General features: G+C 71.2%; 105 protein-coding genes, 1 pseudogene and 1 riboswitch (1 of these 107 cut by a window edge). Of the genes and pseudogenes, 35 read left to right on the top strand and 71 right to left on the bottom strand.

What is annotated here, in order from left to right; translation table 11 throughout:
* Together KOI35_RS19620 and KOI35_RS19615 are read left to right on the top strand one after the other, a co-directional pair.
* A protein-coding gene (locus KOI35_RS19620; RefSeq protein WP_215788960.1) for a S8 family peptidase crosses the window boundary here: on the top strand, positions 1-113 show its final stretch. It extends 1048 nt beyond the left edge of the window; 113 of the gene's 1161 nt are visible here — the last part of the coding sequence; the start codon falls outside the window, past its left edge; the stop codon is at positions 111-113.
* Positions 114-242: 129 nt separating this feature from the next.
* Positions 243-1466, top strand: a complete 1224-nt coding sequence (locus tag KOI35_RS19615; RefSeq protein WP_215789479.1) for an MFS transporter — start codon at positions 243-245, stop codon at positions 1464-1466.
* Here KOI35_RS19615 and KOI35_RS19610 read toward each other — a convergent pair.
* The gene (locus KOI35_RS19610; RefSeq protein ID WP_215788959.1) at positions 1449-1877 is read right to left on the bottom strand and encodes a hypothetical protein; all 429 of its coding nucleotides are present in this window, start codon (positions 1875-1877) and stop codon (positions 1449-1451) included. The genes KOI35_RS19615 and KOI35_RS19610 overlap by 18 nt on opposite strands.
* Positions 1878-1987: 110 nt before the next feature.
* Complete coding sequence (yczE, locus tag KOI35_RS19605) at positions 1988-2641, bottom strand: membrane protein YczE (protein ID WP_215788958.1); 654 nt, start codon at positions 2639-2641, stop codon at positions 1988-1990.
* 59 nt (positions 2642-2700) lie between these two features.
* Between yczE and yczR the strand changes: the two genes are divergently transcribed.
* From yczR to KOI35_RS19590, 3 genes are all read left to right on the top strand, one after another.
* Positions 2701-4155, top strand: coding sequence for a MocR-like transcription factor YczR (yczR, locus tag KOI35_RS19600; protein WP_215788957.1), 1455 nt, complete (start codon positions 2701-2703; stop codon positions 4153-4155).
* Positions 4156-4225: 70 nt separating this feature from the next.
* The gene (locus KOI35_RS19595; protein ID WP_215788956.1) at positions 4226-5167 is read left to right on the top strand and encodes an SDR family NAD(P)-dependent oxidoreductase; all 942 of its coding nucleotides are present in this window, start codon (positions 4226-4228) and stop codon (positions 5165-5167) included.
* On the top strand, positions 5164-5736 hold the full coding sequence (locus KOI35_RS19590; protein ID WP_215788955.1) for a TetR/AcrR family transcriptional regulator: 573 nt from the start codon (positions 5164-5166) through the stop codon (positions 5734-5736). The genes KOI35_RS19595 and KOI35_RS19590 overlap by 4 nt, the downstream gene beginning before the upstream one ends.
* On the opposite strand, the gene KOI35_RS19585 is transcribed toward KOI35_RS19590, so the two are convergent.
* From KOI35_RS19585 to KOI35_RS19575, 3 genes are all read right to left on the bottom strand, one after another.
* A complete protein-coding gene (locus KOI35_RS19585; protein WP_215788954.1) occupies positions 5730-6317 on the bottom strand; it encodes a hypothetical protein in 588 nt (195 codons plus the stop codon). The two genes, KOI35_RS19590 and KOI35_RS19585, sit on opposite strands and share 7 nt — an antisense overlap.
* Before the next feature lie 93 nt (positions 6318-6410).
* Complete coding sequence (locus KOI35_RS19580) at positions 6411-7109, bottom strand: helix-turn-helix transcriptional regulator (protein WP_215788953.1); 699 nt, start codon at positions 7107-7109, stop codon at positions 6411-6413.
* A 13-nt stretch (positions 7110-7122) separates the two neighbouring features.
* On the bottom strand, positions 7123-7575 hold the full coding sequence (locus tag KOI35_RS19575) for a pyridoxamine 5'-phosphate oxidase family protein (protein WP_215788952.1): 453 nt from the start codon (positions 7573-7575) through the stop codon (positions 7123-7125).
* A 37-nt stretch (positions 7576-7612) separates the two neighbouring features.
* Between KOI35_RS19575 and KOI35_RS19570 the strand changes: the two genes are divergently transcribed.
* The gene (locus KOI35_RS19570) at positions 7613-8464 is read left to right on the top strand and encodes a sigma-70 family RNA polymerase sigma factor (protein WP_215788951.1); all 852 of its coding nucleotides are present in this window, start codon (positions 7613-7615) and stop codon (positions 8462-8464) included.
* A gap of 20 nt (positions 8465-8484) precedes the next feature.
* Here the strand turns inward: KOI35_RS19570 and KOI35_RS19565 are convergent, their stop codons facing one another.
* The 3 genes from KOI35_RS19565 to KOI35_RS19555 form a co-directional block, all read right to left on the bottom strand.
* Complete coding sequence (locus KOI35_RS19565; protein ID WP_215788950.1) at positions 8485-10308, bottom strand: AMP-dependent synthetase/ligase; 1824 nt, start codon at positions 10306-10308, stop codon at positions 8485-8487.
* Positions 10309-10567: 259 nt separating this feature from the next.
* Positions 10568-11329 carry an imidazole glycerol phosphate synthase subunit HisF gene (gene hisF, locus KOI35_RS19560; protein WP_215788949.1) on the bottom strand — a complete coding sequence of 254 codons (762 nt, stop codon included), beginning with the start codon at positions 11327-11329 and terminating at the stop codon, positions 10568-10570.
* A complete protein-coding gene (locus tag KOI35_RS19555; protein ID WP_215788948.1) occupies positions 11326-12201 on the bottom strand; it encodes an EamA family transporter in 876 nt (291 codons plus the stop codon). Before KOI35_RS19555 ends, hisF begins: the two co-directional genes overlap by 4 nt.
* 71 nt (positions 12202-12272) lie before the next feature.
* Between KOI35_RS19555 and KOI35_RS19550 the strand changes: the two genes are divergently transcribed.
* Positions 12273-13184, top strand: a complete 912-nt coding sequence (locus tag KOI35_RS19550; protein ID WP_215788947.1) for a LysR family transcriptional regulator — start codon at positions 12273-12275, stop codon at positions 13182-13184.
* On the opposite strand, the gene priA is transcribed toward KOI35_RS19550, so the two are convergent.
* From priA to hisD, 7 genes are read right to left on the bottom strand one after another with little or no spacing between them, the layout of a single operon-like run.
* Positions 13157-13879 (bottom strand): bifunctional 1-(5-phosphoribosyl)-5-((5-phosphoribosylamino)methylideneamino)imidazole-4-carboxamide isomerase/phosphoribosylanthranilate isomerase PriA, encoded by a 723-nt coding sequence (gene priA / locus KOI35_RS19545; protein WP_215788946.1) that lies wholly within the window; start codon positions 13877-13879, stop codon positions 13157-13159. The two genes, KOI35_RS19550 and priA, sit on opposite strands and share 28 nt — an antisense overlap.
* Before the next feature lie 13 nt (positions 13880-13892).
* Positions 13893-14216, bottom strand: a complete 324-nt coding sequence (locus KOI35_RS19540) for a hypothetical protein (protein ID WP_215788945.1) — start codon at positions 14214-14216, stop codon at positions 13893-13895.
* The gene (gene hisH, locus KOI35_RS19535; RefSeq protein ID WP_215788944.1) at positions 14217-14831 is read right to left on the bottom strand and encodes an imidazole glycerol phosphate synthase subunit HisH; all 615 of its coding nucleotides are present in this window, start codon (positions 14829-14831) and stop codon (positions 14217-14219) included.
* Positions 14828-14977 (bottom strand): CG2302 family histidine operon protein, encoded by a 150-nt coding sequence (locus KOI35_RS19530; RefSeq protein WP_215788943.1) that lies wholly within the window; start codon positions 14975-14977, stop codon positions 14828-14830. The genes hisH and KOI35_RS19530 overlap by 4 nt, the downstream gene beginning before the upstream one ends.
* Entirely contained in the window at positions 14977-15588 is a 612-nt protein-coding gene (gene hisB / locus KOI35_RS19525; RefSeq protein ID WP_215788942.1) for an imidazoleglycerol-phosphate dehydratase HisB, read from the bottom strand. Before hisB ends, KOI35_RS19530 begins: the two co-directional genes overlap by 1 nt.
* Positions 15585-16649 carry a histidinol-phosphate transaminase gene (locus tag KOI35_RS19520; RefSeq protein WP_215788941.1) on the bottom strand — a complete coding sequence of 355 codons (1065 nt, stop codon included), beginning with the start codon at positions 16647-16649 and terminating at the stop codon, positions 15585-15587. Before KOI35_RS19520 ends, hisB begins: the two co-directional genes overlap by 4 nt.
* On the bottom strand, positions 16646-17953 hold the full coding sequence (hisD, locus tag KOI35_RS19515; RefSeq protein WP_215788940.1) for a histidinol dehydrogenase: 1308 nt from the start codon (positions 17951-17953) through the stop codon (positions 16646-16648). Before hisD ends, KOI35_RS19520 begins: the two co-directional genes overlap by 4 nt.
* 123 nt (positions 17954-18076) lie before the next feature.
* Here hisD and KOI35_RS19510 point away from each other — a divergent pair, with 123 nt between their 5' ends.
* Positions 18077-18784 (top strand): LON peptidase substrate-binding domain-containing protein, encoded by a 708-nt coding sequence (locus KOI35_RS19510; RefSeq protein ID WP_215788939.1) that lies wholly within the window; start codon positions 18077-18079, stop codon positions 18782-18784.
* Positions 18785-18834: 50 nt separating this feature from the next.
* Here the strand turns inward: KOI35_RS19510 and KOI35_RS19505 are convergent, their stop codons facing one another.
* The 26 genes from KOI35_RS19505 to KOI35_RS19380 form a co-directional block, all read right to left on the bottom strand.
* Positions 18835-19593 (bottom strand): DUF2567 domain-containing protein, encoded by a 759-nt coding sequence (locus KOI35_RS19505; RefSeq protein ID WP_215788938.1) that lies wholly within the window; start codon positions 19591-19593, stop codon positions 18835-18837.
* Between the two features lie 55 nt (positions 19594-19648).
* Positions 19649-23182, bottom strand: coding sequence for a DNA polymerase III subunit alpha (gene dnaE / locus KOI35_RS19500; protein ID WP_215788937.1), 3534 nt, complete (start codon positions 23180-23182; stop codon positions 19649-19651).
* 75 nt (positions 23183-23257) lie between these two features.
* Complete coding sequence (locus tag KOI35_RS19495; protein ID WP_215788936.1) at positions 23258-24691, bottom strand: AAA family ATPase; 1434 nt, start codon at positions 24689-24691, stop codon at positions 23258-23260.
* A 165-nt stretch (positions 24692-24856) separates the two neighbouring features.
* Positions 24857-25843, bottom strand: coding sequence for a ribosomal eL19 family protein (locus KOI35_RS19490; RefSeq protein ID WP_215788935.1), 987 nt, complete (start codon positions 25841-25843; stop codon positions 24857-24859).
* A 10-nt stretch (positions 25844-25853) separates the two neighbouring features.
* Positions 25854-26738 (bottom strand): RluA family pseudouridine synthase, encoded by an 885-nt coding sequence (locus tag KOI35_RS19485; protein WP_215789476.1) that lies wholly within the window; start codon positions 26736-26738, stop codon positions 25854-25856.
* A 41-nt stretch (positions 26739-26779) separates the two neighbouring features.
* Entirely contained in the window at positions 26780-27370 is a 591-nt protein-coding gene (gene lspA, locus KOI35_RS19480) for a signal peptidase II (RefSeq protein ID WP_438870618.1), read from the bottom strand.
* On the bottom strand, positions 27367-27801 hold the full coding sequence (locus tag KOI35_RS19475; protein WP_215788933.1) for a TraR/DksA family transcriptional regulator: 435 nt from the start codon (positions 27799-27801) through the stop codon (positions 27367-27369). Before KOI35_RS19475 ends, lspA begins: the two co-directional genes overlap by 4 nt.
* Positions 27802-28088: 287 nt before the next feature.
* Positions 28089-29633: a potassium/proton antiporter gene (locus KOI35_RS19470; RefSeq protein WP_215788932.1), complete on the bottom strand. Its 1545-nt coding sequence runs from the start codon at positions 29631-29633 to the stop codon at positions 28089-28091.
* Between the two features lie 133 nt (positions 29634-29766).
* A complete protein-coding gene (locus KOI35_RS19465) occupies positions 29767-30567 on the bottom strand; it encodes a hypothetical protein (RefSeq protein ID WP_215789625.1) in 801 nt (266 codons plus the stop codon).
* A gap of 29 nt (positions 30568-30596) precedes the next feature.
* Positions 30597-31409 carry a DivIVA domain-containing protein gene (locus tag KOI35_RS19460; protein ID WP_215788931.1) on the bottom strand — a complete coding sequence of 271 codons (813 nt, stop codon included), beginning with the start codon at positions 31407-31409 and terminating at the stop codon, positions 30597-30599.
* Between the two features lie 43 nt (positions 31410-31452).
* On the bottom strand, positions 31453-31758 hold the full coding sequence (locus tag KOI35_RS19455) for a YggT family protein (RefSeq protein WP_215788930.1): 306 nt from the start codon (positions 31756-31758) through the stop codon (positions 31453-31455).
* Positions 31759-31803: 45 nt separating this feature from the next.
* The gene (locus KOI35_RS19450) at positions 31804-32508 is read right to left on the bottom strand and encodes a cell division protein SepF (RefSeq protein WP_215788929.1); all 705 of its coding nucleotides are present in this window, start codon (positions 32506-32508) and stop codon (positions 31804-31806) included.
* A 235-nt stretch (positions 32509-32743) separates the two neighbouring features.
* Positions 32744-33457, bottom strand: coding sequence for a YggS family pyridoxal phosphate-dependent enzyme (locus KOI35_RS19445; protein ID WP_215788928.1), 714 nt, complete (start codon positions 33455-33457; stop codon positions 32744-32746).
* Positions 33454-34593: a cell division protein FtsZ gene (ftsZ, locus tag KOI35_RS19440; protein ID WP_215788927.1), complete on the bottom strand. Its 1140-nt coding sequence runs from the start codon at positions 34591-34593 to the stop codon at positions 33454-33456. The genes KOI35_RS19445 and ftsZ overlap by 4 nt, the downstream gene beginning before the upstream one ends.
* A gap of 297 nt (positions 34594-34890) precedes the next feature.
* On the bottom strand, positions 34891-35655 hold the full coding sequence (locus KOI35_RS19435) for a cell division protein FtsQ/DivIB (RefSeq protein WP_215788926.1): 765 nt from the start codon (positions 35653-35655) through the stop codon (positions 34891-34893).
* A gap of 9 nt (positions 35656-35664) precedes the next feature.
* Positions 35665-37092, bottom strand: coding sequence for a UDP-N-acetylmuramate--L-alanine ligase (murC, locus tag KOI35_RS19430; protein ID WP_215788925.1), 1428 nt, complete (start codon positions 37090-37092; stop codon positions 35665-35667).
* Positions 37093-37117: 25 nt separating this feature from the next.
* Positions 37118-38230, bottom strand: a complete 1113-nt coding sequence (murG, locus tag KOI35_RS19425; protein WP_215788924.1) for an undecaprenyldiphospho-muramoylpentapeptide beta-N-acetylglucosaminyltransferase — start codon at positions 38228-38230, stop codon at positions 37118-37120.
* Positions 38230-39603, bottom strand: a complete 1374-nt coding sequence (locus tag KOI35_RS19420; RefSeq protein ID WP_215788923.1) for an FtsW/RodA/SpoVE family cell cycle protein — start codon at positions 39601-39603, stop codon at positions 38230-38232. Before KOI35_RS19420 ends, murG begins: the two co-directional genes overlap by 1 nt.
* A gap of 65 nt (positions 39604-39668) precedes the next feature.
* The gene (gene mraY / locus KOI35_RS19415; protein ID WP_215788922.1) at positions 39669-40772 is read right to left on the bottom strand and encodes a phospho-N-acetylmuramoyl-pentapeptide-transferase; all 1104 of its coding nucleotides are present in this window, start codon (positions 40770-40772) and stop codon (positions 39669-39671) included.
* Positions 40769-42151 carry a UDP-N-acetylmuramoyl-tripeptide--D-alanyl-D-alanine ligase gene (locus KOI35_RS19410; RefSeq protein ID WP_215788921.1) on the bottom strand — a complete coding sequence of 461 codons (1383 nt, stop codon included), beginning with the start codon at positions 42149-42151 and terminating at the stop codon, positions 40769-40771. Before KOI35_RS19410 ends, mraY begins: the two co-directional genes overlap by 4 nt.
* Positions 42148-43662: a UDP-N-acetylmuramoyl-L-alanyl-D-glutamate--2,6-diaminopimelate ligase gene (locus KOI35_RS19405; RefSeq protein WP_215788920.1), complete on the bottom strand. Its 1515-nt coding sequence runs from the start codon at positions 43660-43662 to the stop codon at positions 42148-42150. The genes KOI35_RS19410 and KOI35_RS19405 overlap by 4 nt, the downstream gene beginning before the upstream one ends.
* Before the next feature lie 51 nt (positions 43663-43713).
* Complete coding sequence (locus KOI35_RS19400; RefSeq protein WP_215788919.1) at positions 43714-46107, bottom strand: peptidoglycan D,D-transpeptidase FtsI family protein; 2394 nt, start codon at positions 46105-46107, stop codon at positions 43714-43716.
* 6 nt (positions 46108-46113) lie between these two features.
* Positions 46114-46845, bottom strand: a complete 732-nt coding sequence (ftsL, locus tag KOI35_RS19395; RefSeq protein WP_215788918.1) for a cell division protein FtsL — start codon at positions 46843-46845, stop codon at positions 46114-46116.
* Positions 46842-47912: a 16S rRNA (cytosine(1402)-N(4))-methyltransferase RsmH gene (gene rsmH, locus KOI35_RS19390; RefSeq protein WP_215788917.1), complete on the bottom strand. Its 1071-nt coding sequence runs from the start codon at positions 47910-47912 to the stop codon at positions 46842-46844. The genes ftsL and rsmH overlap by 4 nt, the downstream gene beginning before the upstream one ends.
* Before the next feature lie 276 nt (positions 47913-48188).
* Positions 48189-48620 carry a division/cell wall cluster transcriptional repressor MraZ gene (gene mraZ / locus KOI35_RS19385; protein ID WP_215788916.1) on the bottom strand — a complete coding sequence of 144 codons (432 nt, stop codon included), beginning with the start codon at positions 48618-48620 and terminating at the stop codon, positions 48189-48191.
* Positions 48621-49036: 416 nt separating this feature from the next.
* Positions 49037-49840 (bottom strand): C40 family peptidase, encoded by an 804-nt coding sequence (locus KOI35_RS19380; protein ID WP_308121072.1) that lies wholly within the window; start codon positions 49838-49840, stop codon positions 49037-49039.
* Positions 49841-49846: 6 nt separating this feature from the next.
* Positions 49847-49967, bottom strand: a riboswitch (cyclic di-AMP (ydaO/yuaA leader).
* 518 nt (positions 49968-50485) lie between these two features.
* Between KOI35_RS19380 and KOI35_RS19375 the strand changes: the two genes are divergently transcribed.
* The 3 genes from KOI35_RS19375 to KOI35_RS19365 are packed head-to-tail and all read left to right on the top strand — an operon-like array spanning position 50486 to position 53188.
* Positions 50486-51706, top strand: coding sequence for a Mur ligase family protein (locus tag KOI35_RS19375; protein WP_215789472.1), 1221 nt, complete (start codon positions 50486-50488; stop codon positions 51704-51706).
* On the top strand, positions 51696-52409 hold the full coding sequence (locus tag KOI35_RS19370; RefSeq protein ID WP_215788915.1) for a type 1 glutamine amidotransferase: 714 nt from the start codon (positions 51696-51698) through the stop codon (positions 52407-52409). The genes KOI35_RS19375 and KOI35_RS19370 overlap by 11 nt, the downstream gene beginning before the upstream one ends.
* Before the next feature lie 29 nt (positions 52410-52438).
* Entirely contained in the window at positions 52439-53188 is a 750-nt protein-coding gene (locus tag KOI35_RS19365; protein ID WP_215788914.1) for a TVP38/TMEM64 family protein, read from the top strand.
* Between the two features lie 98 nt (positions 53189-53286).
* On the opposite strand, the gene leuS is transcribed toward KOI35_RS19365, so the two are convergent.
* Together leuS and KOI35_RS19355 are read right to left on the bottom strand one after the other, a co-directional pair.
* Positions 53287-56097 carry a leucine--tRNA ligase gene (gene leuS, locus KOI35_RS19360; protein ID WP_215788913.1) on the bottom strand — a complete coding sequence of 937 codons (2811 nt, stop codon included), beginning with the start codon at positions 56095-56097 and terminating at the stop codon, positions 53287-53289.
* Between the two features lie 184 nt (positions 56098-56281).
* Positions 56282-59092 carry a M36 family metallopeptidase gene (locus KOI35_RS19355; RefSeq protein ID WP_308121071.1) on the bottom strand — a complete coding sequence of 937 codons (2811 nt, stop codon included), beginning with the start codon at positions 59090-59092 and terminating at the stop codon, positions 56282-56284.
* 373 nt (positions 59093-59465) lie between these two features.
* Here KOI35_RS19355 and KOI35_RS19350 point away from each other — a divergent pair, with 373 nt between their 5' ends.
* Genes KOI35_RS19350 through KOI35_RS19340 form a run of 3 tightly spaced genes read left to right on the top strand, consistent with a single transcriptional unit; the run spans position 59466 to position 64251 of the window.
* Positions 59466-60515: an AAA family ATPase gene (locus KOI35_RS19350; RefSeq protein WP_215788912.1), complete on the top strand. Its 1050-nt coding sequence runs from the start codon at positions 59466-59468 to the stop codon at positions 60513-60515.
* A gap of 2 nt (positions 60516-60517) precedes the next feature.
* Complete coding sequence (locus tag KOI35_RS19345; RefSeq protein ID WP_215788911.1) at positions 60518-61816, top strand: DUF58 domain-containing protein; 1299 nt, start codon at positions 60518-60520, stop codon at positions 61814-61816.
* Positions 61813-64251 (top strand): transglutaminase TgpA family protein, encoded by a 2439-nt coding sequence (locus KOI35_RS19340; RefSeq protein WP_215788910.1) that lies wholly within the window; start codon positions 61813-61815, stop codon positions 64249-64251. Before KOI35_RS19345 ends, KOI35_RS19340 begins: the two co-directional genes overlap by 4 nt.
* 98 nt (positions 64252-64349) lie before the next feature.
* On the opposite strand, the gene KOI35_RS19335 is transcribed toward KOI35_RS19340, so the two are convergent.
* The 14 genes and pseudogenes from KOI35_RS19335 to KOI35_RS19270 all read right to left on the bottom strand — a co-directional run bounded on the left by KOI35_RS19335 (position 64350) and on the right by KOI35_RS19270 (position 81694).
* Complete coding sequence (locus tag KOI35_RS19335; RefSeq protein ID WP_215788909.1) at positions 64350-64880, bottom strand: EF-hand domain-containing protein; 531 nt, start codon at positions 64878-64880, stop codon at positions 64350-64352.
* A gap of 169 nt (positions 64881-65049) precedes the next feature.
* Positions 65050-65439: an SCO2097 family morphological protein gene (locus tag KOI35_RS19330; protein WP_215788908.1), complete on the bottom strand. Its 390-nt coding sequence runs from the start codon at positions 65437-65439 to the stop codon at positions 65050-65052.
* A gap of 100 nt (positions 65440-65539) precedes the next feature.
* Positions 65540-66835 carry a DNA polymerase IV gene (gene dinB, locus KOI35_RS19325; RefSeq protein WP_215788907.1) on the bottom strand — a complete coding sequence of 432 codons (1296 nt, stop codon included), beginning with the start codon at positions 66833-66835 and terminating at the stop codon, positions 65540-65542.
* A 170-nt stretch (positions 66836-67005) separates the two neighbouring features.
* Positions 67006-68178, bottom strand: a complete 1173-nt coding sequence (locus tag KOI35_RS19320; protein ID WP_215788906.1) for an alkaline phosphatase family protein — start codon at positions 68176-68178, stop codon at positions 67006-67008.
* 45 nt (positions 68179-68223) lie between these two features.
* Positions 68224-68979: a methyltransferase domain-containing protein gene (locus tag KOI35_RS19315; protein WP_215788905.1), complete on the bottom strand. Its 756-nt coding sequence runs from the start codon at positions 68977-68979 to the stop codon at positions 68224-68226.
* Between the two features lie 20 nt (positions 68980-68999).
* Positions 69000-69359, bottom strand: a complete 360-nt coding sequence (locus KOI35_RS19310) for an SSI family serine proteinase inhibitor (RefSeq protein ID WP_215788904.1) — start codon at positions 69357-69359, stop codon at positions 69000-69002.
* A 31-nt stretch (positions 69360-69390) separates the two neighbouring features.
* Complete coding sequence (locus KOI35_RS19305) at positions 69391-72738, bottom strand: error-prone DNA polymerase (RefSeq protein WP_215788903.1); 3348 nt, start codon at positions 72736-72738, stop codon at positions 69391-69393.
* Positions 72739-73403: 665 nt separating this feature from the next.
* Positions 73404-74696 (bottom strand): annotated as a pseudogene (locus KOI35_RS19300) (DNA polymerase Y family protein); the annotation flags it as partial.
* A gap of 56 nt (positions 74697-74752) precedes the next feature.
* A complete protein-coding gene (gene imuA' / locus KOI35_RS19295) occupies positions 74753-75613 on the bottom strand; it encodes a DnaE2-dependent mutagenesis accessory factor ImuA' (RefSeq protein ID WP_246613427.1) in 861 nt (286 codons plus the stop codon).
* Between the two features lie 741 nt (positions 75614-76354).
* Positions 76355-76756 carry an SAV_6107 family HEPN domain-containing protein gene (locus KOI35_RS19290; protein WP_215789466.1) on the bottom strand — a complete coding sequence of 134 codons (402 nt, stop codon included), beginning with the start codon at positions 76754-76756 and terminating at the stop codon, positions 76355-76357.
* A gap of 1005 nt (positions 76757-77761) precedes the next feature.
* A complete protein-coding gene (locus tag KOI35_RS19285; protein WP_215788902.1) occupies positions 77762-78754 on the bottom strand; it encodes an NAD(P)-dependent alcohol dehydrogenase in 993 nt (330 codons plus the stop codon).
* 268 nt (positions 78755-79022) lie between these two features.
* A complete protein-coding gene (locus KOI35_RS19280) occupies positions 79023-79688 on the bottom strand; it encodes a response regulator (protein WP_215788901.1) in 666 nt (221 codons plus the stop codon).
* Complete coding sequence (locus KOI35_RS19275; protein WP_308121070.1) at positions 79688-80791, bottom strand: sensor histidine kinase; 1104 nt, start codon at positions 80789-80791, stop codon at positions 79688-79690. The genes KOI35_RS19280 and KOI35_RS19275 overlap by 1 nt, the downstream gene beginning before the upstream one ends.
* Positions 80792-80830: 39 nt before the next feature.
* Positions 80831-81694, bottom strand: coding sequence for a GNAT family N-acetyltransferase (locus KOI35_RS19270; RefSeq protein WP_308121069.1), 864 nt, complete (start codon positions 81692-81694; stop codon positions 80831-80833).
* Positions 81695-81729: 35 nt separating this feature from the next.
* Between KOI35_RS19270 and KOI35_RS19265 the strand changes: the two genes are divergently transcribed.
* From KOI35_RS19265 to KOI35_RS19225, 8 genes are all read left to right on the top strand, one after another.
* A complete protein-coding gene (locus KOI35_RS19265; RefSeq protein ID WP_215788900.1) occupies positions 81730-82524 on the top strand; it encodes an SDR family NAD(P)-dependent oxidoreductase in 795 nt (264 codons plus the stop codon).
* A gap of 126 nt (positions 82525-82650) precedes the next feature.
* On the top strand, positions 82651-83880 hold the full coding sequence (locus tag KOI35_RS19260; protein WP_215789459.1) for a ferredoxin reductase family protein: 1230 nt from the start codon (positions 82651-82653) through the stop codon (positions 83878-83880).
* Between the two features lie 10 nt (positions 83881-83890).
* Positions 83891-84379 (top strand): YbaK/EbsC family protein, encoded by a 489-nt coding sequence (locus KOI35_RS19255; RefSeq protein WP_215788899.1) that lies wholly within the window; start codon positions 83891-83893, stop codon positions 84377-84379.
* Positions 84379-85023 (top strand): monooxygenase, encoded by a 645-nt coding sequence (locus KOI35_RS19250; RefSeq protein ID WP_215788898.1) that lies wholly within the window; start codon positions 84379-84381, stop codon positions 85021-85023. Before KOI35_RS19255 ends, KOI35_RS19250 begins: the two co-directional genes overlap by 1 nt.
* A 7-nt stretch (positions 85024-85030) precedes the next feature.
* On the top strand, positions 85031-85609 hold the full coding sequence (locus KOI35_RS19245) for a GNAT family N-acetyltransferase (protein WP_215788897.1): 579 nt from the start codon (positions 85031-85033) through the stop codon (positions 85607-85609).
* Positions 85596-86474 carry a carotenoid biosynthesis protein gene (locus KOI35_RS47475; RefSeq protein WP_246613426.1) on the top strand — a complete coding sequence of 293 codons (879 nt, stop codon included), beginning with the start codon at positions 85596-85598 and terminating at the stop codon, positions 86472-86474. Before KOI35_RS19245 ends, KOI35_RS47475 begins: the two co-directional genes overlap by 14 nt.
* Entirely contained in the window at positions 86471-87565 is a 1095-nt protein-coding gene (locus tag KOI35_RS19230) for a glycosyltransferase family 2 protein (RefSeq protein ID WP_215788896.1), read from the top strand. Before KOI35_RS47475 ends, KOI35_RS19230 begins: the two co-directional genes overlap by 4 nt.
* Positions 87566-87643: 78 nt before the next feature.
* The gene (locus tag KOI35_RS19225; protein ID WP_215788895.1) at positions 87644-89080 is read left to right on the top strand and encodes a phytoene desaturase family protein; all 1437 of its coding nucleotides are present in this window, start codon (positions 87644-87646) and stop codon (positions 89078-89080) included.
* 193 nt (positions 89081-89273) lie between these two features.
* Here the strand turns inward: KOI35_RS19225 and KOI35_RS19220 are convergent, their stop codons facing one another.
* Positions 89274-90992 (bottom strand): substrate-binding domain-containing protein, encoded by a 1719-nt coding sequence (locus KOI35_RS19220; protein WP_215788894.1) that lies wholly within the window; start codon positions 90990-90992, stop codon positions 89274-89276.
* A gap of 132 nt (positions 90993-91124) precedes the next feature.
* The gene (locus KOI35_RS19215; RefSeq protein WP_215788893.1) at positions 91125-91877 is read right to left on the bottom strand and encodes a class I SAM-dependent methyltransferase; all 753 of its coding nucleotides are present in this window, start codon (positions 91875-91877) and stop codon (positions 91125-91127) included.
* Positions 91878-91966: 89 nt separating this feature from the next.
* Between KOI35_RS19215 and KOI35_RS19210 the strand changes: the two genes are divergently transcribed.
* Entirely contained in the window at positions 91967-92707 is a 741-nt protein-coding gene (locus tag KOI35_RS19210) for a maleylpyruvate isomerase family mycothiol-dependent enzyme (RefSeq protein ID WP_215788892.1), read from the top strand.
* Between the two features lie 281 nt (positions 92708-92988).
* On the opposite strand, the gene KOI35_RS19205 is transcribed toward KOI35_RS19210, so the two are convergent.
* Together KOI35_RS19205 and KOI35_RS19200 are read right to left on the bottom strand one after the other, a co-directional pair.
* Positions 92989-94284, bottom strand: a complete 1296-nt coding sequence (locus KOI35_RS19205) for an HNH endonuclease signature motif containing protein (RefSeq protein WP_215788891.1) — start codon at positions 94282-94284, stop codon at positions 92989-92991.
* A 197-nt stretch (positions 94285-94481) separates the two neighbouring features.
* Entirely contained in the window at positions 94482-95405 is a 924-nt protein-coding gene (locus KOI35_RS19200; RefSeq protein ID WP_438870617.1) for a LysR family transcriptional regulator, read from the bottom strand.
* 71 nt (positions 95406-95476) lie between these two features.
* On the opposite strand from KOI35_RS19200, the gene KOI35_RS19195 reads away from it, so the two are divergent.
* From KOI35_RS19195 to KOI35_RS19185, 3 genes are read left to right on the top strand one after another with little or no spacing between them, the layout of a single operon-like run.
* Positions 95477-96205: a succinate dehydrogenase cytochrome b subunit gene (locus tag KOI35_RS19195; protein ID WP_308121068.1), complete on the top strand. Its 729-nt coding sequence runs from the start codon at positions 95477-95479 to the stop codon at positions 96203-96205.
* A gap of 1 nt (position 96206) precedes the next feature.
* Positions 96207-98153 (top strand): fumarate reductase/succinate dehydrogenase flavoprotein subunit, encoded by a 1947-nt coding sequence (locus KOI35_RS19190; protein WP_215788889.1) that lies wholly within the window; start codon positions 96207-96209, stop codon positions 98151-98153.
* Complete coding sequence (locus KOI35_RS19185) at positions 98153-98899, top strand: succinate dehydrogenase/fumarate reductase iron-sulfur subunit (protein ID WP_215788888.1); 747 nt, start codon at positions 98153-98155, stop codon at positions 98897-98899. The genes KOI35_RS19190 and KOI35_RS19185 overlap by 1 nt, the downstream gene beginning before the upstream one ends.
* Positions 98900-98926: 27 nt before the next feature.
* Here KOI35_RS19185 and KOI35_RS19180 read toward each other — a convergent pair whose 3' ends face one another.
* Positions 98927-99487: a TetR/AcrR family transcriptional regulator gene (locus KOI35_RS19180; RefSeq protein WP_215788887.1), complete on the bottom strand. Its 561-nt coding sequence runs from the start codon at positions 99485-99487 to the stop codon at positions 98927-98929.
* Positions 99488-99523: 36 nt separating this feature from the next.
* Here KOI35_RS19180 and KOI35_RS19175 point away from each other — a divergent pair, with 36 nt between their 5' ends.
* Both KOI35_RS19175 and KOI35_RS19170 read left to right on the top strand, forming a co-directional pair.
* Positions 99524-100885, top strand: a complete 1362-nt coding sequence (locus KOI35_RS19175) for an FAD-dependent monooxygenase (RefSeq protein ID WP_215788886.1) — start codon at positions 99524-99526, stop codon at positions 100883-100885.
* 210 nt (positions 100886-101095) lie between these two features.
* A complete protein-coding gene (locus KOI35_RS19170) occupies positions 101096-101620 on the top strand; it encodes a hypothetical protein (protein ID WP_215788885.1) in 525 nt (174 codons plus the stop codon).
* A 254-nt stretch (positions 101621-101874) separates the two neighbouring features.
* Here KOI35_RS19170 and KOI35_RS19165 read toward each other — a convergent pair whose 3' ends face one another.
* Entirely contained in the window at positions 101875-102123 is a 249-nt protein-coding gene (locus KOI35_RS19165) for a Rossmann-fold NAD(P)-binding domain-containing protein (protein ID WP_215788884.1), read from the bottom strand.
* Between the two features lie 255 nt (positions 102124-102378).
* On the opposite strand from KOI35_RS19165, the gene KOI35_RS19160 reads away from it, so the two are divergent.
* Entirely contained in the window at positions 102379-102534 is a 156-nt protein-coding gene (locus tag KOI35_RS19160; protein ID WP_215788883.1) for a hypothetical protein, read from the top strand.
* A 42-nt stretch (positions 102535-102576) separates the two neighbouring features.
* A complete protein-coding gene (locus KOI35_RS19155; RefSeq protein ID WP_215788882.1) occupies positions 102577-103191 on the top strand; it encodes an MmyB family transcriptional regulator in 615 nt (204 codons plus the stop codon).
* 35 nt (positions 103192-103226) lie between these two features.
* Here the strand turns inward: KOI35_RS19155 and KOI35_RS19150 are convergent, their stop codons facing one another.
* The 4 genes from KOI35_RS19150 to KOI35_RS19135 are packed head-to-tail and all read right to left on the bottom strand — an operon-like array spanning position 103227 to position 106001.
* Positions 103227-103793, bottom strand: coding sequence for an aspartyl/asparaginyl beta-hydroxylase domain-containing protein (locus KOI35_RS19150; RefSeq protein ID WP_215788881.1), 567 nt, complete (start codon positions 103791-103793; stop codon positions 103227-103229).
* A 16-nt stretch (positions 103794-103809) separates the two neighbouring features.
* Positions 103810-105114 carry an MFS transporter gene (locus tag KOI35_RS19145; RefSeq protein WP_215788880.1) on the bottom strand — a complete coding sequence of 435 codons (1305 nt, stop codon included), beginning with the start codon at positions 105112-105114 and terminating at the stop codon, positions 103810-103812.
* A 31-nt stretch (positions 105115-105145) separates the two neighbouring features.
* On the bottom strand, positions 105146-105625 hold the full coding sequence (locus KOI35_RS19140; protein ID WP_215788879.1) for a hypothetical protein: 480 nt from the start codon (positions 105623-105625) through the stop codon (positions 105146-105148).
* 37 nt (positions 105626-105662) lie between these two features.
* Positions 105663-106001, bottom strand: coding sequence for a cupin domain-containing protein (locus KOI35_RS19135; protein WP_215788878.1), 339 nt, complete (start codon positions 105999-106001; stop codon positions 105663-105665).
* A 58-nt stretch (positions 106002-106059) separates the two neighbouring features.
* Here KOI35_RS19135 and KOI35_RS19130 point away from each other — a divergent pair, with 58 nt between their 5' ends.
* Positions 106060-106638, top strand: a complete 579-nt coding sequence (locus KOI35_RS19130) for a TetR/AcrR family transcriptional regulator (protein WP_215788877.1) — start codon at positions 106060-106062, stop codon at positions 106636-106638.
* Here the strand turns inward: KOI35_RS19130 and KOI35_RS19125 are convergent.
* The 3 genes from KOI35_RS19125 to KOI35_RS19115 form a co-directional block, all read right to left on the bottom strand.
* Entirely contained in the window at positions 106627-107478 is an 852-nt protein-coding gene (locus KOI35_RS19125) for a deoxyribonuclease IV (protein ID WP_215788876.1), read from the bottom strand. The two genes, KOI35_RS19130 and KOI35_RS19125, sit on opposite strands and share 12 nt — an antisense overlap.
* Entirely contained in the window at positions 107469-109412 is a 1944-nt protein-coding gene (gene pknB / locus KOI35_RS19120) for a Stk1 family PASTA domain-containing Ser/Thr kinase (protein ID WP_215788875.1), read from the bottom strand. Before pknB ends, KOI35_RS19125 begins: the two co-directional genes overlap by 10 nt.
* 115 nt (positions 109413-109527) lie before the next feature.
* Positions 109528-110250, bottom strand: coding sequence for a hypothetical protein (locus KOI35_RS19115; protein WP_215788874.1), 723 nt, complete (start codon positions 110248-110250; stop codon positions 109528-109530).
* A 33-nt stretch (positions 110251-110283) separates the two neighbouring features.
* Between KOI35_RS19115 and KOI35_RS19110 the strand changes: the two genes are divergently transcribed.
* Entirely contained in the window at positions 110284-110634 is a 351-nt protein-coding gene (locus KOI35_RS19110; RefSeq protein ID WP_215788873.1) for an Rv2175c family DNA-binding protein, read from the top strand.
* A 27-nt stretch (positions 110635-110661) separates the two neighbouring features.
* On the opposite strand, the gene KOI35_RS19105 is transcribed toward KOI35_RS19110, so the two are convergent.
* Complete coding sequence (locus tag KOI35_RS19105; protein WP_215789454.1) at positions 110662-111708, bottom strand: polyprenyl synthetase family protein; 1047 nt, start codon at positions 111706-111708, stop codon at positions 110662-110664.
* Between the two features lie 50 nt (positions 111709-111758).
* On the opposite strand from KOI35_RS19105, the gene metF reads away from it, so the two are divergent.
* The 3 genes from metF (at position 111759) to KOI35_RS19090 (ending at position 114007) form a co-directional block, all read left to right on the top strand.
* On the top strand, positions 111759-112676 hold the full coding sequence (metF, locus tag KOI35_RS19100; RefSeq protein WP_215788872.1) for a methylenetetrahydrofolate reductase [NAD(P)H]: 918 nt from the start codon (positions 111759-111761) through the stop codon (positions 112674-112676).
* Between the two features lie 71 nt (positions 112677-112747).
* Positions 112748-113395 (top strand): CDP-alcohol phosphatidyltransferase family protein, encoded by a 648-nt coding sequence (locus KOI35_RS19095; RefSeq protein ID WP_215788871.1) that lies wholly within the window; start codon positions 112748-112750, stop codon positions 113393-113395.
* A 144-nt stretch (positions 113396-113539) separates the two neighbouring features.
* Entirely contained in the window at positions 113540-114007 is a 468-nt protein-coding gene (locus KOI35_RS19090; protein WP_215788870.1) for a MarR family winged helix-turn-helix transcriptional regulator, read from the top strand.
* Positions 114008-114796: the final 789 nt, after the last annotated feature.

Below are 114796 nucleotides of genomic sequence, written 5' to 3'. Positions count from 1 at the left end.
CCGGCTACACCCCCGCACAGGTGCGCGACAGCCTGGTCAACAACGCGACGACGGGTGTCGTGACGAACCCCGGCAGCGGCTCCCCGAACCGCCTGCTGTTCGTCGTGCAGTGATGGACGGTGCCCAGCTCTCCGGGGCTGGGCACCGTAGCGGATAGATGTCAGTCGACGGCAGAGATCGGATGCAGTACATATCCTGCACTGCGTGACCATGAGACTGCGCTCCGTCGGAATTCCGCCGTGATGACACCCCTCTGGCGCAACCGCGAATTCACTCTGCTGTGGACCAGCCAGAGCCTGTCCGACCTGGGCGGCGCGATCGCCATGCTGGCCATCCCGCTGCTCGTCCTCGAGGTCACCGGTTCCCCCGTGAAGGCGGGCGCGGTCGGCACCGCGGCCCAGGTGGCCAAACTGATCTGCCGCCTCCCGTCCGGCGTGCTGGCCGACCGGCTCAACCGCCGCCGGGCCATGCTGACCTGCGACGTCATCCGGCTCCTGGCGTTCGCCGGGCTCGCCGTGGCCGTCGCTCTCAATCGGGCCGGCCTGGCCGCGATCGTCGTGGTGGCCATCGTGGACGCGATCTGCGGCTCGCTGTTCAACACCACCGAGCACGCGTCGCTGCGCAGCATCGTGCCGGCCACCCAGCTGCCCGACGCCGTGGCCCGCAACGAGGCCCGCAGCTACGGCACCTCGCTGGCCGGCCCCCCGATCGGCGGCCTGCTGTTCGGCCTGGCGCCCGCGCTGCCGTTCCTCGGCAACGCCGTGTCCTACCTGGCCTCGCTGATCGGCGTCGCCCTGATCCGCAAGCCGCTGCAGTCCCCGGTCCCGGCCGGGGACCAGCCCGGCCACGCGGCGGCCCTGCTCGAGGGCATCCGGTTCGTCTTCGGCAACCCGTTCCTGCGGGCCGTGCTGCTCATCGCGGCCCCGCTGAACTTCGCCCTGTTCGGCTCGATCTTCACGATCATCGTGACCCTGCAGAGCCACGACGTGCCGCCCGGGGTGATCGGTCTGACCGAGACGATCGTCGGGGCCGGCGGGCTGATCGGCGCGCTGGCCGCCCCGTTTCTGCTGCGCCGGCTGTCGTTCGCGGCGCTGATCCGCGGGCTGGGCTGGGCGGCCACCGTGTTCCTGGCGCTCAGCGCCCTGCTCACGATGAGTGTGGCCGCGGCCGCCCCGGTGGCGCTGGCCATCTTCGTCGGGCCGGCCTGCAACGCGGCCCTGTTCGGCTATCAGGCCGCGATCACGCCGGACCGGCTGCAGGGGCGGGTGCTCAGCGTGATCTTCATGGTGGCGATGTCGGCCGCGGCGGCCGCTCCGCTGCTGGCCGGGGTCTTCGTCACGCTGTGGAACCCGACCGTCAGCGTGCTGCTGTTCGCGACCGCGGTGTCGAGCTCGGCCCTCGTGGCGACGTTCTCGCCGGCCATCCGCGAGATGCGCCCGCTCGAGGAGTCATCGGCCGTCGGCTAGCCGGTGGCTGTATTCCCGTACGGCCGCGTTGTAGGTCTGCTCGTCCAGGCTCCAGTCGGCGTCGCCCGGCTCGGCGGCCCGGTTGAGCTGGGCCTGCAGCGTCATCACGGCCGAGGAGAGCCCGCTGAACGGGCGGCTGCGCCACAGCTGCTCCCCGGCCGGCGCCACCTCGACCAGGTCGTCCTCCACCACGATGAGACCGGCTCCGGCCAGACGGCGTACGGCCTCCTCGAGCTCGGCCCGGCTCGGCACCGCGTGGTGCAGGAAGTCGGCCGCGGCGAGGACGTCGGCCAGGCTGGCCCCGGCCATCGGCAGAGCGGCGTGCAGGGCCCGGTCACGCTCCAGCCGCTCGGCGATGACCGCCGACACGAAGATCCAGGCGTCGTTCCATAACCAGTCACCAGCCCCCATGCCGCAATGATGCCGCGCGAGGGGGGTGCCGGGAAGCGAATGTGTCGCGATGATCACAAAGCTGTGACCGATGATCTTGGACGCTAAACCGAATCAGTGGGGCGAATCGCTCAGTCCACTGCGGACACGGCGGGCGCCGTGAGTGAACGTGAGGGTCGCTCCGCGACCGTGCACCACGGCAGGAACACATGGACGAGCGGCCCGATGGCCAGAGCGTACGCCACCGTGCCGATGCCCACAGTGCCCCCGAGCAGGAATCCCACCCCCAGGACGAGCAGTTCGATCGCCGTACGGACGAGCCGGATCGACAGCCGCGGGAATCGTCCGACGATGCCGGTCATCAGGCCGTCGCGCGGGCCCGGACCGAACCGGCTGCCGATGTACAGGCCGGTGGCCAGCCCGTTCAACAGGATGCCGCCGACCAGGTAGCCGATGCGGGCCGGTATCGTGCCGCCGGCGGGCAGCACGGCCAGCGCCCCGTCCACCGCGAAGCCGACGACGACCAGGTTGGCGATGGTGCCGAAGCCGGGCCGCTGCCGCAGCGGGATCCACAGCAGCAGGATCGGGATGCCGAGCAGGATCACCACCCAGCCGAAGCTGATCCCGGTGACCTTGGACAGGCCCTGGTGGAAGACGTCCCACGGGTTCAGCCCGAGCGCCGACTCGACCATGAAGGCCATGCTCACGCCGTAGAGCACCAGCCCGGCGAAGAGCTGGACGACGCGACGGGTGAGACGACGATCTCCGTTGCCACTCGGTTCCATGAATGCCACTCTGAGGGCCAATCATGGGAAGCTGAAGAGCCAATTCGCCGGAGGTGGATGTGACCACGACGATACGCGGGAGCCAATTGGCCCGCCTGCTCGGTCAGTGGCACGCCCTGCCCGGCCGCCACCGCAGCCCCGACTACGCCGCCCTGGCCGCCGCGGTGCGCGGGCTGCTCAGCGACGGGCGACTGCCGTTGGGCGTACGCCTCCCGGCCGAACGCGAGCTGGCCGAGTCGCTCGCGGTCAGCCGCACCACGGTCAGCGCCGCCTATCGCACGCTGCGCGAGACCGGCCACCTGACCAGTCGCCGCGGGGCGGGCAGCTGGACCACGCTGCCGCACGGCCACCGGGTCGCCACCTCGGGGCTGTGGGCGGCCGGCGACGACCGCGACATGATCGACCTGGGCGTGGCCGCGTCGGCGGCGCCGGTCGAGCTGGTGCCGGCCGCCCGGGCCGCGGCCGACGACCTGCCCCGCTACCTGGGCAGCGCCGGCTACCACCCGACCGGCCTGATGGAGCTGCGCGACGTGGTGGCGGCCGGCTACCGCGAACGCGGCGTGGCCACCTCGGCCGAGCAGATCCTGATCACCGCGGGCACCCAGCAGGCCCTCGACCTGGTGTTGCGGCTCTCGGTCCCGGCCGGTTCGCCCGTGCTGGTCGAGGCACCGACCTATCCGAACGCGCTGGCCGCCCTGGCCGCGCGCCGCGCCCGGATCAACACCCACGGGCTCGACGCCGAGACCGGCTGGGACGGCGAGATGCTGCTCGGCGCCCTGCGGCAGCAACGACCGCGTCTCTCGTACGTGATCCCGGAGTTCCACAATCCGACCGGTCACCTGATGACGGCCGAGCTGCGCGAGCGCCTGGTCGCCACGGCCCACTCGACCGGCACCGAGCTGGTGGTCGACGAGTCGTGGGTCGACCTCGCGCTCGAGGGCCAGGAGATGCCGCCCCCGGTGGCCGTCTTCGACCGGCACTCGCGGGTGGTGTCGATCGGCGGCATGAGCAAGGGCTACTGGGGTGGCCTGCGGATCGGCTGGGTGCGCGCCTCGGCCCCGCTGGTGCAGCGGCTGGCCGCGATCCGGGTCGGCGTCGACATGGCCAGCCCGGTGCTCGAGCAGCTCGTCGCCGTACGCCTCCTGGCCCAGGCCCCGCAGATCCTGGCCGAGCGCCGCACCCGGCTCCGGGAACGACGCGACGCGCTGGCCGCGACCCTGCGCGAACTGCTGCCGGAGTGGGAGTTCACGCTGCCTCGGGGCGGGGCCTCCCTGTGGGCCGAGCTGGACGGGCCGATCTCGAGCGCCCTGGCCCGGGCGGCCGAAGACCTGGGTGTGCGGCTGGCTCCCGGCCCCCGTTTCGGCCTCGACGGCACGTTGGAGCGCTTCCTGCGGCTGCCGTTCACGCTGCCGCCGGACGAGCTGACCGAGGCCGTACGGCGAATCGCCTCGGTGCGCCACGACCTGGACCGCACCGCCACCCCGTCCTGGCGAACGCCGGCGGTGATCGCCTAGTACCGCCTAGGTTGACGTTGTCAACCCGCCGAGTTAGGTTGACGTTGTCAACCTCGGAGGGAGGCGACGCATGACCACCGTTCTGATCACCGGCGGCCACTCGGGCATCGGCCTGGCTGCCGTACGGGCCCTGGCCGCCGACGGCGTCGATCTCGTGCTGGCCGGGCGCAGCCCCGACCGCATGAAGACGGTCGCCGACGAGCTGCGCGCGGCCCACGACGTGGCCGTGTCCACGCTGACGCTCGACACGTCCTCGCTGGCGTCCGTACGGGCGGCGGCGGCCGAGTTCCACGGAGAGCTCGACACGATCATCTGCAATGCGGGCGGCCGCTTCGACGGACCGGTCACCTACAGCCCGGACGGCTACGAGAACACCTTCGCGACGAACTGCCTCGGGCACTTCCTGCTGGTCGAGCTGCTGCTCGACCGGGTCGCCGACGGCGGCCGGGTCGTCTGGACCGCGAGCGGCACCCACGACCCCGACTCGATGGACGGGCGGCTGGTCGGGGCGGCGGCCGAGCCCGACGCGATGGCGCTGGCCGCCGAGGGCCGGCTCTCGGCCGGGAAGCGCTACTCCACCTCGAAGCTGTGCACGGTCATGTATTCGTACGAGCTGGACCGGCGTCTCCGCGCGGCCGGCCGGCGGGTGTCGTCGATCGCGTACGACCCTGGGTCCGTACCGGAAACCGCTTTTCTCCGTCAGATGCCCGCGCCGGTCCGGTGGATCGCGACCAGCGCCGCCATGAAGTGGGTGTCCCAGCGGCTCGGCGTCACGACGTCCGACGTCGCCTTCTCGGGGGCCGCCCTGGCCGAGCTCGCCGTCGATCCCGCCCACGCCGACGGCTCCGGAAAGTACTTTCAGGCCAACGACGGAAAGCTCGCGGCCGTACGGTCGTCGCGGATCTCCTATGACGAGCAGCGCGCGGCCAAGTTGTGGGCCGATTCGGAGACGCTCGTCCACCCGCGGGCCGATGCCGTGCCGGCCGATGACGACGAACCGGCGGAGTCGTGACGAGCACCGCCGACCGGCTGGTCGTCGCCGCCGCCGAACTGCTCGACAACGGTGGGGAGGCCGCCGTCACGCTGCGGGCGGTCGGCGCGGCGATCGGCGTCTCGCACAACGCGCCCTACAAGCACTTCGCCGCACGCGACGACCTGCTGGCCGGGGTGGCCGCCGCCGATTTCCGGACCATCGCCGAGTCGTTCCGGCAGGTCCGAGGATCGGAGCCGGAACCGATCGAGTGCCTGCTGGCCGCGCTCGACGTCGTGGTCCGCTTCAGCCAGGACCATCCGGCGCGCTACCGGCTCCTGTTCAACAACCCGGCGATCGCCGCGACGGCCGGCCCGCTGAGCAGCGCCGCGGAAGAGGCGCTGAGCGAGTTCGCCGCGATCGTCGGGGACGGGCAGGCCGCCGGCGCCCTGCCCGCCACACCGACCGATCATCTCGCGATCCTGATCTTCGCCACCGCACACGGGCTGATCGACTCGGACGCCAGTGGCCGGCTCCGTCCCCGCACCGGCTGGGCCGACCTCGGCGACGGCCTGCGCACCCTGATCGGCCTGCTGGCCAAGCCTCAGTAGGACAGCTTGCGGGTTCCCGGGATCGACCACTCGCGCTCGACGCGTCCGCCCGCCACGACCAGGACGGCGATACCGCCCCGTTCGCCGTCGTCCCAGACGCCGGCCACGGTCTGGCGCGCCACGTCCACGACCCGCTCGCGGTGCCACGGATGGGCGTCGGCGGTCAGGGCGAGCAGATCGTCGCGGGTCAGCCGCGAGCCGGTCGGCGTGGTCGCGTCGGGGAGGTCCGAGCGACCGTCCGCGGACGGGAGGGTCCAGTTCTCGGCGACCCGCCCGTCGCGCAGGAAGCACACGTCGGCGCCGGTGGTGACGCTACCGTCGGGGCGGGTGACGTCCCAGGTGTACGCGAGCCGGTCGGCACCGTCGATCACGAGCGTGCGCGCGTGGAAGACGTTGCCGACGTCGCGCTGGTAGGTGCGGACGAACGCCTCGGCCGGACCGGGGCCGATCAGCGGGTCGAGCGCGTCGACCACGCCGGACCATTGCCGGGCGTCGGCGGTCATCAGCTGGTGGGCGAGCGAGGCGTCCTCGCTCCACATCCGGCACCACACGGCCGGGATCTCGTCAGGTCGAACAGTCATGACCCCAGACTCGTCCAGGTCGGCGACACCGTCATGTCGGAGTTTTGTCGTGATCCCGGTCACGCCCGGTAAGCAGCAGTCGAGGCGGCCGGGTCACTCCAGATCGAGCAGGGGGCGGGCGGCGATCCGGTCCAGCTCGGAGGTCAGGTCGACCTCGCGCGGCGCGGCCGTCTCGCCGGTCGGGGTGACGTCACGCAGGCGGTCGAGCTGGAACCCCCGGACGGCCCGGCGCAGCCGGCACCAGCCGACCAGATACCAGCCGTGCGGGCCCTGGAGCAGGCTCAACGGCTCGACCTCACGCTCGCTGGCCACGCCGTGGGCGTCGACGTAGGCCAGCCGCAGCACGAGCCGACCGGCCACGGCGGTGACGACCTGATCCGCGTACGGGGAAAGCCCTTGATCGTCCTTGACCGTGTGCAGACGACCGGCCAGCGCCTCCTCGGCGTCGCGGACGTCGGCCGGCAGACCCGCCAGCACCTTGCGGGCCGCGGTCGCCGCCGCCGTGGCGAAGGGTGAGCCGGCCAGTGCCCGCAAACCGACCGTGACCGCCATCGCCTCACCGGCCGTGAGCGCGAGCGGAGGCAGCGTCCGGTCGCGGTCGAGCCCGTAACCGCCGCTGCGCCCCTCGGTGGCCCAGATCGGCACGCCACCCTGGCGCAGCGCGTCCAGATCGCGCTCGATCGTGCGGGGGCTGACCTCGAACCGCTGGGCCAGCCAGGCCGCCGTCCGGGTGCGCGGCGCGACCCGCCGCAGTTCCTCGACGAGGGCATACAGACGATCGGTGCGGTTCACGTCGGGAGGAAGGTCAGACCAGCCACTCGCCGTCGCGCATCAGGAGGCGGCCGGGCAGCTCGTTCTCCTCGCGCCAGGCCTGGATGCGTACGGGCCGCAGCACCAGGAAGACGTACGCCTCCCCGGCCTCGCGCGGGTCCCAGTCGTTCTGCTCGGCGTAGGCGGCACCCTCAGCCTCAGCCGAAGCGACCGGCAGGGTCGCCTCGAGCGCGACATCGATCATGATCACGTCACGGGTCGGGGCGAAACCGATCCGCGCCCGGCCGGACGCGGTGAGGTTGCGGACCGTGATGGACTTCCGGCCCGTGGCCAGCAGTAACCGCTCGCCGAACCAGCAGAGCGTGAACGGCACCAGGGCCGGTTGGTCGCCGTCAGCCGTCGCCACGAAAGCGTCGGCCACCGGTGCGGACAGACGGGCGAGCACATCCGCCTTACGCTGCTCCTTGGTACGAGGTTCGTCAGCCACCGCCGTAGCGTAGCGGCCCGCCGAAACAGGTGTGACGATGAACGAGCTCGATGTGCTGGCCGCCCGCTTCGAGCGGGACCGGGCCCACCTGCGCACGGTCGCCGGGCGGATCCTCGGCTCGGCCGACGAGGCCGACGACGCGGTGCAGGAGGCGTGGGTGCGGCTGAGCCGGGCCGACGCGGGCGAGATCGACAACCTGACCGGCTGGCTGACCACCGTGGTCTCCCGGGTCTGCCTCGACATGCTGCGCTCGCGGACAGCGCGGCGCGAAGACCCGGCCGAGATCCCCGAAGACCTGCCGATCGTCGAGCCCGGGCCGGAGCATCAGGCGGTTCAGTACGACGCCCTCGGGCCCGCGCTGCAGCTGGTGCTCGACACGCTGAGCCCGGGCGAGCGGCTCGCGTTCGTGCTGCATGATCTGTTCGCGGTGCCGTTCGGTGAGATCGCGCCGATCATCGGGGGCTCGCCGGCGGCGGCCCGGCAACTGGCGAGCCGGGCCCGGCGAAAGGTGCAGGGCGGGGCCGCGCCGGCTCTCTCGGTGCGCCGCCGCGAGATCGTGGAGGCTTTCCTGGCCGCGGCGCGGGGCGGAGACTTCGACCGGCTGCTCACGCTGCTCGACCCCGAGGTGGAGCTGCGGGCCGACACTTCTTCCGTACGGATGGGGGCCGGCGAGTTCGTCCGGGGCGCGACCGACGTGGCCGGGATCTTCAACGGGCGGGCGCACGCGGCGACCGTCGCGCTGCTCGACGGCGTACCGGGTCTGGTCTGGGCCTCGGAGGGTCAGGTGCGGGTGGCGTTCTTCCTGACGTTCGACGACGAGGCGGGCTGGATCTCGGCCATCGAGCAGGTGGCCGACCCGGAGCGGATCACCGCCACCGAGGTGGGGTGACCCGCTCCGTCAGCCAACGGTCAGATCTGCGCGAGCGAACCCGCGTACATCTTGTCGATCTGCTCGGCGAAGTTGGACTCGACCGAGCGGCGCTTGATCTTCATGGACGGCGTGATCTCGCCCGCCTCGATACTCAGGTCGCGCGGGAGGATCGCGAACTTCTTGATCGTCTCCCACCGGTTGAGCTTGGCGTTGAGCTCGGCCACGTAGCCCTCGACCATCTTCTCGGTCTCGGCGGCGGTCACGATCTCTTCGTAGCTCTTGCCCTCGAGCGGCCCGCCCGTGGCCCACGCCTTGATCGAGTCCTCGTCGAGCGAGATCAGCATGGTGACGAAGTTGCGGGCCTGGCCGACCACCACCGCCTGCGAGGTGTAGGGGCACACGGCCTTGAACTGGCCCTCGATCGCGCTGGGCGCGATGTATTTGCCGCCCGACGTCTTGACCAGGTCTTTCTTGCGGTCGGTGATCTTCAGGAAGCCGTCCGCGTCGACCTCGCCGATGTCACCGGTGCGCAGGAAGCCGTCTTCGGTGAACGCCTCGGCGGTCTCCTTGGGCAGGTCGTGGTAGCCCCGCATGACCGGCTTGCCGCGCAGCAGCACCTCGCCGTCCGTGTCGATCTTGCACTCGAGGTCGCCCAGCGGGAGGCCGACCGTGCCGATCCGGAGCTTGTCGAGCCGGTTGACGAAGTTGGCCGCGCTGCTCTCGGTCAGGCCGTAGCCCTCCATGATCGGCAGGTTGGCCGCCGCGAAGAACTCGGCGATCTCGCGGCTGAGCGGCGCCGAGCCGCTGACCAGCACGCGCAGCCGGCCGCCGAGGCGCTGCTGCAGCTTCGAGAAGACGAGCCGCTCGGCCACCGCGAACTTCAGCTTGAGGGCGCCGGGCAGCGGCTTGCCGGCCTGCTCGAGCTCGACCTTCTGCCGGCCGGTGGCGACCGCCCAGTGGAAGATCTTGACCTTGGCCGGGCTGCCGGACAGCGCGGTGGTGACGGTCTTGTTGTAGACCTTTTCGAAGATGCGGGGCGCGGCGCACATGAGCGTCGGCTTGACCACCGAGAGCATGTCGACCAGCTTGTCGACCCGGCCGTCGACGTAGGTCGGCACGCCGACGTGGATGATGCCGCACAGCAGCGTCTTGCCGAACGAGTGGGACAGCGGCAGCCACAGGTACTGCAGGTCGCTCGACTCGAACAGGCCGAGACCCTGCTGGGCCACGCCCTCCCAGGTCCAGCCCGCGTGCAGCAGCTGCACGCCCTTGGGCCGGCCGGTGGTGCCGGAGGTGTAGATGAGGGTGGCGAGGTGCTCGGGGCCGATGCTCTCGACCACCTCTTCGATCAGCTTCGGGCGGTCGCGCAGGACGGCGGCGCCGCGCTCCTCGAGCTCGGTCAGCGTCATCTGCGGCGGGGTGGCCCCGGCGTCGGCCGGGCCGTCGATGAGCACGACGTGGGTGACGTCGGTGTCGACGCCGGCGATCTTCAGCGCCTGCTTCGCGTTTTCGGCGATCAGCACCTTGGAGCCGGAGTTGCTGATGATGTAGCTGGCGTCTTCGGGCTCGGTCGTCGGATAGACCGTGGTGGTGGCGCCGCCGGCACAGTTGATGCCGAGGTCGGCCAGGACCCACTCGAACCGGGTGCCGGAGAGGATGGCGACCCGGTCTTCGAGACCGACACCGAGGTCACGAAGGCCCGCCGCGATCGCCGTCGCCCGCTCGCCGACCTGTGCCCAGGTGAACCAGACCATGCCGGTGTCGTCCGCGTTGGGGACGGCGAAGGCCTGACCGTTGGGGGTGGCGGCCACGCGCTGGAAGAACATGTCGGGGATCGACCGGTAGGGAACCTCGAGAGCCATCGGCGCCGCCTTATGTCCGAGTGATACGGGGGAGTTAACTTGTGAGTAACCGAAAGGGTATTGGCACGGCGGCGGGAGGGCTAGTGCCGCCCCGGCACCGGCACGACCGGGGATCTTTCCTCCCAAGTCTATCGACCGTCGATCGGCGTCGTCTCACGACGTGAAACGGTCTCGGCGCTATCTAGATGGCCATCAAACGAGCACTTTGCCGGGAATGTGACCGCGGTCATACTCACAGCACATTTCCAGCCTATGTAACTCAGCGAACGGGATTTCCGGCGTCCCGCAACGACTGCTTGACCTCAGCGATGGTCAGCTCGCCGAAGTGGAAGACACTGGCGGCCAGCACGGCGTCGGCCCCGGCGGCCACCGCGGGCGGGAAATGCCCGACCGCCCCCGCGCCCCCACTGGCGATCACCGGGATGTCGACCACCTTGCGGACGGCGGCGATCAGGTCGAGGTCGAAGCCGGCCTTGGTGCCGTCGGCGTCCATCGAGTTGAGCAGGATCTCGCCCGCGCCCAGGGTGGCCACGCGCTCGGCCCACTCGATCGCGTCGAGGCCGGCGCTGCGGCGGCCGCCGTGGGTGGTGACCTCCCAGCCGCTCGGCTGCCCGGCCGACCGGCGCACGTCGAGCGAGAGCACCAGCACCTGGTTGCCGAAGCGGGTCGCGATCTCTTCGATCAGGGCGGGCCGGGCGATCGCCGCCGTGTTGACGCCCACCTTGTCGGCGCCCGCACGCAGCAGCACGTCGACATTCCCGGCCGAGCGCACTCCCCCGCCGACCGTCAGGGGGATGAAGACCGATTCCGCCGTACGCCGTACGACGTCGAGCATCGTGCCGCGGTCGTCCGACGACGCCGTGACGTCGAGGAAGGTCAGCTCGTCGGCCCCGGCCTCGTCGTACGCGGCGGCCAGCTCGACCGGGTCACCGGCATCGCGCAGGTCGACGAAGTTGACCCCCTTGACGACGCGGCCCGCGTCCACGTCGAGGCAGGGGATCACGCGTACGGCAACCGTCATGCATCCACCCTAACCAGCCTGGGTGCAGGCGTTCTCACAAGGCCCAGCAGGATGCCGCCGACCACGAGCACGCCCCCGGCGACGTCGATGGCGTGGATCCGCTCGCCCAGGAAGACGGCCGCCGACGCCATGCCGAAGAACGGGACCAGCATCGAGAACGGCGCGACGGTCGACGCGCCGTACCGCTTGAGCAGGTTGCCCCACACCGCGAACCCGGCCAGTGTCGAGATCAGCGCGACGTAGAGCACCGCGGCGACCGCGTCCCAGGTGATCGACCGGACCGCGGCCAGGTCGGCCGAAGGACCGTCGATCAGCAGCGACAGCACGATCAGCGGGCCCGACGCGACCGCGCTGACCCAGACCATGAAGCGCAGCGTGTCCGGCGGCGACGCCTTGCGGGTGGCGATGTTGGACAGCCCCCAGCAGGCGGCCGCGCCCACGATGAGCAGGAACGCGCCGATCGCCGCGCCCATCCGGGTGGCCACCAGACCCACCCCGGCGACGGCGACGACCAGGCCGGCGATCTGCACCGGGCGCGGCCGCTCGCGCAGCAGCAGCACGGCGAAGACCATCGTGAACACGGCCTGGCTCTGCAGCACGAGCGAGCTCAGCCCGGCCGGCATCCCGGCCGCCATACCCGCGAACAGCAGCGAGAACTTGGTGACACCGAGGATCAGACCGACGGCGACGATCCAGCGCCACGGCACCTGCGGGCGGCCTGCGAACAGCACCGCCGGGAATGCGGCCGCGGTGAAGCGCAGCGCGTTGAACAGCAGCGGCGGGAAGTGGTCGAGGCCGACCTCGATCATGACGAAGTTGACGCCCCAGACCGCCATGACAGCGACGGCCAGCCCGATGTCGCGTGGTCTCATGGTCTGATCCTGGGCCGGTCGACAGTTAAGCACCATCGAAATGCGCTTCACCCAAGATGTAGCGTGACTGAATGATCGATCTGGGTCGGCTCCGCGCCCTGCACGCCGTGGCCAGCTACAAGACGGTGCTGGCGGCCGGCGAGGCCCTGCACTGCACCCCGTCCGCGGTGTCGCAGCAACTGGCCAAGCTCGAGCGCGAGACCGGCACCACACTGGTCGAGAAGGACGGGCGGCGGTTGCGGCTCACCGAGGCCGGTCAGGTGCTGGCCCGGCACGCCGAGAAGGTGCTGGCCACCGTCGACGAGGCCGAGGCGGCGCTGGCCGCCCATCGCGACACGGTCACCGGACGGCTCACGGTGGCGGCGTTCGCCACGGCGTGCCGCGCCCTTCTCCCGTTCGCGCTCCATCGCCTGGCTTCCGAGCACCCGCAGCTCAACACGGGGCTGGTCGAGGTGAACCCGCACGAGGGTCTCGAGATGCTGCACCGCGGGCACGTCGACCTGGCCGTGCTCGACGACTGGCCCGAAGTGGCGCTGCGTTACCCCGCCGGCGTCGCGCACGTCGAGCTGGGCTGGGACGTCGCCGACCTGATCGTGCCGAGCGGCCACCGGTTCGGCGCCACGGTCACGCTGGCGCGGATCCGGGGCGAGCGATGGATCGCCGCGAATCAGGGCGACATCTGCCACGAGTGGCTGCTGCGCGTGCTGCCCGGGGTGCAGCCCGATTTCCACGTCAGCGAGTTCGAGACCCAGCTGACCCTGATCGCGGCCGGGCTCGGTGTCGCGATCATCCCCCGTCTCGCCCGATCGGAAAAACTTCCTTCCGCCGTACGGGTCGTAGCCGTCACGCCGCAACCACGGCGCCGGGTCGTGGTCGCCTGGCGCGAGGCCTCCGCGGCCCGCCCCGCCGTGGGAGCGGCCGTGGATGCCATCCGCGAGTCGTGGCGCCGAGCGGGTCAGCCGGCGAGCACGTCCAGCGCCTGACGCACCGTGAACGCGCCCGCGTAGAGCGCCTTGCCCGCGATCACACCCTCGACCCCGACCGGCTCCAGCGTGGCCAGCGCCCGCAGGTCGTCCAGGGTGGACACGCCACCGCTGGCGATCACCGGCTTGTCGGTGGCCGCGCACACCTCGCGCAGCAGGTCGAGGTTGGGGCCGCGCATGGTGCCGTCCTTGGTGATGTCGGTGACGACGTAGCGGGACGCGCCCGCCTTGTCGAGCCGGGCCAGAACCTCGTAGAGGTCGCCGCCGTCGCGGGTCCAGCCCCGGGCCGACAGCGTGCGGCCGCGCACGTCGAGGCCGATGGCCACGCGGTCGCCGTATTCGGCCACCACCCGGTCGCACCACTCCGGATCCTCCAGCGCGGCGGTGCCGATGTTGACCCGCGCGCAGCCGGTGGACAGGGCCCGGGTCAGCGACTCGTCGTCGCGGATGCCGCCGGACAGCTCCACCTTGACGTCGAGCCGGCCGACCACGTTCGCCAGCAGCTCAGCGTTTGAGCCCCGCCCGAAGGCCGCGTCCAGGTCGACCAGGTGCACCCACTCGGCGCCGTCGTTCTGCCAGGCCAGCGCCGCGTCGAGCGGGTCGCCGTAGGTCGTCTCGGAACCGGCGGCGCCCTGCACCAGGCGGACGGCCTGACCGTCCGCGACGTCGACGGCGGGCAGCAGCTCAAGCGTCATTTCTTCTCCATCTTTATCCGGCCTTGCGGCCGAGGACGACGACCACGAGGGCCGGCGCGGCGAGGACGATCACCGCGGTGAGCACGATGCGCAGCGCCGTCTCGGGCACCCACAGCCAGACGGCGGCGACGGCGACCAGCGGGACGAGCAGGATGCCGAGCCGTTCGCCGCGGCTCCGGCGGTAGATCTGGCCGGAACTGCGGCGGGGTCCCGGGGTCAGCTTGGTGATGAGCCGGCGACGGCGCTGCCGCCGGTCCACCTTGCGGGCCCGGGCGGCCTTCTCCTTCTCGTGCACGGCGAGACGCTCGGCCCGCCGGCGGGCACGTTCCTTGGACATCTACAGGCCGGCGACCCAGTTGCGCAGCAGCGCGAACCCGGCGTCGCCCGACTTCTCGGGGTGGAACTGGGCGGCGCTGAGCGGGCCCAGCTCGACCGCCGCCGCGAACGGCCGGTCGTGGCTGGCCGTGGTCACCTTCGCGGTCGTCAACGCTTCGAGATCATTGGCCGCGTACGAGTGGACGAAGTAGAACCGGGCATCCGGGGTGAGCCCGTCGAACAGCCGGGACCCCTCGGCGACGTCGACCGTGTTCCAGCCCATGTGCGGGATCCGCTCGGCGCTCAGCCGGTCGACCACGCCGGGCAGCAGGCCCAGCCCCTTGGTCTCGACGCCGTGCTCGACCCCGGCGTCGAACAGGATCTGCATGCCCACGCAGATGCCGAGCACCGGGCGCCCGGCGGCGACCCGCGCGGCGATCATCGGGCCGGCGTCGATCTCGTCGATGCCGGCCATGCACGCCGCGTAGGCGCCGACACCGGGGACGACCAGGCCGTCCGCCTCCGCCGCGGCGGTCAGGTCGCTGGTGACGGTGACCCGCACGCCCGTACGGGAAACCGCTCTTTCGGCCGATCGGAGGTTGCCCGATCCGTAGTCGAGCACCACGACGCTGGTCATGGCAGAGACCACAGCACGCCACCGGCCGTGGCCAGCGCCGCGAGGGCTCCGACCAGGCCGATGCTGAACTTGGTGGCGCCCGACTTGACCAGCTGGATCACGCCGCCGACGAGGAACCCGGCCAGGATGAAGAGCGCGATGGCCATCAGAGCACGCCCTTGGTCGAGGGCAGCTGACCGGCGTTGCGCGGGTCGATCTCGACGGCCTCGCGCAGCGCCCGCGAGAACGCCTTGAACTGCGTCTCGACCACGTGGTGGGCGTCCGGCTTGCCGCCGTCGCGGGCCGCCCGCAGCACGCTGACGTGCAGGGTCAGCCTGGCGGCGTGGCCGAACGACTCGAAGATGTGCCGGGTCATGCTGGTCGGGTAGACCGGCCCGATGTACGGCGCCAGCTCGGGCTCGTCGTGCACGATGTAGGGCCGGCCGGACAGGTCGACCGCGGCCCGCACCAGCACCTCGTCCATCGGGATGGTCGCCGACCCGTAGCGGCGGATGCCCGCCTTGTCACCCAGAGCGCGCGAGAACGCGTCACCGAGCGCGATGGCCGTGTCTTCCATCGTGTGGTGCGCGTCGATCTCGAGGTCGCCCTCGCAGCGGACGGTGAGGTCGAAGCCGCCGTGCCGGGCGAGCTGGTTGAGCATGTGGTCGTAGAAGCCGACCCCGGTGCTCAGGTCGCCCTTGCCGGTGCCGTCGAGGTCGATCTCGACGAGCACCTTGGTCTCGTTGGTGACACGCTCGACGCGCGCGGTGCGGCTCACTGCAGGGCCTCCAAGAAAGCATCGGTCTCGGCCGGGGTCCCGGCGGTCACACGTAGCCAGCCCGGCAGGCCGACGTCGCGGATCAGTACACCGCGGTCGAGCAGCCGCTGCCAGGCGATTTTCTGGTCGCCGCCGACCTCGAACAGCACGAAGTTGGCGTCGCTGTCGGCGACCTTCATCCCGCGCCCGCGGAGCGTCGCGACGATGCGGTCACGCTGCTGCTTGATCACCTCGACGGTGGCGAGCAGGGCGTCCCGCTGGGCCAGGGCGGCGCGGGCCGCGGCCTGGGTCAGCGCGGACAGGTGGTAGGGCAGCCGGACCAGCTGCACCGCGTCGACCACGGCCGGGTCGGCGGCCAGGTAGCCCAGGCGACCCCCGGCGAACCCGAACGCCTTGCTCATCGTGCGGGTGACGACCAGGCGCGGGTGGCCCGCCAGCAGGGTGAGGGCGCTCGGCACGCCGGGGCGGGCGAATTCCGCGTACGCCTCGTCGACGATGACCATGCCGCGCGCCGCCTCGAGCACGGCCGTGACCACCCCGGGGTCGAGCGCCGTGCCGGTCGGGTTGTTGGGCGAGCACAGGAAGATCAGATCGGGGTCGTGCTGCTCGATCTGCTCGACGGCGGCGGCCGGGGTGAGCCCGAAGTCGGGATCACGCAGCGCGCCGACCCAGCGGCTGCCGGTGCCCTGGGCCAGCAGCGGATGCATCGAATAGGACGGGCCGAAACCCAGCGCCGTGCGGCCCGGACCGGCGAACGCCTGCAGCAGCTGCTGCTGGATCTCGTTCGACCCGTTCGCCGCCCAGGTGTTCGCCCCGGTCAGCCCGTGCCCGAGATAGCCGGCCAGGTCGGACCGCAGCGCCACGGCGTCACGGTCGGGATAGCGGTTGAGGTCGCGCAGCTCGGCCTGCACCGCCTTGGCGATCGCGTCGACCACGGCGTCGGGCAGCGGGTACGAGTTCTCGTTGGTGTTCAGCCGCACCGCGACGTCGAGCTGCGGAGCGCCGTACGGCGTCTTGCCCCGCAGGTCATCACGGATGGGCAGGTCGTCGATCGTCGTCATGAGAACCGCACCGCCACCGCGTCGCCGTGCGCCGGCAGGTCTTCCGCGTTGGCCAGCGCCACCACGTGGCCGGCCACGTCGCGCAGTGCCTCCTGGCCGTACTCGATGACGTGCACGCCGCGCAGGAACGACTGCACCGACAGGCCGGACGAGTGCCGCGCGCACCCGCCGGTGGGCAGCACGTGGTTGGACCCGGCCGCGTAGTCGCCCAGCGACACCGGCGACCACGCCCCCACGAAGATCGCCCCGGCGTTGCGGACCCGCAGGGCCCACTGGCGCGCGTCACGGGTCTGGATCTCGAGGTGTTCGGCCGCGTAGGCGTCGACCACCCGCAGGCCCTGCTCGAGGTCGTCGACCAGCACGACGCCGGACTGCTCGCCGCCCAGCGCGGTCTGCACCCGGGCCGCGTGCTTGGTGCTCGCCACCTGGCGCACCAGTTCGGTGTCGACCGCCGCGGCCAGCGCCTCGGAGTCGGTGACCAGCACGCTGGCGGCCAGCGGGTCGTGCTCGGCCTGGCTGATCAGGTCGGCCGCCACGTGCCGGGGGTCGGCCGTGTCGTCGGCCAGGATCGCGATCTCGGTCGGGCCGGCCTCGGCGTCGATGCCGACCGCGCCGCGGAGCATGCGCTTGGCCGCGGTGACCCAGATGTTGCCCGGGCCGGTGATGACGTCGACCGGCTCGCAGCGGTCGCTCTCGTCGGCCCCGTCGGCGCCGTAGCCGAGCATGGCGATCGCCTGGGCGCCGCCGACCGCGTAGACCTCGGTCACGCCGAGCAGCGCGCACGCCGCCAGCACCCGGGAGTCGGGCAGGCCGCCGTTCTCCTTCTGCGGCGGGCTGGCCACGACCAGCGACTCGACGCCCGCCTCCTGCGCGGGCACCACGTTCATGACCACGGTGGACGGATAGACGGCCAGGCCACCCGGAACATAGAGACCCACACGCCGTACGGGGATCCAGCGCTCGGTGACCGTGCCGCCGTCGGCCACCTGGGTCGTCACGTCGGTGCGCCGCTGGTCGGCGTGCACCTTGCGGGCCCGCTCGATGACCACCTCGAGAGCGGCCCGGACGTCGGGCTCGAGCACGTCGGCGGCCGCGGCGATCGCGGCCGCGGGCACCCGCAGCCGCTCGAGGGTGACCCCGTCGAACCGCTGGGTGGCGTCGCGGATCGCGGCGAAGCCATGCTCATGAACCGCCTCGACGACCGGGCGGATCTGCTCGACGGCCACGGAGACGTCGAGCTGGGCACGGGGCAGCAGGCCTCGCGGGTCACGGGTGGAGCCGCGCAGGTCGATCCGGTTCAGCACGCCGCCAGTCTAGGCCGTGGCCCCGGCGAAACCGTCGTCGCCGCAGGCGGGCCCGAGTCTTGGGACAGTGATCACCCGGTAGCGGCGGGTTGACCATGGGGGGCCGACCGATAGGCTGAACCCGTGAGCAAGCGGCTGCCGGTGTTCCCCCTGGGTACGGTGCTGTTTCCCGGCCTGGTGCTGCCCCTGCACATTTTCGAGGAGCGCTACCGCACCCTCGTGCGTGAGCTGGTGACCAGTCCCGAGGAAGGTCCGCACGAGTTCGGCGTGGTGACGCTGCGCCGCGGGGCCGAGGCGCCCGCGCCCGAGGGCGCCGACGGGCCCGCCCCCGAGGTGGCGCCGCTGGTGGCCGACGATCTCTACCCGACCGGCTGCACGGCCGAGCTCCGACAGGTCACCGAGCTGCCCGACGGCCGCTACGACATCATGACGGTGGGCCGGCGCCGGTTCACGGTCAAAGACGTCGCCCAGGGCGAGGAACCCTACCTGACGGCCGAAGTCGAGTGGCTGCCCGACGAGCCCGCCGACCAGACGGCCGAGCTGCTGGCACCCCGGGCCCTGGCCGCCTTCCGGGCCTATCTCGAACTGCTGCGCCCCGACTCCGAGGCGCTCGACGCGGTGCCCGGCGACGCGACCGTGCTGTCCCACCTGATCGCGGCCACCGCCCAGCTGACCACCGACGAGCGCCAGCTGCTGCTCTCGGCCCCCGACACGGCGACCCGCCTGCGCACCGAGCTCAAGCTGCTCAACCGCGAATCCGGCCTGCTGGCCCGGGTCCGCGCGGTCCCGGTGCCGCTGAGCGACCTGGCCCGCCCGGCCAGCCCCAACTAGCGTCGGCCGAGCCGGCTTCCGGTCAACGAGCGGCCCGAGCCGGCTTCCGGTCAACGCAGCGGCTGGGCCGGCGGGTAGTCGTCGACCGGCGGCGGGTCGTCGCCGTACCGGCCGGACTCGTACTGGCCGGGGCCGTACTGGTTGTTGGGGCCGTAGCCGGGCTGGGCGCCCGGCTGGTCGAGGTCGGGGTCGTTGGACCAGCCGGCCATCAGCGTGAGCACGATCGCCGCGGCGAAGGCCGGCACCAGCGTCGGCCCGAGCGAGTGCACCTCGGGCGGCGCCAGATAGGTCGCACCCTGCTGGGCCGAGTCGGCCCAGCTCTGATAGTCGGCGTGACCGATCAGCTCGCCCGCCCACGGCGCCACCAGCCAGCCCGCCCCGAGCGCGCCCAGCACGACGCTGAGCAGCAGGAACGGCCCCCGGTCGCGGCGCAGCGCGAACCACGCGGCGATCGCCACGAGCAGCCCGAAACCGAGGCCGAGCAGGGTGAACCAGCCGTCGGCGGCGATGTATTCCTCGGGCGACGGGTCGTTCACCACGATGCCGCCCTGACCGGCGTTGATCACCGGGACCGACGGGGCCAGCGCCCGCCACAGCAGGCCGAGCGGCCCGCCGAGCACGACGATCACTCCGAAGGTCACGAGGGCGACGGTGAGCGTCCTCTTCCAGGGCCGGCCCGCCGACATGCGCAGGTTCCACGCCCGGCCGAGGCCGGTCTGCTCCTCGGCCGGCCCGGACGGGTGCGCGAGCTCGTAGCCCCCGCCCTCCGGCGGCCCGCCGTATTCGGCCGGTTCCTGACTCGCGTTCACCCTACGATCCTGCCAGGTGTCGCGCGTGGCGTCCCGCATGCCCGGTGCACCGGCGTCAGGCCACCGCGGACGGACCGAGGATCATCTTGAGGTCGGCCCGCAGCGCCGGGGTCGGCGCCACCCGCACCGCGCCCAGCCGCAGCAGCGTCGTGCGGCTGCCGTTCTGCAGGTGGACGTGCACCTCGGAGTCGCCCGGGTGGCTGGTCAGGATCTCCTTGAGCTCGGCCACCAGCGGCGGCGTGCACCGGGTGATCGGCATGGTCAGCGTGACCGGCTTGCTGTCCGGGTTGGTGCTGATGTCGGGCAGCGACATGTCCATCGCCATGATGCGCGGGGTGTCGTCGCGCCGGTCGACCCGGCCCTTGACCACGACGATCGCGTCTTCGGCGATGTACTGCCCGATCACTTCGTAGGTGTTGGGGAAGAACAGCGCCTCGACACCACCGGCCAGGTCTTCCAGCGTGGCCGAGGCCCAGGCCCGGCCCTGCTTGGTGATGCGCCGCTGCACGCCGGTGAGGATGCCGGCCAGCGTGACGATCTGGCCGTCGGGAACCGACCCCTCCTCGTTGAGCGCGGCGATCGTGGTGTCGGCCGCGTTGTGCAGCAGCTGCTCGAGCCCGGCCAGGGGGTGGTCGCTGACGTAGAGGCCGAGCATCTCGCGCTCGAAGGCCAGCTTGTCGCGCTTGTCCCACTCGGAGTCGCCGATGGGCGGCATGGCCACCGTGGCCGCACTGCCGCCGTCGGTGTCGCCGAACGCCCCGAACAGGTCGAACTGGCCGGCCGCCTCGTTGCGCTTGACGTCCGCGTAGGCGTCGATGGCCTCGGCGTGCACGGCCAGCAGGCCCTTGCGGCTGTGGCCCATCGAGTCGAACGCGCCCGCCTTGATCAGGGATTCAATCGTCTTCTTGTTGCAGGCGACCGCGTCGACCTTGGACAGGAAGTCGTAGAAGTCCTGATACTTGCCCTTCTCCTCGCGGCAGCGGGCGATCGCGTCGACCACGTTGTTGCCGACGTTGCGCACCGCGGCCAGGCCGAAGCGGATGTCCTTGCCGACCGGGGTGAACGGGCCGGCCGACTCGTTGACGTCGGGCGGGAGGACCTGGATGCCCATGCGCCGGCACTCGGCCAGGTACATCGCCATCTTGTCCTTGTCGTCGCCGACGCTGGTGAGCAGACCACCCATGTATTCGGCCGGGTAGTGCGCCTTGAGATAGGCCGTCCAGTAGGAGACCAGGCCGTACGCCGCCGAGTGGGCCTTGTTGAAGGCGTAGCCGGCGAACGGGACCAGTACGTCCCACACCGCCTGGATGGCCTCCTTGGAGTAGCCGTTGTCCATGCATCCCTGCTGGAACGGGCCGAACTCCTTGTCCAGGATCTCCTTCTTCTTCTTACCCATGGCCCGGCGCAGCAGGTCGGCCTGGCCGAGGCTGTAACCGGCCAGGATCTGCGCGGCGCGCTGCACCTGCTCCTGATAGACGATCAGCCCGTACGTGGGTTCGAGGATCTCGGCCAGCGGCTCGGCCAGTTCGGGGTGGATCGGGGTGATGTCCTGCAGCTTGTTCTTGCGCAGGGCGTAGTTGGTGTGCGACTCGACGCCCATCGGGCCGGGGCGGTAGAGCGCCAGCACGGCCGAGATGTCTTCGAAGTTGTCCGGCTTCATCAGCCGCAGCAGCGACCGCATGGGCCCGCCGTCGAGCTGGAAGACGCCGAGCGTGTCGCCGCGGGCCAGCAGCTCGTAGGCCGGCTTGTCGTCCAGCGGCAGTGCCAGCAGGTCGAGGTCGAGGTCGTGGTTGAGCTTGATGTTCTTGACCGCGTCGTCGAGGATCGTCAGGTTGCGCAGGCCCAGGAAGTCCATCTTGAGCAGGCCGAGCGTCTCGCACGTCGGGTAGTCGAACTGGGTGATGATGACGCCGTCGGAGGCGCGCCGCATCAGTGGGATGTGGTCGATGATCGGCTCGGCCGACATGATCACGCCGGCCGCGTGGACACCGGTCTGCCGGATCAGGCCCTCGATGCCCCGGGCGGTGTCGATCACCTTTTTGACGTCGGGGTCGGTCTCGTAGAGCGTGCGGACCTCGCCCGCCTCGCTGTAGCGCTTGTGCTCCTTGTCGAAGATGCCGGACAGCGGGATGCCCTTGCCCATGACGTCGGGCGGCAGCGCCTTGGTGATCCGGTCACCGACCGCGAACGGGTAGCCCAGCACGCGCGCCGAGTCCTTGATCGCGGCCTTGGCCTTGATCGTGCCGAAGGTGGCGATCTGGGCGACCTTGTCGTCGCCCCAGCGCTCGGTCACATAGCGGATGACCTCACCGCGCCGGCGCTCGTCGAAGTCGATGTCGACGTCGGGCATCGAGATGCGCTCGGGGTTGAGGAACCGCTCGAAGATCAGGCCGTGCGGCAGCGGGTCGAGGTCGGTGATGCCCATCGCGTACGCGATCAGGGAACCCGCCGCCGAGCCACGCCCGGGGCCGACCGCGATGCCGTTGCGCTTGGACCACTGGATGAAGTCGGCGACCACCAGGAAGTAGGCCGGGAAGCCCATCGAGATGATCACGCCGAGCTCGTATTCCGCCTGCTTGATGTGCGTGTCGGGGATGCCGTCGGGGAACCGGTTGCGCAGGCCCTCGAACGCGACGTGGCGGAAGTAATCCTCTTCGGTGTAGCCCTCGGGGATCGGGAACCGGGGCATCAGGTTCTTGAAGGTGAACATGCCCTCGGTGTCGACCCGGGAGGCCACCAGCAGCGTGTTGCGGCAGCCCTCCAGCCACGCCTCGGACGAGTCGACCGCGCGCATCTGGTCGGCCGACTTCACGAAGTAGCCCGCGCCGTCGAAGCGGAACCGGTTGGGGTCGGCCACGTTGCTGCCGGTCTGCACGCACAGCAGCACGTCGTGGGCCGAGGCCTGGGCCTCGTGGGTGTAGTGCGAGTCGTTGGTGACCAGCGGCGGGATGCCGAGTTTCTGCCCGATCTCGATCAGGCCGTCACGGACCCGCTTCTCGATCGACAGACCGTGGTCCATGATCTCGAGGAAGTAGTTTTCCTTGCCCAGGGCTTCCTGGTATTTCGCGGCGGACGCGAGCGCCTCGTCGAACTGGCCGAGCCGCAGGCGGGTCTGCACCGCGCCGGACGGGCAGCCGGTGGTGCCCATGATGCCCTCGGCGTGCTCGGCGATGATGTCGAAGTCCATCCGCGGGTATTTACCGAGCTGGCCCTCGATCGACGCCCGCGAGTTGAGGCGGAACAGGTTCTTCAGCCCGACGGCGTTGCGGGCCCACATGGTCATGTGGGTGTAGGCGCCGTTGCCCGAGATGTCGTCGCTCTTCTGCTCCGGCCGGCCCCACTTGACCCGGCTCTTGTTGTCGCGCGAGTCGGGGGCGACGTAGGCCTCGACGCCGATCACCGGGATCACCTCGGCCGCCTTGGCCTGGGTGTAGAAGTCGTAGGCGCCGTGCATGTTGCCGTGATCGGTGATCGCGGCGGCCGGCATACCGAGCCGTTTGGCCTCGGCCAGCAGTTCCTTGACCCGGGCGGCCCCGTCGAGCATCGAATACTCGGTGTGCACGTGGAGATGCACGAACGAGTCAGACACCCGGGGCCCCCTTAAGTTGTGACGACCCAGCGACTTTAGCCGGACCCCCCGACAAGAACGAGGGCTACACGCGTGTCATTCGGCGAATGGCTCGATCATCACAGAGGCCGCCTTGAGCCACGCCGTGCGCGTCTCCTGCTGGAGGTCGGCGTACTCGATCGAGGAGCCCACCTCGAGCGCCTGGTCGTAGGGCACGATCGCGACCGCGCGGGTGCGGGTGGCGAAGTGCTTGGCGAAGTCGTTGAGCAGCGGCAGCGGCCCCGGCGAGGGGCACGAGATCAGCGTGACCGCGTTGGAGACCAGGTCACCCATGCCGCTGTCGTCGAGCACGTCGAGCATCCAGTCGGCGGTGAACGCGGCGTCCTCGCGGGGCACGGTGGTGATCACCAGCTGGTCGGCCTGGCGCATCACGGTCTGCCAGTTCACGCTCTCGACGTTGTTGCCGGTGTCGACGCAGATCACGTCGTGGGTGCGGCGCAGCAGGTCCATCACCCGGCGCACGGTGGCCTGATCGAGCCGGGCCGCGAAACGCGGGTTCTCCTCGCCGGCGAGCACGTCGTAGGACCCGTCGGAGGCGTGCCGCAGATAGCCGTCGAGTTCCTGCAGCAGCGAGTCGCCGTGCAGGTTCTCGATCTGCATCAGGTCGGCCAGCAGGTGCTTGATCGTCCGAGCGTGCCGGGCACTGCCGGCCCGCAGGCCGAGGGTGCCCCGCAGCTCGTTGTCGTCCCAGGCCAGCACACCCCGGCCGCGGACGCTGCCGATGGTGGCCGCGGCCAGCACGGTCGCCGTGGTCTTGTGCACCCCGCCCTTGGGGTTGGCGAAGGCCAGCACCCGCGGCTTGCCGAGCTTGCGGCGCATCACCGCGACGGCCCGCTCGAGCTCGTCGTCGGTGCGGCCCTGACGCCACTCGATGCGGGCGGCGGCCGGCGAGGTGGGCTGCGGCGCGAGCGAGATCGGCTGGGCCACCGGAACGGGCTGGGCCACCGGGACGAGGGGCTGGGCGATCGGCTGCGGCGGCGCCATGGGAGCGGCGGCCGAGGCCCTGACCTGCGGGTAGTCGCGCCCCGGGGGCGGTGCCACCGGCGGGCGCGCGGACGGGCTGAAGAAGCTGTGCGGTTCCTCGGCGGGCGGCACGGGGGCCGGTGCCGGCGGCGGGGTGGCGGCCCGCCGGCCACCGCCGTTGAGGTCGGACTGCCGGGCCTGCCAGCGCGGGTCGAGCGGGTTGACCGGCCGCTGCGGCATCGGGCGGGGCTCGGGCTGCGCCGGCGCCTCGGGCTGGCGCTGGTCGTGCCGGCCGGCGCCGTACTGCCCGCGCGCCTCCAGCGGGTTGATCGGGCGACGGGTCGGCAACGGCTGCCCGTACTGCTGGGGCGGCGCCGGCGGAGCCTCGCGCTCCGGCTCGGGCTGTTCCTCGGCCTGGCGGGAACCGTGCCGGGCGCGGTCGAGCAGCGCCCGCCAGCGCGGGGCTGGTTCCGCAGGCCGGCCCCAGCCGGTCTCGGTCCCGTCCACGGCTCGTCCTCCCTGCACATGCTCTCGATGGAAACCCACGCCCGGGCCCCTCGCCCCTGACAGGCTACGGAGCTAACCCCGATCGGGCCACTGCCTGTTCTGAAGTACCGGAACCGTCACAGGCAGCGCCCCCGGCGGACGAAGAAACTAACGGCCGGGCGGGGTTCAAGGTGCTGCCGAGCGGCTGGTCGCATCGTGAGCAGGAGTCGCGTCCGTGGCCGAGGGTACGACAGAACGAGCCTCCGGTGCCGGGTTGGAAGGCAGGGCCGTGTCTCCGGTGACATCGGATGAGGCAGATGTCACAGGCGCCCCGGCGGACGACACTATCGGCGCGGGAGTCCGCGAAGCAATGCCCGTTGCCCCGGATGGCACAGCGCCGGCGGACGCGGCCGGCGGGCGGGACGGCTCGGGCGGGACGGTGCCGGTCTGCTCGGGCAGCGGCGGACGGAACTCGGTGCGGTCGAGCCGCCGCACCTCGGGGGCCGGGTCGACCGCGCGGACGCCGTGCCGGTCGGCCAGTTCCCGCAGCGCGGCCGGCGCGGCCCTGACCACGGCCGCGAAGACGCAGGAACAGCCCGACCGGTAGGCCGAGGCCTCCTGCGAGGCGGTGCGGGCGGCCGTCGCGTAGGCCTGTCGCGCGCGCTGCCCGCCCTCGTCGCCGGCGGTGACCCGGCGGGCCAGTTGCTCGTATTCGGCGTACTCCCGGTCGCGGTCCAGGGCCGTGTCGAGCATGCCCGAAAGCACATCGGCCGGAAGCCGGTAGACCGGGATCCGAACCACCGGGGTGTGCGTGCCGGGGAGCGGCACCCGGGCGTACACCTGGGCGACGGCCGAACCGGAGAACAGATCGGGCAGCATCCCGGCCGCGACGTAGCCGTCCAGGCTCACCAGCGCCCACGTCTCCCCGGCGGCCGGGGCCGACGGATCGGTCAGCGCGGCCAGCTCGTCCCGGGTGGCGTCGAGATAGCCGAGCACCGACTGCCCCTGCACCACGCCCACCCGTACGACGTCCGCCGGGTCGTCCGGTGGTGGCGTGACGCCGCCCCGGCCGGCCCAGATCAGGCCCAGCAGCGCGACCCCGGCCGTGACGGCCACGACGGTGGCCGCCACCCGTACGGCGGGAAAGCCGCCGGTCACGGGGACGGGCCGCACGGGGGAACCGTCAGCTCGCGTCCTGCAGCACGCTCAGCGCGTGCGACAGGTCGGCCGGGTAGTCGCTCACGAAACGCACCTCGTCGTGGGTGCGCGGGTGCAGGAAGGACAACTCGCGGGCGTGCAGCCACTGCCGGCTCAGCTCGAGCCGGGCGGCCAGCGTGGGGTCGGCCCCGTACTGCTGGTCGCCGACGCACGGGTGCCGCATGGCCGAGAAGTGCACCCGGATCTGGTGGGTGCGGCCGGTCTCGAGCTTCACGTCGACCAGGCTGGCCGAGCGGAACGCCTCGACCGTGTCGTAGTGCGTCACGCTGGGCTTGCCGGTCGACATCACGGCGAACCGGTAATCGGCGGTCGGGTGCCGGTCGATCGGCGCGTCGATGGTGCCCCGCAGCGGATCGAGGTGGCCCTGCACGACGGCGTGGTAGCGCTTGTCGACCTCGCGCTCCTTGAAGGCCCGCTTGAGGGCGCTGTACGCCATCTCGCTCTTGGCCACCACCATGATGCCGGTGGTGCCCACGTCGAGCCGGTGCACCACGCCCTGCCGCTCGGCGGCGCCGCTGGTCGCGACGTTCTGCCCGATCGCGGCCAGCCCGCCCACCACGGTCGGGCCGGTCCAGCCGGGGCTCGGGTGCGCGGCCACGCCGACCGGCTTGTCGACCACGACGATGTCGTCGTCGCTGTAGATGATCTTGAGGCCGTGCACGGTCTCGGCCACCACCGCCGGGGCCGCCACCGGTGCGGGCAGGGTGACCTCGAGCCAGGAGCCGGCCGCGACCTTGTCCGACTTCGGGCGCGGGAAGCCGTCGACCAGCGCGTCGCCGCTCTCGACCAGGGTGGCCGCGGCCGTGCGGGACAACCCGAACAACCGCGAGACGGCCTGGTCGAGACGCATCCCGTCGAGTCCGTCGGGAACGGGGAGGGAACGCTGCGAGCTCACTGGGCTTCTTTCTTCTTCCGGACCGAGATCCGGCTGCCGTCCCGCTGCCGGCCGGTGAGTTCGAGCAGCACGGCGAGCACGACGCCGACGCTCAGACAGCTGTCCGCGATGTTGAAGATGGCGAAGTACTCCCCGTACGGCCCGAAGACGCTGATCATGTCGACCACGTGTCCGTGCAGCACGCCGGGGGCCCGGAACAGGCGATCGCCGAGATTGCCGAGCGCACCGCCGAGCACGAGGCCGAGAGCCAGCGCCCACGGCACCGACCGCAGCCGCATCGCCATCCAGGCGATCCAGCCGACCACGATCAGCGTGATCACCGGGAAGACCCAGGTGTAGTCGCTGCCCAGGCTGAAGGCGGCACCCGCGTTGCGGAGCAGCGACAGATAGATCAGGCCACCGAGGATGCGGACCGGGTGGCCCTCCTCGAGGTTCTCGGTCGACAGCCACTTGACCCACTGGTCGATGGCCACGGCGATGACGGCGGTGGCACCCAGCACCGCCACGGCGCGACCGCTGAACCCGGGCCGGCGCCCCGGCTCCGGCTCGTCCACCGTGGTCGCCCCCGCCTGCTCGTCGGCGTTCAGCGTCTTTCCTCCAGCTGCTTGCAGTGCACACAGAGAGTCGCGGACGGGAACGCCGCCAGTCGCTCGACCGGGATCGCGTTGCCGCATCGCTCGCACCAACCGTAGTTGCCCTCGCCGAGGCGGTCGATGGCGCGTTCCACCTGAGTGATCCGCTCCAGCAGATTGTTCGCCAGAGTGATCTCCTGCTCACGCTCGAGCGTCTTGGTGCCGGTGTCGGCCTGGTCGTCGCCGGCCGAGTCGTCCAGGCGGCCCCGCTGGAGCTCGGTGAGCTCGGTGATCGAGGTGTCGTACTCGGTCTGCAGCTCGTCACGCCGCTCGACCAGCGCGACCCGGATCTTCTCGGTCTCGGCGGCGCTGCGCGTGCGCATGCCGGCGCCCTTCTGGTCGGTCTTGCCGCTCGCGGCCGACTTGGTACCGGTTGCCTTGACCATCGTCGCTCCCTCGGCCACGCGCCCGCGCGGCGATCGGCGTCCCTGAGACCCGGCGGCCGCCCCTGGAGCCGGCCGGTTCTTCCCGTCGAGTTGTAGCGGTTCCCACCCGGCGACCGGCTCACGCCTCCGGTCCCGCGTGGCCGCGCAGTAGATCTTCCCCCACCTGCACAAACGGCGCGGCCGAACGAACAGCCGCGCACCGGTGTGGGTGGCAAGGATACGGAACGTATACCGCACCGACAACAGCCCGTATCGGATAGGTCTGTTCAATCGCCCCGAAAGGTGCGTCAAATACCCGACGAAGGCTGGTCCGCGCCCTCCTCGCCGAACCAGCGGGCCAGGCGGCCACGGCGGCTCACCGCGCGCAGGCGTCGCTCGGCCTCGTCCCGGGCGGCCGCGGTGGCCACGATCAGCAGGGAGTCGCCGGTGCGGAGCCGGGTGTCGAGGCCGGGCACGAAACCGGAGCCGTCCCGCACCACCAGCGTCACCGAGGCTCCCTTGGGCAGGCGCAGCTCGTCGACGTAGACCCCGGCCAGCCGGGACTGCTCGGCCACGTCCACCTGCAGCAGGTCGGCGTTCATCCGCTCGAGCGGCGCCGTCTCGACGTGCACCTCGGCCGCCTCACCGGGCGCGGTCACCCGAAGCAGCCGGGCGGCCGGGCCGAGCGTGCTCGCCTGCAGCAGCGTGAAGATGATGACCAGCACGAACACGGCGTCGAAGAGGCCCCGGGCGCCGGGCGTGCCGGCCGAGAGCGGGATCGTGGCCAGCACGATCGGCACGGCGCCACGCAGGCCGGCCCAGGACAGGAACGCGCTCCCCCGCCAGCCGACCCGGTTGCCGGGGCGGCGCGGACCACGGACCGGCCGGGCCAGCACGGCCGAGATCACCACCGACAGCGGCCGGGCCAGCAGCACCAGCGCGACCCCGGCGACCAGCGCGGGCACCAGCGCCTCGTCCAGCCGGCGGGGCGAGGCGAGCAACCCGAGCAGCACGAACAGCCCGATCTGGGCGACCCAGGCCAGGCCGTCGGCGAAACCGAGGATGGCGCGGCGGTGCGGCACCCGGCCGTTGCCGAGCACCACTCCGGCGACGTAGACGGCCAGGAACCCGGAGGCGTGGGCCACCGCCCCACCGGCGTACGCGAGAACGGTCAGACCGACCGCGGCGATCGGATAGAGCCCGGCCGACGGCAGGGCGGCGTGGCGCAGCAGCCACCGCCCGGCCGAGCCGACCGCGAACCCGATGGCCGCACCCGCCAGCAGCTCGTAGGTGACGATCCCGACCTCGTAGTACCAGGGGTGCATCGTGGACAGGTCGGCGCTGAGCAGCACGACCAGCAGCACCACCGGCGCGTCGTTCATGCCGGACTCGGCCTCGAGCGTGGCCACCAGGCGGGCGGGCAGGCGCAGGCGGCGCAGGGTGGCGAAGACCGCGGCGGCGTCGGTCGAGGACAGCACCGCGCCGTAGAGCAGGGCGAGCTGCCAGCCCAGGCCGAGCAGCAGGTGGACGGCGACCCCGACCACCACGATGCTGACCACGACACCGACCGTGGCCAGCGAGACGGACAGACCGAGCACCGGGCGCAGCGTGGTCCACCGGGCGGTCAGGCCCCCCTCGGCGATGATCACGATGAGCGCGCAGAAGCCCAGGGTGCGGGTCAGTTCGGCGTCGTCGAACCGGATGCCGAGCCCGGCCTCGCCGAGCAGCATGCCGATGGCGAGATAGACGAGCAGGCTGGGCAGGCCCAGGCGGGTCGAGAGGCGTACGGCCGCCACCGCCACCAGCAGGACCGAGGCACCGATCAGGAGCCCGTAGTCCAGACCACCGGTCACCGGGACGCCGTGCGGTCAGGCCGGGACACTCCGGGGTTGGGCATGCCTCATTGTGCCGATCGATTCCGCCACGCGGGAGACACCGCAGGTTGCCCTTTCTGACGCGACCCGCTGCCCGTTCGTCCCGCCCGCCTCAGCGGCGGGCCGCCGCCACCAGGCGGTCGACCGGCCGGCAGAGCCCGCACGGGCTGAAGCCGAGCTCGACCGCCTCGCCGACCGGGACGGGCTCGGTCAGGCGATCGACCAGGCTGGGGCAGTCGGGCAGGTGATAGCGGGGCCGGCCGTCCACGACCAGCACCTCGTCGTCGAGCCGGGCCACCCGGACGGCGTCGGCCGGCTGCACCGACTGCGGCAGCGGCTCGTCGTCCGGATCGTCGGCGTCGGGCTCGTCGAACTCGTCGCTCTCGTCCGGCATCTCGCTGCGGGCCGGCATCTCGCTGCGGGCCGCGTTGATGGCGGCCGACGCGCGATCGTAGTCCGGATCTTCCGCATCCCGACGACCAATATCATCTGCTGACAAATCGCCCGCGGGGACCGCGGCCGGGTGGTCGGACGAGGACGCGACGGGACTTTCCGAGGCCGCCGCGAAGTCGGGACCGGCCGAGGGGCGGGCCGCAGCCACGTCACCCGGGTCGAACTGGACGGTGTCGCGCTGATCTTCGAACGACTGCGCGGCCGCCGCGAACTCGGGCTCGGCCACGTAAACCGAGTTTTCGTCGGCGGAAACCGGAGCGGGGGCGGGCGGCTCCTCGTCGGGAGCGGCCGGCGCCGCACGCCTGGCCGCGGCGACCTGACGGGCGCCGATGACCAGGAAGACCGCGGCGATCAGGCTGGCCACGATGGAACTGATGAGCAGGCCGCTCGATCCGCCGGTGAGGCCCAGCACGAGCAGCGTCACCGCGACGAGGATGAGCAGCAGGCTAACAACGATCATGGCTCATCCTCGTCGGGGTGCCGGGGGACTCAGCGCCCGGATTCGATGGCGTTGCGGCCGCCGTAGGAACCGGCCAGACCGGCCGCGGCGAGACCTCCGCTTCCGCCGACGGCACGGCCGGAGTCGGCCCGTGACATCTCGGCCTCGAGGCCCTGGCCCCGGCCGTCGAGGTCACGCAGCTGGCTCTCCAGGTAGGCCTTCAAGCGCGTGCGGTACTCCCGCTCGAACTGCTTGAGCTCCTCGATGTGCTTCTGCAGCGCGGAGCGCTTCGCGTCGAGGCCGCCCATGGCTTCCTGGTGCCGCTGGCGGGCGTCCCGCTCGAGGGCGTCGGCCTTGGCGCGGGCCTCGCGGGTGACCTCTTCCGCCTTGGAACGGGCGTCGGAGAGGAGCTTGTCGGCCTCGCGGCGCGCGTCGGCGACGTGGTCGTCGGCGGTGCGCTGGGCCATCATGAGCACCCGCAGAGCCTGCTGCTCACCGTCGGCACCGGACGCCGCGGCGGCACCGCCGGCCGGGCCCTGGGCGCGGACCTGCTCGAGCTCGGCCTGCATCTGACGCGCGGCCTGCTCGGCCTGCGCCTTGTCGCGCTGCACACGGTCAAGCTGAGCCTTGACCTCGTTGAGCTCGGCCGCGAGGCGCGGGTCGGCGCTCGGACCGGCTGGCGCGCCACCCCGACCGCCGCGCTCCACCTGGGCGCGCAGCTCGTTGTTCTCCTCGATCAGACGGGCGAGCTCACGCTCGACCTCGTCCAGGAAGGCGTCGACCTCCTCCTCGTCATACCCCCGTTTGCCGATGGGGGGTTTCTTGAAGGCGACGTTGTGCACGTCGGCCGGGGTCAGCGGCATCGAAACTCCTCGGGTCAGTCGCGGCCGCAGTTGAGGCTGCTGTCTAGCTAAAACTCGCGATCAGTCTTACGAGCACGAACTGCATGAGCACGAACAGGATAACTAGCAGCACGATGGAAGCCAGGTCCAAACTCACGTTACCAATGCGCAGCGGGGGGATCACACGCCTCAACGCCTTGAGGGGAGGATCAGTGACGCTCCACACCGTTTCCAAGGCCGCCGATGCCCCACGACTGGGTTGCCACCGACGCCCGTATTGGAGTACCGCACCCAGCACGAACCTGGCAAGCAGGACGAGGAAGAAGACGTAAACGACTAAATACAGTATTTGGAACACGATCGAGAGCACTCGTGCGGATCCCCCATCTGGGTGGCGGGCTGCGCGTGCCCGCCATCATGCCTGACCGAAGAACCCGCCCTCGGCGATCTTGGCTTTGTCCTCCGCGGTGACCTGGACATTTGCCGGTGAGAGCAGGAAAACCCGGTTGGTGACGCGCTCGATCGTACCGCGAAGACCGAAGGCCAGTCCGGCGGCGAAGTCGACCAGGCGGCGGGCGTCCCCTTCATCCATCTCAGTGAGATTGATGATGACCGGTACGCCGTCGCGGAAGTGCTCCCCGATCGTGCGTGCCTCACGGTAAGTGGTCGGGTGCAGCGTGGTGATCTGGTACCGCTGCTCCTCCTCGACCGGCCGCGGGCGGGGCTCGGGCTGACGCACCGGCTCCGGCGCCAGGGCCAGATTCTCCCGCGTGGAGTAGCTCAGCGGAGACGAGCTGTCACTTACCGTGCTCGGGCGGGTGATCGAACGGACGCTGGCCCGCTCGCTCCGGTCGGCACGTTCCACCCGATCGTGGTCGTCCACGTCGGCGTGCGACGACAGACGGTCGGACGGCCGGCTGCGCTCCGTACGGGCCCGCGGCACCGGACGCTCGTCCTCGACATCCTCGTCGTCGGCGAACTCGTCCTCGGTGTACCGGCTTCCCGAGTACCGGTTCCGAGAGCGGTAGGGCGCGGCGTCCTCGTCGTACCTGCCGTATTCGCGGTCGTCGTCCTCTTCGACGAGGCCCAGCCAGACGCCCGCCTTACGAAGCGCGCTCATGCCTTCACCCCATCACGCCACCGCGCGTTGACCCGACCCGTCATGTGCCCCCACCTTCGTCCGCTGCTGCGGAACGCACCCCCTCGGCGTACCGCATTCCCCCCTTGCACGGGTCCGAAGGCCCGTGGCGTGCCGCGCCGTCGACGCGCCCCGCCGTGCCGCCGGGGAAAGATCACTTGCCCCGCGGACGGTGTCGCGTAAACAACACCCATGTAGTTTGCTGCCCGCCGCAAGGCTACCGCAGCAGGTTTCGCATTCCGAGCAAAGAAGTGCCGATCCGGACGTGTGTCGCGCCGTGCCGGACGGCCGCCTCGAGGTCCCCGCTCATGCCGGCCGAGATCGTGGTGGCGCCCGGATGCGTCCCGGTCAACCGCTCGGACAGGCCGCGCAGCAGCTCGAACGCCCGGTCCGGCTCCCAGTCCATCGGGGCCACCGCCATCACGCCGCCCAGCCGCAGGCCGGCCGCACCGGCCACCGTGTCGGATACGCGCCAGAGATCGTCACCGGCGGCACCCCCGCGGGCCGTGTCACCGTCGATGCTGACCTGCACCAGAACGTCGAGCGGACTCGGGTCGGCGCGATCGCGGGCGGCCCGGTCGAGGGCCTCGGCCAGCCGCACCGAGTCGACCGACTCCACCACGCCGGCGTAACGGACCACCGAGCGGGCCTTGTTGCGCTGGAGCTGACCGACGAAGTGCCACCGCGGGGTCGCCCCCGCGGCCCGCGCCTCGTCCGCCTTGGGCGCCGCCTCCTGGTCGCGGTTCTCGCCGACATCGGTGACGCCGAGCCCGGCGAGCAGCACCACATCGCTCGCCGGGTACGTCTTGGTGACCGCGACCAGGGTGACCTCGTCCGCGGTCCGGCCGGCGGCCGCGCACGCGCGCCCGATCCGGCCGTTCACTTCGTCTAGGGCGGCGGCCAGCTGGGCCCGCCGTCCCGGGTCGGTCACGAGCCGTTCTTGAGGAAGTCCGGCACATCCACGTCGTCGAAGAGCACGCGCCGCGGCGGCGGCGTGGACTGGGCCGGCGCCGGCGTGGGCGCCGAGGTGGCCGTGGCGGGCGCCGGCGGCGTGACCGCGGTCCGCTCGGCCGGCTGCTGCACGACCTTGCGGGCCGGCTCGGACGGCTTGTAGGAGGGCGTGCCCCCGTCGAAGCCGGCCGCGATCACGGTGACCCGCACCTCGTCGCCCAGCGCGTCGTCGATGACCGCACCGAAGATGATGTTGGCGTCCGGGTGCGCCGCGTCGGTGACCAGCTGCGCCGCGTCGTTGATCTCGAACAGACCCAGGTCGGAGCCGCCGGCGATGGAGAGCAGCACGCCGCGGGCGCCGTCCATGCTCTGCTCGAGCAGCGGGCTCGAGATCGCCTTCTCGGCCGCCTCGACCGCGCGGTTGTCGCCGCGGGCGCTGCCGATGCCCATGAGCGCGCTTCCGGCCCCGCTCATCACGCTCTTGACGTCGGCGAAGTCGAGGTTGATCAGACCGGGGGTGGTGATCAGGTCGGTGATGCCCTGAACGCCGGACAGCAGCACCTGGTCGGCCTGGCGGAACGCGTCCATCATGCTTATTCCGCGGTCGCCCAGCGCGAGCAGCCGGTCGTTCGGGATCACGATGAGCGTGTCGCACTGGTTGCGCAGCTCGTCGATGCCGGACTCGGCCTGCACCTGGCGGCGCTTGCCCTCGAACGAGAACGGGCGGGTGACGACGCCGATGGTGAGCGCGCCGAGCTTGCGGGCGATGTTCGCGACCACCGGCGCACCGCCGGTGCCGGTGCCGCCGCCCTCGCCACACGTCACGAAGACCATGTCGGCGCCCTTGAGCACCTCTTCGATCTCGTCCCGGTGGTCCTCGGCGGCGTTCTTGCCGACCTCGGGCTGCGCTCCGGCGCCGAGGCCCCGGGTCAGTTCCCGCCCGACGTCGAGCTTGACGTCGGCGTCGCTCATCAGAAGCGCCTGGGCATCGGTGTTGATCGCGATGAACTCGACGCCCTTGAGCCCGACCTCGATCATGCGGTTCACGGCGTTCACACCGCCGCCGCCGATCCCGACGACCTTGATGACCGCCAGGTAGTTATGGGGAGGTGTCATGGGCTCAGCCTTCCCTTCCGGGGTTGGCGGATGTCGTGGGCCCCTCGCGATCCGGCCAGAATCGCAACTCGACATCCGCTGCCGTGCAAGGGAGGGCGAGGAAACCCTCACCCTCTACTAGAGGCTTAGGGTTATGTCAACCACTCAACCTCTGGAGGCAACGTAAGCGGACATTCGACCGCAACCAAAGACCCGGCACGGCGTGTCGGCGTCCGCTTACGTGGCGAAAATCCGACCGACCCGTAACCTCGACCAAAATGTGCCGTTTGCGACCTTATGTCCGCTTAGATGTCGATGCTAGCGGATCGTCACGACCGACGGCGCCGAGACGTCGATCTCCTGGCCCTTGCGCTTCAGCAGGGCCGTCGCGACCTGGCTCTTCGTCTCGCTCTGGGTGTCGTCGCCCCACACCACCGTGCGGTCCTTGCGCAGCTCGAGCCGGATCTGGGCCGGGGCGTCGACCGAGACCGCCAGCACCTGCTCGCGCAGTTCCTCGCTCAGCGCGGCCAGCACGGTCAGCGCCGATCTCGTGTTCACGTCGGACGGCCCGGGGAAGTCGACCCGCACCTGCGGCAGGTCGGCCGGCGCCTGCTTGACCGTCTGGAACGCCACCCCGGCCCGGTCGATCAGGGTGAACTGACCGTTCTGCGGCACGGCGGCCACCGGGGTCCGCTCCACCACCTCGACGACCAGCGTGGACGGCCAGCTGCGGCGCACCACGACCCGCTCGACCGGGGCCAGCTGACGCACCCGGGCCCGGACCCCGTCGAGATCGACCCGGGCCAGCGGCTCGGCGTCGGGCACCGCGGCCGCCTGCTCGATCTGGGCCGGGGCCAGCAGCTGGGCGCCGACCACCCGGACGTCACGCACGCCCAGCACCGAGGTGCCGTAGATCAGCCAGAGCACTCCCCCGGCCACGAGCAGCACGCCGGCCGCCACCGCCCAGGGCAGCGCGGCCCGCATCCGGCGCTGGCGGGCCCGGGCCATGAACCGCCGGGCGGACGACGGCACCGCGTCGGTGTCCGCCCGCACCAGCCTCCAGTTACGCCCCCCGCCGCTCATGGCCCTCCTCTAGCTCTGAGAAACCCCGGCCAGCGCGACCAGCAACTCGTCGCCCATCATCGAGATCGGCGGCGCGCCCATGGTCACCACCACATCACCCGGGCGGCTGCGGCGCACGACCTCGGCCGGCACGTCCTCCCAGTCGGCGACGAACACCTTGCTGTCCGCCGGCAGGTCGATCGCCGCGGTCAGCGCCACGCCGCCCTCGCCCGGCCCGCGCACCTCGCCCGGCCCGAAGACCTCCATGCAGATCACCTGGTCGGCGATGCCCAGCCCCTCGGCCAGCTCGGCCTGCAGGTCGCGGGTGCGATAGACCCGGTAGGGCTGGAAGACCACGAGCAGACGGCCGTCGCCGGCCACCTCGCGCAGCGTGCGGAGCGCCGCCTTGACCGAGGTCGGGTGGTACGCGTATTCGTCGTAGACCCGTACGCCGGCCGCGATGCCCTTGCGTTCGAAGCGCCGCCGGACGCCCGGGAACGACGCCAGCGCCTCGACGATCTTGTCGAGCGGCAGACCCAGGCGCAGCGCCGTCAGCACCGCGGCGGCGCTGTTGAGGCCCATGTGCTTGCCCGGCAGCGCCAGCTTGATCTCGCCGAGCGGCTTGCCGTCGAGCTCCGCCGCATAGCGCACGCCGCTGACGGTCGAGACCACGTCACTGATCCGCAGATCGGCCGAGGCGGATTCCCCGTACGTGTAAACGGTCTTGCCTTTGGCTCTGAGTGCCGAGATCAGGTCCTGCGTGCCCGGATCGTCGGCGCAGGTGACCACGAAGCCGTCGGGCGCGGCCAGCTCGGCGAACTGCAGGAACCCGGCCTTGAGCCCGTCCAGGTCGCCCCAGTTGTTGAGGTGATCGCCCTCGATGTTGGTCACGATCGCCACGTGTGGCCGGTAGATCAGGAACGATTTGTCGCTCTCGTCGGCCTCGACCACGAAGTGCGGGCCGGTGCCGTGGTGGCCGTTGGACCCGGCCTCGCTGATCTCGCCGCCGATCACGAAGGACGGGTCCTGCCCGGCGTGCTGGAAGATCACCGTCATGATCGACGTGGTGGTCGTCTTGCCGTGGGTGCCGGCCACGGCGATGGCCTGCCGGTTGGTCATCGCGGCGGCCAGCGCCTCGGAGCGGTGCAGCACGCGCAGCCCGCGCCGGCGCGCCTCGACCAGCTCGAGGTGGTCGTGCGGGATGGCGGTGGAGTAGACGACCGTGTCGACGCCGTCCAGATTTTCCGCGACGTGGGCCATGTGGATCGTGCCGCCGAGCGCGCGCAGCCCGGCCAGCGCCGGCCACTCGCGCAGTTCGCTGCCCGAGACCGGTACGCCCCGGGTGAGCAGCAGACGGGCGAGACCGGCCATGCCGACCCCGCCGATGCCGATGAGGTGCACGCTGCCCAGGTCTTCGGCGGTCAACTCGCCGACCGGTCGCAGCTCCGCCGTGTTCACTCGTTCGCTCCCTTGGTGAAAACGCTCATCGGTCCTTCTCCACAGCTTCGAGAACGAACTGGAGCAGGGCCTCGTCACCGTCGCGACGACCGTACCGGGAAGCGGCCTGACCCATGGCGGCGAGGCGGTGCCTGTCCCGCGCCAGCGGGATCAGGTGCTGCTCGATCCACTCGGGGGTGAGGTCGTCGTTGTCGACCAGGACGCCACCGCCCGCGTCGACCACCGGCTGCGCGTTGCGCTTCTGCTCCTGGTTGCTGAACGGGTAGGGCACGTAGATCGCGGGCACGCCGAGCGCGGTCGTCTCGGCCACCGTGATCGCGCCGCCCCGGCACAGCATGAGGTCGGCCGCGGCATAGCCGAGCTGCATGTCGGACAGGTAGGGCAGCACCACGTAGGGCACCGGGAGGTCGTTCGGCACCTCGAACGGGTCGTTGCGGCCACCCTGCACGTGCAGCACCTGGACGCCCGCGTGGGCCAGGCGCTTGGCCGCGGCGGCGACGGCCAGATTGACCGTACGGGCGCCGGAGGAACCACCCGACACGAAGAGCACCGGCAGGTCGGGCCGCAACCCGAAGTGATGCAGGGCCTGCGGGCGCAGCGCCGCCCGGTCGAGGCGGGTCAGCGACGTGCGCAGCGGCACCCCGACCACGCGGGCGTCCTTGAGCGACTCGGCCATCTGCGGCTGCTGCGGGAAGCCCACGGCGACGTTCTTGGTGAACCGCATGCCCATCCGGTTGGCGACGCCCGGCGGCACGTTGACCTCGTGGATCACGATCGGCAGCTCACGCCGCCAGGCCGCCAGGTAGGCCGGCACCGACACGTAGCCGCCGAAGCCGACCACCACGTCGGCCTGGACCTCGTCGAGGATCTTGCCGGCCGCGTGGGCCGACTTCCACATCCGGTCGGGGGTGCGGATCAGGTTGAGGTTGATCGACCGGGGCAGCTGGAACGCCGGGATCACGCGCAGGTCGTAGCCGGTCGGCGGGATCAGCTCGTTCTCCATGCCCTTCGGGCTGCCGAGGGCGGTGATCCGCACCTCGGGGAAGTGCCGTTTGACCGCGTCGGCGAAGGCGAGCAGCGGATAGATGTGTCCGCCGGTGCCTCCTCCGGCGAGCACGACGGACCGCAGCAGTCCCACTACCGTCTCCCTTCTGAACCCGCCTTCTCACGAGCGGGACTCGGCCGCCGCGAGGGGGGAAGCGGCGGCAGCGGGGCCCAGACTAGCCGTACCCATCTCGCGGGCGGACGCGCGTTCAGCGCGAGTGACGCCTGCGGTTCGGCGCGGGCGAACGAGGCCAGCATGCCGACCGCCGCCATGGTCACCACGAGGGCGCTGCCACCTGCGGAGATGAACGGCAGCGGGAGGCCGGTGATGGGCAGCATGCCGGTCACGCCGCCGATGTTGATCACAGCCTGGGCCACCAGCCAGGTGGTGATCGCGGCCGCGGCGAGCCGGCGGAACGGGTCCTGCGAGCGGCGGGCGATCCGGAATCCGGTGTAGGCGAGCACCGAGAACAGGGCCAGGATGACGGCACAGCCGACCACCCCGAGCTCCTCGGCGACCACGGCGAAGATGAAGTCGTTGTCGGCCTCGGGCAGCCAGTTCCACTTCAGCGCGCCCTTGCCCAGGCCGACCCCGAACCAGCCGCCCTCGAAGATCGCCGAGCGGGCCTGGATCAGCTGGTAGCAGGGCCCGGCCAGGTCGCACTGGTCGATCGGCTGGAGGAAGTTGGTGAGCCGGGCCAGCCGGTAGTTCTCCTCGCCCGACTGGCCCGAGCCGGCGCCACCGGAGGCGGCCGCGATCAGCAGGCTGATGCCGGCCAGGCCGAGCACCCCGAGCGCGGCGAAGATCCGCAGCCGGACGCCGGCCGCCCAGAGCAGGCCGATGATCAGGGCCAGCAGCACCAGCATGCTGCCCAGGTCGTTGTAGCCGACCAGCACGAAGAGCAGGCCGATGACCGGGAACAGCGGGCGGGACAGCTCTTTCCAGTGACCCAGCGCCGGGCCCTTACGGGCGATCACATCGGCGCCCCAGAGCACCATGCCGAGCTTGGCGAACTCGGCCGGCTGCAGGCCGATCGGGCCGAAGTAGAGCCAGAGCAGCTCGGCGTGCACCGGGCCGATCCGGGGGGTGCTGAGCAGCCCGACCGAGGCCAGCGCCTCCAGCAGGTCGAGGACGGCGAGCAGCACGATGGCCGTGCCCAGCACGACCTTGCCCAGGTCGCGCAGGGTGCCGGCGGGCAGGCGCTGGCAGACCCAGAAGGCGACCAGGCCGAGCAGGGCGAAAACCGCCTGGTTGGCGATCGCGCTGAAGGCGTTCCCGTTCTCCGCGTACGCCTTCACGCTGGTCGCCGAGAAGACCATGGTGAGCCCGATCAGCAGCAGCAGACCCGAGCTGGCGAGCAGCAGATAGTACGACGACAGCGGCCGTGCCAGGAGCCCGTGCACGGCGGGCAGCAGCTGCCGGCTCAGTGACGGGCGGGATGCCTGCTGAGTCCGGTCTTCCGCCATTCACTCATCTTCGTCCCGCCGACACGCCAGTCCGCGCTTCACCCCTGGCGTGTCGCGAAGGTGTTCTATCCCATGGCGGCGAGGAAGTCCGAGTAGAACAGTCCGAGCCCGATCGCGACGCAGATCCCGGCCACGATCCAGAACCGGACCACGATGTTGACCTCGCTCCACCCCGCGAGTTCGAAGTGGTGCTGCAGCGGCGACATGCGGAACACACGCTTACCGGTGGTCTTGAACGAAATGATCTGGATGACCACCGACATCGTGATGATCACGAACAGGCCGCCGATGATGATCGACAGCAGCGTGGTGCGGGTGGCGATGGCCAGGCCGCCGATCAGCCCGCCCAGGCCGAGCGCGCCCGCGTCACCCATGAAGATCCGGGCCGGGGACGTGTTCCACCACAGGAAGCCGACACAGGCGGCGGCCGCCGCGGCCGCGATCATCGCGATCTCGAGCGGATCGCGCACCTGGTAGCAGTACTCGTTGACCCGGGCGTAGTCGGTGTCACCGCACCAGTGGCGGTACTGCCAGAAGCCGATCAGCGAGTACGACCCCAGCACCAGGATCGAGGCGCCGGTGGCCAGGCCGTCGAGGCCGTCGGTCAGGTTCACGCCGTTCGACATCGACATGATGACGAACACGAAGACCAGGACCGAGCCCACCTTGCCGACGTCGAGCCAGCTGACGTCGCGGATGAACGAGATGGACTCGCTGGCCACCGTCTCGCCGTTGGTGCTGGGCACGTAGAGCGCGACGATGGCGAACGCGCCACCGACGATCAGCTGGCCGAGCAGCTTGCCCTTGGCGCTCAGGCCGTCGGAGTTACGGCGGCGCACCTTGAGGAAGTCGTCGAGGAAGCCGACCACGCCGCAGAAGACGAACAGTCCGAGCAGGACCAGCGCCGTCATGGTCGGCGACTCCTGCGCGATCTGCCGCTCGGGCAGCGTCGTCAGGGCCACGTGACCGGCCGCGTAGGCGACGACCGTGGCGATGATGAAGACGACCCCGCCCATCGTGGGCGTGCCCTTCTTGCCCTGGTGGCTCGCCGGGCCGAGGGTGCGGATGGGCTGGCCGGCCTTGAGCGCGGTGAAGACGCGGATCGCCACCGGGGTGCCGAACAGCGAGATGATGAACGCGACCGCGGCCGCGACGATGACTGCCCTCACGGGCGAACCTCCTCGGCACGCAGTGCATCCACCACGTCCCACGTGCGATACCGGGAACCCTTGACCAGCACCACGTCGCCGCCGAGGTCACCGCCCAGGAGCTCGACGGCCGAGGCCTGGTCGGGCACGACGGTAGCCGCGCCCTTCCACCCCTCGACGGCGAGCGCGCCGTCGGCGATCGGCGCCGCCTCGGGGCCGACCACGATCAGCCGGTCCACGCCGAGCTCGGCGGCCAGCCGGCCGACCTCTTCGTGGCCGGAGCGCTCGTGCTCGCCGAGCTCGGCCATGTAACCCAGCACGGCGGTGGTGCGCCGCCCGCCCGCCATCGACGCCAGCGCGTGCAGCGCGGCCGCGGTGGAGGACGGGTTGGCGTTGTACGAGTCGTCGATCACCGTGCCGCCGTCGGCCCGGGTGAACACGTCCATCCGGCGGCTCGAGACGATGCCGACCTGCCCCAGTGCGACCGCCAGCTCGTCGAACGGCAGCCCGGCGGAGAGCGCGACCCCGGCCGCCGCGAGCGTGTTGGCGACCTGGTGCCGGCCGGCGACCGCGAGTTCGACCCGCGCCGCCCGGTCCTCGAAGTGCAGCGTGTACGACGCGCAACCGCGGCCGTTCACCACGACGTCCGACGCTCGAACATCCGATTTATCGGACTCGCCGGTGAAAAGTACGCGGGCCGCCGAAAGACCCGCCATCCCCGCCACCAGCGGATCATCGGCGTTCAGCACGGCCACACCGCCGGCCGGCAGCGCGGAGATCAGCTCGCCCTTGGCCCGCGCCGTGCCCTCGACCGAACCGAACTCGCCGATGTGGGCCGCACCGATGTTGAGCACGGCCCCGATCGACGGCCGGGCGATCTCGGTCAGGTAGCGGATGTGCCCGATCCCCCGGGCGCCCATCTCGAGCACCAGGAAGCGGGTGTCCACCCCGGCCTGCAGCACCGTGTAGGGGAAGCCCAGCTCGTTGTTGAGCGACCCGGCGGGCGCGATGGCCGGCCCGATCCGGGCGAGCAACTGGCCGATGTAGTCCTTGGTCGTCGTCTTGCCCGACGAGCCGGTCAGCCCGACCACGGTGAGGTTGCTGAGCCGGGTAACCACCGCGTGGGCCAGCGCCGCGAGCGCCGCGAGGGGCTCGGCGACGACCACGCCCGGCTGCCCGGTGTCGCGGGTGCTGAGCACCGCCGCCGCCCCGGCCGCGACCGCCGTGCCCGCGTACTCGTGGCCGTCGACCTTCTCGCCCTCGAACGCGACGAACAGCCCACCCGGGCCGATCTTGCGGGAGTCGTACTCGACCCCGCCGGTGACCGCGAGCCCCGCGTCCGCGTTGACCACGCGGCCGCCGGTGATCTCGGCGATCTCGGCCAGTGTCAGGCGGATCATGCGGCACCCCCGGCCGCGGCGGTCAGCGCCTCGGCGAGCTCGATCCGGTCGTCGAACGGCAGCATCTGACCGTTCACCTCCTGGCCCGACTCGTGCCCCTTGCCCAGCAGCGCGATCACGTCGCCGGCGCCGGCCAGCCGGACCGCCTCGTCGATGGCCGCCCGCCGCCCGGGGACTTCGATGATCTTCGCCGGGCCGCCGGACTGTTCGGCACCGGCGCGCACGGCCGCGCGTACGAGGGAAGGGTCTTCGGTCCGGGGGTTGTCGTCGGTGACGATGACCAGGTCGGCTCCGCGCGCGGCGGCCGCACCCATCAGCGCCCGCTTGCCCTTGTCGCGATCGCCGCCGGCCCCGATCAGGCCGATCAACCGGCCCCCGCGCCCGGTGGCCAGCTCACGCAGCGCGGCCAGCGCGGCCACGATCGCGTCCGGCTTGTGCGCGTAGTCGACCACGCCGAGCACCTGACCCGGGGCGGTCACCCGCTCGAGCCGGCCCGGAACGCCCGGGCAGGCGGCGATGCCATCGGCCGCGACTTGCGCGTCGATGCCCGCGGCGACCAGGGCGGCCAGGGCCAGCAGCGCGTTGGCCACGTTGTGCCGGCCGGGCAGCGAGACGCCGCCCTCGACCTCGACGCCGGGACCGTGGGCGACGAAGCGCTGACCGAACTCGGACGGCCGCACGTCGGTGGCCCACCACGTGGCCGCCGGGTCACCGGCCGCCGAGTAGCTGATCGTGGACGGTTTGAACAGCGGCCGCAGCGCCGCGTCGTCGAGGTTGAGCACCTCGAACCGGCAGCGGCCGTCGAACAGCTTGGCCTTGGCCGCGAAGTAGTCGTCGGCGTCGGCGTGGAAGTCGAGGTGGTCGAGCCCGAAGTTGGTGTAGCCGCCGACGGTGAAGCCGATGCCGCCGACCCGCCCGACCGCGAGGGCGTGGCTGGACACCTCCATCACCACCGACTCGACCCCGCGCTCGAGGCCGGCGGCCAGGATCGCGTGCAGGTCGGTGGCCTCGGGGGTGGTGCGCACGCTCGGCACGACCAGGTCGCCGATCCGGGTCTCGACCGTGCCGATCAGCCCGGTGGTCACGCCGGCCGCCCGCAGGCCCGACTCGACCAGATAGGCCGTCGAGGTCTTGCCCGCGGTGCCGGTGATGCCGATCATCGTCAGCCGGCCCGACGGGTCGCCGTAGACCGCGGCCGCGGCCGTGCCCAGCACCGCCCGGGGGTCGTCGGCCACCAGCACCGGCAGCCCGGTCGCGACCGCCGCGGCATGGCCGGCGGCGTCGGTCAGCACCGCTGCCGCGCCCGCCGCGGCAACGTCGCCGGCGAACTCGGCGCCGTGCCGGTTGGCGCCCGGCAGCGCGGCGTAGAGATCGCCCGGACGGACCGCGCGACTGTCGTGCGTGATGCCCGTGACCTCGGTGTCTGTACCGGTCAGAGTCGCCGGTAACAGCGCCGCCAACCGGGCCAGACGGTAGGGGGCAACGGACTCGGGACGGGGAATGCCGGGCACGGCGTCAGACCCTACCCCGTGCCCGGCTTCGTACGGAAAACGCCATGCTTCTCACGGATGGATCTTGAATGTCGGAGCCTTGGTGGTCGACGGCGGCACCCGGTAGTGCAGCAGCGCGAACGACATCATCTGCGAGAACGCCGGAGCCGCCACGTCGCCACCGGTGCCCTTGGGCACGTCGGCCGACACCGCGATCACGTACCGCGGGTTCTCGGCCGGCGCCATGCCGATGAACGAGCCGTAGTTGGCGCTCGTGTACTGCCCGTCGATGAGCCGCTTGCCGGTGCCCGTCTTGCCGGCCACGCGGTAGCCGGCCACCGCGGCCTGGGTGCCGGTCGCGTGGTCGTTGTCGACCACCGACTCCATCATCTCGCGCAGGTCGGACGCCACGCCCGGGTCGAGCACCTTGTGCGTCGCGGGAGCGGCGGCCGAGGTGACCTTGCCGTTGTCGCCCGAGATCATCGACTTGATCATGTGCGGCTGGATGTAGGTGCCGTCGTTGGCGATCGCCTGGTAGCCGGCCGCCATCTGGATCAGCGTGGCGTCCACGCTCATCCCGATCGGCACCGAGCCCGAGGCCGAGCCGCTCCACTCGTCCGGCGTCAGCAGCTTGCCGTCGGCCTCGCCCGGCATGCCCTCACCGGTCGCCTTGCCCAGCCCGAACTTCTGCTGATACTCGTAGACCTTCTCCTTGCCGAGCCGGTCGGCGATCAGGATCGTGCCCACGTTGGACGAGTAGGCCAGCAGGCCCGGCATCGTCATCTTGGTGCCCTTGTCCTGCACGTGGCTGTCTTGGAAGCGGTAACCGCCGCGCTCCAGAGCCGGGCCGATGGTCAGCACCGAGTCCTTGGTGATCAGCCCTTCCTGCATGGCCGCGCCGAAGATGAACGCCTTGTGGATCGAGCCCGGGTCGGCCACGATGCTGCTGGCCGCGTCCTCGCGCTCGGTCGGCGTGTACTCGCTGGGCTTGGCCGCGTTGTACATCGGATAGCTCGCCTGGGCCAGCACCTCGCCGGTCTTGACGTCGAGCACCACCGCCGCCGCCATCGTGGCCTTGGTGCGCTGACTCTCGGCGGCCAGGATGCGCTGCACCTCGTACTGCAGGTCACCGTCGATGGTCAGCTCCAGCGACGTGCCCGGCTGGGGCGCGGTGTACTTCTCGTAGCCGCCCGGGATCGGTTTGTTGAGGTCGCCCTTGCCGATCTCGAAGACCCGCTCGCCGGAGGCGCCGCGCAGCAGCGAGTCGTAGCGCGCCTCGAGACCCTCCAGGCCGGAGTTGTCGGCGCCGGTGAACCCGATCAGGTTGGCCGCCAGGTTGGCGCCCGGAACGTCGCGCCGCTCGTCCTGCTTGACCACGATGCCGTCCAGCTTCATGGCCGCGATCCGGTCGCCGACCGAGATGTCGAGACCCTGCTTGAGGTATTCGAAGCGGGAGTCCCGGCCGTCGGGCCGCTTGTGCGGCTTCATCAGCGGGATCAGCTTGGCCTGGGACACGCCGAGCAGCGGGCTCAGCGTGGCCGCGGTCGCCTCCGGGTCCTTGACCAGACCAGGGTCGGCGCCGACGAACCGGGCCTCAACGCTGTGCACCAGCACGGTGCCGTCCCGGTCGAGGATGCTGCCCCGCGCGGCCGGCAGGCGTACCTCGGCCAGCCGGTCCTTGCGCAGTTCCATCAGCATCGTCGCGTCCTCGGGCGACGATCCCACCTGGAGGACGACGAGCCGGACACCGATCATCACGAACATCGACAGCGCGACCACGGCCCCGATCCGCAGCCGGCGGGTGCTGTTGGCCAGCTTGGGCGGTTCGGCCACGACCGCGCGGACGGCCCGGTCGACCCGCGGTCCTCCGACGGTCCGTCGTGGTCCGGCTGCCTTTCCCGTACGGGGTGAGGCCGCGCTCTTTCCGGTACGGGGAGAAGCCGTCGGGCGACCCGATCGGGCCGGCTTCGCGGTCGTCCGCGTCCGGCTGCGGTCGGCCACCGTGCGCGCCGCTGCGCCGGTGCGGGCGACCGTGCGACGGGGACGACGGTCGAAGTCCTCCTCGTCGTCGTCCAGGTCGGGCTCGGGCCGGCGGCTGCGCGGCGGCTTCTTCTCGGCGCGGTCGATCTCGGCCCGGCTGCGCGGCGGCTTCTTCTCCGGACGGTCGGTCTCGACCGGCTCGGGCGTCGCCGGTGGACGTCCTCGCCGGGCCGGCTGGCCGCCGTCGAGCACCTGCAGCGCGGGCCGGAACGGGTCGGACGTGCGCGCGGCCCGCGGCGAGCGGGTGCGCTGGTCGCGCTCGGCCACGGTGCGGCCGCGCGGCGTGTAGGCCCGCGCGTCGCCGATGCCACCGAAACCGCGGCTCTGCTTGGCGTCCCCGTCGCCCTCGACCGGCAGGTCACGAGACGTACCGCGCCGGGGCTGAGCGCCCCGGCGCGGTGGAGTGTCGTCGGCTCGCGGCGGCATGCTGGGCTACCGCCCGGTGCCGGCCGGAGCGGTGCCGGTCGGACCGGTGCCGGCCGACGGCGCCTGGGTGTCCGGCGCGGTGATCGAGCGCGGGCCCTCGGCCGGCCGCGGCACCCGGATGATCTTGCCGTCCGGCAGCCGCAGCTGGGCCACGTCCTGAATGTTGGCCCGCACCAGGCCGAGCCGCCGGGCGGCCGCGTCCAGGTTGCCGATGCTCGACGCCTCGACCAGCTGGTTGTCCAGGTCCTGGCGCTGGTTGTCCAGCGCCGAGTTCTGGTTCTGCAGCTCGGCGATGCGGAACGAGTTCTCGTTGGTCTTCGTGTTGATCAGCAGGATGCCGAGCACCCCGACGATCACCACGCCGATCACGCCGGCCACGAACGGCGCCCGCGGTCCACCGTGGATCGGCGGCGGCGGGGCGACCCGCAGACGCGGCTTGGCGCCCTGCTCGGTCACCCGCAGCGGCTCGACCGTGACGTCGATCTGCAGCGCGGCCGCGCCGTCGACCGGGGCGTCCACCCGGCCGCGTCCGCGCGCCTTGTCCCGGACCGGCTCGCTCCGGCCCCCGGACCGGCGCGTGTCGCGCTCCTTCGCTCCGGCGAACTGCCGCGCCCCCCGGCCGGCACTTCCCGGGGCGTCCGCATCGCGGCTCCGGCCCGTGTCGCGCCGTCCGGTCGTCGGGCGGTACTGATCCGCGGTCCGGCCCCCCGACCGCGGCGCCTGGGTGCGCTCGCTCATGCTTCTCCCTCCCCCTCTTCCCGTTCCCCCGGGCGTAACCGCCCTTGTCCCCCGTGCGTTGTAGACAGTCGAGGCCGTTCGCGGGCGGCCCCCGGTGTTTCGTGGCGATCGAGACGCTCGACCGCGCGCAGCTTCACCGAAGCCGCTCGCGGGTTGTCCGCGACCTCCTGCTCGCTGGGCGGTTCCGACCCCCTTGTCAGAAGCCGCAGCGTCGGTCCCGTGCCGGGCAGCTCGACCGGCAGGTCGACCGGCCCGGTGCTGCGCGTCCTCGCGGTGAGAGCGCGCTTGACGATCCGGTCCTCCAAAGATTGGTAGCTCATCACCACAAGCCGCCCTTTTACGGCCAAGGCGTCCAAAGCGGCCGGCATGGCCGCCTCGAGCGTGGCGAGTTCGCCATTTACCTCAATACGTAGCGCCTGAAACGTTCTTTTAGCGGGATTTCCACCCGTTCGTCGCGCGGCGGCCGGGATCGACTCCTTGACCAGCTCGGCCAGCCGGGCCGTCGAGGTGATCCGGCCCTTCTGCCGCTCCCGGACGATCGACGAGACGATCCTCGGCGCGAACTTCTCCTCGCCGTAGGTGCGCAGGATCCGGACCAGCGCACCCGGCTCGTACTCGTTCACGACCTGTTCGGCGGTGATGCCGGAGGTCTGGTCCATCCGCATGTCGAGCGGGGCGTCCTGGGCGTAGGCGAAGCCGCGGTCGGCCTCGTCCAGCTGCAGCGACGAGACACCCAGATCGAACAGCCCACTGTGGTACGACGCCAGGTCGAGCTCGTCGAGCACACGCGGCAACTCGTCGTAGACCGCGTGCACCAGGCGGGCCCGCTCGCCGAACCGCGCCAGGCGGTGCCGCGAGTGCGCGAGCGCCTCGGTGTCCCGGTCGAGGCCGACCAGCAGCACCTCGGGGAACCGTTCGAGCACGGCCTCGGCGTGACCGCCCAGACCCAGCGTGAAGTCGACGTGCACGGCGCCCGGCAGCCGCAGCGCGGGAGCGAGCAGCTCGAGGCAACGCTCGAGCAGCACCGGCACGTGTGTGCCGCGAAGCTCCCCCATAACGACCCCCATCGCCCCACCCCGACTGTTACGCGCGCCCTGCCCGGCACCGACCTGCCGGTTGTTCGTCCTGCCGCCGCGCCGATCGTGTCGATCCGCGGCCATCCCGGACGCCCGTCCGTACCGCCAGATCCCCATCCGCTCGTGCCCGTTGCCATTCGGGCTCGCCCTTGGCCGGACACGCGCCTGGCGCCGGGGAAGAGGCGCCAGGAGCGGGAGCGGCTGGAGATCTCGCAGTACGGATGCGGCAGCGTCCGGGCCTGTGTGGGCCCAGCCGAGTGCCACGCCTTACAGTCCGCCGGGCAGCACCCCCTCCTCGATGTCGGCGAACTCGTCTTCGCTCGCCGCGAGGTACTGCTCCCAGGACTGCTTGTCCCAGATCTCGATCCGGGTGCTCGCACCGATGACGACGAGTTCGCGGTCGAGGGCCGCGTATTCCCGCAAGTGGCCGGGGATGGTGACCCGCCCCTGCTTGTCGGGGACCTCGTCGTGCGCGCTGGCGAAGAAGACCCGGCTGTAGGCCCGGGCCGCTTTGTTGGTGACCGGCGCCTCGCGCAGCTGGCCGGCGATGCGCTGGAACTCCGGCATCGGGAACCCGTACAAGCAGCGTTCCTGCCCCTTGGTGATCACGACACCTCCCGCCAGCTCATCACGGAACTTCGCCGGAAGGATCAGCCGCCCCTTGTCGTCGAGGCGTGGGGTATGCGTGCCGAGAAACATCGGCCCCAACCCCCTGCCCCGGGCGGTTCGCGGTCCGCCAGTTCACTCGGGCCGGCAGGCCCCTCAGGTCTGTTCGACTCGGCCCTGCCACTGCGCTCCACTCTACTCCACTTCCCTCCACCCGCAAGCCGATTGAGCGTCTTCGCGAACCTTGTTCGCACACGAAACCCCAGCTCACCGAGGTGGGAGGGAAGTGGAGGGGCGAAGCATGATCAACCCCGTCCGGTTTCCGACATCCTCTACTCCCCCTTGTCAAGAACCCTCCCAAACACGCCCAAAACTCCCAGCAGGGCACGTTGTCAACCCCTGCAGGGAGGAAAGTGGAGGGCCGCGGGGAGGGTTGTGGGGGAACACAGAAAGGCAGCGAGGGGCGCGACCGAACCGGTCGCACCCCTCGCTGCCTTACCGCCGGGTCGTCAGACCAGGCGACGCACCACGTAGTTGGAGCCGATCATCTTGCGCTTCGACACCCGCGCGCCGGTGTGCGGGGAGTCGTACATGTAGCCGCCGCCGGCGTAGATGCCGGCGTGGTACCCGTACGAACCGTTGCGGAAGATGATCAGGTCGCCGACCTGCTTCGAGCCCTTGGCGACCGACTTGCCGTACTTCTGCTGCGAGTTGGCCTTGTGCGGCAGGCTCTTGCCGACCGCCTTCTTGTAGACCCACATCGTGTAGCCCGAGCAGTCGAAACGGCTGGGGCCGGCCGCGCCGTACTTGTACAGCGACCCGACGTGCTTCTTGGCCTCGCTGATGACCTTGGTGGCGCCCGGGGCCTTGACGGTCACCGAGAACTTGCCACCCGCCTTCGCCTTGTAGGTGGGGGTCCCTACGTAATAGGCGCGCACGGCCCCGCTGACGTGCGGCTCACCGGTCAGCGTGACCGAGCCACTGCTGCTCAGGGCCTTCGCCGAGAGGTTGACCCACTTGTTCTTACGGAGCGCCTGGAGGCGGACCGTGCCCGAAGTGATCACCTTGCCGTTGGCCGGGTTGATGTACTTCGCGGTCACCTTGATCTTGGCGCCGTAAGTGATCGACCTCGTCGAGATCGAGCTCTTGACCGACGGCGTGACCTTGGCGGAGGCCGCCGCCGTGATGATCGGAGCGGCGCTGGCGGCCGAGGGGGCGACCAGCTGGCCTGCGCAGAGGCAGAGGCCCAGAGACACTGCGAGCGCACCGGCGCCGGCCATGCGGCGGCCCCGGCTCGAACTCTGTTCGTGCACGGTAGAGATATCCCTCCGGCACGCCTGCGAGGTTAGCTGTCGGGTTCGGGCGGGAAGGTGTGCCCGGTCGCTTGCGCGACTTCACCCCGAGGTTCTCCACGTGATTCCACCGGAGCGGGTGGCGCGGAGTGGACCGGTAATGGGTCCCCCGTCCCTGCCCCCGTATGCCTTTGTGGTTGTTCATGGTGCTGGGTGGTCGCGTCGACCGGCCCGGGGCAGGGCTCGGCGTGAACCAGGTCGTCGCGAGTCAGGCAGCGGGCGCTGCCGGCCAGACCTTGATACGCCGATTTCCGGAGCTTCGCCGGAAGCGATTCCGTCACGCAGAGTGTTTGGCACATCGGACACTGTCCGATTTGTTACCAGGCCGTGAGAATTGCCATTACGGCTCGCATTTGATGAACTACAGACGGTTGAAGGTTACGGGTGAATCAGAACACATATTTCTTCCCTATCGTTCGGGTGACCCAGGCCGCATATTCACTCTCCCGCGCTTCAAACCTTTCTCACCGGCCAAAATGGCGCCGGCCGAATGGTTGATCTGAATATGGGGAGCACCCCCTTCTCCCGGGTGCCCGAAACCGGACTCGTGGCAACTCGACGTAACAGCCCGGTCCGGTACCCTCGTGTCCCGTGACGGACGGGAAAATGCCCCTGCGGGCCAAGGTCGCGACCTCGGTGTCGAAAACAGCGGCCGCGCTCTCCAGGGCCGCGGGCCGCGGCGACGGCTCGGTCATCGGCGGCTGGATCGGCCTCAAGATCGACCCGGACCTGCTGGGCCACCTCGCGGCCGGCCGCGCCATCGCGCTGGTGTCCGGCACCAACGGCAAGACCACCACGACCCGGCTGGCCGCGGCCGCCCTCGGCGTGCTCGGCCCGGTGGCCACCAACTCGTTCGGCGCCAACATGCCCACCGGGCACACGTCGGCGCTGGCCAAGGCCGGGGCGACGCCGTTCGCGGTGCTCGAGGTCGACGAGCACTACCTGGCCCGGGTGATCGACGAGACCAGCCCGCGGGTGGTGGCCCTGCTCAACCTCTCGCGCGACCAGCTCGACCGGGCCAAAGAGGTCGCCATGATGGCCCAGATGTGGCGCACCGCTCTGGCCGGGCATCCCGACGTGGCCGTGGTGGCCAACGCCGACGACCCGATGGTGGTCTGGGCCGCCCAGGGCGCCTCCCACATCACCTGGTTCAGCGCCGGGCAGCGCTGGCTCGACGACTCCTTCGTCTGCCCCGAGAGCGGCGACCCGATCGAGCGGGCCAACGGCGACTGGTGGTGCACCGGCTGCCCGCTGCGCCGGCCCCAGCCCCAGTGGCGGGTCGAGGACGAGGGCGTCATCGACCCGCGCGGCGACTGGCACCTGGTCAAGCTGCAGCTGCCGGGCACGGTCAACATCGGCAACGCGGCGACCGCCCTGGCCGTGGCCGCCGAGTTCGGGGTCCGGGCGATAGAGGCGCTCCCCCGGCTATCCACGGTGGCCTCGATCGCCGGCCGCTACGCCCAGGTCGACCGCGACGGCCGCAACATCCGGCTGCTGCTGGCCAAGAACCCGGCGAGCTGGCTCGAGGCGTTCGACATGGCCGAGCAGGCGCCGACACTGCTCTCCATCAACGCGCGCGACCCCGACGGCTTCGACACCTCGTGGCTCTACGACGTCGACTTCTCGCCCCTGCACAACCGCCCGGTGCTGATCACCGGCGACCGGGCGTTCGACCTCGCCGTCCGGCTCGAGGTGAACGGAATCGCCTTCCGGCACGTGTTGAGTTTCGAGGAGGCGGTCCGATCGGTGCCGCCGGGACGCCTCGAGGTGATCGCCAACTACACCGCGTTCCAGGACATCCGAGCGGAGCTTGACCGTGTCAACTGAGAGCACTTTGCGCATCGTCTGGATCTATCCGGACCTGCTCTCCACCTATGGCGACCGGGGCAACCTGCTGATCCTGGCCCGCCGGGCGGCCGTCCGCGGCATCCCGGTCGAGACCTATTCGGTGCGCTCCGACCAGCCGATGCCCTCGACCGCCGACATCTATCTGATCGGCGGCGGCGAGGACGGCCCGCAGGCCCTGGCGGCCCAGCGCCTGATCACCGACGGCGGCCTGCACCGGGCGGTCAACCAGGGCGCGGCCGTCCTGGCCATCTGCGCGGGTTACCAGCTGTTCGGTCACTCGTTCTTCGCCAAGGGGACCAAATGTCCCGGGCTGGGCCTGCTCGACCTGCACTCCGACCGCGGCGAGACCCGCGCGGTCGGCGAGATCCGCGGCGACATCGACCCGCGGCTGGGCCTGCCCCCGCTGAGCGGTTTCGAAAATCACGGCGGCCGCACCCACCTGGGCCCGGGCGTCGCCCCGCTGGCCCGGGTGACCGCCGGCATCGGGAACGACGGACAGACCGAGGGGGCCTGGAACGGCAAGATCCTCGGCACCTACTCGCACGGCCCGGCGCTCGCTCGCAACCCAGCTATAGCCGATCTGCTACTGCGTTGGGCCACCGGCGCGGATAGTCTTGCCCCCGTTGACGACACCTGGCCCGACAAACTTCGAGCTGAGCGGCTTGCCGCCGCCGGCGCCTAGCCACGACGAGCAGAGGACGGACCGACTGTATGACTGACATCCTGATCGCCCCGCGGGGCGTCAACCTCGCGACGGAGCCTCAGGTTTCTCAGCCCGCACAGCCGGTTTCCACCCCGATGACCTGGAAGCGCCGGCTCGTCCGGTTCGGCATCCTGGGCGTCGTCCTGGCCGCCGTCGGCATCGCCGCCGCCGTCCTGCCGCTGCAGGAGATCGCGGACGGCTTCGCCCGGCTCGGCCCGGCCGCCGCCGTCCTGATGGCCGTGGTCGGCGGTCTGCTGCTCTCGGTGCTCGTCCCCCGCACGGCGATCACGCTGGCCTGCGGCGCCGTGCTCGGCGCGGCCACCGGCGCGGCGACGGCCCTGGCCGCCGCGATCATCGCCGCCGCGGCCACCTACTACGCCGGCCGCTGGGTCGGCCGGGGCGCGCTCGCGGCCCGCACGGGCGGCAAGCTGCAGCGTCTCGACGGCTGGCTCAACCGTCGCGGCCTGTCCGCCGTGCTGCTGGTCCGGTTCCTGCCGCTGGCGCCGTTCGGCCTGGTCGGCTACGCCTACGGCACCACCAGCGTCTGCCGCAAGCGTTACCTGCTGGGCACCACGCTGGCCTCGATCCCGTCGGCCATCTCCTACGCCGTGATCGGCGCGGCCGTGGTCCGGCCGGGCGAGATGAGCGTGTTCTCGCTGGCCCCGGCCCTGATCGGCTTCACCCTGACGACCAGCATCGTCTTCTGGTGGAAGCGCTCGGCCAAGAAGGCCGCTGCCGCCGAGGCCGCCGCAGCCTGATCGGGAGCGCTCCGAACCCGTACGGGAAAAGAAGTAAGCGCACGCAAAAACCCGCCGTGAGCGACACGGCGGGTTTTCGCGTTCGGCGGCGAGCCGGGTCAGACGACGACGCTGACCAGACGGCCGGCGACCACGATGACCTTCTTGGGCGTACGCCCGGCCAGCGCCTCGGCCACGGCGGTCAGCGCCACCTCGCGTACGGACGCCTCATCCGCCGTCGGTGACACCTCGACCCGAGCCTTGACCTTGCCGTTGACCTGCACCGGATAGGTGATCGATTCGGCCACCAGCTGCGCCGGATCGGCCACCGGGAAGTCGGCGTAGGCCAGCGTGCCCGCGTGCCCCAGCTTGCCCCACAGCTCCTCGGCCAGGTGCGGCGCGAACGGCGACAGCATCAGCAACAGCGGCTCGACCGCCTCGCGGGACACGGCGGGCAGCGGGGTCAGCGTGTTCGTCAGCTCGATCAGCTTGGCGATCGCCGTGTTGAACCGCAGCTCGTCCATGTCTTCGCGGACGCCCGCGATGGTGCGGTGCAGGTGCTTGCGGACGGCCGGCTCCAGCGGCTCGTCGCCGACCCGGACGGCACCGGTCTCCTCGTCGACGGCCAGGCGCCACACCCGCTGCAGGAAGCGCTGCGACCCGACGACCGCGCGCGTCTCCCACGGCCGCGAGACGTCCAGCGGGCCCATCGCCATCTCGTAGACCCGGAAGGTGTCGGCCCCGTACTGATCGCACATCTCGTCGGGCGTCACCACGTTCTTCAGCGACTTACCCATCTTCCCGTACGACCGGGTCACCGCCTCGTCGCCGTAGAAGTACCCGCCGTCGCGCTCCACGACCTCCTCGGCCGGCACGTAGAACCCGCGCGCGTCCTGGTAGGCGTACGCCTGGATGTAGCCCTGGTTGAACAGGCGGCGGAACGGCTCGAACGACGACACGTGGCCCAGGTCGTACAGCACCTTGTGCCAGAAGCGGGCGTACAGCAGGTGCAGCACGGCGTGCTCGACGCCACCCACGTACAGGTCGACACCGCCGCAGTCGCCGTCGCGCTGCGGGCCCATCCAGTAGGCCTCGTTGTCCGGGTCGACCAGCGCCTTGTCGTTCTGCGGGTCCAGGTAGCGCAGCTCGTACCAGCAGGAACCGGCCCACTGCGGCATCGTGTTGGTCTCGCGGGTGTACGGCTTCAGCCCGTCGCCCAGGTCCAGCTCGACGTTGACCCAGTCCTTCTTGCGCGACAGCGGCGTCTCGGGCTCGCTGTCGGCATCGTCCGGGTCGAAGGTGCGCGGCGAGAAGTCGTCGACGTCGGGCAGCACGACCGGCAGCATCGACTCGGGCAGCGCCACCGGCAGCCCGGTCTCGTCGTAGACGATCGGGAACGGCTCGCCCCAGTACCGCTGCCGGCTGAACAGCCAGTCGCGCAGCCGGAACGTGGTCGCGCCCCGCCCGTGCCCGTGCTGCTCCAGCCAGGCGATCATCTCGGCCTTGGCCTCGACGACGCCCTTGCCGTCCAGCCAGTCGCTGTTGATCGCCACGTCGTCGCCGGTGAAGGCGCCTTCAAAACCTTCCGGAGCCTTCACCGTACGGATGATGGGCAGCTCGAAGACCTCGGCGAACTCCCAGTCCCGGGCGTCCTGACCGGGCACCGCCATGATCGCGCCGGTGCCGTAGCCGGCCAGCACGTAGTCGGCGATGAACACCGGCACGTCCTTGCCGTTGACCGGGTTGGTCGCGTACGCGCCGGTGAAGACGCCGGTCTTCTCCTTGCCCTCGGTGCGCTGTTCCTCGGTCTTGGCCGCGGCCTCGGCGCGATAGGCCTTGATGGCCTCGGCCGGAGTTGTATAACTGGCCGACCATTTCGGATTTGTCCCGTTCGGCCACGCGGCCGGGGCGATCTTGTCCACCAGCTCGTGCTCCGGAGCCAGCACCATGTAGGTCGCGCCGAACAGCGTGTCCGGGCGGGTGGTGAAGACGGTGATCTTGTCCTCGGTCGCGGTGCCGAAGTCGACGTGGGCGCCCCGCGAGCGGCCGATCCAGTTGCGCTGCATCAGCTTGACCGGCTCGGGCCAGTCCAGCGTGTCCAGATCCTCGACCAGGCGATCGCCGTACGCGGTGATCCGCATCATCCACTGCTTCAGGCTGCGCTGGAACACCGGGAAGTTGCCGCGCTCGCTGCGGCCGTCCGGCGTGACCTCCTCGTTGGCCAGCACCGTGCCCAGGCCCGGGCACCAGTTGACCGGGGCCTCGCTGACGTAGGCCAGGCGGTGGTCGTCGATCAGCTGACGGCGCTCGACCGGCGACATCTCGGCCCACGCCTTCTCCGGCGTCGGACGGGTGCCCGCCTCGAACTCCGCGATCAGCGCGGCGATCGGCCGGGCCTTACGGATCTTGTCGTCGAACCACGAGTTGAACACCTGCAGGAAGATCCACTGCGTCCACCGGTAGTAGTCCGGGTCGGTGGTCGAGAAGGACCGGCGGTCGTCGTAGGCCAGTCCCAGGCGGCGCAGCTGCCCCTTGTACCGCTCGACGTTGGCCGCCGTGGTCACCGCCGGGTGGGTGCCGGTCTGCACCGCGTACTGCTCGGCGGGCAGCCCGAACGCGTCGAAGCCCATCGGGTGCAGCACGTTGAACCCGGCCATCCGCTTGTAGCGGGTGTAGCTGTCGGTGCCGATGTAGCCGAGCGGGTGACCCACGTGCAGGCCCGACCCCGACGGGTACGGGAACATGTCCTGGACGTGCAGCTTGGGCGCCCCGGCCCGCGGGTGACCGGGGTCGGCCAGCACACCGGCCGGGTTGGGCGCGTGGAAGGTCCCGTTCTCGGCCCAGAAGGCCTGCCAGCGCGGCTCGATCTCGTTGGCCAGCGCGGCGGTGTAACGGAAATTCGGGGTCTCTGACTCGCTCATCGTCGGCATCCGTCTTCTTCGTCTGAGGTGGCTCCGGGCATGAAAAAACCCCTCACGCAGGAGGGGTCGCCGTGCTGTTACGCCTGTGGTGGCGCGATCAGCACGGCCGGCTAAGAAGCAGGAAACGCCGAGCCATGGTTTGCATGATACCGGTCGCCGCCGAGTGACGGCGACCGGTATCCGTGTCGCTGAGTTACGCCGCCGGCCCGTAGACCGCCAGCTCGGTGCTGTCCTGGAAGACACAGCCGCTGAACGCCGGGGGCTGGTCGGCCGGGCAGAGGCCCGCGTCCTGGCCCTGGGTGGTCAGCATCGTGTACCGGACGTAGCCGATCCCGTCGCCCGTGCCCGCGGCCAGCGCGACCACGGTCGGGGTGACGGTGCCGCCCGGGAAGGTGCCGCTGGCGGCGGCGGCCCAGGTCGTGCCGTCGACCGAGGTCTCGACGCGGTAGCCACCGGTCGAGGCGGTCTCGTCGTCACCACAGGTGGCCGACGGGTTGATCACCAGTTCGGAGACGTCGACCGCACCGGAGAGCTTGACCACCAGGGTCTGGCCCTCGGCGGCGACGTCGGAGCCCCAGCCGGAGATCTGCGACTGGTCGATCATCGCGGTCGGGCCACAGCCGTACGGCGTGTAGTCCGGCCCGGTGGCGCTGACGATCGAGCCACCGCCCGAGGAGGCGGCCCAGTCCTTGCGGACGACCCAGTTCTCGGTCTTGGTACCCGAGTTGATCGACAGGGTCTTGACGACCGGGTCGAAGCCGGCGCCGCGGGCGAAGACCTTGGCGTACGTCCCCGGGATGATCCCCGAGATCGTGTAGGTGCCGTTCGCGGCCGTGGTGGCCCGGTAGTCGCCGGCGAAGCCGGAGGCGTGCCCGCCGAACGCGATGGTCAGGCCGGACACCGCCGCACCGGTGTCGGTGTCGGACACCTTGCCGGTCAGCGAGCCCCGCGGGGTGTTGGCGGCCGGCGGCATCGAGAAGTCCTCGACCGGCTGCGCGTCGTCACCGTCGACCGCGGCGGCGAAGTAGCCCATGCCGCGGGTGGCGAAGACCTTCCAGATCTTCTTGGCGTTGTCACCGTCGTTGACCACCCGGTCGGCGGCCAGGATGGAGTTACGCATGTCCAGGTAGGACGGGTTGGCCGGGGAGAGCTCCATGGCCCGGGTGACCAGCGACTGCGACTTCTTGCTGCCGATCGCGTCCCGCAGGTCCCACAGGGTCTGGGCCCAGATCTCACCGTCGGCGTGCACCTCGGCACCACCGGCGTAGACCTTGCCGTAGTCGCCGTAGGTGTAGCCGCCCGGACCGGCGCCCGGGGTGCCGGGGCAGATCGCGGCGGGCGAGTTGACCTTGCAGTCCAGGCCCTCGGTGCGGATCGTGCCGCCCGCGGTCCAGTACTTGCCGATCAGGACCTCGCCGGGCTTGGCGGTGTCCTTCTCGAGGCCCTTGGCCACCAGGTAGTCCGAGGCGTACCAGTCGCTCCACGCCTCACCCATGGCGCCACCCTGCTGCGAGCTCAGGGTCGAGTTGCCACTCGCGTCCACCACGAGGCGGTTGGACAGGCCGTGCGTGTACTCGTGGAACACGACGTCGGCCTCGTCACCGGTGTTGGCGGCGACCGACTCCGGGCCCGGGTTCAGCAGGTACATCTGCATCACCGGCGGGATGCCGTCGGGCGGGGTGTTCATGTTGGCGTTGTCGGTGTGGTTGGCGTCGGGCAGGCCGTCGGCGGTGTTCGCACCGTCCATCGCCTGGCCCTGCACCGCGTCGCCGTCCTGCGCCTCGAAGTTGCCGGCCGCCCGGGTGAACCCGATCGGGCCCGCCTTGAGGTGGTCGTGGAACGTGCCGAGGAACGTGAACAGCTGCACCGCGTTCTGCTTGCGGTTGGTCTGCCACGAGTTCGCCGTCGCCGGGTCCCACGAACACGGGAAGGCGTCCGAGCACAGGCCACCGACCTGCTCGTTGAAGTCGACCAGCGGATAGTCCCACTTGCCCAGGCCCGACGGACCGACCTCTTCGGACGCGTCCGGCAGGTCGTTGTCGTTCACGTCGGAGTAGACGTGCGCGACGTTGCCGGACAGCCGCGGCGCGTTCTTCGGCAGCCAGCCCTTGGCGGTCAGGTCGACCTTCTTGGCGACGCCGCCCTTGACCGCGCCCGGGTAGTTCTCCCAGACGTTCGCGGTGTCGTTGGCGACCGTGCTCTTGCGGTAGAGCACCTCGCCGGTGGCGGCGTCGATCACGCTGACGTAGCCCTCGTCGACGACGATCGTCTGCCAGGCCAGGCGCGGGCCCGAGGCGGTCTGGAACCAGACCTTCTTGACGTTGCCGTTGTCGCTGAAGGTGGTGACGTCGCCCGCGGTCTTCGTGGCCTTGGCGGTCGAGGTGCCGAAGACGTCCTTCACCGCGGCGGCGCGCGCGCCGGCCGGGGTCACCTTGGCCGCGCCGGCCGCGGCCGGGACGCTCTTGAGCGGGGCACCGTCGACCTGCACGAGCCGGCCGTCCGAGGTGACGTGGGCCTTGAGGCCGTTGCCGAAGACCGGCACGCCGTCGGCGACCTGCACCCAGCTCAGGTGGTGGGTGCCCTCGATGTCGACGTAGTCCTGGCGCAGCTCGAGGCTGGCCAGCGCGGCCGCGCTGAGGCCGAACACCTCGGGGTGGGCCTTGACGTAGTCGAGCGCGATCGCGGCCGGCTTCTTCTTGCTGGGCGCGGTGAGGAAGCCGTCGAGCTTCGCCACCCGCCGCGGGGTGCCGGTCGCCCGGTCGATGTCGATGATGCCCTGCACACCCAGCGAGTCACGCAGAGTGTTCACCGCCGAGGCGGACGGTTGCGCCACCAGGGCGCGGTTCAGGGCGGCGGTGGGCTGCGCGACGGCCGCCGCGGCCAGGTTGGCGCGGCTGTCGTAGTCGGCCCGGCGCTGCGCGGCGTCGGTCTTCGCGCCCTGCACGGCGCCGGGCACCGGTGCGGCCTGCGCCTGGGTGGGCAGCAGACTCGCCAGGAGGATCACCCCAGCAGCCGCCGCCCCCATCCGCCGGGTCGCGGATGGTGTGGATAACGGATTCAATTCAGCCCCTCTCGGCCGGGCTCAGATGCGGCCCCGAGCAGGGCTTGACCACCTGCCGGCCCGCACCTCACTTGTGTGGCCCGTCGATGGCTGATGCTCTTGAAGATCGGTAAATATAACTAGAGCGATGTCTGATTCTTTACCCATTCGAGATGCATGTCCGGTTGACGCATGTCGAATCAAGACCAACGCCGACCTCGGCGAGTTGCTGTGATCGGGCTAACCTGTGGTGACGGGGCGGCGTGCCCGGTTTTTTCGCTGCCCTTTCGCCCCCGCTGCCGAGGATGGGGCGCGCACACCAACCTGGAGGAGGCCCGTGACAACCCCGACCTGGGACGAGCCCGGTGGACCCATGCCGAACGATGAGTTCCGCGCCGCGACGCAAGCCATCATGGCCAATATCGAACAGGTCATCGAGGGCAAGAGCGCCACGGTCCGGCTCGCTCTGGCGGTCCTGCTGGCCGAGGGTCACCTGCTCATCGAGGACGTGCCCGGCGTAGGCAAGACCAAGCTGGCCAAGGCCCTCGCGCGCTCGATCGACTGTTCCGTCCGCCGCATCCAGTTCACCCCCGACCTGCTGCCCAGTGACGTCACCGGCGTGAGCGTCTACAACCAGGAGCAGCGGGACTTCGAGTTCAAGCCCGGCGCCGTCTTCGCCAACCTGGTGGTCGGCGACGAGATCAACCGCGCCTCGCCCAAGACCCAGTCCGCCCTCCTCGAGTGCATGGAGGAGAGGCAGGTCACCGTCGACGGCACGACCTACGAGCTGCAGGCGCCGTTCATGGTCATCGCGACGCAGAACCCGATCGAGATGGAGGGCACCTACCCTCTTCCCGAGGCGCAGCGCGACCGGTTCACCGCGCGTATCGCCATGGGCTATCCCGACCCGCGGGCCGAGCTGGCCATGCTGAACGGGCACGGCGCGCACGACCCGCTGAACGACCTGCGGGCCGTCACCGACGCCGGCACGGTGCGCCGGCTGATCGCCACGGCGCGTGACGTGCACGCCGCCGAGGCCGTCCAGCAGTACGCGATCGCGCTGGTCACCGCGACCCGGGAGGCCCCCGAGATCCGTCTCGGCGCGTCCCCGCGGTCCACGCTCCAGCTGATCCGCACGGCCAAGGCCGTCGCCGCCCTCGAGGGCCGTGACTACGTGCTGCCCGACGATCTGCAGGCGCTCGCCGTGCCGGTGCTCGCGCACCGCATCATCCCGACGGCCGACGCGCAGCTCAACCGCCGTACGACGGACGCGATCGTCTCCGAGATCGTGCACCGGTTGCCGTTGCCGCACGACCGCGCCCGTTCGCCGTACGACACCCGCAACAACGCCGGCGGCAACAACCAGTACGAGCCCCGGGGGCGCTGATCATGCGGGAGGCCTTGCGAGGTCTGACCACGCGCGGACGCTCGTTCCTCGCGGCGGCGGCCGCGGCGGGCGTCTCCGCGATCATCCTCGGCGAACGTGACCTGCTGCGGGTGGCGGTGCTGCTCGCGGCCCTGCCGCTGCTGGCCGCCGCCTACGTCGGCCGCAGCCGCTACAAGCTGGCCTGCACCCGCTCGCTCGACCCCGGCCGCGCGCCGGTCGGGTCGAGCGCGCGGGTGATCCTGCGCCTGCAGAACATGTCCCGCCTGCCCACCGGCACCCTGCTGCTGGAGGACCGGCTGCCGTACGCGCTGGGCAGCCGCCCGCGGGTGGTGCTCGAGCGGCTCGGCTCCCACCAGGCCAGCAGCGTGGCCTACACGGTGCGGGCCGACGTGCGCGGCCGCTACCCGATCGGACCGCTGGTGATCCGGCTGACCGACCCGTTCGGCCTGTGCGAGCTGACCCGCTCCTTCCCGAGCGTCGACAAGCTCACCGTCATCCCCCAGGTCGTCACGCTGCCGCACGTGCGCCTGGCCGGCGAGTACGCGGGCACGGGCGAGAGCCGTGCCCGGTCGGTCGCCGTGCACGGCGAAGACGACGCGGCGACCCGGGAATACCGGCGCGGCGACGATCTGCGTCGTGTGCACTGGCGCTCCACCGCCCGTACGGGGGAACTGATGGTCCGCCGCGAGGAGCAGCCCTGGGAGAGCCGGGCCACCGTCGTGCTGGACACCCGGGTCTACGCCCACCGCGGCGAAGGCCCGACGGCCAGCTTCGAGTGGGCCGTGTCGGCCACCGCCAGCATCGCCATGCACCTGCGTCAGCAGGGCTACAAGCTGCGGCTGGTCACCGGCTCGGGCATCGACATCGACGCGGCCGAGGCCACCGGCGAGGGCGTCATCCTGGACACCCTGGCCGACGTGAAGCTGGCCCAGAACGGCGACATCTCGGTGCTCGTCGAGCAGGTGCGCCGCCGCTCCGACGGCGGCCTGGTGATCGGCATCTTCGGCGCGCTCACCGTCCCCGAGGCCGAACTGCTGGCCGGTCTGCGCGGCAACGGCGCGACCTGCATCGGGTTCGCCATCGACTCGTCGACCTGGGTCAACCTCAGCGAGGGCGAGCGGCAGGAGTCCGACCGCGAGCACTCGGCGGCCGCGCTGGCCCTGGTGCACAGCGGCTGGCGCTCGGTGCCGGTCGTGCACGGGTCGACGCTGCCCGCGCTGTGGCCGGCGGCGGCCCGGGGCTCGAGCGGCTTCGCCTGGCGGGCGGCCATGGCCGAGACCGTGGGCGGGGTGATCCGATGAGCGGCCGGCGACGTCTCGGACTGGTCGCGGCGGGCGCCACCCTGCTCGCGGCCGCCCCCATCGCGTCGATCTTCGACAGCTACGCATGGCTTCTGCAGTGCCTGCTCACCGTCGGTCTGATCGCGGGCGCGGCGGTCGGGGCCCGCACCCTGCGGTTCCCGGCCTGGGCCCAGGCGCTCAGCATGATCGTGGTGCTGCTGCTGACGCTGACCTGGCTCTTCCCCAGCGGCGAAGAGTTCCTCATCCCGACCCCGGCCACCTTCGCCCACTTCGGCGACCTGTTCACCCAGGCCGGCCAGGACACCCGCTCCTACGGCGTGCCCGTGCCCGACCGGGACGGCCTGCTCTTCGTCACGGTGCTCGGCATCGGGTCGGTGGCGATCGCGGTCGACCTGCTGACCGTGGTCGCGCGCAAGCCCGCGCTGGCCGGCCTGCCGATGCTGGCGATCTATTCGGTGCCGGTCGCGGTCTACGTCGACAGCGTGCCGGTGCTGCCGTTCATCATCGGCGCCGGCGGCTTCATGTGGCTGCTGGTCAGCGACAACATCGACCGCGTACGCCGGTTCGGCCGCCGCTTCACCGGCGACGGGCGCGACGTCGACGTGTGGGAGCCGTCGCCGCTCGCCTCGGCCGGGCGCCGTCTCGGCGTGATCGGCGTGGTCGCCGCGGTGGCGCTGCCGCTGCTGGTCCCCACGATCAGCGGCGGGCTCCTCTCCCGGCTCACCCAGACCGGCACCGGGGTCGGTGTCGGCCCGGGCACCGGCAACGGCGGGCGGATCAACCTGTTCGCCTCGCTGAGCGGCCAGCTGACCCGCACCGACGAGGTCGAGCTGGTCCGGCTCAAGACCGACGAGCAGACGCCCTACTACCTGCGCTTCGGGGTGGCCGACCAGCTCACCATCAACGGTTTCGGCAGCCGCACCCCGACCGGCGAGAGCGTGACCCAGGGCCTGCCCGACCCGCGCACCTCGAGCGGCACCGGCAACTTCACCGAGCATCAGGCCCAGGTGCAGGTCAGCGAGATCCTCCAGCAGGGCATGCTGCCGATCTACCAGAACACGGTCGGCGTGGACGGGCTGTCCAGCGGCTGGAACTTCGACGACAACCAGCAGGTCGTCTTCTCCAACCGCCGGTCGACGAAGGGGATCAACTACACCTTCGACTACGTGCGGGCCAAGCCGACCCCGGCCCAGCTGCGTCAGGCCGAGCCGATGAGCGAGGACGACCCGATCGTCCGGCTCAACACCGCGCACCCCACCGACGCCACGGTCACCGCCCTGGTCAACCGGCTGATCGCCGGCAAGTCGACCGAATACGACAAGATGCTCGCCCTCTACGAGCACTTCTCGTCCAAGAACGGCTTCCGATACCAGCTGTCGACCCAGCCGGTCGGGGCCAGCTCCGAGATCGCCGCGTTCCTCACCACCAAGGTCGGCTACTGCCAGCAGTACGCGGCGGCCCTGGCCTGGATGGCCCGCGAGGCCGGGATCCCGGCCCGGGTGGCGTTCGGCTTCACCCGGGGCAAGCTCGAGGGTGACACCTACGTGATCACCAACCGCAACGCCCACGCGTGGACCGAGGTCTACCTGCGCGGCTTCGGCTGGATCCCGTTCGACGCCACCCCGGCGGCGAGCGTGACCGGCGCCGCCCGCTCCGACTACGCGCCCGACGTCGACCTGCCCACGGCCGCCCCGACGGCGACCGAGGATGTCGAATTGCCGGGCGCCGCGGGCCCGGCCGCTTCGGCCGGGGCGGACCGGCCCGACCGGCCCGACCTGAACGACCCGGGCGCGACCGGCCCGACCGGCGGCGACACCGGCGGCATCTCCACCACCGGGTTCCTGATCATCGGCCTGGCCGCCCTGCTGATCGCGTTGCTTCTGGTGCCGGCCCTGCGGCGGGTGCTGCTGAGACGGCACCGGCATGCGGCCACGGTGCCCCGGGCCCCGAAGGTCACGACGCTCAGCGGGCCGGGAGACATCGTGGTGACGTCCGAGACGACCAAGGCGCGGGCCGACGCGCACGCGGCCTGGGACGAGCTGATGGACACCATGATCGACTTCCGGATCCCGCTCGACCCGACGGAGACCCCCCGGGTCACGGCGCAGCGCCTGATCAAGGATGCGGTGCTGCTCGACGAGCCGGCCACGGCGGCCACGCTGCTCGGCTCGGCCGAAGAGAGGGCCCGCTACGCCCGCCAGCCGTTGCAGGGTGGCGAGCTGACCACGGCGCTGACCCGGGTCCGCAAGGGCCTGTCCCGCTCGGCGACCCGGCGCACCCGGATCGCCGCGGTCATGCTGCCACCGTCGGTGCTGATGCGCTGGCGGCTGGGCATCGCCGAGGGTTCGGCCCGCCTGGCCGGCGCGGGCAGCCGCCTGTCGGCCACGCTGGCGAAGTTCAGCCCGAGGCGCCTGCTGCCGCACCGCAGCCGCTGACCCACCCACGTCGACGCCGCTCCCAGCTTCAGCCGGGGGCGGCGTCTTCGTTCGCGCTGAACAGTGGCGCCGCGGCTGAGCCGGCCGGCCTCCGTGGTCTAGCGTTCGATGTGGCCGAAGAAGAGGCTGGCGGGCGAGTCGAGCTCGGGTGACGTGAAGAAGTCGCGCATGGCGCCGATGAACTCGCCGCGGCTGATGCGTCCGTCGTCGTCGGTGTCCAGCTCCAGGAAGACGTTCAGCGCTTCCAGGTCGGACACGCCCCACGCCTCCAGGAACACCTTGTATTCCGGCTTGCTGATGGCGTCGTCCCCGTCGGTGTCCATCACGTCGAAGATCGCCTGCGGGACCGCCTCGGTGGCCCTCGCGGCCTGGTTCGCGACCACGAACTGCTCTTTCGACAGCCGATCGACCCCGTCCACCTGCCGCAGCAGCTCCGACCAGTACGTCTGATAGGCGGCTCGCAGCGCGTGCGCCCGGGGGTCCTCCGCCCCGATGCCGTATCCGTCGAGGTAGCGACTGATCAGGCGCTCGTAGTCGCTCCAGTCGACCGATCCGTCGCGGTCGGTGTCGCTCGCCTCGAACAGATGCCCCAGCTTCACGGCGATCGGATCAACAGCGCCATCGGTCATGTGCCCGGCCCTCCGCATGCGTGGTTTGCGAGTAATCTACCCGCTTCGTCACCCGTGGGCGCACAACAACAGATGGCGGCCCGTGGGCCGCCATCCGGGAGACCTTGTTCGGTTGTGACGGGTCCGCGGCTGGGCTGCTCTGCCGTTCAGCCGCGGATCGGCTCGTCCGTCAGCCGCGATGCCCCTCGGGACGCTGGCGCCAGCGATCCTCGAGGCGGTCGATGAAACCGCCCTTGCGGGTCTGCCGGGTGCGTCGCGTGGCGGTGCCGCCCACGGCCTGCAGGTCGGGGGCCGAACCCTTGCGGCGGGACTGCATCGCGAAGGCGGCGGAACCCAGCATGACCACGAAGCCCGCGACACCCAGCCACGTCGTGCTGCTGACCGTGCCATAGACGACCAGCGCTAGGCCAAGGACGATGACGAACGCGGCGACCAGCAGCCGGCGCCGTGCGTGAAAACGCGGGTCGCTGGCCCGCACAGCCGAGGCGAACTTAGGGTCCTCGGCAAGCGACCGCTCGATCTGATCGAACAGCCGCTGCTCGTGCTCCGAGAGCGGCACGGCATTCCTCCCCGGGCGCAGATCCAACCCCCCAGGCGGGGTCGGGGTGTCACTAAGGTAAGTGGCGCGGGACAGCCGTCGGCTGCCTTACCGAGCAAGTCTACGAGGGGGTTGGCGGGTCGGAAAGCGGGACGACCGTCGAGTGCGGGTGATTTTCGGTTCTTCGTAGATCGCTTCGTCCCAAAAGACTGGCTGGTCCGATCGTGGTGCCACCGAAACGGGCGATGACGGCATCTTTGGCCGCTTCCGCCTCGCGCCAGCCGCGCTCGGGTTCGCCCAGGCTGAGCTGCCGTGACGTGGTGGCGGCGGGACTCAAGCCCTCGACCCGGACGCCGACCAGCCGGACGTGGTCGCGGGCACCGAGCGCGGTGAACAGCGACCAGGAGATCTCGAAGATCTCGTGTGCCACATCGGTGCTTGTGGGCAAGGTTCGGGACCGGTTGACCGTACGGAAGTCGGCCAGGCGCACCTTGATCGCCACCGTGCGGCCCACATGACCGCTCGCGCGGAGCCGGGCGCCGACCTTGTCGGCCAGCGCGAGCAGGCTCTTGCGGAGCAGTTCGGGGTCGGCCACGTCGACGTCGAAGGTCATCTCGGCGCCGATCGACTTCTCCTCGCGCTCGGGGCTGACCCCGCGCGGGTCGCGGCCCCAGGCGAGCTCGTGCAGGTGGACGGCGGCGGCCTCGCCCAGGGCGCCGCGCAGCATGCCGACCGGGGCCTGCGCGATCTCGCCGACCGTGGTCAGGCCGAGGCGGCGCAGGGTCTCGGCGGCGCGCTCACCCACGCCCCACAGCGCGTCGACCGGCAGCGGATGCAGGAAGTCGAGCACCAGGCCGGCCGGGACGACGATCAGGCCGTCGGGCTTGGCCCGGGTGGAGCCCAGCTTGGCCACGAACTTGGTCGGCGCGACCCCGACCGAACAGGTCAGCCGCTGCTCCTCGGCCATCCGGCGGCGGATCAGCCGGGCGATCGCGGTCGGGCTCCCGAGCAGGCGCTGGGCGCCCGCCACATCGAGGAACGCCTCGTCGGACGAGAGCGGCTCGACCAGCGGGGTCACGTCGCGGAAGATCGCCATGACGGCGGCCGACGCCGCACCGATGGCCGGGCCGTCGACCGGCAGGAAGACGCCGCGGGGGCAGAGCGCGCGGGCCCGGGCGGTCGGCATCGCGCTGCGAACCCCGAAGCGGCGCGCCTCGTAACTGGCCGAACTGACCACGCCGCGCGGGCCGACGCCGCCGACGATCACCGGTTTGCCGCGCAGTTCGGGCTGCGACCGGACGGCGACCGAGGCGAAGAACGCATCCATGTCGACGTGCAGGATCGTGCAGCCCGCGTCGTCGGCCCCCTCACCGAAACGCGGGTCGCGCCCTCTCGGCACCGCCTGGCTACGTCCCACGTGAGCAGGCTAAACCGACCCCCTGACAAGATTGCGCTTCGCAAATCTCCCAAAAAACGCAAATCTCTCACGCGGCCATCCCCAGCCCCCACCCGCCCTGGGGAATAGGAAGGGACTCTACGAGCCCGTCAAGCGAGTGCAGCCGAGTTGTCCACAGGGGCGAGACCCGGTCAGCGGGCCATCAACAGGGGAATCTCCATCTCGGCGGCAGTCACCGAGCCGTGGTAGGCGATCAATCGCCCGACCGCCGGCGGCTCCCAGCCACCGGCCAACGCGACCGCCCGCCCCAGGCAGAAGACGGCCAGATCACCGATCCGGTCGCGGTGACCGTCGGACACCGGGCCGAACCAGCCGCCGTCGATCGCCTCGTCCCGGGTCAGCACCCACGCCTGGTCACCCAGAACGGCCCGCCACGCCGACGCCACATCGTCGCGGGCGCCGGGAGCGGTATAGAGGTATCGGACGCGAGGTTCGCCGGCGACGCCGATGATCCCCTTGCTCAGATCCGGAATGTCGGCCATGTCGAAACGTGCGTCCACCGGCACATTGAGCTGCCCGTGGTCGGCGATCACCAGCAGGGCGGAGCGCGGTGGCAGCCCGTGCACGAGCCGGTCCAGCACAGCGTCGACCCCGGCTGCGGCAGCACGCCACGAGGACGAATCGACACCGTCCTCGTGGCCGCGTTTGTCCAGCTCACCGTGATAGCCGAAGACCAGGGCCGGGCCGCCCGACGAAGACAGGGCGGCAAGCATGAGGTCGGCCGTCTCCAGACCCTCGGGCGCCCCGATGTAGCGCACACCCCGGAAACCGGCCTCGGTCAGCCCACTGCCCTCGAACTCGGGCCGGCTCACCTCGGTCACGGCGACCCCGGCGGCGACCGCGGTCTCGAACCGGGTCGGCAACGGCTGCCAGTCCCGGGGGTCGGGGTCGTCGGCCACCCAGTGGATGTGGTTGAGCACCCGGCCGTCGGGCCGCCGCACCGAGAAGCCGAGGATGCCGTGGGCGCCGGGTGGGGCCCCCGTGCCCAGGGTGACCAGGCTGACCGGGGTGGTCGACGGGAACCCGGAGGTCAGCGTGCGGACCGGCGTGAGTTCGGCGACCAGTGGGGCGTACGGGGAAATGGTCTTGATCTGATGGGCGCCGAGACCGTCGACCAGCAGCACCGCGATGCGGTCGACGCCGTCCAGACGCTCGCGCAGACCCAGCACGTCGACCGCTCCGGGGACGCCGAGCAGCGCCGAAACGCTGGGCAGGACGTCGGCCAGGCTGTGCGAACCGTAGCCGGGACGCACCGGCTCGAACGCGGACGCGGGCAGATGATCAGCAGGCACCACGTGCTTCATCCGATCACGCTTGGAGACGGCGCGCGACCGTACGGCCGGTCCGGCTTATGGCCGGTCCGGCTTGCGGGCGAAGAGGTGCAGCTGGGAGGCGATGTCGCGGAACGGCGGGCGGGACGACAGCTCGAGTTCGAGGTCGAGCAGCGCCTGCGGGTCCTCCTCGACCACGGCCGCGGGGAGAAGATCGGCCAGCACCCGTACGCCGTGGGTCTGCTCGATCTCCAGCCCGGCCCCGCCCAGCAACTCGGTCGCGCTCGTCGCGTCGTAACGCCGGCGCAGCGTGTCGCGGGCGCCGGCCCGTCCGTCGGGATCGGTCGCGAGCGTGCCCGCCGACCGCAGGTGCCCGTTGATGGCCCGGCCCAGGATGGCCGCGGCCCGGCTCGCCACCAGCACACTCGCCGCCCCACCGGGACGCAGCGCGCCGGCGATGGCCGCGACCGTGCCGGCCGGGTCGTCGACGACCTCGAGCACGGCGTGGCAGAGCACCAGGTCGGCTTGGCCCGGCTCGACCAGTCCGGCCAGCGCGTCGCCGTCGCCCTGCACGGCCCGCACCCGGTCGGCCACCCCGGCGTCGGCGGCCCGGCGGGTCAGCGCGGCCAGGGCGTCGGGGCTGGCGTCGACGACGGTGACGGTGTGCCCGGCCTCGGCCAGCGGGACGGCGAATCCGCCGGTGCCGCCGCCGACGTCGACCACGGTCAGCTCGCGGCCGGCGTGCCGTTCGAGTTCCCGGCGCAGCACCGCCCAGACGGCGGCGGTGCGGGCGGAGACGAGCGGGCGGGCTGTCCGCGGCGATGCGATTTCCACACCGGCAGCGTAACGGCCTTTCAGAAGCGGAAGAGGACGCCGGTGTCGCGTTGCATCTCGCAGCTGTTGCCGAAGCGGTGCGTCCAGGCGATGTCGCGGCCGCGCCAGGTGCCGGTGATCTCGGCCGTGACCGGCTTGTAGAGCAGGTAGCAGACCGAGTCGGCGGGCTTGATCCGATCGGGGTTGCCGCCGGCCTTGGCCAGCTGGGCACACGCGGCCGCGGGGGTGGGGTGGCCACCGGCCGGCGGGTTGCAGGTGAGCGTGACGGTCACCGCCGAGCCGGAGTCGGCCGTGTAGCTCAGCTTGAGATCGCTGACCGCGCGCGGCGGCGAACCGTAGGGCGGGTTGAGCAGAGAGAGGGCCAGGAGAATCGGAAGCATCCACTAAACGTACAAAATCGGGCAATACCTATCATCGGAAGTCCCGCGAGGAGGGCGCCACCGGCGGAGTGACCGCCTCCAGCCGGTCCGCCACCAGGTTGAGCACGCCCTCCCGCGATTTCTCCAGCCGCCCGCGCACGATCAGCGCCGAACTGGTCCGGGCCACCCGCCGATAGCGCTGCCACAGCCCCGGCGAGCAGGTCACGTTGAGCATGCCGGTCTCGTCCTCGAGGTTCACGAAGGTCACCCCGCCCGCGGTGGCCGGCCGCTGCCGGTGGGTGACGATCCCGCCGACCCGGATCCGGGTGCCCGCCTCGACCCGGCCCAGCCGGTTGATCGGGATCGCCTCGGCCCGGTCGAGCTCGGCCCGGATGAACTGGGCCGGATGTGAGTCGGGCGAGAGCCCGGTGGCCCAGACGTCGGCGACCAGCTCGTCGACCTCGCTCAGGCCGGGCAGCATCGGCGCGTCGGTGCCGGTCACCGTGCCGGGCAGGCGGTCCGGCCGGTCCTGCGCGGCGGCCCCGGCGGCCCACAACGCCTCGCGGCGGGTCAGCCCGAAACCGGCAAAAGCGTCGGCGGTGGCGAGGGCCTCCAGGTGGGCGGTCGAGCATCCGGTCCGCCGGGCCAGATCGGTCATTCCCCCGTACGGCCCGTTCGCCTCCCGCTCCTTCTCGATGCGCTCGGCCAGCTCGTCCCCGATCGTACGGACGCTGGCCAGCCCCTCCCGTACGGCCGGGCCGTTCAGTCCCCAGGCGTACGGCGGTTCCCCGGGCAGGGCACCCCAGCGGGTCTGCGGCGTCGACTCGAGGGTGGCCATGGCGTTGCTCAGGTTGATGTCGGGCCGGCGCACCTCGACCCCGTGCCGGCGGGCGTCGTCGACCAGCGACTGCGGCGAGTAGAAGCCCATCGGCTGGGCGTTGAGCAGCGCCGCGCAGAAGGCGGCCGGGTGGTACCGCTTCAGCCACGCGCTCGCGTACACCAGATAGGCGAAGCTCATCGAATGGCTCTCCGGGAAGCCGTAGTTGGCGAACGCGGAGAGCTTCACGAACAGCTCGTCGGCGAGCTCGCCGGTGATGCCGTTGGCGGCCATACCGGCGTACAGGCGGGACTTGATCTTCTCCATCTTCTCGGCCGAGCGTTTGGAGCCCATGGCCCGCCGTAGTTGATCGGCCTCGGCCGGGTCGAACCCGGCCACGTCGATCGCCAGCTGCATGAGCTGCTCCTGGAAGAGCGGCACCCCGAGCGTCTTCTCGAGCGCGTTGCGCATCAGCGGGTGCGGGAAAGTGATCTCCTCGAGGCCGTTCTTGCGCCGGATGAACGGGTGCACCGAACCACCCTGGATCGGGCCCGGGCGGATCAGCGCCACCTCGACCACCAGGTCGTAGAACACGCGCGGTTTGAGCCGAGGCAGGGTCGCCATCTGGGCCCGGCTCTCGACCTGGAAGACGCCCACCGAATCGGCCCGGCAGAGCATGTCGTAGACCTCGGCGTCGGTCAGGTCCATGGTGGAGATGTCCAGATCAGATTCGATCATCTCGTACGCGTACCGCAGCGCCGACAACATGCCCAGCCCGAGCAGGTCGAACTTGACCAGCTCGATCGCCGCGCAGTCGTCCTTGTCCCACTGCAGCACCGTGCGGCCGGGCATGCGCCCCCACTCGACCGGGCACACCTCGATGATCGGGCGGTCGCAGATGACCATGCCACCGGAGTGGATGCCCAGGTGACGGGGGAAGTTCTGCACCTGGTTGGCGAACTCGACGACCTGCGCCGGGATGTCCTCGACGTCGACCGTGGCCACGCTCCCCCACCGGTCGATCTGCTTGCTCCACGCGTCCTGCTGGCCCGGCGAGAACCCGAACGCCTTGGCCATGTCGCGCACCGCCGACCGCGGCCGGTACGAGATGACGTTCGCGACCTGGGCCGTGTGCTCGCGGCCGTGCAATTCATAGACGTGCTGAATGACCTCCTCGCGCCGGTCCGACTCGATGTCGACGTCGATGTCGGGCGGGCCGTCCCGCTCGGGGGCCAGGAACCGCTCGAACAGCAGGTTGTGCGCCACCGCGTCCACATTGGTGATCCGCAGCGCGTAGCAGACGGCCGAGTTGGCCGCGCTTCCCCGCCCCTGGGCGTAGATCTTCTGGTCGCGGCAGAACTTGACGATGTCGTACACGACCAGGAAGTAGCCCGGGAACCCGAGCTCGTCGATCATCCGCAGCTCGTACTCGATCTGCTCATACGCCTTCGGGTGTGCCTCGGGCGGCCCGTAACGGTCGCGGGCGCCGCGCATCGTCAGCTCACGCAGCCAGCTCATCTCGGTGTGCCCTTCTTCGGGAATGTCGAAGTCGGGCAGCCGCGGGGCGATCAGCTGCAGGTCGAACGCGAGGTCCTCGCCGAACATGGCGGCGTTGGCCACCGCCCCCGGATAGGCGGCGAACCGGCGCGCCATCTCGTCGCCGCTGCGCAGGTGGGCGGTGCCGGCCGCGGGCAGCCAGCCGTCGATCTCGTCGAGGCCGCGGCGCGACCGCACGGCGGCCAGGGCGGTGGCCAGCCGCCGCCGGGCCGGGGTCGCGTAGTGCACGTTGTTGGTCGCCACGACGTGCAGCCCGCGGCTCTTGGCCAGCGCGAACAGCACGTCGTTGCGGTCGTCGTCGTAAGGATCGCCGTGCGAGGTCAGCTCGACCGCCACACTCGCATGACCGAACAACGAGACCAGACGATCCAGCTCGTACGCGGCGGCGTCCACCCCCTCGGTGGCCAGCGCGTGCGGCACCGGGCCCTTGCGGCAACCGGTGAGGACCAGCACGTGGTCCCGCAGGGTGGCCGCGATGTCCTCCAGCTCCCCGTACTCCGGCTTGCCCTTCTCCCCACCGGCCAGCTGCCCGCGCGAAACGGTGGCGGCCAGCCGGGCATACCCCTCGTGCCCGTGCGCGAGGGCGAGCAGGTGTCGCCCCTCGGGGTCGGGTTCACCGTTCTGCGGCTTGGTCAGCCCGAGCGACAACTCCGCGCCGAAGATCGTGGGCAGGCCGAGTTCCCGCGCCGCCTGCGAAAACCGGACCACCCCGTAGAAGCCGTCATGATCGGTGACGGCCAGCCCGTGCAGGCCGAGGCGAGCGGCTTCCTCGGCGAGTTCCTCCGGGTGGCTGGCCCCGTCGAGGAAGCTGAAATTGGTGTGACAGTGCAGTTCCGCGTACGGGACGGTGCTCTCACTCTTGACGAAGGCGGGCGCCGCATAGGGTTGCCGCTTCCGCGACCAGGCCGGCGAGTCACCCCCGTCCCCGTCGATCGCCAGCGGATCGACAACCGGATGCAGATGCCGCCCGCCGGTCAGCGTCTTCTCGAGATCCGACCACGACATCTTCGGGTTGTGAAAACCCACGTCAACCCCTTTTCCCGTACGGGCGCAGGCCGCTCGTCGTCGCCTCAGTCATAGAAGGCCTCCACCGCCCAGTGACCGCCGGACAGGCTGAGCAGGTAGGCCCGGCCGTCCTCGAGCACGATCTGGAACCGGGCCCGGCGGCGCGAATCGGCACCGTCCCACCAGCGCTCGTCAACCGGCCAGGGCCCGGCCCAGCCGGTGATCCGGAGGGGGTGGGCGCGCTCGATGATCAGGGCGGCCGGGCTGCCGGTCAGATCGAGGCGGGCGCTGACCCCGACCGCATTGCCGTCCTGATCCAGCACCACCGCCGGGAGGGGACGGGTGAGCACCAGGGCGGGGGCCGGCTTGGGCAGGCGCCCCGGCCACGGGGGTTTGGCGAGGGCCCGCTTCCCACGCCGCCCTTCCGGGGCAGCCGCCCCACCGGCCACAACCTCTCGTCGCTGCGCCTCACCACTGGCAACCGCCGCGTCGACCTCCTGCCGCCGCGCCCCTCCGAGAGCAGCCGCCGCGTCGACCTCCGGTTGCGTCCCGCCCTCCGTCGCACGCCGCCGCGCCCCGTCTTCCACAGCGGACAATTCAGAAATGTCGGTCCGACGGCGGATCGGGTGGACGTTGGCGGGGAGCATGTCCACGGCGGGGGCGGGCTCATCGCGTACGGGGAAATCGGGGTTGGGCAGGTCGAGAGCCAGCTCGGGCTGCACCTGATGAGACAGCACCGGAACGGTCGTGATGCCGGGCACCGGGTCGGGGTGGGGGCCCGCAGGACGGTGCGGATCGCGTTCGTCACCCCACGGGACCAGGCGGATCTGGTCGTCGGCGTTGCGGCCTCCGGTCAGCACCGGCGTGACCACCGCATCGGGCCCGAGCAGACCCTGCACCCGGCTGAAGGCGCGGTGGGCCCGTTCCCGATCGGCGCCGGCGTCACCCCACAGGCCCGGCTGAAGTCCCAGGTGGACGAGCACGCCGTCGGGAACCAGGCGCAACCGCACCAGCCCCGCCGTCGGGCGCGCCGGAGCCCCCCGGCGCGCCCCGGTGAGCCAGCCGTCGAGCTGCCAGCGAACCCGTTCGGCGATGGCGGCCGAGGTCAGCGTGCCGTCGTGCCGCCAGACGCGGTGCAGCTCCTGGCCGTTGGCGGTGACCGCCTCGATGCCCAGGCGGGTGCAGGCCAGCCCGTGCGCGGCCAGTTTGTCGTGCAGTTTCTCGGCGAGCGCCCGCCCGGCGAAGGCGGCCATGTCCACGCGGTCGAGCGGTTCGTCGTAGGTCTCGGACACCTCCAGATCGGGCGGCGGCCGGCGCACCGCCAGCGGCCGGTGATCGAAGCCGGCCGCGAGCCGATGCGCGAGGGCACCGTCGAAGCCGAACCGGGTCAGCACGTCCCCCGCCGGCAACGCCGCGAACTCCCCCAGCGTCTTGAGCCCGAGCCGCTTGAGCAGGTCGGTCAGTCCGGGCCGTTCGATCGCCTCGATCGGCTGCCCACGCAGAAACTCGGACGTCTCCCCGACCGGGATCACCCGCCCCGCCCGGGCGGCCAGCCCCGCCGCGAACACCCCTTCGGCGATCCCGACCTGACTCTCCACTTCGCACGATTCGGCCACCTGCTCCACGATCCGTTCGGCCGCGGCTTCCTCCCCGCCGAAATACCGGGACGGCCCCCGCGCGGCCAGCGCACACGCCCCCGGCCGGATGACTTCGACCCCCGGCGCGACTTCCTCAACGGCCGCGACGACGGGTTCGAAGGCCCGCGCGTCCCGTCCCGGGTCATGCTCGACGGCTTCGACCTGCGGGCACCGGCTCTGCGCCTCCCGCCGCCGAAGCCCCCGCCGCACCCCTTCCCGCCGGGCCGCCTCCGAACAGGCAACCACCCGGTTACCGTGCAACACGATCACCGGCTGGGCCGCCGCCACACCAAGCACGATCTCGGCCGCGATGACCGGCCAGTCCGGACACCAGAGCAGCATCGTGCGGGCTCCGACTGTCCCCGCCACGGCCCGGCTGCCCGCTTCCACGCCCACGCTCACATCACCGCCCGAACCGGCTCAGGCTCCGGAAACGCCAGCAAGTTCCCTTCTGCCTTCCTTTCCCGTACGCGGGCAGGCAGCCCGGTTCTCTCCCCGCGCCCGGTGCTCGCGGCCGGAACCGAAGTGAGTGGTGGCCGGGCGGGTTTGTCCACGGTGGATTTTCCGGGGCCGGGGTGTGCGGGCGCCGGGGGCAGGGTCAGCGGCCGGATCGTGACGCCGGGCATCCACATCGTGATTTCCTTGGGACGGGCGGCGGCGCCCCGCCCCCGGGCCAGCACGGTCACCTCGCGGCGGCGCAGGCGGCCGTGGCCCTCGTCGAGGCCTTCCCAGCGGCCCTCGAGCACGCGCAGGGTCACGTCGGCTCCGGCCCAGTCGCCGTAGGGGACCAGCACACTCCCCCGCTGCCGGGCCCGTGCCACCAGCCGCGACGCGATCGAGGCAGAGACGCCACCCGGAACGGCCAGCACGATGAGGTCGACGCCGTCGATGAGGGCGGCGACGACGGTCGGCCATTCGGGACCGGGGTCGGGCACCAGCGCGAGCCGGTCAAGGGCGATGCCACTCTCAGCCGCGGCGACGGCACCCAGCGACGGCACGCCGACCACCGCACACCAGGACCCTTGGCGCGAGGCCTCGGACAGCAACGCCAGCAGCAACGAGGTCCCGCCCGCAGCCGTGGCCGAACGCCCCGCCGACACAGCCACTGTGCTGCCACGGCGTAGTCCGTGCCCCGGCAGCAGCGCGCTCAACTCCGGAGCCACCGGCAGCGTCCGGTCAACGCCCGTTGTCTCGGTCTCACCCGCCGCCCGAACCAGTTCAGCCAGGGCGGCCGCACCGCTGATCATGCGTCCCGCCATGTGTTGCCTCGCTCTGTTGCTCAGTTTCCCGCTCGCCGGCCCCGCCCCTCCCTTCCCAGGCTCATGACGACACCCGAAGAACCAGCGCCCCGGCCGCGCATGCCGCAAGCCACCGCCCACCACAGGCCGCCGCACCCCTCAGTCACCACATGTCACAGTTCGTCTCAAGTCACAGGTCGTCGCACGCCACAGACCGCCGCACGCCACAGACCGCCGCGCCTGAGCCCTGCTCGTGGCGCGGCCTGAACGTCGATCGGCTGGACGAGCGTGGCTGTGCCGACGACGGAACGAGACGGGGCGCGGGCCGCGAAGTGCGAGCCGGTGACCACGGCCGCCCGGACCGACCTCGGCACCCCGGCGAGGTGCGTATGACGGGCCTGGTCCCCATCGACGTGCTCCCCTGCTCGACATCGGGACGCCCCGGCCTTGACGGGTCACCGCCGCCCGCGCCCAGCTCGACGTCGAGAGGCCCGGCCTTAACGGATCGCCACCGCCCGCGCCCAGCTCGACGTCGAAAGGCCCGGCCTTGACAGGTCGCCACCGCCCGCACCCTGCTCGACGTCGAAAGGCCCGGCCTTGACAGGTCACCACCGCCCGCACCCTGCTCGACGTCGAGAAGTCCGGCCTTGACGGGTCGCCGTCCACGCCCTGCTCGCACACCGGGCACGGCTCGTTGGACGTCAACGCGCTGGGCCTGCAGCACGCCGAGGAACGCGGCTGACACGGCGCTGACAGCGTGGGTCAGGCGGCCAGCGGCGGCTGGTAGGACAAGCCCAGGGACGACTCGACCACGGCCACGAACTGTTCGGCGGCTCGCAGCAGGTCGTCGGCCTCGCGGGGTGTCACCACGCGTGGGATGCCGGCCTCGGCCGCGGCCCGCTTGGACGCCCCGAGCGCGAAGTAGTTGGCCCACTCGCCGAAGTCGGGTGCCACCATCACCAGCAGCGACCAGACGCTGGTCACCTTGCTGCGGCGGCTGGCCGGCGCAGGACGCGCCCGCGCGGCGAGCACGGCGGCCGCGGCCCGCAGCGCGGCCAGGTGCGCCGTCGCGTAGCGGATGCCGTCGGGCCGGGTGCGGGCCGCCTCGGCCAGCCCTTCACGGGCGGTGACCAGCAGCTGAGCGGGCGTGCGCTGGGGCAGCATGTGCGCCGGAACCGTGGGCGCCTCAGCCCGGACGGCCGAGGTCGGCGCATGGGCCAGCCCCGGAACGACCGGCCCCGGAGCATCCACACCGGACACACCCCGGCCGGACGCAGACGAGCCGGACGCGGGAGAACCAGACACAGGAGCGCCGGACACAAGAGAAGAACCGGACGCGAAAGGAGAACCGGAAGCATCCGTCCGAGACGCGCCTCCCGGAACGGCCTGCCGAGGCACAACCGAACCGCGCGCCGCCGAACCAGGCGCAACCGAACCAGGTGCAACCGAATCGGGTGCCGTCGACCGGGACAGAGAGGAACCGGGTGCCGGCTGGGACGGGATGGAACCGGGGGCCGGCTGGCGGGCCGAAGCTGGACCGATCGGCAGCTGGTGGGCAGCAGCCGGGGCGGGGGCGGTCGAGGGGGAATCGGCGAAAGCGGCGGGGTCGATCAGCGCCGCACGGGCGATGGCCGAGCCCTCGGTCGAGCCGCGCGCGGGCGCGCCGCTGCGGGGCGCCGGGCGGGTGGGCCGGCCGGTATGGGCCAGGTCGGGAGCCGGCCAAAGGCTTGGCGCGGTGTACGCCGTGTGGCTCGCCATGTGTTTCTCCTCGCGTGTCTCGCATCCGACGTGCCGGGTCGAACCGAGCGCTGCGGAGGAAGGCGCAGGGCCCGTCGTGGGTGACCGGCCGGGTGTGAAGCTTCCCCACACCACACCCGGCCGGACCTGCCGGCGGGTCCGTCGTCCGCCGCCCGGGGGTCGGGGGTGGCGGACGACGGTCCTGCCTTGTCTGAAGGACCGGACCCGCGAATGCCCGGAACCTCACGTGCGGCACTTCGCGGGCGCCGCACCGTGGGAGCCGCGCCGCGAAACACAGCTCCCGTAGTCAGCTCGGAAACCCGGCACCTCGAGAGTTCGAAGCGTTCGAACATCCGTTCTAACTACGGAGAAGACTAGCACTGACGTACGACAAAAATGCAAGACGACGGGGCCGACCCGCGCCGGAAGAGTTCACACTGTGATGACGACCTTGGCCCGTACGTGCTCCGCCTCCATGTAGGCGATGGCCTCGGGCACCCGGTCCAGCGGGTACGTGCGGTCGATGACCGAGGTCAGCCGGCCCGCCTCGACGAGTTCGCGCAGCCCGGCGAGCAGGGCCCGGCTGGGCGGCACGGCCAGGACGACCATCCGCAGCCGGCTGAACCGGGCCGCGACCTGCGCCGCGAGGATCAGCCGCATCGGGCCGACCAGCGACGGCCGCCCACCGAACGTGCCGCCACCCGAGAGCACGAGCGTGCCGCCGGGGGCGAGCACCCGCCGCAGATCCCGCAACGACCGATTGCCCACGAGGTCGAACACCACGTCAAAGGAGGGAACGGATGAAGAGGGCGTACGGGAAAAATCTTGCTCTTGGTAGTCGACGACCTCATCGGCGCCCAGGGATCGGACGAGGCCGACGTTGCGGGTGCTGCAGACGGCCGTCACATGAGCATTCAGAGCCTTCCCGATCTGTACGGCGTAGGTGCCCACGCCGCCCGACGCGCCATTGATGAGAACGCGCGAACCCGGACGTACCCGGCCCACGTCCCGCAGACCCATCAGCGCCGTGCTGCCCGCGAGGGGCAACGCGGCCGCTTCGGCGAACCCGATGCCGGCCGGCTTGAACTCGATCGTTTCGGCCGGGGCGCACACATAGGACGCGAAGGCCCCGTGGGCGTCGCCCAGATCGCCGAACACCTCGTCGCCCGGCTGGAACCGTTCGACCCCCTCGCCGACCGACTCGACCGTGCCCGCGAAGTCGGTGCCCCGCACTTTCGTACGCGGGCGGCGCGCCCCCATCATCGTCAGCCGAGCCAGGTAGGGGTCGCCGCGCATCAGGTGCCAGTCGCGCGCGTTGATCGAGGCCGCGTGCACCCGGACCAGCACGGTTCCGGGGCCGCAGACGGGCTGGGCCACGTCGGCCAGCGCCATTTCGCCGTATTTCTCCTGCGCAATCGCCTTCATGCCGCTCATGGTCGCCAGTCGCAGCGCCTCGCCGGATCGCCTCGGAGGCTCGGCCTTTCCCGTTCTCGAGCAGGAGCCTGACCAGGCCTCAAGCAGGAGACCGACCAGGTCTCGAGCAGGAGACCGACCAGGCCGGAAGTACGGCTTTCAAGATTTTTTGGAGCAGCCGCCGCCTCCCCCGCCCACCCAGGGACGAGGGGAAACTAGCTCACGAAACTGATCGGAACAGCGGTTGTCCACAGGTCCGGACGGCCACAAAAAGAGGCTCTCAAGGACGACCCGAGGTGCGACCCGTCTCGTAGGCCCACATGGCGATCTCGACCCGGTTCCGGACCACCAGCTTGGCCATCAGGCTGGTCACGTGGGTCTTCACCGTGCTCAGGCTGATGTGCAACTCGGCCGCGATCTCGGCGTTGGTCCGGCCGCGCGCCACCGCCGCCAGCACCTCCTCCTCGCGGTCGGTCAGCGCGTCGATCGGCTGGGCCGGCGGGCCGGACGGGCCGGCCTCGGCGAACGCCTTCAGCAGCCGCGTCGTGATGCTCGGCGCGATCAGCGCGTCGCCCCGGGCGGCCGCGTGCACGGCTTGGCTCAACAGGGCTGTGCCCGCGTCCTTCAGCAGGAAGCCGCGAGCCCCGGCGCGCAGCGCGGCGTAGACGTGCTCGTCGAGGTCGAACGTCGTGATGACGACCACCGCGAGCGGGTCGGTGACGGCCGGCCCGGCCAGGCGGCGGGTGGCCTCGATGCCGTCCATGCCGGGCATGCGGATGTCGAACAGGCACACGTCGGGGCGTAGCCGCCGGGCCAGTTCGACCGCGCGGCGCCCGTCGGGGGCCTCGCCGACCACCTGGATGTCCGGCTCGGCGTTGAGGATCATGGTGAGGCCGGTCCGCACGATCTCCTGGTCGTCGGCGACGACCACTCGGATGCTTTCCACTAGGCGGCGACTCCCGTTCGGGGCAGGGCGGCGGTGACGACCCAGCCGCGGCCGGGGCCGGGACCGGCTTCGCAGGTGCCGCCGAGCAGGCCGGCCCGTTCGCTCATCCCGACCAGCCCGAACCCGGAGGAACCGGCCGGGTGCGCGCCCACGCCGTCGTCGCTGACCCGCAGGTGCACCTGGGCGTCGTCGGCCGCGACGTGCACCTCGATGCGGGTGGCCTGCCGGGCGTGGCGGCGGGCGTTGGTCACCGATTCCTGGGCGAGGCGGTAGATCGCCGTGCCGACCGTCGCGGGCACGTCGTCGAGGTCACCGGCCAGCTCGACCTCGACGACCGGACCGGACGGGGCCCGGTGAGCAAGATCTCGCAGCGAGGCGAGCCCGGGGCTGGGCGCGAGATCGGCCTGGACGTGCCGCAGCGCGCGCACCATCGTGCGCATCTCGGCCAGCGCCCGGGTGGCTTCGGCCTCGATGAGCCGCAGCGCGTCGACCGCGGCCGCGGGGTCACGCCGGGACACCGCGATGCCGGCCTGGGCCCGGATCGCCATCGCCGAGACGTGGTGGGCCACCGTGTCGTGCAGGTCGCGGGCCAGCCGTTCGCGTTCGCGCAGCTTGGCCTCGTCGAGCCGGCGGCCGAGCAGGCGGGCGCGGTAGCGGAACGTGGTGGCCAGCGCGAACGCCGCGATCATGGCGACGAAGCCGAGCAGCATGTCGGCTGCGCTCAGCTGGCCGATGGCAGTGGACGCCGCGATCTTGGCCAGCAGCAGGGCCGCGCCGATCACCGACTCGCGGCCGGAACCCCAGCGGAACAACGCGTACGGAAGGATCAGCAGGTAGGCCAGCGTGCCGTTCTCGGGCTGAGGCAGCCAGAGGAAGCACGTCACGAAGGCGATCGCCACCATCGGCAGCGGCAGGGTGCGGCGCCACAGCAGGGTGGGCGCCACCAGCAGCCCGAGGATCATGCCGGAGATCTGCCGGGTCAGCAGCCCCTCGGCGACCACGGCCACGACGACGACACCCAGCAGCACCCAGTCGCGCCGGACGCGGACGGGCGCGCCGGGGAACCGGGGTTCCCGCCACACCGAGCGGAGCAGCTCGCGCACGACCAAATCGTACGAAGGAACCGCCCGATCCGGACCGGCCTAAAGTACTAGCTCTTTCTCGAAGGCGAGCTGGTTGTAGGGCGACGCGTCGTACGGGGGAATCTCGCGATAGCCGGCCGCCCGATAGAGCGCGATCGCCTCGGTCAGCGCTCGATGTGTGCCGAGCCGCACCACATCCACACCGTGCGCGGCCGCGTCCTGTTCGAGCGCCGCCAGCAGCCGCCGCCCCAGCCCGAGCCCGCGCGCGTCACCGCTCACCCAGAGGTGCCGGATCTCGGTGAAAGCCGGCGAACGCTGCCACAGTCCACACCCGACCGCCCGCCCGTCCTCGCGGGCCAGCAGAAACGTGCCGTCGCCGAGCGTCCCCGGCGCGATCAGGGTCGCCGGGTCGTAGCCGGAGGAGAATCGAAGACCCAGTTCCTTCCCGTACGCGTGCAAGCAGCCCCGGGCCTCCGGATCGTCATCGGCCACCGCCTCGATCGTCACCGTGGCCGACCGCAGCAGCCGCCGGATCCGCTCCTGGGCCTCGACCAGTTGTTCGCGCTGCGCCGCGGTCAGCGATCCGAGCAGCGCGGCGACGCTCTCGCGGGAGCGTGCCTCGAGATCGGCCCGTTCGCGCAGCCCGGCCGTCGTCAGCGTGGCGATCCGCACCCGGCCGTCGGCGGGATCGGGACCGACCGTGACCAGCCCCTGGTCGCCCAGCGAGCGCAGCAACCGGCTCAGATAGCCCGAGTCGAGACCGAGCCGGGCCCGCAGGTCGCGCAGGCCGGCCCCGGCACCGATCTCGAACAGCAGGCGCGCCTCGCCCAGCGGCCGCCCCTGTCCCAGGTAATGATCGTGGAGGACGCCGAGGCGTTGCGTGTAGTACCGGTTGAAGTCGCGTACCGACTCGATCTGATCCACAATCTCTGACTCTAGTCAGACAATAGGAGGACCGCATGCCCCGGACCGTCGTCATCACCGGTGCAAGTTCCGGGGTGGGCCTGGCCGCCGCCGAGCAGATGGCCGCCGCCGGTGACGAGGTCGCGCTGGTCGGCCGCACCCCCGAGCGCCTGAAAGCGGCGGCGGAGAAAGTCCCGCATGCGAAAATCTTCCGGGCCGACTTCGAGGACTTCGACCAGGTACGCGAATTGGCCGCCCAGCTCCGGGAGGCGTACGGGAAAATCGATGTGCTGGCCAACAACGCGGGTGGCATGGTCGAGCGCTATCGGCGGACGAAGGACGGCTACGAGGCGACCATCCAGGGCAATCATCTGGCGCCGTTCCTGCTCACCCACCTGCTGCGTGACCGGCTCGCGGGCGGCCGGGTGATCGGCACCGCCTCGCGGGCCCACATGCGCGCCGCCGTCGACCCGGACGACCTGGTCGGCGACGCCAAGCGGTTCGCCTCGTTCCCCCGCTACGGCGCGGCCAAGGCGGCCAACATCCTGTTCGCGGCCGAGGCGGCACGGCGCTGGCCCGAGATCACCAGCGTCTCGTTCCACCCGGGCGTGGTGCGGACGAACTTCGGGGCGGGTGCGGTCGTCCGGTTCTTCTACAAGTACGCGCCGGGGCTGGTCACGCCGGAGAAGGCCGGCGCGCTGCTGACCTGGCTGGCGACCACCGATCAGCTGGTGAACGGCGCCTACTACGTCGGGACCGGGGTGGCCACGCCGGCCGGGCACGCGAACGATCCGGCGCTGGCCGCGCGCCTGTGGGATGCAAGTGAAGAGGCGACCGGCGTACGGGAATAACGGAAATCGCCGAAACCGAGGCGTTGTTCACTGGACTCTGCCGCGGCGGCCTGCGGAAACGTACGGTCACGCCTCGTGCGGAAAGCAGCAGCCCTCTCTCTGCTCGTCGTCACTGCGTTGTGGACGATGGGCCTGGACGCGGCGCCCACCGGACTCGCCGCGTGGGGACGACTGGCCGCGCTGTGGTCGGCCGACCTGCTGCTGTGCCAGGTCGTGCTGATGGCGCGCATCCCGTGGGTCGAGCGCGCCTACGGCCAGGACACGCTGGCCCGCTGGCACCGGTGGACCGGCTTCGCGTCGTTCGTCCTGCTGCTGGCGCACGTCGGGTTGGCTGTGGTCGCGTACGGGAAAAGGAAGCCCTGGCCCCACCTGATCACCGAGCCGGGACTGGTGTGGGCCGTGGCGGGGCTGCTGGCGCTGATCCTCGTCGTCGTCACGTCGGTGCGGGTGGCCCGGCGCCGGCTGCGCTACGAGACGTGGCATCTGCTGCACCTGTACGCGTACCTGGGCGTCGGGCTGGCCCTGCCGCACATGCTGCTGCTGGGCAGTGACTTCCGCGCGCCGCCGGCCCGGGCCTACTGGTGGAGCCTGTACGCGATCGCCGCCGGTTCGGTGCTGGTGTTCCGGCTCGGGCTGCCGGTGTGGCGCACGCTGCGGCACCGGCTCACCGTCGACCACGTCGACCCGGAAGCGCCCGGCCTGGTGTCGGTCTATCTGAGCGGGCGGCGTCTGGAGCGTCTTCCCGTACGCGCCGGCCAGTTCTTCGTGTGGCGCTTCCTCGACGGTCGTGGGGCGATGCGCGGCAACCCGTTCTCGCTGTCCGGCCCGCCCCGCAGCGACGCCCTGCGGATCACGGTCAAGGTGGTCGGCGACGGCACCTCGCGGGTGGCCACGCTGCGGCCCGGCACCCGGGTGGTGATCGAGGGCCCGTACGGGCGGATGACCGCCGCGACCTACGCCGGTGGACCGGTGACCATGCTGGCCTGCGGGGTCGGGGTGACGCCGCTGCTCGCGCTCCTGTGGGACCTCCCCTACCCGCACGGCGCGGCCACCCTGGTCTACCGCACCCGCCATCCGCACGAGGTGGCCTTCCTGCGCGAGCTCGAGTGGCTGGCCGAGCACCGCGGGGTCCGGCTGGTGCCGCTGGTCGGCCCGCGCGCCGAGGCCGGATCGTGGCTGCCCGCCGAGTACGCGGACTACGACGACGCCCAAGCCCTGCGGTCGCTCGCCCCCGACATCACCGGCCACGACGTCTATGTCTGCGGGCCCGACGCCTGGGCCGCGTCGGTGTTCCGGGCCGCCCGCTCGGTGGGCGTACCTCCGGCCCGCCTGCACCGGGAACGTTTCGGGTGGTGAGAATGGGCGGATGAGGGAACACCCCAACGTCATCGCCGTGCAGGACGCCCTGGACGCGGCCGGCGCGCACACCGCCGACGACGCCCCGTCGCAGGTCATCATCCTGGACGCGGCCGCGCACACCGCGGTGGCCGCGGCCGAGGCGCTCTGCATCGAGGTCGGCCAGATCGCCAACTCGCTGATCTTCGACGCGGACGGGCAGCCGCTGCTGGTGCTCACCTCGGGCTCGCACCGGGTCGACACGGCGAAGGTGGCCGCTTCGCTCGGGGTCGCGAAGCTGCGCCGGGCCACGCCGGAGTTCGTCCGCGAGCACACCGGGCAGGCGATCGGCGGGGTGGCGCCTTTGGGACATCCTTCCCCCGTACGCACGTTGGTCGACAAGGCGCTCGCCCAGTACCGCGACGTCTGGGCGGCCGGCGGGGTGCCGCAGGCGGTCTTCGCGATCACCTACGACGAGCTGGTCCGGGTCACCGGGGGCACGCCGGCCGACGTGGCCTGATGCCGGTCACGCTGCACGTCTGGCGGGTGCCGGCCCGGTCGGTCGGGGCCGCGATGTTCCGGATCGCCTTTCCCGGCTCGCACGGCGCCTCGTTCGCCAAGTTCCTCGGGACGTCCCGGGGATTCCTGCCTTCTTCTGCGGATCTGACGCGTTATGCGGCGCTGACGGTCAGCTCACATCCAGTTTCCCTGCCCAAATGGGACAAATTGGCCGTGGCGTCGGCGCGGGTCGAGTTGGAACCGCTGTTGTCCCGCGGATCCTGGTCGGGCCGCACGCCTTTTGTCGTGACAAATCGGGCATTCGACGGCCGTGTGCTGGCCCTGACCCGGGCTCGGCTACGGGTTTCGAAGATGATCACTTTTTATCGGTCGGTCCCGCCGGTCGCGGCCGAAGTCGATCAAGCGCCCGGACTGCTGGCCCACTTCGGGGTCGGCGAGGCCCCGATCGGCTATCAAGGCACGATCAGCCTGTGGCGCGATGCGGCGGACCTGGCACGATTCGCGTACCGTCAGCCGGAGCATCGGGCGGTGATCGCCCGGACGCCGGCCGATCGGTGGTACGCCGAGGAGCTTTTCGCCCGGTTCGCGGTGCGGGAGATCAGCGGCGACCGGGCCGTGCTCGGATGGCGTCAGAGGGAGGCGTGACTCAACGATGAGGCTCGTGGCGTGGCAGCCGGACGATCTGCTGCGGCGGCTCGACGACGTGGTGAGCGTCTACGGCGAGGCGATGGGCTATCGCCAGGAACTGCTGCAGACCCGGCGCGGCTACATCGGCGCCCACGTGCGCCGGCCCGGCTTCCGGGCGGTCGCCACCCTCACCACCGACGGCCGGCTCGCCGGTTTCGGCTACGGCTACACCTCCGGCCCCGGCCAGTGGTGGCACGACCAGGTGCGGTCCAGCCTCGACGAGCCCGCCCGCCGGCACTGGCTGACCAGCTGCTTCGAGGTCGTCGAACTGCACGTGCGACCCGCCGCCCAGGGCCACGGCGTCGGCGCCCGCCAGTTGCGCGCGCTGCTGGCCATGGCCGACGGCGGCACGGTTCTGCTCTCCACCCCCGAGGCCGACGAGCAGAAATCCCGGGCGTGGCGGCTCTACCGCCGCTTCGGCTTCACCGACGTGCTGCGCGACTTCCTGTTCCCCGGCGACGAACGCGCGTTCGCGATCCTGGGCCGTGACCTGCCGCTCGCCGAGCGCCCGGCCGAGGACGCACCCGGCATTGTCGGTCTCTAGAGCCACACCCTGGGCGCTGCTCGGGGCCCTCGTCCTCGCCCAGATCTGCTATCCGCTGACCTCCGGCGGCACCCGGGCCGCGTTCACCGTGGCCACGGTTCTGCTCGGATACGTGCTGTCGGTCTCGCACGCACTGCTCACCCGCGGGCCGCGGGCCGCGCTGGCCCTGGTCGGCACGGCCACGCTGGGCGGGTTCGCGGTCGAGGCGATCGGGGTGGCCACCGGTTTCCCGTTCGGCACGTACGACTACTCGGGTCAGCTGGGCCCGAAGATCCTCGGCGTTCCGCTGATCATTCCGCTGGCCTGGACGTGGATGGCGTGGCCGGCCTGGCTCGCCGCGCAGCGATTGCCGCTGGGCCGGTGGGCACGGGTCGGGGTGGCGGCGTCCGGGCTGGCCGCGTGGGACCTGTTCCTCGATCCGCAGATGGTGGCCGAGGGGTACTGGCGGTGGGAGTCGCCGACGCCCGCGCTGCCCGGCGTCCCCGGCATCCCGGTCGGCAACTACCTGGGTTGGCTGGGTTTCGCCGTCGTCCTGATGACCGTTCTGGATCATTTCGTACGCAAGATCGTCGTGTTTTCGCGCGGCGGCGGCGCGCCATCCCTAGCCCCCACCCGCCCTGGGGAGAGGAAGGAAGCTACCGCCCGTCAAGTCGATCAGCTGGAGTTATCCACAGACAGCGTGTCCACAAACCGCTTGTCCACAGGCACTGACGCTCCCATGCTGGCGCTCTGGATCTGGACGTACGCTTCCTCCGTGCTCGCCCACGCCGTCTTCCTCGACCTCCCCGCCTCCGCGGCCTGGGGCGGCGTGCTGATGGGCGCCGCCGTCCTCCCCGTGCTCCCCCACCTGCGACGACGCTCATGAAGTGGCTCGCCCTCCTGCCGTGGATCGCCCTCACCGCCCACACGATCGCCAACGCCTTCCTCCTCCGCCGGCTCCCCCGCGGAGCAACGACCACCGAGCGGATCGCCGTCCTGCTCCCGGTGCGCGACGAGGCCGCCCGGATCACCCCCTGCCTCGAGTCGCTGCTGGCCCAGCGCGGCGTCGAAAACCTGACCATCCACGTCCTCGACGACGGCTCGACCGACGGCACATCCGAGGTCGTCCGCGCGATCGCCGGCGACAAGATCGAACTCCTCACCGGCACGTCGCTGCCACCGGGCTGGCTCGGCAAACCGCACGCCTGCCGGCAACTGGCCGACGCCGTGCCGGGAGCGACCGTCCTGTCCTTCGTGGACGCCGACGTCACCCTGCACCCCGATGCCCTCGCGAACGCCGTGACCGAGATGCGCCGCATCCGGGCCGGCCTCCTCTCCCCCTACCCCAAGATCACCGGCGCCGGCCGCCTGGTCCAACCGCTCCTGCAATGGTCGTGGCTCACCTTCCTGCCGCTGCGTGCGATGGAACGCTCCCCGCGCCCGTCCCTGGCCGCCGCCGGGGGTCAGTGGCTCGTGATCGATGCCGAGGCCTACCGGAAGGCGGGCGGTCACGCGGCCGTACGCACCGAGATCCTCGAAGACATCGCCCTGGCCCGCGCGGTCAAACGCTCCGGCGGACGGATCGCGCTGGCCGACGGCTCCGCCATGGCGACCTGCCGCATGTACGACTCGTGGCCCGAACTCACCGCCGGCTACGCCAAGTCGCTCTGGGCGTCGTTCGGTTCGTCGTCGGCCGCGGGCGTCGTCGTGCTCCTTCTCCTTTTCCTGTACGCCACCCCGCCCGCAACAGCCGCAATCTGCGCCGCGGCCGGGGAGTTCGGGTGGGCCGGGTTGGCGCTGACCGCGTACGGGCTGGGGGTTCTGGGCCGGATCGTGTCGGCTCTCGCCACGGGCGGGCGCGCGTGGCCGGATGCCCTGGCCCATCCGGTGTCGGTCGGGTTGTTCGCCTGGCTCGTGGCCCGCTCGTTCCGCCTGCGTCGTCGCGGCGCCCTGACCTGGCGCGGGCGGCCGGTATGAGCCACATCGAGCTGCGCGGCGGGCCGGGGTGGCCGGTATGAGCCACGTCGAGCTGCGCGGCGGGCGGGGGTGGCCGGTATGAGTCGCGTCGTGGTGATCGGGGCCGGGGTCGGCGGGCTCACGGCGGCCGTGCGGCTGGCTCGCGCGGGCCATGCGGTGACCGTTTTCGAGCAGTCGGGGCGGCTGGGTGGCAAGCTCGGCGTCTACGAGCGGGACGGCTTCCGCTTCGACACCGGGCCGAGCCTGCTGACCCTGCCGCAGGTGTTCACCGAGACCACCCTCGAGCTGGAACCGCTCGATCCCGTGGTGCGGCACGTCTTCGCCGACGGCACGGTGCTCGACTCGTCACCGGTGCACGCCGAGTTCGTGGCGCGCATCGGGGCCGCGTTGGGGCCGGACGCCGCGCGCGACTGGGACCGGTTCTGGAAACGGGCCGGGCGCATCTGGGACGCGTCGTGGCGTTCGGTGCTGCGCCGGCCGGTCACCGCCGCCTCGCTGGCCGCGCTGTCGTGGCGGGTCGGCGACCTGGCCGCGATCGCGCCGGGCCGGTCGTTGCGCGGGCTGGGCCGGCACTACCTGCGTGACCCGCGGCTACGGATGATGCTCGACCGGTACGCGACCTACACCGGGGCCGATCCGCGGCGGGCACCGGCCGCGCTGGCCGCGGTTCCGTACGCCGAGCTGGCGTTCGGGGGCTGGTACGTGCCGGGCGGCCTGGGCACCATCGCGACCGGGCTGGCCACGACCTGCGCCGGGGCGGGGGTGCGGATCGAGCTGAACACGCCGGTCGAGCGCATCGAGACGACCGCGGGACGGGTCAGCGGCGTACGGCTGTGGGACGGCTCTCTGGTTCCGGCCGACGAAGTGGTGTCCAACGTGGACGCGCTCACGGTCTACCGCGATCTGCTGCCGTCACCGCGGCGGTTGACCGGGCTGACCGATCGGAGTCTGGGCGGGTTCGTGCTGCTGCTCGGCGTGCGGGGTGAGACCCCGGCGCTGGCGCATCACACCGTTTTCTTCCCGCGGAACTACGACGCCGAGTTCGACGCGATCTTCGGTTCGGCGACCCGGCGGGCGCGGCCGGCCGATGACCCGACCGTCTTCGTCACCCGGGCCGCCGACCCGCTGGTGCACCCGGCCGGTGACGAGGCCTGGTTCGTGCTGGTCAACGCGCCCCGGCACGGCACCGGCTGGCGCGAGACGGATTGGCGGCGGGCGGGACTGGCCGAGGCGTACGGGAAACAGGTGTTGAACGTGCTGGCCCGGCGGGGGCTGGACGTGCGGGATCGGCTGCTGTTCTGCGAGACCCGGACGCCCGCCGACCTGGCCGAGACGACCGGGGCGCCGGGCGGGGCCATCTACGGCACGGCGGGCGGGCTGATGCGGCCGGTCAACCACGGGCCCGTCGACGGGCTGCACCTGGTCGGCGGCTCGGTGCATCCGGGCGGCGGGCTGCCGATGGTCACCCTGTCGGCCCAGATGGTCGCCGACCGCATCGGCCCCGCCATCCCCTGATCAAGCGCAGCGCCCGGACAACGGCACGCGGACTCACCGCAGCGCCCGGACAGCAGCACGCAGGCTCACCGCAGCGCCCGGACAGCGACACGCAGGCTCACCGCAGCGCCCGGACAGCGACACGCGGACTCACCGCAGCGCCCGGACAGCGACACGCAGGCTCACCGCAGCGCCCGGACAACGGCACGCAGGCTCAGCGTGGGGCGTGGGCGGCCAGGAACGCCTTGGCGATGGCGGACGAGAGGTCGGCCGGGTTGGTGGCCGCGAACGCCTTGCCGCCGGTCGCGTTGGACATGTCGTTGAGCGCCTTCATGTCGGCGTCGGGTCCATAGCCGACGGCGAGGATCGGCACCGGGCGGCTCGGGTCCTGCTCGCCGGCCAGCTTGGACATGAACTGGTCCTGCGTCATCTTGAAGGTGGACTCGCCGTCCTTGCCGTCGGTGAGCACCACGACCAGCGTCACCGTGCCGGGCGCGACCTGCTCACGCATCGTGCTGACGCCGTCGAGCACGCTCTGATAGAGCGGAGTGCCCGTGTTCTCCGTGGCCCGGTAGTCCTCCATCGCCTTGACCAGGGCGTCACGGCGGGTCTTGTCACCGTCGATCTGTTCGGTGATCGGCCCGAAGGGGACGACCTCCTGGTGCGCGGGGCTGGTCGGGGTGCGCTGACCGAAGTACCACATGCCGACCGTCGTGTCCTCGGCGAACAACTCGGCCGCGAACCGGCCCGACTCGCGCAACAGTGCCGCCCGGCTGACCTGCTTGCCGTCGGGTCCCTTGATCTTCTGGTTCATCGAGCCGGACGCGTCGATGAGCAGCAGCACCTGGGTGGCCAGCGACTTGTACTGGCTCCACATCGTTGCCGGGGTGAGCAGCGCGCCGGGCTCGGCCGGCAGCGGCAGCGCGTTCGGGATCGCCGCCGCGCGGAACCCGGCCTGGGTCAGCGCGGCGCGGGTGATCGCCGCGCGCAGCTTCTTGGTGAGGGCCTCGCTCTGGTTGTTCTTGGCCACCGCGAACGGGTAGTCGGCCTCGACCATGCCGTCGGCCGGGTACGCGCCCTTGAGCTGCACGGTGTGCTTGCCCTGCTGATACACCTTGAGCTGCTGCTCGGTGACCGGGAAGACGCCGACGTCGTAGACCACGCCGTTGGTGTTCCACTGCTCGGCCACTTTGGCCAGCAGCTTGGACGGGTCGGCACCGGCGTCCTTGACCCGGCTGCGCAGGGTCAGCGCGCGGAGCTGGGCGATACCGCTGTCGGGGGTGGTGCGGGCCATCGCCGCGTTGACGGCGTAGACCGAGAGCATGCCGGTGGTGCTGGCCTGGGCGTCCGGCATGGTCACGGCGGCGACCTTGCCGGTGGCCACGGCGCCGGTGAGCTGGGCCCACGACGTCCGGCCGCCCTGCGAGATCGAATCGGTGACGGCCGTGGGGGCGGCCAGCATGATCGGGCTGTGGGCCAGCGGCTTGCCCTGCGCGGTGAAGGAGGCACCGTTCGCGTTGGCGATGCCGAGCCAGGCGGTGCTGGAGGGGATCCACACGTCGGGCTTGGCCGCGGTCGTGACGGTCAGACCGGGCTCTTCGGCGACGACCTCGACCGGGCCGCAGGGGTCGCCCGGGTTGTCGTCGAGCGTCTTGGCCGCGGTGCTCACGACGGGCGCGATCTCGGGGGCGGCGACGACGCGGAGCTTGACGCCGGTGCAGGAGGGGGACGTCGGGGTACGCGCCGGGGTGGCGTTGGAGGTCGGCGCCGGGTCGCGGGTGTACATCCACCACGTCGTGCCGCCCGCGACGGCGACCAGCAGCACGACGATCGCGGCGGCCAGCAGCACCCGCCCGGCGCCGCCGCCCGGTGGGCCGTGGTGGGTCACGGGTTCGTCCATCGGCGGCTGATCGCGCCTCGTCAGATCTGACATCGCACCCACCCTCCTATCGAGCGGTCTCGCTGCGACGCCCTGCCGCAACGTGAGCGAATAGTAATCACATATCGGCGACTGACAACGGTCGGCCCCCTATTGGCACATTGCCGATAGACACCCGGTGACCGATCATTTACCCTGCGGCCAGGCCACCGCCACCACGATCAATTCCCCATCTTCACCTGCGCCGACGGGTTCCCGGGCCCACCCTCCGAAGACCCGGTCGACATCGAAGCCGACCGCTTCCACGGTGGTGCGGATCTCGCCTTCGGAGCGAAAGCGCAGCGTCGCCTCACTCGTCAACTCGTCACCCTGAGTGAACTCGTAATGTCGCGTGAAACTGATCACCGGACCGCGCTCGGCGGTGACCTCGGTCCATGTGTCGACGCGATCACCGTCCGGCAGAAGAACAGGTCGGCGTGAGTCGACGGGGTTCCACAGATCCCACCGGCGGTCGTCCGGATCGCGGCTGTCGAAGATCAACCGACCACCGGCGACGAGTGACCGGCGCAACGCCCGCAAGGTCGACAACCACTGCTCGTCACTGACGAAGAACTGCGCCACGTGACTTGTGAGTAACACCGCCTCGTACGCCCGGGCCGGCAGCACCTCGGCCGAACCCTCGATCCAGGTGACCTTGTCGCCACCCGGTTTCCGCCGCGCGGCGTCGAGCGAGGCCCGCGCCGGATCGACCCCGGTCACCTCGTGGCCGGCCCCGGCCATGGCGATCGCCAGCCGCCCGGTGCCGCAGCCGAAGTCGAGGACCCGGGGCGCGTTGCGCTCGGCCAGCAACGACATGAACAGGTCGTCGTCCCAGCCCCACAGATACTCCGCGTCGTAGACCTCTACGAGCCGCGGATCCTCGAACTCACCATGCAACACAGCGACGATGCTAAGTCCGGTTCGACGCCCAAACTGGTGCGCGACTGCTCAGCGGTTTATCGGCTGCGTTTTCTGGCTAGGGTCGGCGCATGGACTGGCTGACACCGCAGCGGTACGCGACGGAACTGGAGGCCGGCGCCGCCCGCCTGGGCGCGGCGGCGACCGCACTCGACCCGGCCGCGATCGTGCCGACCTGCCCCGAGTGGACGGTCCGCGACCTGGTCACCCACGTCGGCACGGGCCACCGCTACGCCACCGAGGTCATCGCGGCCGGCCGGCGGATCGAATATCAGCGGATCGAGGCGCCGTCCTCTTCGGACGCCTGGACGCCCTGGCTGCTCGAGGGCGCCCGCACGCTGAACGCGGCCGTGCACGAACGCGGCTTCACCGGCAAGACGTGGACCTGGCAACCGAGATTCCCGACGGCCGGCTTCTGGCTGCGCCGCATGGTGCACGACCAGCTGATCCACTGCTTCGACGCCGACCCGTCCGGCACGGTCGCCCCCGGCACAGCCGCCCCCGAACTGGCCGCCCCCGACCTGGCCGCCGACGGTGTGGCCGACCTGCTGACGACCTTCGAGATGTTCGACCGCTTCGCCGGCACCGGCGAGACCCTGCGGTTCCGCGCCATCGACATCCCCCGAAGCTGGCACGTCACGCTCACGCCGGGCGGCGTCGCTTGGACCGAGGCCGACACCCCGGCCGACGTCACCGTGACTGCCCCGGCCCCGACGTTGCTCCTGGCCCTGAACCGACGCCTCCCCTCCCCCGATCTCATCGAGGGCGACACCGAGCTGTGGGAACGCTGGCGCGAGGCCTCCCGCTTCTGACACGTCCCCTTACCAAGACACTGGCCTGCACGCGTGCACCCACCGGCTCGGCCAGGCCCTGAACACCGTCAAAGGCCGTACCCACGCTGAGCGCACCGGACAACAGGCGGCCGCCATGATGCCGCGGACGCCGAACGGACTGTCCTCTCACCACAGTGCCTCTCACCACAGCGCCTCTCACCACAGTGCCTGGATGGCCGACGTCGACAGCGTCGACCTGCCCGCTCTCAAGCGCCGCGCCCAGCACTGGGTCAGGACGAGGCGGCAGCGTTACAGAGGCGCTATTGGCGGTGGTGATAGAGGTTGCGGCGGGCGTGCTGCTGCGCGTCGATGTGCGGCGGTGGGAGAAAGTCGGGCTGATGGTCGGAGCCGGGCCGGATCTGCCAGCCACCGGTGGGGTGGTGGATCAACCGGTGGTGGTGGCGACAGAGCAGCACCAGGTTGTCCAGGTCAGTGCCGCCACCTGCGGTCCAGGCAGTGATGTGGTGAGCATCGGTCCAGCGCGGTGGCCGGTCACAGTCAGGGAACGCGCATCCACCGTCACGTACGTGCAGCGCCCGGCGCAGAATGCCGGTCGCAGTGCGCCGGCTGCGACCGGCGTCGAGGATCTGGCCGTCGCCGCCCAGCACGATCGGCAGGATCTGGGCGTCGCAGGCCAGACGCCGGGCAGTGGCCGGGCCGAGCCGCTCCCCGGTGTCGGCGGTGGCGACGCCCAACGCCCGGGTCAGCGGGTCGTAAGCGACGGTGACGGCCAGCTGGGGCGGCTGGCCGCCGTCGTAGGGCAGTTCCCCGGTGCGCAGGGCCAACCGGCACACGTCGATCAGAGCGTCGGCCCGGCGCTGCCGCGGGGCCCGGTCGTCGCCCGGAATCGGGCGGCACAGCGGATGCAGGGCAGCGCTCAGCGTCGCGGCGTCTTCGGCGCCGAGGACGCCGGACACCCGGACCATGCCGTCGACCGGCAGGGACAGGGTGAACCCGCGCCGCTGGTGGGCGCGGGCTTCCTGCCGGGCCAGGGCCGCGGCGTCGGCCTGGTCGGCGAGGTGCGGGGCGACGTGGGTCAGGATCCGCTCGCCGATGCGACGCAGCTGGAACGCGGGCAACCGGCCGGCCAGGTCGATCATCGTGTGCCCGGCCCGTTCGAGCAGCTCGGCCGTCTCGACGCCGCTCGGGTCGACGCCGGCATCCGCGGCCAGGGCGGTGAGATCAGCGGGAACCGCATCCAGGATCTCGCTGATCACCACCGCCTGACGCAGATCGACGACGCCGTCGAGCGCAGCCTGCTCCACCACTGGATGCCGGTCCAGCGCCGTCGCCTGCTCGACGAGTTCCCGAGCCGGCTGCGGGTCCAGACGCAGCAACTCCCGCAACCAGCCACCCGGCGTGCGGGCTCCGTGCGCGGCGGGCAGACCACGCGAGCACGCCTGGCGCACCAACTGAGCCTGCAGCACCGCGGCCGCCTGCTCCAGCCGGTGCGCTGCCCTCAGACAATCGGTCACCTCGTCGTCGGACAGCGCCCACAACCGGGCGCCGGCCAACGCCGCCGTGTCCTTGCCCAGAAGCTGCACCTCCGCCAACATGCCGCCCATCTTCGAACATACGTACGACAAAATCCGCCCCCGGGAACCGCCGCCAGAGATCGGACGTTCACCATCTGAAATGAGCCACGTCCCAGTGCCCAGGCAGGAGGACGGGTGCCCCGGCAGGAGGACAGCTGGCCAGGTGGCCCGGCAGGAGGAGAGCGCGGGCAGGACGCGTACGGGGAAACGGGGTTGATCTAAAGAGGTCGCACGCCGAACGGGAGCTCCTGCGTCTTGACGTGATGGAGCAGCGTCGTGCGCAAGGCCGCGGCCGCATGGGGCAGCACCGAACGCTTGCGATGAGCCAGCGCGATCGTGCGGCGCATGCCCGGCGAGGCCAGCGGGGTCGCACGCAGCAGGGGGCGGTTGGTCAGCACCATGCTCGGGACCAGGGCCACACCCAGACCGGCCTCGACGAAGGCCAGCACCGCGTCCATCTCGCCGCCCTCGACGGCGAACTTCGGGGTGAAGCCGGCCTTGCGGCAGGCGTCCAGGGTGACGCCGCGGATGTCGTAGCCGGCGCGGAACATGACCAGCGGGGTGTGTTCGAGCTCGGACAGGGCGATCTGCGCGTGCGGTGAGGGTGGCGGCTGGTCGGCCACCGAGGCCACGACCAGGCTCTCGCGCAGCACGGGAATGGTGCTCAGCGAGTCGTCGACACCCTCTTCGGGCTGGACGATCAGGGCCAGGTCGAGGGTGTGCGCCTCCAGGTTCTCGATCAGGTCTTGCGAGCCGCCCTCGTTGACGTAGAGCTGGATGTCGGGGTGGGCGGCACGGTAGGTGCGCAGCACCTCGGGGACCAGCGACGAGCACAGGCTCGGGGTGGCGCCCAGCCGCACCTCGCCGCGGCGCAGGCCGACGATGTCGGAGACCGCCTCGCGGGCCGCGTCGGCGTCGGCGATCATGCGTTGCGCGAGCGGGAGCAGGGTCTGGCCGGCCGCGGTGAGCGTTACACCGCCTCGGATACGTTCAAATAGCGGGGCCCCGAGCGTGTCTTCCAGCGTGTGAATTTGCTTACTGAGAGTCGGCTGGGAGACGCCCAGAATGTCCGCCGCTTGGGTGAAATGACGGGTTCGTTCGACAGCGAGGAAGTAACGAAGCTGCTGGAGCTGCACGACGATAGCCTATCTCTATGATGACTGCGTCGATCATGCATTAGACGAATCGCATACAGCTTTCTAGCGTCAACGGTGTGGCGGTAGATACTTCGACCCGGAAGCCGGCGGCAGGCACCCCGGCCAAGGGCAAACCAGTTCGGCGGCGGTCCTCGGTCGCCCTCAAGATCTTCATGGCGGTGACCGGCCTGCTGCTGGTCGGCTTCCTCTACGTGCACATGATCGGCAACCTGAAGATCTTCTTCGGCGAGGAGACCTTCGACCACTACGCGCACTGGCTGCGCAGCATCGGCACCCCGCTGCTGCCTGAGGCCTGGTACCTCTACATCCAGCGCGGCGTCCTGACCGTGGCAGTGGTCGGGCACATCGTGGCGGCGACGATCCTGGCCCGGCGAGCCCGGCTGGCGCGCCCGGTCAAATACGCGCACCGGCCCAAGGTGCAGGGCAGTTACGCGGCCCGCACGATGCGCTGGGGCGGCGTGATCGTCCTGCTCTTCGTGATCTACCACATCCTCGACCTGACCACGCTCACACTGAACCCGCACGGGGTGCACGGCGAGGTGTACCGCAACGTGGCGGAGGACTTCGCGCCCGGTCGCTGGTACGTGACGCTGTTCTACACGCTGTCGATCGTGGCGGTCGGCCTGCACCTGCGGCACGGCCTGTTCAGCGCCGCCCGCACGCTGGGCCAGCAGAGCCCGCGCAGCGCGGTCGTCGTCCGGGCGGCCGCCCTGGTGCTGTCGGTGACGCTGGTCGTCGGATACCTGTCGGTGCCGTTCGCGGTTCTCGTCGGATTGGTGGACTGAAATGGCAGACTTCTGGAACGACGGCGACGCGATCGTCGACACCGCCGCCCCCGAGGGCCCGATCGAGAACCGCTGGGAGAAGCGCAAGTTCTCGGCCAAACTGGTCAACCCGGCCAACCGCCGCAAGCTGACCGTGATCGTGGTGGGCACCGGCCTGGCCGGCGGTTCGGCGGCGGCGACGCTGGCCGAGGCGGGCTACCACGTCAAGTCGTACTGCTATCAGGACAGCCCGCGCCGTGCGCACTCGATCGCCGCGCAGGGTGGCATCAACGCGGCCAAGAACTACCGCAACGACGGCGACTCGATCTACCGGCTGTTCTACGACACCGTGAAGGGCGGCGACTTCCGCGCCCGCGAGTCCAACGTCTACCGGCTGGCCTCGGTCTCGGTGAACATCATCGACCAGTGCGTCGCGCAGGGCGTCCCGTTCGCCCGCGAGTACGGCGGACTGCTCGACAACCGCTCGTTCGGCGGCACCCAGGTGTCCCGCACGTTCTATGCCCGGGGTCAGACGGGTCAGCAGCTGCTGCTCGGCGCCTACCAGGCGATGGAACGGCAGATCGGCCTGGGCAACATCGAGATGAACGCCCGGCACGAGATGCTCGAGCTGATCATCGTCGAGGGCAAGGCCCGCGGCATCGTCGTCCGCGACATGGTCACCGGCGAGATCACCACCGAGATGGCCGACGCGGTCGTGCTGGCCTCGGGCGGCTACGGCAACGTCTTCTTCCTCTCCACCAACGCCAAGGGCTGCAACGTCACGGCGTCGTGGCGGGCGCACCGCAAGGGTGCGCTGTTCGCGAACCCCTGCTACACGCAGATCCACCCGACGTGCATTCCCGAGTCCGGTACGCACCAGAGCAAGCTCACGCTGATGAGCGAGTCGCTCCGGAACGACGGCCGGGTGTGGGTGCCGAAAGACGCTGCCGATTGTCAGAAGCCCGCGGCCGATATTCCGGAAGAAGACCGCGACTACTACCTCGAGCGCATTTATCCGTCGTTCGGCAACCTGGTCCCCCGTGACATCGCCTCCCGCGCCGCCAAGAACGTGTGCGACGAGGGTCGCGGTGTGGGTCCGGGCGGCCTCGGCGTCTACCTGGACTTCGCCGACGCGATCAAGCGTCTCGGGAAGAAGGCCGTAGAAGCCAAGTACGGCAACCTTTTCGAGATGTATCAGCGCATCACCGGCGAAGACCCCTACGCCGTGCCGATGCGGATCTATCCGGCCGTGCACTACACCATGGGTGGGCTGTGGGTCGACTACGACCTCCAGTCGACCATCCCCGGCCTGTTCGTCGTGGGCGAGGCCAACTTCTCCGACCACGGTGCCAACCGCCTCGGCGCGTCCGCGCTGATGCAGGGACTGGGCGACGGTTACTTCGTGTTGCCGACGACCTTGGGCAATTACCTGGCCAGTGGTCCGTACGAGAAAATCTCGGAAGATCACGAGGAAGTGGTCGCGGCCCGCAACGAGGTCGAGAGCCGGATCAAGCGGCTCCTCGAGATCGACGGCGACCGCACCGTCGACTCCTTCCACCGCGAACTCGGCCACATCATGTGGGAGTACTGCGGCATGGAGCGCACCGAGGAGGGCCTGACCAAGGCCATCGGGCTGATCCGCTCGCTCAAGGAGGAGTTCTGGCAGCGCGTCAAGGTGCCCGGCACCGGCGAGCAGCTCAACCAGAACCTGGAGAAGGCCGGCCGGGTGGCCGACTTCTTCGAGCTCGGCGAGCTGATGTGCATCGACGCCCTGCACCGCCGCGAGTCGTGCGGCGGCCACTTCCGGGCCGAGTCGCAGACCCCCGACGGTGAGGCGCTGCGCCACGACGACGAGTTCAGCTACGTCGCGGCCTGGGAGTACGCCACCGGCGAGAGCGGCAAGCCCACCCTCCACAAGGAACCGCTCGAATTCGAATACGTCCACCCGAGCACCCGGAGCTACAAGTAATGGACATCCAGGTACGCGTGTGGCGCCAGTCCGGTCCCACCGACACCGGCCGCATGGTCAGCTACGACGTCAAGGACATCTCGCCCGACGCCTCCTTCCTGGAGATGCTCGACGTCCTCAACGAGAAGCTGATCCTCGACGGTGACGACCCGATCGCCTTCGACCACGACTGCCGCGAGGGCATCTGCGGCGCGTGCAGCATGGTCATCGACGGCACGGCGCACGGGCCGGAGAAGGCCACCACCACCTGCCAGCTGCACATGCGGCACTTCAAGCAGGGCGACACGATCGACGTGGAGCCGTGGCGGGCCGCCGCCTTCCCGGTGATCAAGGACCTGGTCGTCGACCGGACCGCGTTCGACCAGATCATCCAGGCCGGCGGCTACATCACCGCCCCGACCGGCGCCGCCCCCGAGGCGCACGCCACGCCGGTGCCCAAGGCGGACGCCGACCTGGCGTTCGAGGCGGCCACCTGCATCGGCTGCGGTGCCTGCGTGGCCGCCTGCCCGAACGGCTCGGCCATGCTCTTCACCGCGGCCAAGGTCGCGCACCTCGGCCTGATGCCGCAGGGCCAGCCCGAGCGCGACACCCGCGTGATCGACATGCTGCAGGCGCAGGACGACGCCGGCTTCGGCGGCTGCACCAACATGGGCGAGTGCTCGCAGGTCTGCCCCAAGGGCATTCCGCTCACCCTGATCGGCCGCCTGAACAGCGACTACCGCAAGGCCGTGCGCAAGCAGCTCTGACCGGGCTCTTCCGGGGCCGGCTCGTCGTTACGAGCCGGCCCTGATTCCGTTGTGGATGAACGTGGTCAGCGTCTCGATCGACTCCTCGTCGGTCCATCTCTCGGCCAGCGTCGACACCAGCGCGGTGAAGATCTCGGCCAGCGCGTACGGGTCCTGGGCGCCCGTCTTCGCGATGTGGTCGGCGATGTGCCGCACGTCGGGCTTCAGCATCGCCTGGGAGCGCAGCGCGAACTCCTCGTCGACCGTCGCCGCCTGCCGGAGTGCGTCGATCACTGTTCCGTGGCGTCGATAAAAGTCCCAATACGCCCGTACGTGGTAAAGCACCGTCTCGCGATCACGGAAGTCGTCGCCGTGCTCCGCCGCCGCCGCACTCTCGTCGCCCTCGGCCAGCAGGTCTCGTAGCAGCGCCTCGAGCAGCTGCTCCTTGCTCGCGAAGTGCTTGTAGAACGACCCGGTGGCCCGCCCCGCCTCGGCCGTGATGTCAGTGATCTTGGTGTTGAGATAGCCGGCGCGCGCGAAGACCCGGACGGCGGCCGCCTTGAGCTCCGCCTCGGTCTGTGCCGCCTGCAACTTCCGCACCCCTGCCACTTGACGCAGATTATCAGCCTTCCGTACGGTGAATTCATGTTCACTGAATCCGAATTCACCTTGATCGTCGGCGCCGGCCCGACCGGACTCACCCTGGCTCGCGTCCTCCAGCGGCACGGCGCCCCGTTCCGCATCGTCGAGCAGTCCCCGGCCCCGCCCGCCGGATCGAGAGGCAAGGGCATCCAGCCCCGTACGCAGGAGGTGCTCGACGATCTGGGCCTGCTCCCCGAGTTCCGGGCGGCCAGCGCCGACTACCCCGAGTTGCTGATCCACCTGCCCGGCGGCGCCACCATGACGCAGCGCATGGACGAACTCCACGACCCGACGCCGAACGCTCCCTACCCGAACATGCTGATGCTCCCCCAGTGGCATACGTCGGCGCTGCTCGCGCAGGGAGTGCCGGTCGAATACGGCGTCGGCGTGGTCTCTCTTTCGGAATCCGAAGTGGTGCTTTCGAACGGCGAGACGGTGACGCCGCGTTACGTGGTCGGATGTGACGGCGGGCGTAGCACCGTACGGAAAGCTCTGGATGTTCCGTTCGAGGGTTCGTCAGCGCCCGAAGAGCAGTTGCAGATCGCGGACGTCCGGGTGCCCGGCCTGTCCCGCGACAACTGGCACATCTGGCCCGGCGCCGACCAGCGCTCGTTCCGGCTCGGCCTGTGCCCACTGCCCGGCACCGACGAGTTCCAGCTGACCGCGCCGCCCACCGGCGAGTCCATCGAAGACCTGGTCGAGTCGGTCGGACTGTCGATCACGCATGTCGGCTGGACGTCGCTCTACCGTGCGAACATCCGGATGGTGTCGCGCTACCGCGTCGGTCACGTCTTCCTGGCCGGCGACGCGGCCCACGTGCACTCGCCGGCCGGGGGCCAGGGCCTCAACACCGGCATCCAGGACGCGTACAACCTGGGGTGGAAGATCGCCCTCGGAGGTTCCTCGCTCCTCGACACCTACGAGGCGGAACGCCTGCCGGTGGCCGCCGACGTGCTCGGCATCAGCACCCGCCTGCACCGCCGCGTGATCGACCACCCCGACGAGAACGCCATCCGCCGCGACGATCCGGCGCTGCGCCAGCTCTCCCTGAACTATCGCGGCGGACCGTTGTCGGCCGAACACCGATCTCAACCCGGCCTCGTTCAGGCCGGCGACCGCGCTCCCGGGCCCATCCTCGACCTGCTGCGTGGCCCGCAGTTCACGCTGCTGGCCTTCAACTGGGCCGGCGATCTGCCCACGGCCGATGCGTCGCTGCACGCTCACCGGATCGACGATCCGGCCGTGGCGACGATCTACGACGCCCAAGGTCCAACCCTTTTCCTCGTACGCCCGGACAACTACATCGGCTGCGCAACGTCCACTCTCGACGACGTCACCAAGTACCTCGCTGATCTCTCCTCTTGAATGCCGGTGCCGACCGACCTCTTGAGTGCCGGTTGCCGACACGCCGATCGGAGGTGCGGTCCGGCGCGTCGCGCTGCTGCGAATTCGGACGCCCGGCGATCAACCGTGCGGCGCATTCCGGGCCCGGTGCTGCTGACCAGGCCGGATGCCCGACCAGGGGTCGCTGGACAACCTGACCGGCGACGCCCCGGCCGGCGGTTGGATGGCCGGATGCCCAAAGTGAAGATCAACCCAGCCGATTATCAGTCCTTCTCGGACGCCGCCGAGGTCGCCGGCACCACCGTCGACCAATGGCTGGCCGAGGCGGGCCGGGCCCAGGCGTTCCGGGCGGCGCACGGCATGTCCCGGGTCATGGTGTCCGGGCAGGGCCCGCTCGACCGGGTCTGGCAGGAGATCCTGCACGACCTGTTCCGCGAGGTCTCGTCGTCGCAGGATCTGAACTATCTGATGCGCGCCCAGCTGCACGCCGTCGTCAACGACACCGCGCTGCTCACCGTGCATGACGCGTTCACCCGCGACGTCATCGAGTCGAGGCTGCGGGAACCGGTGGCCACCTGCCTGGCGCGTCAGCTCGGCCGTCCGGTGCACGTGGCCGTCACCCTCACCGAGCCGCCCGCGGCGTCACTCTCCGGCGCCGCCGACAGCCCGGCCCCGACAGACCAGCTGAAGCGGCTCGACCAGGCAATGCGTTCCGCCGAGACACGCCTCCGAGAGCGCACCGCCCGCTCGTCCTGACCCGCTCAGGCGGATTCGCGGGCGGCTGAACTCCGTTCATGCGTCCCCGCCGTGGCTTACTCCCTCACGCGGCGCCGCTGTCCGCGCGGCGGCTGACCGTCTCGCGGGCCGCGACGTCGCTTACCCCTTCACACGGCGCCGCGGCCCGCACGGCGGCTGACCGTCTCACGGGCCACGACGTCGCTTACCCCTTCACACGGCGCCGCGGCCCGCACGGCGGCTGACCGTCTCACGGGCCACGACTTCGGCCCGGATCATGTCCAGCTTTCCAGCATGTCGTCGCACGCGAATGGCCAAGCGAGGCGCCGCGGGTCGTGCGCGACGTCGATGATCGCGACCGTGGCCCGGGCCGGGTCACCCGGCACCCGGCCGGCGCCCTCGCGGAACGCCTGGCGCCGCGCACCCGCGGTCGGCGCGTAGCCGGCGATCTCGGCCGCCGGGCTCACCTCAGCGGCCGAGCTGCCCGCCCGGTCGGTGGTGGAGGCACTGGGTTCGACGAGCACAACCCGGAGGCCGAGCTGCTCGATCTCCTGGGCGAGAGCTTCCGACAGTCCCTCGACGGCGAACTTCGAGGGCGTTGTACCAGCCGACAGACGGAAACGACCGGACGCCGCCGACGGACGAGGCGACCCGCGCGACGCCGGCGTATGCCGGTCAGCACGGCGTTCGTCACCGCGGCCAAGCCGAACGGACCATAGGCCTCGGCGGCCCACCCTCAACCCTGGGCGGGGGCTCGCGGCCCGGGCGAGAGTCGAGCCGTGCCGACGAACCGGGCACTCAGCGCCTTCCTCATCGCGAAGCGGGCCGCGATCACCCCGGCCACGGCCGGCATCGAGGTGACCGGGGCTCGGCGGGTTCCGGGGCTGCGCCGGGAAGAGGTGGCGTTCCTGTCCGGCGTCAGCGTCGACTGGTAGGTCCGGCTCGAGCAGGGGCGCCAGATCACCCCGTCCGAGTCGGTGCTCAACGCGGTCGCCCGCACGCTGCGGCTGGATGCGGCCGAGCGCGATTACCTGATCAACCTCGCCGGGCATCGGCCCACCGGCCACCGCGGGGCGGGTCCACGCCCCGGGGTGATCCGGATGATGGCCGCTCTCACCACGCAGGCCGCGTTTGTCCTCGGCCCCCGCATGGAGGTGCTGGCCGGCAACTCGCTGGCCTGGGCGTTGCTGCACGGCTTCCCGGCCGAGCCGGACGACCGCCGCAACCTGATGCGCTGGGTGCTGACCGATCCAGCGGCCAGGCAACTCTATGAGGAGTGGGCCGTGGTGGCCTCCGACCTGGTCGGCGCGCTGCAGGTGGAGTCGAGCGCACGGCCCGCTGACCCGCAGATCGCCGCCCTGGTCGGTGAGCCGGCCACCCGCAGCCCGGAGTTCCGCACCTGGTGGGCCGAGCCCTGCCCGCAGGGCCGTACCCCGGGCACCAAGCGGTTCGACCATCGCGCGCCGGGTCGCGATCCGGCACCGGATCCTGCCCGAACGCGTCAAGGCCGCCCGGTTCGCGAAGGCGTCACGCCCCCAATGAGCCAAAGGCGTCACGTCCCCAATGAGCCGAAGGCGTCACGCCACCGGTGAGCCGACGGCGTCACGCCACCGATGGGCCGACGGCGTCACGCCCCCGGTGAGCCGGATCGGCGTTGCACGGCGGCTGCCACTTCCGGCGGCAGGTCGTCGAGTTCGTCCATGGTTCGGCCGGGGCGCAGGAAGTCGAACAGCAGCACCGTGCGGGTGTCCTCGGAGTAGTTCCACGCCTCGTGCTCGACAGTGTCGTCGAAGACGAAGAGCCCGCCCTCCTGCCAGGGCCGGGTCTGCGAGCCGACGCGGAGCGCGCACTCCCCCTCGGGCACGACGAGTCCGAGGTGGGCTCGATAGACGGTGGTGACCCAGCCCTGATGAGGCTTGATGTGTGTCCCGGGCACCATCCGGGAGAAACCCGCGGTGGTCAGGCCGGGGACCCGGCTGAGGGCGTCGGCGGTGCGCGGACAGCCGGCCAGCGCCGCGTCGATGCGCGTGCCGAAGGCGACGAGCCCGTACACGCTCCAGCCGGTTCCGTACATCTCCCGCTGCACCCAGGGCTCGAACGACTCGTCGCTCAGCGCCAGGCACTCGGCCCGGATGTCCGGCCAGGCCCGGCGAAGATCAGCGAGGAAGGGGAACTGACTGTCATCGATGAACACCGTGACCTCCTCGCGGTCAAGGTACAACAACGGATCTCGGCACCCGGCGCAGCGCGATCAGGGCCGCCGCGATGCTTGCCGCGGCGGCGAAGGCCAGCGGCGGCACGGCACCGATGTGCACGGCGGCCGCGCCCAGCGGGATGCCCACGGCCACCGGGCCGAACATGACCGTGTTGGAGGTGGCGGCGACCCGGCCGAGCAGGTGGTCGGGAGTTTCGGTCTGCACGGCGGTGACGGCGGCGATCAGCGTCCAGGGCAGACCGAGGCCGATCAGCACGCTTCCGGCGATCATCGTGGGCCACCAGGGCAGCGCCTGGGCGAGACAGCCCGCGGCGAAGACCACGGCCCCGATCGCGGCCACCCGGATGGGGGCCAGACGGGCCAGCACCCGGCCCACGATCAGGCCGCCGACGATCGAGCCCGCGCCCTGCGCCGTACCCAGGAAGCCCAGATGGGTGGCCGGCAACCGCAGGTCGTGGACCAGGTGGGACAGCACGGCCGCGTCCTTGACCCCCGACATTCCGATCGCGACCCCGGCCAGGAGCACCGGGTTACGCACCGCCGGAACACTGAACAGCGCCCGCAAACCGTCGCGCAGCCCCGACCGCCGCTCGACCTCCGCCTCAGCACCACGCGAGCGACGATCCGCATCGACGCCGGCGGCGCGCTCCGGCTGTTCCCGGCCGGGTAGGCGGACCGGGGCGGGTAGGCGGACCGGGGCGGGTAGGCGGACCGGGGCGGGTAGGCGGACCGGGGCGGGTAGGCGGACCGGGGCGGGTAGGCGGACCAGGGCGTAGCAGGCTGCCGTCAGCAACGGCATCGCGGCGCTCAACACGACGACCGCGTCGGGCCCGTGCCAGGCGTAGAGGGCCGCACCGGCCAGCGGCGCGATCAGCTTGGTGCCCTCCTGCGCGCTCGATCGCCACCCGTTGACGTCGCCCAGCGCCGAAGCGGGCAGGGCCGACGGCATGATGGCGCTCTCCCCCGCCTCGATCAGCACGTAGCTGGCACCACGAGCGAGCAGCACGGCGAAGATCAGCCAGGCCGTGGACGCCGAGCGGACGGCCAGCAGGGTGAGCAGCAGCGCCCCGAGCCCCAGGTCGACCGCGATCACCAGCGGCCGGCGGGGCAACCGGTCGACCAGGGCACCCAGCCACGGCGCGGCGAAGGTCGGCGCGTAGATGCAGACGGCGGTCAGCGCGGCCAGGCTGACCGAACCGGTCAGGTCGAGCACCCAGATGCCCGCGGCCAGCGTCATGGCGGTGCTGCCGAAGCCGGACAACAGGGAGATCAGCACGAAGAGGACGGCGTTGCGGCGCATGGCTCATCGTGCAAAGTTGAGCGGCAATCTGTCAACTATCAGGTGACGCCGCATCCAGCGCATTCCGCAGGCGATCCACGGCGGCCGCGGTCGGCGCGGGCAGCGGACGGGCGGCGCCGGCCAGCTCGTCGAGGTCGGCCACGACCGCCTGGGCCAGGGCGAACAGGGCACCCCCGGTTGCCGCGGGCACCGCCTCCAGAGTCTCCCGCACCAGCACGGCCCGGGTGAAACGCCGATCCCAGCGACGGTCGGCCCCGACCCGGCGGTGCAGCTCGAGTGCCGCCTCTTGTAGCTGGACCAGGCCGTAGGAGTCGGGTTCGGCCGGACGTACGGCCGCCACCAACCGCAGTCTCCGCTGCTCGGCGGCCTGCCGGCTGCCCAGTCCGAGAGCGTCGGCGATCTCGCCCCAGGTCGCGCCGTCGCGGCGAGCCCGATCGATCAGCTCGAGCTCATGGGCGTCGAGCCGCGCCCGCGCCGCCGGCACGGCTCGGAGGTCCTGAAGTTCGGCCACGCCGACACCCTAGCAGAATGTCAACATCTAGTTGACATCAGGAATCGGACGGCCCGAAGGCTCCACCGCCGGCCGTTCCGTTCTTGAGTTCGACAAAGATGCTGTGCGTCGGGGTGTCGCCGGTGTTCTCGCCGCTGTGCTCCTGAGCCCCCACCCAGCGCACCGTGCCGGCAGGCAGCTCGACGTCGACCGTCCGCGCACCGTCGCTGATCCGGCGCCGGAAGGCGCTCAGCGTGTACATGACCGTGTCGGGATGCCGATGCGGATGAGTGCGGTCGCCGGGCCGGTCACGGTATTCCAGCACCCGCACCTGATCGTTTTCGAAGACCACTCGGTAGAACTCGGGGTCGGTGACGACAGGATCGTCGCTACCCATGGCGGTCACCTCCGGCTACATGCCTTCGTGGGACTTCAGTACCATGACCATTATGGTGATGCCAATACCATATGAGGCGAGCGGCCGCGTCGAGCAGAAGTCCCGCACCCGCCGGGCGCTGGTCGAGGCGGCGCGGGGACTGCTGGCCGAGGGCGCGACGCCCCGGGTCGAAGACGCGGCGATCCGGGCGGCGATCTCGCGCACCACCGCCTACCGCTATTTCGCCAACCAGCGCGCGCTGCTCCTGGCCGCGCAGCCCCAGATCCAGCCCGACACGTTGCTCGGGCCCGACGCGCCGGTCGAGCCCCGGGCGCGGCTCGACGCGTTCATGGGCGAGTTCACGCGATACAACCTGCAATGGGAGCCGCAGTTGCGGTCGGCCCTGCGGCTGTCGCTGGAGGATCCAGGCGCGGAGCGACCCCTACTGCGTCGGGGCCGGGCCATCGGCTGGATCGAGGACGCCCTGAGTCCCCTCGCCGACGTCGATCGGCGCGCGCTGGCGATCGCGATCCGGTCGGCGGCCGGCATCGAGTCGTTGATCTGGCTCATCGACGTCGCCGGTCAGACCCGACCGGAAGCCGCCGAGACCGTCCGCCGCACCGCGTCGGCGCTGCTGGAAGCCGCGTTAGCGAAGTGACTTCAACAGGGCGATGTCGGCCGCGTGCCCCTCGTGCTCGACCGACGGCGTCTCGACGATGACCGGGACGCCCGCGGTGGCCGGGTGGGCGAGCAGTTCGGCGAACGGCGCCGTCCCGATGCGACCCGCCCCGATCGTCTCGTGGCGGTCGCGGGTCGAGCCGCACTCGTCCTTGGAGTCGTTCGCGTGGATCAGCTTGAGCCGGTCGCGGCCCACCGTCTCGACCAGCGCGTCCAGCGTCGCCGTCATGCCGCCCGGCGTGGCCAGGTCGTGCCCGGCCGCCCACGCGTGGCAGGTGTCGAAGCAGACGCCCAGGCCCGGGTGGTGGTCGACCGCGTCGAGGTAGCGGGCCAGATCTTGCACCTTGGAGGCCAGGCTGCGGCCGCCCCCGGCGCTCGGCTCGACCAGCAGTTGCGGCCCGCCCTCGGAGCGGTCGAGCAGCGGCAGCAGCACCTCGTGCAGCTGGTGGAAGGCCTTGTCGTCGTGCGCCTCGTCGACCGAGCTGCCCGCGTGGAAGACGACCGCGGACGCACCGATCGCCCGGCCCCGCTCCAGCGCGTGGGCCAGCACCGCCGCCGACTTCTCGACCGTCATGAGGGTCGGCGAGCCCAGATTGACCAGCAGAGAGGCGTGGATGTACGCCGGGAGGCCGCGCTCACCGATGCCGTCGCGGAACAGGACGTCCTGCTTCGGGTCGCCGGGCGGCATGGCCCAGCCGCGGGAGTTGGAGACGTACACCTGAAGCGTCTCGGACCCGGCGGCGTCGACGTAGGGCAGGGCCGCCTTGGCCAGCCCGCCCGACGTCTTGGTGTGCGAACCGATCCGACGGTCTAGAAGCACTGGATGGCCACCTCGGACTGCGGCGGCACCTGGGTGTTGCCGCCCGGCTGCTGACTGCGTACGACCGCGTCGGGGTTGAAGTCGATCCGCACCCGCAGGCCCAGTCCCTCGAGCGCGCCCTTGGCCTGCTGGCACGGCTGGTTGGTCAGGTCGGGCACGACCACGAACGGCGGGCCCTTGCTGACGTCGAGCGTGACCTCGGCATCCTTGGCCGCCCCGGTGTTGGGCTTGGGCGTCTGCCCGATGACCTGGTCTTTCGGCTGGTCGCTGTCCTTGTAGCGCTCGACCGCGGTCAGGCCCAGCTCGCCGAGCTCGCGCCGGGCGTCGTTGATGTTCTTGCCGTTCAGGTCGGGCACCCGGATCGGGGCCTGGCCCTGACTCAGCACGACCGTGACCGTCGCACCCCGCTTGAGCGCCTCGCCCGACTTGGGGTCGGACGAGATGACCGAACCCTCGGGCACCGTGTCGCTGAACTGCTTCGAGCCCTCTTTGAGCTTGAGGTTGAGCTGCGCGAGCTCGCCCTTGGCGGCGGCCAGCTCGAGGCCGGCCAGGTCGGGCACGGCGAACCGCTCGGGGCCGAGCGACAGGTTGACGGTCAGCACGCCGCCCTTGACGATCCGCTCGCCGGCCGGCGGGTCCTGCGAGACGACCGTGTCCTTCGGCACCGATTCGCTGTACGCGCCGTCGCCGTAGAACAGCTCGAACCCGTTCTGCTGGGCGAAGAGCTCGGCCTGGGCCTTGGTCTTGTTCACCATCGGCGGGGAGTCGGTGTAGCGGCCGAGCGTCACCCACCACGTGCTGCCGATCACGACCAGCACCATGACGGCGACGGCGGCGCTCAGCAGGATGCGGCGGCGGTCGGGGCCACCACCGGACCGGGAGCGGGAACGCGGGATACGGCCGGCCGTGTACTGCTGGCCGCGGGGCGCCTGGTTGGGCAGCCGGGCCCAGGGCGGGCGCTCGCCGGCGCCGACGGCCGGCACGATCGTGGTGGCGTCGGTCACCGCGCCGCGGGTGGGCGGGACCTGACGCAGCAGGGCGGTCTCGACGTTGGCGGCGCCGAGGTCGTCGCGGACCGTCTGCACCTCGGCCAGCAGCGCGCCGGCGTCGGTGGGACGGGCGCCCGGGTCGCGGCGGGTGGCGCGGGCGGTCAGGTCGTCGAGCACCGAGGGCAGGCCCTTGACGATGCTGGACGGGGCCGGGACGTCGTTGTCGACGTGCTGCCAGGCGACCGCGACCGGGTCGTCGCCGTCGTACGGCACCCGCCCGGTGAGCATCTCGAAGAGCACGATGCCGGCCGAGTAGACGTCGGTCCGCGCGTCGGCGTGGCCCTCGGTGACCAGTTCGGGCGCCACGTAGGCGACCGTGGCCATCAACTGGCCGGAGTCGTCGGTGCTGCTCGCCTCGACCGCGCGGGCCAGCCCGAAGTCGGCCACCTTGACGACGGCGTCGACCAGGTTGGCCACGCCCCCGCTCGGGGCCTCGGCGACCAGCACGTTCTCCGGCTTGACGTCGCGGTGCACGAGACCGGCCCGGTGGGCGGCGGCGATCGCGGCCAGCATCTGCTCGAGGATCGCGAGCGCCTCGACCGGGTTGAGCCGGCGGCGCTGGGTCAGCAGGTCGCGCAGGGTGCGGCCCTGCACGTACTCCATGACCAGATAGGGCAGTCCCTGGTGGCGGCCCTGGTCGTACACGGCCACGACGTTGGGATGGGTGAGCCGGGCGATCGTCTTGGCCTCGTCGGTGAACCTGTCCACGAAGTGGGCATTGCTCGCCTGCGACGGGTGAATGATCTTCAGGGCGACGGTGCGCTCGAGGCGCTCGTCGGTGGCCGTGTAGACGGTCGCCATGCCACCACGGGCCACGCGACCGGTGATCCGGTAGCGGCCGTCAATCGTCGTGCCGATCAACGTGTCGGCGACTGTGGTGTCCATCGGCGTGAAGTGTATGTGTCTTTCGCTGGGGGGCGGTTCAGGATGTCACACCTGAGTCCAAACGGGTACGCGCGATCTCGTCCCCGTCGGCCGAACTGCCCGGGCAAAAGCGGATTTAGTGGTGTCGCTTGTGGCGTCGGCCATGGGCACTCGCACTCGGCGAGGCCGAGTCGCCGGGGTCGGCCGACTCACTCGGGGACGGGTCGGTACTGCCCGGATCGGACGAAACCGACGGGGACGGGGACGGCGTCGGCGAGGGCGACTCGCTGGGAGCCGTCGGCGTCGGAACAGGCGGCTTGCAGTGACATTCCGTTTTTGTCGGCTTGGCCGGACGGATCGGCGTGTCCCCGGGTGCCGGCGGCGCGGCGGCCCGCGGCGGAGCCGGGTCGGTCGGCGCGGGTACGGGCGGCGGGGCGGCGGCCGTGGTCGTGACCGTGGTGCGTCCGGGCGCGGCGGCGCCGGCCGGAACCCGTACGGGCGAAGAAGAAGGACCCATCCCCACGGCCGTGGTCACCGCCACCCGCGGCGGCGCGGTACCGGCCACCGCCGTGCTCTCCGACATGATCGAGCCCAGCCCGTTCACCACGGCCAGGTAGGCACCGGCCGCCCCGACCACGGTGAGCGTCCCGAAGGCGGTCACCGCCATCGCCCGGCGCGGCTTGCGGGCCGCCGGGACGGGCGCCGGATCGACGGGCAGGTCGATGCCGAAGGTGCCCATCCCGGTCGAGGTGACGTCCGGCCCACCGGCGGGCGGCTCGCCCGGCGTCTTCCCCATGTCGTAGCGCAGCGAACGCCACGCCCCGGCGACCTCGGTACGGGTCCTGCGCAGCAGGCTCATCGGGTTCCTTCTCCACTCTCGTACGCTGTAGGAGTGAGCGATTCCGTAACCGCCGGCCCGGCCGAGTGGATCAACCTGCCGGACGTGTCCGCGAAGCTCGACGTGTCGATCAGCAAGGTCCACCAGATGATCCGCGACGGGCACCTGCTAGCCGTCCGGCGTGACGGCGTCCGCGTCGTCCCCGCTGATCTGGTGGCCAACAGCACTGTGCTGAAGCACCTCCCCGGCGTCCTGACCTTGCTGCGCGACGCCGGGTATAACGACGAAGAGGCCCTCCGGTGGCTGTACGAGCCGGACGAAACGGTCGACGGCTGCGCGGCGAAGGGCCTCGGCGGCCACCGTGCCCGCGAGGTGAAGAGGCGCGCTCAGGCGCTGGGTTTCTAAGAGCGTTTTCCCGTACGGGTGAGAGCGCTACACCGTACGGCGGGTCGCCGCGTCGGCGAGGCGGGCCAGCACGTCCCGGGCCTCCGCCTCGATCGGGGCGCCGTCCAGCGCGGTCAACGCGGCCGCCATCAGGTCGTCGATACGACGCTCGGTGGCGGCCAGAGCGCCGCTGTCCCGGATGAGGCCGCGCAGCCGCTCGACGTCCAGCCCCGGATCGCCCAGCCCGGCGTCGAGCTCGGCCTGCTCGGCGTCACCCAGAGCGGCGAACGCGGCCGCCACCAGATAGGTGCGCTTGCCCTCGCGCAGGTCGTCGCCGGCCGGCTTGCCGGTGACCTCGGGATCGCCGAAGACCCCGAGCACGTCGTCGCGCAGCTGGAACGCCTCGCCGAGCGGAAGCCCGAAGGCCGCGTACGCAGCAATGATCTCGGAGGACGCCCCGGCCAGCGCCGCGCCCAGCAGAAGCGGCCGCTCGACCGTGTATTTGGCCGACTTGAACCGGGCCACCTTGCCCGCCCGCTCCAGCGACGTGTCCGCGGTGGCCTGGGTCAGGACGTCCAGATATTGCCCGACGGTGACCTCGGTCCGCATCTCGTCGAACACCGGCCGGGCCCGGGTCAGCTCGGCCGCACCCGCCCCCGAGGTGTGCAGCAGCTCGTCCGACCAGACCAGGGCCAGGTCGCCGAGCAGCACCGCCGCGCTGTCGCCGAACGCCGCCGCCCCGCCCCGCCAGCCCGACTCGGTGTGCCGCGCCTCGAACCGCCGGTGCACCGACGGCTCACCGCGCCGGGTGTCCGAGCGGTCCATCAGGTCGTCGTGGATCAGCGCGCTGGCCTGCACCAGCTCGAGCGACGCGACCGCGGCCACGATCTGGTCGGAGTCGGCGCCGCCCGCACCGCGGAACCCCCAGTAGGCGAACGCGGGCCGCAGCCGCTTGCCGCCACCGAGCACGAAATCCTCGAGCGTCTCGGCCACGGCGGCCAGCGCCGGGTCGATGCCGGTGAGGCGGGAACGCTGCTCGCCGAGGAAGGCGGCCAGCGCCTTGTCGACACGAGAGCGCAGGTCGGCGGCTTCCAACGGCGAGGTCACGGCACGACGCTAGCGGAAGCCCTCGGTAGAGTGACGGTGTGGCTCTCGGACTTCCTTCCCGTCTTCCCGCGACTCCGGCGATCGGCGAACTCGTCCGAGGGTCCGAGCCGACCTTCTCGTTTGAGTTCTTTCCGCCCAAGACGCCCGAGGGTGAGCGGCTGCTGTGGCGGGCCATCCGCGAACTCGAGCCGCTGCGGCCCAGCTTCGTGTCGATCACGTACGGGGCCGGCGGCACCACCCGCGACACCACGGTGGCGGTCACCGAGCGGGTCGCGACCGAGACCACGCTGCTGCCGATGGCGCACCTCACGGCGGTCAACCACTCGGTGGCCGAGCTGCGCAACGTGATCGGCCGGCTGGCCGGGGCGGGCATCCGCAACGTGCTCGCGGTGCGCGGCGACCCGCCCGGCGACCCGATGGGCGAGTGGGTCAAGCACCCCGACGGCGTCCTTTACGCGGAAGACCTGGTCCGGCTGGTCAAGGAGTCGGGCGACTTCAGCGTGGGTGTGGCCGCGTTCCCCTACAAGCACCCCCGTTCGGCCGGCGTCGAGGACGACACGGCCAACTTTGTCCGCAAATGCCGGGCCGGGGCCGACTTCGCGATCACGCAGATGTTCTTCGACGCCGAGGAATACCTGCGCCTGCGCGACCGGGTCGCGGCCACCGGCTGTGACACCCCGATCCTGCCCGGAGTGATGCCGGTGACCCGGATGGCCACCATCGAACGGGCGACCCAGCTGTCCGGGGCGCCGTTCCCGCCGGCGCTGCTCGCCCGCTTCGAAAAGGTGGCGGGCGACGAGGCAGCCGTACGGGAACTCGGGGTGGAACTCTGTGCCGAGATGTGCGCCCGCCTGGTCGACGAGGGCGTGCCGGGCATCCACTTCATCACGCTGAACCGGTCGACGGCGACGCGCGAGGTGTGGCAGCTGCTGTCCCCGCTGTCCGCGGCCGCCTGAGCCGTGCTCGGGGACTTCTGATGCTCGGGGACTCCTGATGCTCCGGGACTCCTGATGGTCGGGGACTCCTGATGCTCTGGGACGACTACGCCACGGCATGGTCCGGGCTGCACGGCGGTTTCGATCCACGGCGGGCTTCCTTTCTCGTACGCGGGTGGGTGCGGATCGCGTACGGGATGGGAAGTTGGCTGAGTCGCCGCGGGATCGGTCCGATGGCCGTGACCACCGCGGGGTTGCTCGTCTGCGTGACGGTGCCGGTGGTCGCGGGCACGCTGGGCCGCTGGGGTGCGTTCCTGGCCGCGGTGCTGGTGCTGGTGGCCGCGCTGGCCGACGGCCTGGACGGCGCGGTCGCGGTGATCACCGGGCGCACCAGCAAGCTGGGCTACGTCTACGACTCGGTCGCCGACCGGGTGGGCGAGGCGGCCTGGCTGACCGCGTTCTGGCTGGCCGGAGCACCCGGCTGGCTGGTCGTCACGGCCGGGGCGGTTTCGTGGCTGCAGGAGTACGGCCGGGCCCGGGCCACCGCGGCCGGCATGTCCGAGATCGGCGTAGTCACCGTGGCCGAACGCCCGACCCGCGTCCTGGTGGCCATCTTCGGCCTGCTCGCGGCGGCCGCCCTGCCCCTCGCGATCACGGTCGCGACCGTGGTGTGGCTGGCTCTGGCCCTCGTCGGCGGCATCCAACTGACCCGGGCCGTCCGCCGCGCGCTTGATCGTTAATCGGTTGTAAGGGCCCGGTCGCGGACCGTACGGTTGTCCACATCGGAGCCGCCGGGTCGGCGGCGGGCCGACACGGGGGCAGGCCCGCTGACCGTCCCGGCCCCGAATCATCCGCTTCGGGATAATCCGAGCTAGGCTGCAATCATGCCCGCCCCCGAACGTACCGAGCGCGACGTCACCGGTCTGCTCAACATGGCCGGCCACGCCCTCTCGAACCGTCTCGCCGCCGCCCTGGCCGAGGTCGACCTGACCGCGCGCATGCAGTGCGTCCTGGTGCACGCCCTCGAACAGGAGCGCACCCAGATCCAGCTGGCCGAACTGGCCGACCTCGACAAGACGACCATGGTGAGCACGGTCGACGAGCTGGAACGCCGCGGCCTGGCCGAGCGCCGCCCGAGCGCCACCGACCGCCGAGCCCGGGTGATCGCCGTGACCGACAAGGGCCGCCGAGCCGCCGAGGAGGGCCAGCGCATCGTCGACTGGGTGCACACGGACGCTTTGGGCGCCCTCTCCCCCGCGGCACGCTCCGTCTTCGTCGAGGCGCTGGGCCACCTGGCCGACACCACCCGCGACCTTGGCCCTCAGCCCGTACGCCGAGCCCGAGGCCGTTAGCCCCCGTGCCGTCCGGGTGTGCGCCCCAGGCATGCGCCGCAGGCGTGCAGCCGGACGGGCAGCCGGGTATGTGCCACAGGCGCGCGGCCGGATGGCGGATGAGCACGCCACAGGCGCGCGGTCGGGCGTGCGGCCAGATGACGGCTGACTGTGCGCCTGGCCGCCTACCTCGTGCTGGCCCTGGTGGCGATCACCGCCGCGCCACCGCGAAGCCGGCCTACCCTCTCGGCGGTGACGGACCGTGCCGCAAGGCGTGCAGCCGGACGGACAACCGGAGGTGCGCCAGAGACGTGCGGCCGAGCGGGCGGCTGAGTGTCCGCCGCAGGCGTGCAGCCGGGCGTGCGGCCGGACGGCGGCTGAGTGTCCGCCGCAGGCGTGCAGCCGAGCGTGCGGCCAGATGGCGGCTGACTGTGCGCCACAGCCGTGCAGCCGGACGGATCGCCGGAGGTGCGCCAGAGGCGTGCGGCCGAACGGGCGGCTGAGTGTCCGCCGCAGGCGTGCAGCCGAGCGTGCGGCCGGACGGCGGCTGAGTGTCCGCCGCAGGCGTGCAGCCGAGCGTGCGGCCAGATGGCGGCTGACTGTGCACCACAGCCGTGCAGCCGGACGGATCGCCGGAGGTGCGCCAGAGGCGTGCGGCCGAACGGGCGGCTGAGTGTGCGCCACAGGCGTGCAGCCGAGCGTGCGGCCGGACGGCGGCTGAGTGTCCGCCGCAGGCGTGCAGCCGAGCGTGCGGCCAGATGGCGGCTGACTGTGCACCACAGCCGTGCAGCCGGACGGATCGCCGGAGGT

The organism is Paractinoplanes bogorensis (assembly GCF_018829635.1).
GTDB classification, from domain to species: domain Bacteria; phylum Actinomycetota; class Actinomycetes; order Mycobacteriales; family Micromonosporaceae; genus Actinoplanes; species Actinoplanes bogorensis.
The sequence above is the reverse complement of the archived record's forward strand: the minus strand, read 5'-3'. Positions and strand labels throughout refer to the sequence as shown.

Excerpts from the sequence above, each read along its gene's own strand:
- KOI35_RS19615 (WP_215789479.1), top strand. The coding sequence starts at position 243 with ATGACACCCCTCTGGCGCAACCGCGAATTCACTCTGCTGTGGACCAGC.
- KOI35_RS19610 (WP_215788959.1), bottom strand. The coding sequence starts at position 1,877 with ATGGGGGCTGGTGACTGGTTATGGAACGACGCCTGGATCTTCGTGTCG.
- yczE (WP_215788958.1), bottom strand. The coding sequence starts at position 2,641 with ATGGAACCGAGTGGCAACGGAGATCGTCGTCTCACCCGTCGCGTCGTC.
- KOI35_RS19595 (WP_215788956.1), top strand. The coding sequence starts at position 4,226 with ATGACCACCGTTCTGATCACCGGCGGCCACTCGGGCATCGGCCTGGCT.
- KOI35_RS19585 (WP_215788954.1), bottom strand. The coding sequence starts at position 6,317 with ATGACTGTTCGACCTGACGAGATCCCGGCCGTGTGGTGCCGGATGTGG.
- KOI35_RS19570 (WP_215788951.1), top strand. The coding sequence starts at position 7,613 with ATGAACGAGCTCGATGTGCTGGCCGCCCGCTTCGAGCGGGACCGGGCC.
- KOI35_RS19565 (WP_215788950.1), bottom strand. The coding sequence starts at position 10,308 with ATGGCTCTCGAGGTTCCCTACCGGTCGATCCCCGACATGTTCTTCCAG.
- hisF (WP_215788949.1), bottom strand. The coding sequence starts at position 11,329 with ATGACGGTTGCCGTACGCGTGATCCCCTGCCTCGACGTGGACGCGGGC.
- KOI35_RS19555 (WP_215788948.1), bottom strand. The coding sequence starts at position 12,201 with ATGAGACCACGCGACATCGGGCTGGCCGTCGCTGTCATGGCGGTCTGG.
- KOI35_RS19550 (WP_215788947.1), top strand. The coding sequence starts at position 12,273 with ATGATCGATCTGGGTCGGCTCCGCGCCCTGCACGCCGTGGCCAGCTAC.
- priA (WP_215788946.1), bottom strand. The coding sequence starts at position 13,879 with ATGACGCTTGAGCTGCTGCCCGCCGTCGACGTCGCGGACGGTCAGGCC.
- KOI35_RS19540 (WP_215788945.1), bottom strand. The coding sequence starts at position 14,216 with ATGTCCAAGGAACGTGCCCGCCGGCGGGCCGAGCGTCTCGCCGTGCAC.
- hisH (WP_215788944.1), bottom strand. The coding sequence starts at position 14,831 with ATGACCAGCGTCGTGGTGCTCGACTACGGATCGGGCAACCTCCGATCG.
- KOI35_RS19530 (WP_215788943.1), bottom strand. The coding sequence starts at position 14,977 with ATGGCCATCGCGCTCTTCATCCTGGCCGGGTTCCTCGTCGGCGGCGTG.
- KOI35_RS19520 (WP_215788941.1), bottom strand. The coding sequence starts at position 16,649 with ATGACGACGATCGACGACCTGCCCATCCGTGATGACCTGCGGGGCAAG.
- KOI35_RS19485 (WP_215789476.1), bottom strand. The coding sequence starts at position 26,738 with ATGCGTCTCGACCAGGCCGTCTCGCGGTTGTTCGGGTTGTCCCGCACG.
- KOI35_RS19475 (WP_215788933.1), bottom strand. The coding sequence starts at position 27,801 with ATGGTCAAGGCAACCGGTACCAAGTCGGCCGCGAGCGGCAAGACCGAC.
- KOI35_RS19465 (WP_215789625.1), bottom strand. The coding sequence starts at position 30,567 with ATGATCGTTGTTAGCCTGCTGCTCATCCTCGTCGCGGTGACGCTGCTC.
- KOI35_RS19460 (WP_215788931.1), bottom strand. The coding sequence starts at position 31,409 with ATGCCGCTGACCCCGGCCGACGTGCACAACGTCGCCTTCAAGAAACCC.
- KOI35_RS19450 (WP_215788929.1), bottom strand. The coding sequence starts at position 32,508 with ATGAGCGCGCTTCGTAAGGCGGGCGTCTGGCTGGGCCTCGTCGAAGAG.
- ftsZ (WP_215788927.1), bottom strand. The coding sequence starts at position 34,593 with ATGACACCTCCCCATAACTACCTGGCGGTCATCAAGGTCGTCGGGATC.
- KOI35_RS19435 (WP_215788926.1), bottom strand. The coding sequence starts at position 35,655 with ATGAGCGGCGGGGGGCGTAACTGGAGGCTGGTGCGGGCGGACACCGAC.
- KOI35_RS19420 (WP_215788923.1), bottom strand. The coding sequence starts at position 39,603 with ATGGCGGAAGACCGGACTCAGCAGGCATCCCGCCCGTCACTGAGCCGG.
- KOI35_RS19410 (WP_215788921.1), bottom strand. The coding sequence starts at position 42,151 with ATGATCCGCCTGACACTGGCCGAGATCGCCGAGATCACCGGCGGCCGC.
- KOI35_RS19400 (WP_215788919.1), bottom strand. The coding sequence starts at position 46,107 with ATGCCGCCGCGAGCCGACGACACTCCACCGCGCCGGGGCGCTCAGCCC.
- ftsL (WP_215788918.1), bottom strand. The coding sequence starts at position 46,845 with ATGAGCGAGCGCACCCAGGCGCCGCGGTCGGGGGGCCGGACCGCGGAT.
- rsmH (WP_215788917.1), bottom strand. The coding sequence starts at position 47,912 with ATGGGGGTCGTTATGGGGGAGCTTCGCGGCACACACGTGCCGGTGCTG.
- mraZ (WP_215788916.1), bottom strand. The coding sequence starts at position 48,620 with ATGTTTCTCGGCACGCATACCCCACGCCTCGACGACAAGGGGCGGCTG.
- KOI35_RS19375 (WP_215789472.1), top strand. The coding sequence starts at position 50,486 with ATGCCCCTGCGGGCCAAGGTCGCGACCTCGGTGTCGAAAACAGCGGCC.
- KOI35_RS19365 (WP_215788914.1), top strand. The coding sequence starts at position 52,439 with ATGACTGACATCCTGATCGCCCCGCGGGGCGTCAACCTCGCGACGGAG.
- leuS (WP_215788913.1), bottom strand. The coding sequence starts at position 56,097 with ATGCCGACGATGAGCGAGTCAGAGACCCCGAATTTCCGTTACACCGCC.
- KOI35_RS19345 (WP_215788911.1), top strand. The coding sequence starts at position 60,518 with ATGCGGGAGGCCTTGCGAGGTCTGACCACGCGCGGACGCTCGTTCCTC.
- KOI35_RS19340 (WP_215788910.1), top strand. The coding sequence starts at position 61,813 with ATGAGCGGCCGGCGACGTCTCGGACTGGTCGCGGCGGGCGCCACCCTG.
- KOI35_RS19335 (WP_215788909.1), bottom strand. The coding sequence starts at position 64,880 with ATGACCGATGGCGCTGTTGATCCGATCGCCGTGAAGCTGGGGCATCTG.
- KOI35_RS19320 (WP_215788906.1), bottom strand. The coding sequence starts at position 68,178 with ATGAAGCACGTGGTGCCTGCTGATCATCTGCCCGCGTCCGCGTTCGAG.
- KOI35_RS19310 (WP_215788904.1), bottom strand. The coding sequence starts at position 69,359 with ATGCTTCCGATTCTCCTGGCCCTCTCTCTGCTCAACCCGCCCTACGGT.
- imuA' (WP_246613427.1), bottom strand. The coding sequence starts at position 75,613 with ATGGCGGGACGCATGATCAGCGGTGCGGCCGCCCTGGCTGAACTGGTT.
- KOI35_RS19290 (WP_215789466.1), bottom strand. The coding sequence starts at position 76,756 with ATGCTGCCCCAGCGCACGCCCGCTCAGCTGCTGGTCACCGCCCGTGAA.
- KOI35_RS19285 (WP_215788902.1), bottom strand. The coding sequence starts at position 78,754 with ATGAAGGCGATTGCGCAGGAGAAATACGGCGAAATGGCGCTGGCCGAC.
- KOI35_RS19265 (WP_215788900.1), top strand. The coding sequence starts at position 81,730 with ATGCCCCGGACCGTCGTCATCACCGGTGCAAGTTCCGGGGTGGGCCTG.
- KOI35_RS19260 (WP_215789459.1), top strand. The coding sequence starts at position 82,651 with ATGGGCCTGGACGCGGCGCCCACCGGACTCGCCGCGTGGGGACGACTG.
- KOI35_RS19255 (WP_215788899.1), top strand. The coding sequence starts at position 83,891 with ATGAGGGAACACCCCAACGTCATCGCCGTGCAGGACGCCCTGGACGCG.
- KOI35_RS19250 (WP_215788898.1), top strand. The coding sequence starts at position 84,379 with ATGCCGGTCACGCTGCACGTCTGGCGGGTGCCGGCCCGGTCGGTCGGG.
- KOI35_RS19245 (WP_215788897.1), top strand. The coding sequence starts at position 85,031 with ATGAGGCTCGTGGCGTGGCAGCCGGACGATCTGCTGCGGCGGCTCGAC.
- KOI35_RS19230 (WP_215788896.1), top strand. The coding sequence starts at position 86,471 with ATGAAGTGGCTCGCCCTCCTGCCGTGGATCGCCCTCACCGCCCACACG.
- KOI35_RS19225 (WP_215788895.1), top strand. The coding sequence starts at position 87,644 with ATGAGTCGCGTCGTGGTGATCGGGGCCGGGGTCGGCGGGCTCACGGCG.
- KOI35_RS19220 (WP_215788894.1), bottom strand. The coding sequence starts at position 90,992 with ATGTCAGATCTGACGAGGCGCGATCAGCCGCCGATGGACGAACCCGTG.
- KOI35_RS19210 (WP_215788892.1), top strand. The coding sequence starts at position 91,967 with ATGGACTGGCTGACACCGCAGCGGTACGCGACGGAACTGGAGGCCGGC.
- KOI35_RS19205 (WP_215788891.1), bottom strand. The coding sequence starts at position 94,284 with ATGTTGGCGGAGGTGCAGCTTCTGGGCAAGGACACGGCGGCGTTGGCC.
- KOI35_RS19190 (WP_215788889.1), top strand. The coding sequence starts at position 96,207 with ATGGCAGACTTCTGGAACGACGGCGACGCGATCGTCGACACCGCCGCC.
- KOI35_RS19185 (WP_215788888.1), top strand. The coding sequence starts at position 98,153 with ATGGACATCCAGGTACGCGTGTGGCGCCAGTCCGGTCCCACCGACACC.
- KOI35_RS19175 (WP_215788886.1), top strand. The coding sequence starts at position 99,524 with ATGTTCACTGAATCCGAATTCACCTTGATCGTCGGCGCCGGCCCGACC.
- KOI35_RS19170 (WP_215788885.1), top strand. The coding sequence starts at position 101,096 with ATGCCCAAAGTGAAGATCAACCCAGCCGATTATCAGTCCTTCTCGGAC.
- KOI35_RS19145 (WP_215788880.1), bottom strand. The coding sequence starts at position 105,114 with ATGCGCCGCAACGCCGTCCTCTTCGTGCTGATCTCCCTGTTGTCCGGC.
- KOI35_RS19135 (WP_215788878.1), bottom strand. The coding sequence starts at position 106,001 with ATGGGTAGCGACGATCCTGTCGTCACCGACCCCGAGTTCTACCGAGTG.
- KOI35_RS19130 (WP_215788877.1), top strand. The coding sequence starts at position 106,060 with ATGCCAATACCATATGAGGCGAGCGGCCGCGTCGAGCAGAAGTCCCGC.
- pknB (WP_215788875.1), bottom strand. The coding sequence starts at position 109,412 with ATGGACACCACAGTCGCCGACACGTTGATCGGCACGACGATTGACGGC.
- KOI35_RS19115 (WP_215788874.1), bottom strand. The coding sequence starts at position 110,250 with ATGAGCCTGCTGCGCAGGACCCGTACCGAGGTCGCCGGGGCGTGGCGT.
- KOI35_RS19095 (WP_215788871.1), top strand. The coding sequence starts at position 112,748 with ATGCTCTGGGACGACTACGCCACGGCATGGTCCGGGCTGCACGGCGGT.
- KOI35_RS19090 (WP_215788870.1), top strand. The coding sequence starts at position 113,540 with ATGCCCGCCCCCGAACGTACCGAGCGCGACGTCACCGGTCTGCTCAAC.